Here is a 115,343-nt window from a genome sequence, read left to right as displayed (position 1 = left end):
AAGCGCGGGACGATCCTTTACCGAACCAGCGGGATTGTTGCCTTCAAGCTTCGCCAACAGCGTATTGTTGCGCCCAGCAGTGATCCGCTTCAAACGCACCAAGGGAGTGTTGCCAACCACATCCTCTAGCATGGGATAATTCATCACACGTTCCTTATCATTACCGTTATGCTGCATTATATCGGTGCTGTCGTACGCTGGACAGGCAACCACATTGAATCAACGAGTTTCTTCCATGTCTTTAAACACGCGTTTGCTGTTCGCGCTACTTGGCTTTCCGCTTCTGGTGTACGCCATGATGGCTATTTTGCTCATGGTGCAAAGTGATACGGCTGAACGTGCGGCGCTTCACGAGCGACTTAAAGATGCCGGTGAGCTATTAACCCCCAGTTTCCAGCTTGCCATGGCAGACGCAGACTTTCAGCGTATGGAAAGGCTTTCTCGACGGCTGTTGGACCGCTATGGGCTTAGTTCTGTCAGCCTCTTCGATGAGCAAGGTAACCGTTTGTTCGTGTTAGGCCGCTCCACCCCGCCTCAGCTACGTTTAACAGCGCCCAGCGCTCCCCTGATAGAAGAAGAAGAGCATATTTGGCGACTTCTAGTCCCTCTTGATAGCGTGCTCCCCAACATAAACCCGACCGGGGTGGGCTGGCTTGAAGCCGAGGCAAACGCCCGCCCTTTGACGCTTGAACGCTACAAACTGTTGGCCAGTTTAAGCCTGGGCGGCATGCTATTAGGGCTACTGCTGTTTCTGGGTGCCTTTGCTGTCAGTCGGTATATTTCCCGGCCTATTGAGGAAGCTAACCAGGCCTTATATCGCTTATCTCGTGGCGACTATCGGCTGCAATTAACGCCTGCACGGCCAAGCGAACTTCGCCAACTAGCCGTTCATGTGAATAGCCTGGCTGAGCACTTTCAGCAGTCGCAGCGCGATATGCAAACCCAGATTGAGCAGGCGACCAGCGAATTGCAGGAATCAATGGAAACCATTGAAGAGCAAAATATCAAGCTCGACCTGGCCCACCGCAGCGCGCTCCGTGCGAATGCCGTTAAATCCGAATTTTTAGCCAATATGAGCCATGAGATACGCACGCCACTCAATGGCATTATCGGTTTTTGCCGGTTACTGAGCCGCTCCAGGTTGGATAACCGCCAACAGGGGTGGCTAGAGCACGTTCACCGTGCCTGCGACAACCTGCTAATGCTCGTCAATGACGTGCTCGATTTTTCCAAGCTTGAAGCAAATCGCCTCACACTTGAAGAAGTCGACATTGATATTGTATCGCTTTTGGATGAAGTAATTGGCCTGCATGCGCCTGAGGCGCAACGTAAACATCTGCACCTGGTGGCAATGATTTACGATGATGTGCCTACGCCGCTTAGCGGCGACCCGCTGCGTATTCATCAGGTGCTTAGTAACTTGGTCGGCAATGCACTCAAGTTTACCCACGAAGGCGACGTTATTGTTCGTGTGATGCTCGACACCCAGGAAGGCCAGCACGTGGTACTGCGTATCAGTGTTAGTGACACCGGCATTGGTTTGAGCGAAGAGCATCAAAAACAGCTTTTTAGCGCTTTTTCCCAGGCAAAACCCAGCCATTCACGCCAATTTGGCGGTAGCGGGCTGGGCTTATCGATTTGCCGCCAGTTGATTGAGCGAATGGGCGGCACTATCAGCGTGGAAAGCGAGGTAGGCCACGGCTCAACGTTCTCCTTTACCCTTCCACTTTTGGCTAACCAAAGCGGCGAACGCCCCGCAGAGCTTACTCTGAAAAGCCCGGTCGTACGTCTTTATGAAACCCATACGCCTACTCGCAATACGCTTGAGTACTTGCTAGAGCGCTGGGGGGCTATTCCCGTCGCCTTTACCGCTAATGAGCCCGAAGACCTACTGATGTTATGCCTGGATCAAGACGAGTTCGAAATAGAGAGGAGAGACTACTGGCGAGATTTGATTGAGCAAGCCGCCTGCCCCGTATTGATTCTGGCAAACACCACCAGCTATGACTTACCGCCTTGGGAGCTTCCTCATGGCGGGGAAATGCTCTGCAAACCTTTCACTCGCGCTCAGCTGGTCACGACATTGCGCCATTTACTGCAGCCTGCAGATAAAGAAATAGCGTCCGCTCAATCAAAAGCGCCTCCGCCTACGGACCCTTCCGTCATTGATATTTTGATTGTTGACGACAATGCCTCCAACCGTGAACTGCTTAAGGCGCTGCTTGAAACGGATCAACTGCGTATTACGCTTGCCGATAGCGGGCATGAAGCGCTTGCCTTGGCAGTTAATTACACGGCTGACATGGTGCTAATGGATATTCGTATGCCGGGTATGGACGGCGTTGAAACCAGTCAGGCACTGCGCCGTATCAATAATCACTGGTCACGCTGCCCTATTATTGCGGTAACCGCTCATGCTTTAAGCAGTGAACGTCAGCAGTGGCTGGCGGCTGGGTTGGATGATGTACTGATAAAACCTGTTGATGAGGCGCAGCTACAACAGCTGTTGCTGCGTTTTTTGGCCGTCCCCCCTTCTCTGCCTACCGTGACATCAACGGCAGCCTTGCAACGAAAAGGCACTACTGAATTTGCCAGTGAAGCACTCGCGGCCGTCGATTTAACCATGGGCACACAGCTTGCGGGCGGCAAAGAGAGCGTTGCCTATGCACAGCTTATACGCCTGATTGACAGCCTGGATGAAACAGAAACGCAAATGCGTGCCGCCTATGCCCAGAAAAACCTGGCGATGCTACTTGACTGGGTGCATGGGCTCAATGGAGCAAGCCGTTACTGCGGCGCACCTGAGCTAGCCCTATTGGTAGAAACCCTTGAGACGCGGTTACGCACCAGCGGGCTCAGTCATGTGGAGAGCCTCCTGGAAGCGTTGTACACCGCAATGGCACGCTTGCGTACTCATCGAAGCAGGCTGGCCGATGGGTCTAACGCTCCAGAATGACAAAGGCAACCGCGTACTCCGCTTCATCACTTAGCGTGATATGGCTGGTCGTCGCGCCGGATGCCTGCATTAACCGCTTGGCCTCATGGCTCAACTGCAAAAAGGGCTTCCCCAAGGGGTCATTAACCACTTGGATGTCCCCCCACTGCATGCCGCCTCGAAGGCCAAGCCCTAGTGCTTTTACAAACGCTTCTTTAGCGGCAAACCTTTTCGCCAAGTAAGCCACCGGTTCGCCTTTTTGCTGCCATATCGCGTATTCGTCAGTTCCCAAAATACGCTGAGCAAAACGTGGCCCATGACGCTCAACTGCCCGGGTAAAACGCGCTACCCGGGCAATATCGGAACCAATCCCCACAATCATCTGTTAGTGACCACAGCAGTCATGATGACCATGCGTATGCTCATCTGCATGCTCATGGCTATGTTCATGATCGTGAGCATCTAAAGCCGCCATCAACCCCGCTTCCTGGCCTGCAATAATAAGCCGCTTCATTTCCTGAACAGCCTCTTTGAGGCCAACAAACAGCGCGCGGGCAATAATGGCGTGCCCGATATTCAGCTCATTCACCCCAGGCAGTGCGGCTATCGCTTCTGCATTATGGTAATGAAGGCCATGCCCAGCGTTAACCACCAGCCCCAGGGAAACGGCCTGAGTCGCTGCTGCGGTTAAGCGCTGATACTCAGCATTTGCGGCGTCACTCCCCAGCTTCTCTTCTGCATAAGCACCGGTATGCAGTTCAATCGTTGGGGCACCAGCGCGATGAGCCGCATCAATTTGCGCTTCATCAGGATCAATAAACAGCGATACGTCGCAGCCTGCGTTTTTCAGCCGCTCACACGCTTTGGCAACCGCATCAAAACTACCGACCACATCCAGACCGCCCTCTGTGGTAAGTTCTTCGCGCTTCTCAGGTACCAGGCATACGTGTGCAGGGCGCACCTCTTCAGCCAACGCGAGCATCTCTTCGGTCACTGCCATCTCTAAATTCATACGGGTATTCAACACGTCCGCCAACAGCCTGACATCGCGAAGCTGTATATGGCGGCGGTCTTCGCGTAAATGCACCGTAATGCCATCTGCGCCCGCTTCTTCAGCCAACAAAGCAGCCTGTACCGGGTCCGGGTAGCGGGTACCACGTGCCTGACGCAGCGTGGCGACATGGTCGATATTAACGCCCAGTAGAATACGCGGAGGATGCATAACTATCTCCATTCCAAAAAAGTCATAAGCATGAACTATGGCTGACGCCGGCGGGCCAGTGCCATCATTAGCTCCCGAGAGCGCAGCGCAGCAGACCCCAAATGCGGTGCTAGTGCCGCCCGCATGACTGACTTAAGAACGCTTGCTAGCCCCGCATGTTGCCAGTCACCCTGCTCAATATAACGCAATGCACGCCCTTCAAGCCCCTGCTCTGCGGGAAGAAAAGCACGGCTTTGTGCATCAAACCGATAGCGGGCTTGCGGGTCCAGCACATTATTATCTGGCGTACAAAAACGCGGGGTAGCTTCAAGCGCATCCAACAACGCCCACTCATACCGCCGCAAGGCAAGAGCGCGCCTGGAAGGCATTGGCAGCGCTTCAAGCAGCGCCGTATAGAAGGCAAAAACATCGGGCGCAGCGAGTTCCAGGGGCAGCAGCCGGGTGGCGATTTCATTCGCGTAAAGACCGCATAGGAGCCCCTCACCTGCCAGTAATGCCGTTTGTCCACGCGACTCCATCAAGGTGAGGCGTTTTAAATCGCGTTCGCCGCGCCAGCTAACAAACAGCGGCGTAAACGGCTGTAGTCGTTGACGCGACTTGGACCCCGGCCGCTGCCCTCCGTGGGCAACGGCGCGGATACGGCCATTATTAAGCGTCAGTAAATCGACTAACGCGCTGGTTTCACGGTAGGGTTTACGATGCAGTAAAAAAGCGGGTTCCGCTGACATTGCGACACTCAATCGAGGTCGTAACCCAGGCTTTTCAGGGCACGCTCGTCATCGGACCAACCGCGCTTCACCTTGACCCACATATTAAGCATGACCTTGGTACCCAGCACGCGCTCCATATCCAGGCGCGCCTCGCGGCCGATGCTCTTGATCCGGTCACCGTTTTCGCCGATCAGGATGACTTTCTGCCCTTGGCGTTCCACCAGAATCAGCGCGCTGATATGCGTGACGCGCCCGGCTTCGCGGAACTCTTCAATCTCAACGGTCATCTGGTAGGGCAACTCGTCACCCAGCTGACGCATGACTTTTTCACGCACCAGCTCAGCGGCCATAAAGCGCAGGCTCTTGTCGGTAATCTGGTCTTCCGGAAAGAAGTGCACGCTTTCTGGCAGATGTTTAGCCACTTCCTCTTCCAGCGTTTCTACCTGGGTGCCGTGCTTGGCTGAAATAGGTACAACGGCTGCAAACTCACGCCGCGCGCCCACTTCAGCAAGCCAGGGTAGTAAATCGCCCTTATCCTGTAGACGATCCACCTTATTGACGGCCAGAATAACCGGTGCCTTAACATGCTCAAGACGCTTGAGCACGGCCTGGTCTTCGTCAGTCCAGCGGGTGCGATCAATAATAAAGACCACACAGTCAACATCACGAAGTGCTTGGGTAGCCGCCTGATTCATAAAACGGTTGATGGCTTTATTACGGTCTTTGGACATGATGTGCATGCCCGGTGTATCCACGTAAATAAACTGCGTATCTTCAACCGTTTTAATACCCATTACCTGATGGCGCGTGGTTTGCGGACGCCGCGAGGTAATTGAGATTTTTTGCCCCAGAATACGATTCATGAGGGTTGATTTGCCTACGTTAGGCCGTCCAACAATGGCCACAAAGCCGCAGGATTGGCTCATGATTTGTCTCCTGGTTTTTTCTCAAGGTACGAAAGCGCTTCTTCTGCCGCTTGCTGTTCAGCATGGCGGCGACTAGGGCCTTTACCGGTGGTATGCTTGCTTAGTAGCTCAATGTAGCACTCCACGGTAAAGGTCTGGGCATGCGCCTCGCCCTTTACAGAGACCACTTCATAGCGCGGCAGCGCTGACTGACGCGACTGCAAAAACTCTTGTAAGCGTGTTTTAGGGTCTTTCTGGGTATCTTGTAACGAGATATTCTCTAGACGCTCGGCGTACCAGGAAAGCACGCGCTCCCGGACAACGTCCATACCGGCGTCCAGGTAAATGGCACCAATTATCGCTTCAACCGCATCGGCGAGAATCGACTCACGGCGATGCCCTCCGCTTTTCATTTCCCCCGACCCCAAGCGCAAGCATTCTCCAAAGGTCATTTCACGGGCGAGCTCAGCAAGTGTTTGGCCTTTCACCAAACGCGCGCGAAGGCGCGATAACTGCCCTTCCCGCGCTTGAGGGAAACGTTGAAACAAGGCTTCTGCGATAACGAAATTAACAATTGAATCACCCAGAAACTCCAGGCGCTCATTGTTACGACCACCGTAGCTTCGGTGCGTCATGGCCAGTTCCAAGAGCGTCTCATCGCCAAAGGTATGGCCGATTCGTCGGCAAAAAGCGTTTAAAGGATTACTCACAAGGCTCCTACGTCATTGACGTTAACTATTAGTGACATGACTAACCAAGGCTGACATAAACTTATTCATTCAATGCGTCGCACCGTATTAAAGCTGGGCAACCCGCCGTCCCAATGCATCCAAACAGCAAATGCACGACCCACGATATTCTCTTCCGGCACAAACCCCCAGTAACGGCTATCGTTGGAGTGATCGCGATTATCGCCCATCATGAAGTAGTGACCTTCAGGCACTTCAACTTCGCGCATTTGCGGTCCTGGGTCGCGGGGGTTGTTGTAGATAGTATGGCGCACGCTACCCAACTGCTCTTCTAATAATAGCTGTTGTGGCGAGGCATCGGGGCCTTCTTCCAATAACGTTTTAGTGACCAGTTCGCCGTTCACATAAAGCTGTTTATCTTCGTAGCGAATACGGTCGCCCGGAAGGCCTACCACCCGTTTGATAAAGTTGACCGATGGCTCATCCGGGAAGCGAAACACCATCACATCGCCACGCTCAGGCTCACCAACCTCCAAAATACGGTTGTGAACCACCGGCAAACGCAAGCCGTAGGCAAACTTGTTCACCAGGATAAAATCGCCTACTTCCAGCGTAGGCCGCATTGAACCCGATGGAATTTGAAACGGTTCGACAATAAAACTGCGTACTACCAATACCACCAGAAGTACCGGGAAAAAAGAGCGCGCATAATCGACCGGCCAAGGCTCTTTTAAAAGTTTTTCCTGTGTTGGTGCGTCGATGTTCCCAGCAGCGGCTTCCTCTGCTTTCGCCAACCGCTCACGACGCTTAGGCCGCAGCCAAATCACATCGATAAAATAAACGACCCCTGAAATTACAACGGCCAGTACCAGCAGTAATGAAAAATCCATAAAGGAAACCTTCCCTAGTCGTTAACCTTGAGCACAGCGAGGAAGGCATCCTGGGGAATTTCAACGCGCCCCACCTGCTTCATCCGTTTTTTACCGGCTTTCTGTTTTTCCAGCAGTTTTTTCTTACGGCTTACATCACCGCCATAACATTTTGCCGTTACGTTTTTACGCAGGGCTTTTACGGTAGAGCGCGCCACTACCTGACCACCGATAGCGGCCTGAATGGCCACGTCAAACATCTGGCGCGGAATCAGCTCTTTCATTTTTTCGACCAGCAGCCGGCCGCGGCTATGGGCATGATCACGGTGAATAATCACCGCGAGGGCATCTACCTTTTCGCTATTGATCAGCACGTCCAGGCGCACCAACTTGGCCGCTTCGAAACGCTCGAAATTGTACTCAAGCGACGCGTAACCGCGTGAGATGGATTTCAGGCGGTCGAAGAAATCCATGACCACTTCCGACATCGGCAACTCATAGGCTAACTGAATCTGGTTACCCAGGAACTGCATGTCTTTCTGGGTACCGCGGCGCTGCTCACACTCGGTAATGACGTTACCCACAAACTCCTGAGGCACCAGAATACTGGCCCTCACGATGGGCTCACGCATCTCATCCACGTCTGCCATATCCGGCAGTTTGGAGGGGTTGGAGATGTAAGTGACATCACCATTCTTCATCGCAAGCTCGTATACCACGGTAGGTGCCGTGGTAATCAGGTCAATATTGTATTCGCGCTCAAGCCGCTCCTGGATAATCTCCATGTGGAGCGTGCCCAGGAAACCGACGCGAAAACCAAAGCCCAGAGCATCCGAGTTTTCCGGTTCATACTCTAAAGAGGCATCGTTAAGCGCGAGCTTTTCAAGCGCATCCCGGAAGTCTTCGTAGTCATCAGCACTGACGGGGAACATCCCGGCATACACCTGAGGTTTCACCTTCTGAAAACCAGGCAGACGCGGCACGTCGGGCGTTTTGGTATGCGTGATAGTGTCACCCACCGGCGCACCGTGAATCTCTTTAATGCCTGCGACAATAAAGCCCACCTCACCCGCGCGCAGGATATTGGTCTCTTTGCGCAACGGAGTAAAAATGCCCACTTCAGTGGCGTTCCAGTCGCGGCCCGTTGACTTGATACGGATCTTGTCGCCCTTGCGCAGCGTGCCATCAAACAAGCGCACCAGCGAGACTACGCCCAGATAGTTATCAAACCAGGAGTCAATGATCAATGCTTGCAGGGGGGCATTCCGGTCACCTTTAGGCGGCGGAATATCACGCACCAAACGTTCAAGCAGTCCTTCAATGCCGATACCGCTTTTGGCGGACACCTGACAAGCGTCTGTGGCGTCGAGACCAATGATTTCCTCAACCTCTTGCGCCACCTTGCCCGGGTCGGCTTGGGGTAAATCGATTTTATTGAGGACCGGCAATACTTCCAGGCCCTGCTCGATGGCGGTATAGCAGTTAGCCACCGACTGCGCCTCAACTCCTTGGCCCGCATCTACGACCAGCAGCGCCCCTTCGCAGGCATACAGTGAGCGCGATACTTCATAGGAGAAATCCACGTGGCCTGGCGTATCGATGAAATTAAGCTGATACACCTCGCCATCGGCCGCAGTGTAATCGAGCGTCACCGATTGCGCTTTAATGGTGATACCACGCTCGCGCTCAATGTCCATGGAGTCGAGCACTTGCTCTTTAAGCTCACGCTGGGTCAATCCACCGCAGGTTTGGATCAAGCGATCAGAGAGCGTTGATTTCCCGTGATCGATATGAGCGATAATTGAGAAGTTTCTTATGTTCTTTAAATTACTGCTAGAAACGTCGTGGGACATCGAGAGTGGTCTGCCTTAGTGGTACGTAAGCGGCTTTATTACCAGCCGCCTCGAGAGTTTAAAGCCCGAAAACAGCTGGCATGTTGGCCACTTTGCCTATTTCCGTTAAAAAGATAAGCGCTATTGTAGCGATATGTGGGGGATAGGAACAGCAGTCCGGCGAGAACCGCCGGACTGGGTAGGCAGAGAAGGTCTTATTCCAGGCGTAAAGCTAAAAACAGTGAGCGACCCTCACGGTAAACACGTACTGGAATTGCCCGATCACTGGGTAGCTGTTCAACAATGTCTAGCAACTCATCCGGAGAAGATACGCTGCGGTGATCAACACTTACCAGTACATCGCCAACATGGAGGCCCGCTTGAGCGGCAACGCTATCCGGCTCAATCTGACGCACTGCAACGCCCCCCTCAATATTTAGGCGCTCACGCATCGCGTCATCCAACTCGGCAACCGAAATGCCCAAACGCACCTGATTGTTGCTTTCATCACCCTGCGTGGCTGCTTCGGAATCGGGCCAATGCCCCAGCGCTACCGTCTCCGTTACCTCTTCGCCATCGCGCATTAAGGTAAGCTCCACATCACTTCCAGGCGTAACACGGCCAATTAAGCGCGGCAGCGTGCTTGAGCGATCAACCTCTTCGCCATTGACGCCAGTAATCACGTCACCAGCACGCAAGCCGCCTTGCGCCGCAGGGCCTTCCGGGTCAAGGTCAGCAATGAGCGCCCCACTTGCGTTTTCCATACCAAAGGATTCGGCCAAATCCTGAGATACAGGTTGAATCATGACGCCGAGCCAACCACGATCAACGCGCCCCTCTTCACGCAGTTGATCAGCAACGTCCATGGCGACATTAATGGGTATCGCAAATGAAAGCCCCATAAAGCCGCCGCTACGGGTAAAGATTTGCGAGTTAATCCCGACGACTTCTCCGTCAAGATTAAACAGCGGCCCACCGGAATTACCTGGGTTGATCGCCACATCCGTTTGAATAAAAGGAACGTAGGCATCACGCGGCAATGTGCGATTAATCGCGCTGATAATGCCTGCAGTGACGGAATGATCAAACCCGAACGGAGAGCCAATCGCAGCTACCCACTCACCCACTTTAAGATCGTCAGAATTGCCAAGATTCAAGACCGGTAATTCAGAAGCATCAATTTTTAAAAGTGCAACGTCGGTCTGAGCATCGCTACCGATCAACTCAGCGGAAAGCTCTCGATGATCATTCAAGCGCACCAATATCTCGTCAGCATCCTGGACAACGTGGGCGTTAGTCATGATATAGCCATCATCGCTAATCACGAACCCAGACCCCAGCGACTGACGCTCTTCACCACGCCCTTGTCCGCCACTACCTGGCGGGGTTGGAAAACTATCGCCGAAAAAATGCCGAAAAATCTCAGGTATCTCTTGCCCACCGAACCCACCCATTGAAGGGCCACTACTGCGTTGCACGGTACGGCTGGTTGAAATATTGACAACGCCAGGCGCGGCCTCTTCAACCAACTCTGTGAAATCGGGTAAATTATAGGCATAGGCATTTTGGCCTATCATCAATAATGTGGCCATGCATAGCCATAATGCGGAAGGAAGAACCAAGCGCTTCATGTAAGAGCTCCTAATAAAGCAGACATCAAACGAAGGGAGTGCAACTCACCATGAGATGCAGGACGCCTAACTGACCAATTGAGGGCGAAAGCGTTCCGTTCGCCCGCTAAGCAATTTTTTTAAAATCACACACCCAATGAACAACGTCATAAAAAAACTGGTGGGGGCCCACCACTCAGCCCCACCTAACGCTGCAACCCCTCCTGACAACAGTAGCGCAACCAATAACGGCAGCGCATAGACAAGCAAGGCTAACAGGGTAATATCGGAACGGCCAAGAGTAAGCGTTACGCTTGTGCCAAGCGGGTAGTGTTCGCAAAGTTGAGTGGGGGCATAAGGGGTTTTGACTTCAATACGCTGATGCTGCTGACGCGCCAACACGCCCATGCCACACCCACGGCCCTGGGCACACTGCTGGCAACTCTCTTTAACCGACACATCGACTAACAGCCCCCGCGGGGTGTAGCCAACAACGCGACCGGCACGCAGCAAGGCATCACTTTCAGATTTCATCAACGCATTAATACCTTGGCTGGACTGATTGAGCTGTAGAACATGCGCACAATGTAAATAAGAAAAATTAGTCAAACTCAACCGATTGAACAATACGCTGAAGCATTGAAGGGGGAACTTCACCAATACCGACGAGCTGCCAGTACTGCTCGCCTTCAGCATATTCGTCAACCGCTATCGACGAAACACCAATTTGGTGGACGCCGCGATTCAACTCTTGCGGCCCCGCTTGAGGCTCGGCAAAAATGCTAATGGTGGCCAAACCGTCGCTATACAAACGCTGATGCGCCTCGTCATCCTGGGAGAATGTCGGCTGAGCGACAAACCCTTCGGGTAGCCATGAAGGCTGCCAAGCGGGCTCTGTACTGACGGGCAACGCATCAATGACAACCTGACCTGTATAACGCTCGGGCTCATTTAATTGTGTTATTTGAAAGGTTTCTAAAATACGACCCGTTGAATCGCTTAGCACGTGTTTTAACAATAAGCCAGTTGCATTATCCAACCACCACTCATGGGTATAACGCTGCTGGTCATGCGGCTCAAATCGAAGCGTTGCCGCCTCGCGCCCCGCGACTCGGACGTCTTCATCCAGCGAAATATCGTAAAACTGAGAAGCGTGGTCAACCCATCCTTCCAGAGAAGGGAACGCACCGTTTTCGCTTTTTTCTGACCAAGCCAGCTGTCCTACGCGGGAGCGACGCTCGACGCTTACAGAGGGGCCATCAAGCTGCTGAACAACTTGCTGGCGAACACCATCCTGAATGCGATGAGAAAGCGCTAGCGTGCGCACATCAATGGCATTAATCGCCACGGCCCGCGCTTGAAACGTATAACAATGGCTCGCCTGTAAACTTCTTTCCAGCCACACCTGAACATTGCCAGATGCATTTTCAGAGGGCACATCCGCACACATGCCCCGTTCATCAGTTTGTGCATAGAGCTGTAAAGGCAACAGGCTAATGCTCAATAACGCAGCAGAAGCCATCCACCTGTTTCGCCAGGTCACCATCATGCGGGTTTATTCCCTTATCTATCGGTAGCCACTCTTAGCCTGCTGTTACCTGCCATCTTTCAAATACCTATCTCGAAATCAAGGCATTTTCCCGAGTTATACCTTACGAATACGTGTTTAAAATGCGTATTCAGGTGCCTCACTCAGGGAACATTGTCATAACAGGTTAGCGTTGGCCTAGCGGTTCAGTGACAGAAGAACGCATCAATGGCATCCAGCTTTCGCCATTGCCATAAGCGGCACCCTGAGAATGCTGCTCCAGATACGACTGCAGAAGCCTGATCTGATCAACATCAATAGTGGTACCTTGCTGTGCGGGAGCACTTTGAGCCACGGCGGCTGAAGCAAAGCCCGTTTCGCTTACGTTCATTAGCCCGTTTTGCGCTTGACCATTAACCCGAAAAGGCGTTGGTTCAAACATCGGCATACTGGCAGAGGTCATTGACGCTGGCTGCGAGGCGGCAAGGTTGACAGGTTGAACCTGACCCGCTGCACCTCCGCCCGTCGAGGACGTTGCCGCAATAGTGTTGCCTGGCTCAATACTTTCACCGTCAGCACCAAAGAACTGAACACCAGTAATCACCATAAGTGATACCGCTGCTGCAACACCGGCGCCGCGAGCAAAAGAGATGTTACTTGACCGAGCAGGGGTTGACGCTGGGGCGTCAGCCATCATCGGAGCAGGCTCATCCTGTAAACGCGCCATAATACCGGCGGAAAGGTCGGCGCTCACATCAACACTCCGCTCACGCTGCATCATGCTACGAGCCAAGTGGTAACGTCGCCACGTATCTGCCGCATCAGCATCATTTGGCAGTGCCTTCAACACTCGGCGTAGTTCCAGCTCATCACTTTCGCTATCCATTAATGCTGAAAGCGATTCCCGTGTGTTTTGACTCATACTTCACACCCTCACACTGTGTTAAATGAAGCCTTACCGCAGCACGGCAAATAAGCAGCGACCGCTGTAACAACTCCACTGGCCAAGATCTGATAACAACTCGCTTAGTGCAACGCACCTCGCATGATGCTGCCTCATTCTTTGGTACATCAGCCGCTTGATGCGACATGGTAGCTCTAAAGCGTCACGGCTGCTTGTTCTCATCCGCTCAACGGAAGCAACTGATGAGTATGACGCTTTGCCTGCCAGACAGTTCACAAAAAAAGGAAAAACGTAATTTTCTGTGTCCTGACCGTTACCTGCAACTTCTATCGGCAACTTCCAGCAGCCAGCAGCACTGTGTTTATTCAGCTCTATCGACCACTATTCGTCGCGACTGTTCCGTGCAGTCGTCACTAACGGTCGAATGTGTTCATCCACCGCTTCACGCGCGCGAAAAATCCGCGAACGCACAGTCCCCACTGGGCACTGCATTACCTGAGCAATATCTTCGTAGGCAAGACCATCCAGTTCGCGCAGCGTAATGGCCGTACGTAGATCGTCCGGTAGCTTTTCAATCGCCTCAAAAACGGCGGCTTCAAGTTGATCACGTGCGATAGCAGCTTCTGGCGACTCGGCATCTGCCAATCGGCCACTCTGATCGACAAGCTCTGCATCCACGATGTCCAGGTCGCTACCAGGTGGTCGTCGGCCCCGAGACACCAGATGGTTTTTAGCCGTATTGATAGCAATGCGATACATCCAAGTATAGAAAGCACTTTCAGCACGAAACTTACCGAGCGCTCGATAGGCTTTGATAAATGCTTCCTGGGCCACGTCCTGGACCTCAGAGTGATCGTGTACGTAGCGACCGATCAAACCAATAATTTTATGCTGGTATTTTTTTACCAGCAGATCAAACGCGCGCGTATCACCTTTTTGGGCACGTTCGACAAGCTGTTGATCCGTTTCCCGAGTGCCCATTCACACGCCCCTCCAGCTCGTACGACATGCGTCGAGCCCTATTTCTGTCACCCCTTTTGAGCGGGCCTTCACAGCAAGCAGCATAGCGTCCCTTGGGCATTAATTAATGACAATGATGACAGCGGCGACCAATATGCCGCTGTGTTTATGATTCATAACGCTAAGTGTTACGCGTTCTGTACGAGGCATCAAGCGCTTACACACTACTTGCAAAATCTTGAAGCTGACACTGCTCAACGCTTTCAAGTTCCTCAAGAATTGATTTTTACCACCCTGACACGCCATAGTAGGCGTTATTTTTCGCTCACTGCGCACGCATAGGTAGCTAGATGTCAGAACAACAGGTCCATAACCTTAACGTCCTCGCTCAGGATGTCCTCACCACGCCCGACGCACTCAAGCGGGCGGTTCCTCTTACCGATACCGCTGAACGTACGGTCATTGAAGGGCGTCAAACCATTCAGAATATTCTGGATGGTAAAGATCCACGCCTGTTAGTTGTCGTCGGCCCCTGCTCTATCCACGATGTAGACGCAGCGCTGGATTACGCCCGCCGCTTGCGTAAACTGGCCGACCAGGTCAACGATAGTCTTTATATCGTGATGCGCGTGTATTTTGAAAAGCCTCGCACAACGGTCGGCTGGAAAGGCCTTATCAACGACCCGCACCTCAACGACTCCTTTGAGATTGATGAAGGCCTGCATATTGCGCGCAAGCTGCTGGTCGACCTGGCGGACATTGGCTTGCCGCTGGCGACCGAAGCACTCGACCCCATTTCGCCTCAATATCTGCAAGACTGTATCAGTTGGTCAGCGATTGGTGCACGTACCACTGAGTCACAAACCCACCGCGAAATGGCCTCAGGCCTCTCCTCACCGGTCGGTTTTAAGAACGGAACCGATGGCAGCCTGGACGTCGCTATCAATGCGCTGCAGTCCGTGGCGAGCCCGCATAATTTCCTGGGCATTAACCCAGCCGGTCAAGTAGCCATTATTCGCACCCGGGGTAACGCATACGGCCACGTCGTTCTACGGGGCGGTAACGGCAAACCCAATTACGACAGTGTTAGCGTGACGCTGGCTGAAAAAGAGCTTAAAAAAGCCAATCTTTCTGCCAATATCATGATCGACTGTTCTCACGCCAACTCTAATAAAGACGCGGCTTTACAGCCATTGGTATTGGAGAACGTGACCAACCAAATCCTTGAAGGCAACACCTCTATCATCGGCCTGATGGTGGAATCCAATATCGGCTGGGGCAATCAAAAAGTCCCCGCGGACCTAAGCCAACTGCAGTACGGCGTCTCCATTACGGATGCCTGCATCGACTGGGATACGACGGTAGAAACGTTTACCCGCATGAACGATAAGCTGGCACCGGCACTTGCCAAGCGCATTGCGCAGTAACCTGACTGCATGCACATGCCCCGCTATGGCGTATGCCATAGCGGGGGGGCAGATGATTACAGGTGGCTTATGGGTGAATCTCGCGCCTGAACGGTGGTAAAGCATCCAGTAGCGCCTGACCGTAGCGCCGGGTAATCACACGCTTGTCCAACAACGTAATGACCCCCTGGTCGCTCTCTTTACGAATCAGCCGCCCACAGGCCTGCACCAGTTTAATCGAGGCATCCGGCACGCTAATACGCATAAACGAGTTCCCGCCCTGGCTCTCGATCCACTCGGCAAGCGTCGCCCCTACCGGGTCATCCGGCACTGAAAACGGCAGCCGCGTGATCACCACGTGGGTCAAATAGTCACCAGGCAGATCAATCCCTTCAGCAAAACTGGCTAGCCCAAAAATAATACTGCCTTTGCCCTTGTCGACCGCCGCGCGGTGCCGCTCAATTAACTCTCGTTTGGGCAGCGCATCCTGGGCAAGCACCCGCTCTCTGATGGCCGCTGGCAGACTTTTCTCTACCGCGCGAAGCTGCGCACGAGAAGAAAACAGCACCAGGGCCGCCTCTTTATCGGTCAATTGCGTGACAAACTGAGCGATCGCATTTTCATGTGCATCGCGATCACCCGGGTCCGTCGCCTCCTTTGGCACACGCAGCACCGCATTGGCATAATCAAACGGGCTGGGCAACGCCTGGTAGCGGTACCGATTAGCCAACCCGGCGCGCTCCTGAATGCGTTCAAATCGACCCAGTGCAGTCAGCGTTGCCGAGGTGACCACTGCACCATGGCAGCGCCCCCACAAATGCCTGGCAAGTGTATGGGCCGCTGATACAGGGCTTGCAGAAAACTCAATCTCGGGCTCACCCGCCACCCGACTTAGCGTAAGCCACCGAGCACTTGGCGGCACGTTAGGGGCATCCTTTTCACTAAACGCTTGCCATAAGGCGTGGGCTTCCAGGGCGCGGCCATGCAGCAGGGCGACCAGTGGCAACCAGCTTTCCGCTTGTTCGCGATCAAGCCCGGTCTGCTTATCAGGATCAAGGCTTTCACGCAGAATCTCGCTGATGCTTTCCAGACAGCGCGAGAGCGTGGCAAACATCACCAGCAGTTGCTGCGCCTGTTCACGCAGTGCATCAGGCACCTGGCCTTTTTCAAACCGCGATTGCAGTATGTTTTCTTCATCGGACAGCCCATTGGGCCGCCCTGCCAGCTGGTGCCCTACGCTAAACACATCGCCTAGCACAGGTTCCAGGCCATGGATGGCCTCGGGCAGGCTTGCCAGTAAGCGCGCGATGGTGGGCTGCACCGCCAACGCCTGATTCAGGTCGGTCAAACTGCTTTTAAGCGTGTTTAACCAACGCACACAGCCGTGTACGGCAAACCGGTGGGCGAAATGCGAAAGCGCCTTATCAGGCAGGTGATGGCCTTCATCAAAGACAAAAATGCAGTCGGCAGGATCCGGCAAAATCGCCCCACCTCCCAGCGCCAAATCCGCCAGCACCAGGTCATGGTTGGCAACGATGACATCTGCATTTTCAAGATCACGACGCGAGCGAAAAAAGGCACAGGCGCCAAAGTGGCCACAGCGCCTACCGGTGCATTGGCGGTGGTCTACTGTTAGCCGCCGCCAGTGGGCATCATCAATGGTGGTGGGCCAGTTATCGCGGTCGCCCTCCCACTTACCCTGCCCATAGGCGTCCGTCATATCAGTGGCAAGCACGGTAAAATCGCTGCTTTCAGTTTGCAGCGACTGCTCGAATAGCGAAAGCGTCGGGTTAGGCTCAGCGCCTTCCATTACCTGGTCCAGCTTGGCCACACACACATATCGGCCGCGACCTTTCGCCAACGCGTAGCGAAAGACAATGCCACTATGGCTGGCAAGCGCGGGCAAGTCCTGATTTAGCACTTGCTCTTGCAAGGCAACCGTAGCGGTCGAAATGACCAGCCGCTTACCACGCGCTTTCGCAATGGGTAATGCAGCAATCAGATACGCCAGCGTTTTGCCGGTGCCGGTGCCTGCCTCCAGCACACAGATATGACTGTCGCTGGTGCGCTTGCCTTCGCTATCGCTTTCGATATCCCCTAACGTGCGGGCAATCTCAGCAATCATCAGGCGCTGCCCGTAGCGTGGAGTCAGCTCAAGCTTTTCCACCACGCGACGATAAGCGTCCTGAATATCGCTTTTTAGGGCATCATCAAGCATGTGCTTTACAGCATACCTTCCGGCGGATGTTCGCAGGGCAGTTTGCCGTTGATATAGCGTTCGATCTCAGGCAATGAGAAGGCATCTTCTTCGCCCACAAAGCTGATGGAAACGCCTTTGGCGCCTGCACGACCGGTACGACCAATACGGTGAACGTAGTCTTCCGGGTCTTCAGGCAGCGTGTAGTTGATGACGTGGCTTACGTCTTCAATGTGAATTCCGCGGCCTGCCACATCCGTGGCAACCAGCACTTGAATGTCACCTTCGCGGAAACGCTCAAGTGTAGTGATCCGCTGGTTTTGCGGTACGTCACCCGACAGCATGGCCGCACTGATACCGGCTTTTTTCAGCAGGTCATCCAGCTTACGAACCAAATCGCGGCGATTACCGAATACCATCACACGCTCAAAGCTCTCTTGCTCAAGCAGGTTTACCAGCAGGCGCTGCTTATCGTCGTCCGAGACGAGATAAACACGCTGGTCAATATCCGCCTGGTTTTCAACCGTGACTTCAATCTCAACGTGGGCTGGGTTAACCGTCCACTGATTGGCCAGATTGAGAATATCGTCGGTAAAGGTGGCAGAAAACAGGAACGTCTGGCGCTCTTCTGTCTTCGGCGTGTAGCGAATAATACGCTTCACGTCAGGAATAAAGCCCATCGACAGCATACGGTCGGCTTCATCCAATACCAGCACTTCCACTTCAGAAAGGTCGATATCGCGCTTTTGATGGAAATCCAGCAAGCGGCCTGGCGTTGCGACCAGGATATCAATCTTTTTGCCCAGACTTTCGCGCTGCTTTTGATAGTCCATCCCACCAACAACGCTGGCCACGTTCAACTGCGTAAAGCGAGCAAGCGCCTTGGCGTCTTTTTCGATTTGCAGGGCCAACTCACGCGTAGGCGCAATAATCAGTGCTCGCGGCGCACCGGGCTTTTGACCATCAGGTGCAGGCTCTTCAAGGAAGTACGCCATTACCGAGATCAAAAATGCAGCCGTCTTGCCGGTACCGGTTTGCGCTTTACCCACTATATCGCCACCCAGCAGCGTTGCACGTAGCGCTTCAGCCTGGATCGGTGTGCAGTATTCAAACCCTTGGGCATGAATGGCGCGCATCAACGGTAGCGGCAGATCAAAGTCATGAAAGCGCCATTTGCCAGCCACGGCAGGCACCTGAAACTGACGAAGATCCCAGCTAGACTGGCGGCGACGCGGTTTCCGACGGCGACGTTTCGGCTTGCGGTTCTGGGCCGATGCTATGGTCTGTTCCGACTCGCTCATAGGCTATGTATCTGTCCATTACTGTGAATGTTAGGCATCACGAAGCGCGTATTGTATCAGGGGTTGGCGCTAAGAGCGCGTCCTGCTGTCGAAGGTAGGCCAGAGCCTGTTAGAATATGGCTTAATTCGACATAAGGAGCGCGACATGACGCGTAAGAAAAAAACACGTTCTTTGGCTGACAAGGTGACGATTCGCACCGGGCGCCGCAAAGACTATAAACAGTGGCGCCATGATAACCCCGACCAGGTGACCTCTTCACGCCGTTTTGTCGCCAAAAAGCAGCAGCAGCGTAAACTTCAGGCAGAGCGCAAGCTGGCGCGCCAACAGGAGGGCCAAAGTATCGCCATCCATCCTGACAAAGAGGCGGATCATACGCCAGAGGATAAATCGTAATGCGATTGGTTTCTTTCAACATCAACGGCATCCGCGCTCGGCTTCATCAGTTGCAGGCCTTGATTGATACCCAGCAGCCTGACGTTATAGGCCTGCAGGAAACCAAAGTACAGGACAGCGAGTTCCCCCTAGCCGATGTAGAGGCTATGGGCTATCACGTCTATTACCATGGGCAAAAAGGCCACTATGGGGTGGCGTTAATGTGCCGCCAAAAGCCCCAGGACATCTTTTATGGCTTTCCCGATGATGGCGAAGAAGCGCAGCGGCGCATGATTGGCGTACGCTTGCTGGCTGATGACGGCGAATCAGTCACCGTTTGGAACGGCTACTTCCCACAGGGTGAAAACGTTAGCCATCCGACGAAATTTCCCCATAAAGCGCACTTTTACCGCCAACTCACAAGTCTGCTCAACAAACATTACCGTGCGGACGAGCGTCTAGCGATTATGGGTGATTTTAACATTTCACCTGAAGATCAGGATATCGGTATTGGCGAGGCAAGCCGCAAGCGCTGGCTGCGTGAAGGCAAAGCAAGTTTTCAGCCGATTGAGCGCGAATGGCTGGCGGGCATCAAAGCCTGGGGACTAACCGACAGCTATCGCCTTTGCTACCCAGAGAACAATGAGCGGTTCAGTTGGTTTGATTATCGTTCCAAAGGCTTTGACCGCGAGCCCAAACGTGGCCTACGGATCGACTATATTCTAGTAACACAGCCGCTTGCCGACTGCATTCAGGCAGCGGGGATCGATTATGAGCTGCGCGCTATGGAACGCCCCTCCGACCATGCACCGACCTGGAGCGATTTTGCGATTACGCTCAGTACTTCTGACGTTAATTGAAATTGGCCAGCCACTGGCTGGCTTCTTCATCGCCCAACTCAGCTGCCTGAAAAAGTGCCTGCTCGGCCTGCTCTTCATTTCCCCAGGCATAAGCCAACTGCCCATATTGGCGCCAGTCCTTGGCCGCTTGGGTATATTCAGCCAATGCCTGCCAGGCACTTAGCGCATTGTCGACGTGCCGGGCCTGTTGCCAGGACGTGGCGAGCAAGCGTAACGAGTGCTCATCTCGCTCAAGCTCCCCCTTCGCCAAGGCATTTTCCACATGCTCTGCGGCCCGCGCAGGCGTTCCTCCGCTTCGATGCAGCTGAACCAGTAGCCAAAAGTCATCCTTTGTTTCCAGCTTACCCAACTGCCACGCCATTTCCCACAAGCCAGCGGCAACGCCTGGCTGGCCTGCCTGCTGGGCAAGCCCCGCTGCCTGCTGCCACGCATCTCTATCGCTTTGTGGGCCCAGGCCTTCAACCAACCAGCCAAGCGCCTGCTCGCTTTGCCCTGAATGTCGTAGTACGGCAAGCGCCAGTGCTTGCTGGCTCTCATCAAGCGCTTGTGTCTGCTCAACGGCCTGATTCAGCCGCTCAGCAGCAGCATCCCACTGCGCCTCTTGCGCCATCAGACGCACCAACTGCCATAGCGCGGCGATATCCTGCTCGCTCTCTAGCCATTCGCTCAATAAATCAATGGCCTGCTCATTTTGCCCCGCCACACGCCGCAGCGATGCTTCTTCACGCAACCAACGCGCTGCCTGCTCTGCACCCACACCGCTGGTCTGACGCGCCAATGCGAGATGATCAGCGGCCTGAGCAGGCTTTTCCTGGCGAGCCAAAGCGCTTGCCGCCAGCTGATGGTAGAGCGCACTGGCCCAACGGTCAGAAACATTTCCTCCAGCCAATCGATTCGCCTGGGCGGTGGCGCGTTCAGCCACGGTCTCAAACGCACCACTTTGCAACTGCTCTTGCTGCGTTTTCAAATCACGAATGATGTCACCCGAAAGCGGTGCATCGGCCTGAGCGGCAGAAGCCCAAACACTGAACATTAGAATCCATGCTAAACGCTGCATTCCGCTACCTCAATTGAAACTCTATGCGCTGTGTGGCACGCCGGATCTGCTGGCTGCTGGCAAACTGCCACTGCCCAATAGCCTTTTGGGCGGCGTCATCAAATACACGCCGTGGCTGAGAATTCGTTACTCGAACGGAGGACCGGTCAACGCTACCATCGCGACGAATAATAAATTCCACCTCAACGAACCCTTCCATACCTCTGCGCTGCGCGCGCGGTGGATAATTAGGGTTAACACGATTGGTAGGCGCCACCTGCCCGACACTTACTGGCTCGTTGGAAGGCGGCGCTTCGGCTACCGGGGCCGCTTCACGCTGAGCGGGTGCCTCCGTGGGCGTCTCTACTGGCGCTGCTTCCGTCGGCGGCTCTGGGGATGGCTCAGGTGCAGGTTCCGGCTGCGGTGCGGGCTGAGGCTCGGGTTGAGGCTCGGGCGCTATTTCCGTTAACTCCGGCAGCTCATCCTCCATCTCCACCGGCTCGACGGGTACGTCAGGTAGCTCTACATCAGGCAGCTTAATAGCACTATCGGTTACCGGAGGCGGCTCGGGTGTCGGCATGGGCGGCGGCGCCTGCTGAGGCGTGGCTTGCGCAGGCTGTGGCGCTGGCGCCACTTCTGGCGCTTCCACCATATTCATGGTCATGGTCATTATCGGCGTTTCAGGCTCGCTTTCTGGCGGCGTTACCAGTAGTGCCAGCAGCCAAAATAGACCCACTGCCAGCGTAATTCCCACCAGAAAGGACACCGCATGACGTATCATGGCGCACTCCGGCTCGCAGCGACGGCCACCTGCTCTACCCCGGCCTCTTTAAGGCGATCCATAACTTCAATGAGCAGCCCGGTCGTCGATGCCCGGTCCGCCTGAATCACAGCAGACCCTTGCTCGGTCAACATACCGGCCACTTCCCGCCCTACGTGATGGACATCCACTGGCTTACCGTCCACCCAGACAGCACCTTCAGGTGTAATAGCCACCAGCACCTGCGCTTCCGGGCGTGGACTCGCCGCACTCGATTCCGGGCGTTCAATCTCGATACCGCTCTCTTTAATGAAGCTGGTCGTTACGATAAAGAAGATCAGCATAATGAACACCACATCGAGCATGGGCGTCAGGTTGACTTCATTGCTTTCTGCGTTTGCGTCCATTGAACGGCGTCTACGCATCACTCTCCTCCAAGGCACGTGCCAGCCGGTCATGCAACCGCTGATCTTCTCGACGAATCACGTGCTCTAAACGACTAATAAACAGAAGCCCCACGACCGCAATCGCCATGCCGGTTAACGTAGGCAGCGTTGCACGCGCCACGCCATCGGCCATCGCACGCGCCTGATGCGTGTCACTCATCGAAAGGCTATCAAATACGGTAATCATGCCGGTAACAGTACCCAGCAGGCCTAGCAAGGGGCAGAGCGCGACCAGCAGTTTTAACCAGGGCAGCGGACGACGAAGCCTGGCCACCAATGCTTCTGTCCACACGTGACGTAGCGTGCGCGCGCTCCAGCTGCGGTGGTCGCGGCGCTCCGCCCAGCGACGAATCAACTGCCGACGGGCGGAACGCCAGGTAATGCGGTAGTACCACCAGCGCTCTATCGCCATGCCGAACACCAGCACCGCGACCAACGCCAGCACGACCAGAACCGCACCACCGGCATCGACTAACCGCTCTACCGGTTCAAGCCAGAGAGGTAGCGTGGGCATATCAATTCACCGACGTAGCATGAGCAGTAGATTGAGCTTCTAAATGATCCGCCAAGGTCGCACTCGCCTCGCCTTCAATCACTTGGCTTAAGTGACGGCTGCGGCTTGAAAGCGCCGTTTGCGCAAACAGCAAAGGCACCGCCGTAATAAGGCCCAGCACCGTGGTGACCAATGCCTGGCTAATCCCCCCTGCCATGAGCTGCGGATCGCCGGTGCCAAACACGGTAATCGCCTGAAACGTTATAATCATGCCGGTCACCGTTCCTAACAACCCCAGCAGCGGTGCAATAGCAGCCAATAGCTTAACAATGGGCTGACCCCGCTCAATGCGCGGCAACTCTGCCAGTACCGCTTCATCCAAACGTGCTTCTAACGCTTCAGGGGTTTGGTGCTTATCCATCTCTTTAAAGCGAAGCAACACGCGGCCTAGTGGGTTATTCGACTGCAACTGGTTAAGCGACTGACGTTGACGGCGCACGCGAAGACTCTGTAGCACCAAGTAGGCATATTGCCCCAGCGCCACCAGCAGACCCAACACCCCCAGCACGACGATGACATAACCGACATACCCGCCCTGCTGGAAACGCTCCCACAGGCTAGGACGTTGAGAAAGCGCCTGTAAAACGGGGCCTTGAGTGGGGTCAATCAGGAATTCCCGGCTTTCTCCCTGATGGTAAGCCGCGAGCACACTTTGAATTTCGTCTGGCGTACGCGGCGCTTCGGCCAAATGACTGACGTCACCTTCTTGCTGAAGTAGTGCATTTTCCGTAAACGCGGCGAAGTCACCCAATCGAACCACGTTACGGGGCGCGATCGCGCCGCTGGAATCCGCGACCGGAAGCTCCAAACGTTCAACCTGCCCGGTTTTTGCAGCCAGCGTTGCCAAACTGTCGACCACGTTTTCTAGCTGACGACGTTCAAGCACTTCCGCGTTATCCAAGCGAGGCGGCAGTATCTCTTCTTGCAAGGTTAACCAGCTATCTTCACCCAATGCGTTGCGCACTTCGGTACTGTGTCGTGCAAGGTTTGCCAACAAGCCGGAAAGCGCTTCACCCTGTTCGTTCTGACGCTCGGTTAACTCACTGGCCTGCTCAGCCTGCTCGGTTTGCTGGGCTTGCAGCGCCTCACGCTGCTCCTCGGCTGACTGGTGGGCGGCGCGAGCCTCTTCAAGCGCTGCATTTAACGCTTGCTGATCTTCCAAAAAGCGCGCCAAGCGCTCCTGGTCACGCGCCTCAGCGGCCTGGCGTGCTTCGCGTAGCGATGAAACAGGCTCACTTTGCGCCGAGACGCCGAAACTGACGGCGACAAGCCCCACCAACAAACCAGCACTTACCAGGCGTTGCAGACGTTGACGATTGACGCTCATGGCTGACCTCCCTGCTGTTCTGCAACGGTAATGGATAGCGGCAACCTCAATAGATCCGGCGTGCGCTGGTCAGCGGCGATGCGCAGACCATTGCGGACTTCGCGCCGTGTTCGCTCATCCAACGGTAGCCATTCATGGTTGGCGGCATCCCAAACACCGCCTTCCCGAGCGTCTGGCGTCAGGTAGTAAAATCCAATTCTACCGACGCGTAGATAATCCACTTCCCGAGCATTGCCTTCAGGGCTTTGCAAACGTCCGCGCCAGTTATCAATGTCACGGCCGTATTCAAGCTCTACTCGCCATGCTTCTAATAAGCCGTTGATCCGCTCAACGGTGTTGCTGCTCTGCGCCTCATCAGAGTGCACGACTCGAGCCAAGCGCTCATCGCGCAAGAACGGCATATCCTGCTCAATCCAGCGCGTTAGCTGTGCTTGCATATCCTGCTCGATAAGCGGTAGCGCCGCGCGTGTCTCTTCCAGGGTATTCAGTGCAGTACTTAAACGCTGCTGACGTTCGGCTTCTTCTACCAAACGCGCACTTAGCGACGCGTTTGTGGCCTCCATTTGGCGAGTCTCACGCTCTAGCCGACGTAACTCTTCTAGCGCGCCCCGGGTCTCTTCATCGGCTGCATCAATTTGCTGCTGCAGGGCCGCCTGGGTTTGTTGGGCTTCTACGCTCTGGGCCGCCTGGCCCGCTGTTTCATCGCTTGCCATTAGCCCACCGCTGACTAGCACGAAGGCTAAGCAACACGTACGCACGGCAAAGAAAGACCTGTTCAGCACGTCGACTCTCCGTTACTGCCTAGCGAGCTTTACCATTAGCCACACTAGAAACCAATTAAGTATAAGAACGATTTGCGTTTAAATTCTACGCGTTAGCCTACCACCATCTCAATAAATGACAATATTTATCATTAACATTAAGACGTTTTTTTGCTTTATTTTGGGTATAAAAAAGGGCGCCAAATGGCGCCCCGCTTATAATGGTGATGCTTGATGTCTTAAACATTCAACATGACACATGCCTTTATGGCTCAGTCTTTATGGCACGGCCTTTATGACACGGTCCTTATGACATAGCCTTTGGTTAGCGGCGCAAGAGGAAGCTCCCACGCCTGCTCACGGCTTACCCATTTGGCTTCAGCGATTTCAGCGGCCGCCTCTACCAGCTCATCAATCACCAGCCCATAGAGCTGCGCTTCAATCGTCATGCCAGGCTCATTCGCCGCCGGGGCCTTCTGTACGCCCAAAGGAAGCAGCCGGTCTTCAGTGACATGCAAACCGAGCTCTTCTTTAAGCTCACGACATAGTGCTGCCAGTGCCGTTTCACCCGGGTCGATCTTACCGCCCGGCTGCATAAAGAAAGCGGTGCCCTGTTTACGCACCAGCAGCAGTCGACCATCCAGGTCACTTACAACCGCCGCTGCGATTTTCAGTACACTGGCCGTGTTTGGCGTTACATCTGGCATGGCCCTTCCCTCTTTTTACCGCTTACCGGATGAGACTATTAAAACTCCCAGTCATCGTCTTCAGTGGCAATGGCTTTGCCAATAACATACGAGGAGCCAGAGCCTGAGAAGAAGTCGTGGTTTTCATTCGCACTGGGCGACAGAGCCGCCATAATCGTCGGGTCAACGTCGGTCACGCTACTGGGGAACAGCGGCTCATAGCCCAGGTTCATCAGCGCTTTGTTGGCGTTATAATGAAGAAATTTCTTCACATCTTCCGACAGCCCCACTTCGTCATACAGTGACTCGGTGTAGCGCACTTCATTATCATACAGCTCAAGAAGCAGCTCATACGCGTAATCCTTGACTTCCTGCTGACGCTCGGGCGTGGCTTCTGCCAAGGCTTGCTGGAATTTGTAGCCAATGTAGTAACCGTGTACCGCTTCATCGCGAATAATCAAACGAATAAGATCAGCGGTGTTGGTTAGCTTGGCGTGGCTGGACCAGTACATGGGCAGATAGAAGCCCGAATAGAACAAAAAGGACTCCAAAAATACGCTGGCCACCTGGCGCATCAACGGGTCATCAGAGCGATAGCGCTCCAGAATCAGTTCTGACTTAGCCTGGAGCGTGGGATTCTCTTCACTCCACCGGAAGGCATCATCCACATCGCGCGTGGCGCATAGCGTCGAGAAAATCGAGCTGTACGAGCGCGCATGCACCGACTCCATAAACGCAATATTGGTGTATACCGCCTCTTCATGGGGTGTGCGAGCATTTTCCATTAGCACCGGAGCACCAATGCTGCTTTGGATCGTATCCAGCAGCGTCAGGCCTGTAAACACGCGAATGGTTAGCTGCTTTTCCTGCTGGGTCAGTGTGTTCCACGATTGAATATCGTTGGAAAGCGGCACTTTTTCCGGCAGCCAAAAGTTACTGGTCAGGCGATTCCATACTTCAAGATCCTTGTCATCCTGAAGACGGTTCCAGTTGATCGCATTCACCCGCGATAAGCGTTGCGTGGTAGTCATGAAATAACTCTCATTAAAAGCGCCGTATTACATACGGCGCACAAGTACAGAATATCAAATGCTGGCAATTTGCCAGGCACGGGCATTAAAGCGTGCAGGAAACACAGCCTTCCACTTCAGTACCTTCCAGCGCGCTTTGGCGCAGACGAATGTAATAGAGCGTTTTAATACCTTTTCGCCACGCGTAAATCTGCGCCTTATTGATATCACGCGTTGTCGCAGTGTCCGGGAAGAACAGCGTCAATGAGAGTCCCTGATCAACGTGCTTGGAAGCCTCAGCGTAGGTATCAATAATCTTCTCAGGGCCAATTTCATAAGCGTCCTGGAAGTAATCAAACGTGGACTCGCTCAAGAACGGCGCAGGGTAATAAGCACGCCCCAGCTTGCCTTCTTTACGAATCTCGATCCTGGCCGCTACCGGGTGGATACTTGAGGTCGAGTGGTTAATATAGGAAATAGAGCCCGTGGGCGGCACCGCCTGCAAGTTGCGATTATAAAGGCCGTGGGCCATTACCGAGGCCTTGAGCTCCTGCCAGTCCTGCTGAGTAGGCAGCGTGATGTCGCTACGCTCGAACAGGCCGCGTACTTTATCGGTGCGTGGCAGCCACTCCTGGTCGGTATATTTATCGAAGAACTCGCCCGTTGCATATTTGGAGTCTTCAAAGCCTGCAAACGTATCATTATGCTCAATCGCCAAGCGGTTCGACGCGCGGATGGCATGAAAGGCGATGCAGTAGAAATACAGGTTGGTAAAGTCCAACCCCTCTTCAGAGCCATAATAAATGTGTTCGCGAGCCAGGTAACCGTGCAGGTTCATCTGACCAAGACCAATAGCGCGTGACTTGGCATTACCTTCGGCAATAGAGGGTACGCTACGTAGATTGCTCATTTCTGAAACTGCGGTTAACCCGCGAATGGCGATCTCAACGCTTTCGCCAATATTGCCGGCGTCCATTACCTTGGCGATGTTCATCGATCCCAGGTTACAGGAGATATCCTGACCCATTTGGCGATAGCCAAGATCATCGTCGTATTCGGTAGGTGTATTGACCTGCAGAATTTCCGAACACAGGTTACTCATATTGATACGACCAGCAATCGGGTTCGCCCGGTTGACCGTATCTTCAAACATGATGTACGGATAGCCCGACTCAAACTGCAGCTCTGCCAGTGTCTGGAAGAACGCCCGCGCATTGATTTTGTGCTTACGGATACGCGCGTCCGCGACCATCTCATGGTATTTCTCGGTAACGCTGACGTCGCCAAACGGGACGCTATAAACGCGCTCAACGTCGTAAGGCGAGAACAGGTACATATCGTCATTGCGCTTGGCAAGCTCAAACGTAATATCCGGAATCGTCACGCCCAGCGACAACGTTTTAATGCGGATTTTCTCGTCAGCATTTTCACGCTTGGTATCCAAAAAACTCAGGATATCGGGGTGGTGCGCATTCAGATAAACCGCGCCAGCGCCTTGGCGAGCACCCAGCTGGTTCGCATAGGAGAAGGCGTCTTCCAAGAGTTTCATGATCGGGATAATGCCCGACGACTGATTCTCAATACGCTTGATGGGTGCGCCAGACTCACGGATATTGCTCAATAAAAAGGCAACACCGCCACCCCGCTTGGAAAGCTGTAGCGCTGAGTTAATCGAGCGACCGATCGACTCCATGTTGTCTTCAATACGCAGCAAGAAGCACGATACCAACTCACCACGCTGCTGCTTGCCGCAGTTCAGGAAGGTAGGCGTCGCTGGCTGGAAACGACCACTGATTATTTCATCAACCAAGGATTTTGCCAGCGCTTCATCGCCGCGCGCCAGGGTCAGTGCCACCATGCATACGCGGTCTTCATAGCGCTCAAGGTAACGCTTACCGTCGAACGTTTTTAGCGTATAGCTGGTGTAGTACTTGAAGGCACCTAAAAAGCTTGGAAAACGGAATTTGTAGGCATACGCCTGCTCAAACAACGCTTTAACAAAAGCGAAGCTGTATTGGCCGAGCATCTCCGCTTCGTAATAGCCCTCTTCCATCAGGTAATCGAGCTTTTCTTCCAGCGAGTGGAAAAAGACGGTGTTCTGGTTAACGTGTTGCAGGAAGTACTGACGTGCTGCTTCACGGTCTTTATCCAGCTGTAGTTCACCGTTGGCACCGTACAAATTAAGCATCGCGTTTAGCGCGTGGTAATCCAAAGTACGCGCTTCGGAAGCTCCCGTAGCCGGCCGTTTGGGTTCAGCCTGGTTTTTCGTGACTAGGTTTGTCGTTTCCAAAACTCTTCTACTCCTTTGCGAACCTTGGCCACGTCATCGTCGGTGCCAAATAATTCAAATCGATACAGCAATGGCACACGGCACTTTTCTGCAATAACGCGACCAGCCAGGCCATACGCATCACCAAAATTAGTGTTACCGGCAGCAATGACGCCGCGAATAAAGCGTCTATTCTGCTCATCGTTAAGAAAGCGAATAACTTGCCCTGGCACCGCACCTTTTGCCTCGCCGCCCCCGTAGGTGGGCGTGATTAATATATAAGGTGCTGTGGCATGTAGCGTCGGTTCATCACGCCCTAGCGGAAGACGCTGTGCGGCCAGACCAAGTTTTTGTACAAAACGATGAGTGTTACCTGATTTGGTGGAGAAATAAATTAGGCTGCCGACCTGGGGTGTTGCAGCGGCGGCGTCCACCAACATAGCAATTTTACGCCAACGCTTGGATACGGTCCGGGCGGAAACCCGACCAGTGATCATCACCAGCAACGACCACTGGAAGCTGGCGGTAGCCAAGGGCTTCTACTTCTTGCTGGGCACCCGACTCAGCGGTGATATCGATAACGGTATACGCTAGACCCTGTTTATCCAGAGCACGGTAGGTAGCAGTACACTGAACACAAGCAGGCTTGCTATAAATCTGGATTGCCATGGTCATTTTCCCCTTTTCATAGCGGTATTTTTCGGGCAGAGCATATCTAGTACCTCCCCCCCTCTGAAGACATCACGCATACTATATATAGACCATGGGAAAATCAATTCAAGCATATATAGTATTTTTTCATCCACAGGTTATTGACAGCTCATGCCCAGCCTACGGTCTGGAAACATCGGCATAGGGGCGGTCAGCATGGCTGACCGGTCCCCTGCCACACCACCCGGCATGCGGGTCCGCACCGGGCGGTTCGAGAAGTTGAGGTTATGAGAGACGGGGCACGCCCAGCCGATCAAAGTAGGCCACCGTTAGTACATGATGGACTCCCGACAGGCTGTTGTGCCACCAGCGACGACTCAACGCCGCCACCGATTGTGCCACCCTCGGCGTAGCGCCAAGACGCATCAGCTCACGATAAATCGTCTTACCCCGACGCCATTGTTTAAGGTGCAAAGCTCTTAACCGTCGTCGTATCCACCCGTCCAGCGATCGCCAGATACGAGGTGTTTGCGACAGCTTAAAGTAGCCTTGCCAGCCTAAAAGGTAGCGTCGCAGAGAGGCGACGACCTGTGCGATGCTGCGCCCGCCATTTCGGCGTGTCAGCTGCCTAATCCGCTGTTTAAATGCCCCCAATGCTTTTGCTGATATACCACGTCGGACATCTCCACCCTTGGCTTCCCATAGGGCGTAGCCCAGGAACTTGCGGCCAAACACGCTGGTGACCGCGCTTTTGGACTCATTGATCGTCAAGCGCAGCTTGCTGTAACAGCGACGTAGCAAAGCCATGACTCGCTCCCCTGCTTTCTGACTACGCACGTAAACGTTGCAGTCGTCGGCATAGCGAGCAAAGTGGTGTCCGCGACGTTCCAGTGTGCGATCCACCTCATCCAGCAGGATATTGGCCAGTAGCGGCGATAATGGGCCACCCTGCGGCGTCCCTTCATGCCGATGAATGACCACCCCTCCCTCCATTATCCCCGCATTCAAATACGCACGAACCAGATGGATAACACGAGTATCCTGGATGCGTTTCCTCAGGCGGTCTATCAGGATGTCATGATTGACTCGGTCAAAGAATCGAGACAAGTCAACATCGACAACGGTGTGGTAACCCTGCTGGGCGTAGCTCTGAGCAGCTAGTACGGCATCATGGGCCCGGCGGCCCGGACGGAAACCGTAACTGTGCTCGCTAAAAGTGGGATCGATCAGCGGTTGTAGAACTTGCAGCAGCGCCTGTTGAATAAGACGGTCAGTCACGGTGGGTATCCCCAGTTCTCGTTCGCTTCCATCTGGCTTCGGAATAGCCACTCGGCGGACAGGCTGAGGATAATATCGACTGGCAAGAAGCTGCTGTCGAATATCGGGCCAGGCCCACCTTAGGTGCTCGGCGGTCTGAGCAATATCCAGACCATCGATGCCTGCTGCTCCCTTGTTGGCACGCACGCGCTTCCATGCACGTAGCATGTTCTCTCTTGCGAAGGCCCGCTCAAGCAGACCTTGCCCTGCGTCCTCCGGCACTTGTCGCGGGAGGCCAGTTTCATCGCTGGAGCAGGACGACAAGGCTTCACCTTGGCATGCCTTCTCCCGCCCCGCAGTCGCGGGCATCTGATGCGTTACTGATCTCATCGACAAGACGTTTGACGCTCCTTCTCGTTCGGCCCTTTGCTCCAAAAAAAAACGAGGAGCAACTACGGCCTCTGCTGACTTCTCGCTCCGTGGGGTCACGTTGCCCTTTCAGGCATAAGGCGAGATCTCCCCGGGTAAGAACACACTCCTTCACCGCACAACCGCCGGATATACGCTACGTCGCCTTGGCCACAAGAGCTTCGCGGCTTCTTGCCCGCTCGCCCTGCTCGGCAGCGCCTCCTATCCGGTTCTTGTTCATCGGCTCGCGGTTTACGCTCCACGCTTCCTTCCCACGGTTGGTCACCCTTCCGCAGTTGCGCTTCGCTTCGTTCGCTGTGGCCAGCTTACGGGAGGACTTGCACCTCCAGGAGTGCGCCCGTGCCGGGCGCACAAAAAAACCGCCCCACAGAGGGGGCGGCATTGTGCAGGTGCCAACGGCTGGCATCCTGCCCGACATAGCGCTAAATTAAGCGATAGCAGCCTGGTAGCGACGCTCTACGTCTTCCCAGTTAACGACGTCGAAGAACGCAGCAACGTAGTCAGGACGCTTGTTCTGATACTTCAGGTAGTAGGCGTGCTCCCACACATCCAGGCCGAGCAGCGGCGTGTTGCCGTGCATCAACGGGTTATCCTGGTTCAGCGTGTTTTCAACAACCAGTTTTTTCGCGGGAGTCACGGAGAGCCATGCCCAGCCGCTACCAAAACGACCTACGGCTGCCTTTTTGAACTCTTCCTTGAAGGAGTCCAGGCCGCCTAGTTCGCTATCAATAGCGTTGGCAACATCGCCCTGAGGCTGACCACCACCGTTCGGCGACATCATTTGCCAGAACATGGAGTGGTTGGCATGGCCGCCGCCGTTGTTAATAACCGCTTGGCGCTTGGCTTCCGGCACACGGTCCAGGTTTGAGACGAGCTCTTCAATCGCAACGTCCTCAAGACCTGTGCCCTCAAGTGCAGCGTTGAGGTTATTGACGTACGTTTGGTGGTGACGCGAGTGGTGAATTTCCATGGTCATCGCATCAATATGCGGCTCGAGTGCGTCATAAGCGTACGGCAGTTCGGGAAGTGTATGTGCCATATTATCATCTCCTTGAGTGGCTTGCGTTGCGTTCATCATGATAGGTGTGGTCAGCCCACACCTTTTTCAACCGCTTTGGCGGCACTTTCTCACATTGCCCGTACTTTAGCCAACTACGGGCAGTTTATCTAATTTACTCTCCTAAAAAAGCCGGCTTTTAATAAGCCGGCTTGGGTAAACCAAGTCAATCCAGAAACGCCTTACAGCTTGCTCTCAAGTTCAGGCAGAATCTCGAACAAATCGCCTACCAGACCATAGTCCGCTACTTGAAAGATCGGTGCTTCGTCGTCTTTATTAATCGCGACAATGACCTTGGAGTCTTTCATGCCCGCCAAATGCTGAATGGCGCCCGAAATACCTACGGCAATATAGAGATCAGGTGCCACGATCTTGCCGGTTTGCCCGACCTGCATGTCGTTAGGAACAAAGCCTGCATCTACCGCTGCCCGTGAGGCGCCTACGGCCGCCCCCAGCTTGTCGGCGATACCGTCCAGCAGCTTGAAGTTCTCGCCATTGCCCATTCCGCGGCCGCCTGAAATAACCACTTTGGCGCCACCCAGCTCGGGTCGGTCGGACTGTGCAAGTTCTTCTTTAACAAAGCTTGACTGGGTATTTTCAACCACCACATCGACCGCTTCTAGCGTAGCGCTGCCGCTGCTGGCAACGGCATCAAACGCGCTGGAGCGTACGGTAATTACTTTCAGCGCATCATCACTTTTCACAGTGGCGATGGCGTTCCCCGCATAAATGGGACGCAGGAAGGTGTCAGCGCTCTCAATGCCAATGACGTCGGAAAGCTGGCTAACATCTTTCAGGGCAGCCAAACGCGGCAACACATTTTTACCGGTTGTGGAGGCGCTCGCCAGCACATGGGTGTAACCATTGGCTAGCTCCACCAGCAGCGCGCCCATGGGCTCAGCCAGTTGGTAAGCGTAAACAGCGTTATCTGCAACCCGCACCTTGCTGACGCCATCAAGCTTGGCGGCTGCTTCAGCGGCAGCCTGGACGCCCTCTCCAGCCACCAGAACGTCAATATCGCCACCGATGGCTTTGGCGGCAGCTACCACGTGAGCGGTGGCGCTGGCGAGTTGGCCGTCATTGATATCGGCAAGTACCAAAATGCTCATTAGATCAGCTCCTTTCAAAGCACTTATCTTGAAGAACTTATCTCAAAGAACTTTTCTTAAAGAACTTTGGCTTCGTTTTTTAGTTTATCGATCAATTCATCCACCGACGCAACCTTAATACCGCCTTTACGTTCTGCCGGGGACTCGACTTTCAAAAGGCTTACCTTGGATGCCACCTCAATGCCGTAATCGGCGGGGGTTTTGACGTCCATCGGTTTCTTTTTGGCCTTCATGATATCCGGCAGCTTGGCGTAGCGTGGCTCGTTCAAGCGCAAATCGGTTGTCACAATGGCAGGCAGCGTCAGCGCAATGGTCTGCAAGCCGCCATCGATTTCACGGGTAACGTTAACCGTATCACCATCAACGGCCACTTCTGAGGCGAACGTGCCTTGCGGCAAGTTGGTTAAGGCAGCCAGCATCTGGCCCGTCTGGTTATTGTCGGTGTCGATCGCCTGTTTACCCAGGATGACCAGGCCGGGCTGCTCTTCGTCAACCACCTTGGCCAGCAACTTGGCAACTGCTAGCGACTCCACTCGCGTGTCGGTTTCTATGTGAATAGCGCGGTCAGCACCCAGCGCCAGCGCGGTACGCAGCTGTTCCTGGGCGGCTTTGGGGCCAACGGTGACGGCCACTACTTCAGTCGCAACGCCCTTCTCTTTTAGGCGTACTGCCTCTTCCACCGCAATTTCGCAGAAGGGATTCATGGCCATTTTGACATTGGTAAGATCAACGTCAGAGTGATCTGCTTTGACGCGGATTTTGACGTTATAGTCGATGACGCGTTTAACCGCGACGAGTACTTTCATAGGTTCCTCGCTTGGCTGGTGGCAAAAGCCGTTAACCAAAGTCGGCACCCGCCCAGCGGACACCGCTTATAAAAGAGTCAGCCTCGCCATACGCGATGACGATGCCGAAGAGATTCATGCAAGCGTTTGATAGGCACGCAGTTACAAAACCTTGTTAATTTGCCACAGCCTGCCCAATGGCAACAATACCCATTCGCTACCGCTATAGTCGAACAATCACCAAACAGGGCTACGTTTGGGCCACTGAGCATGAAACGCGCTTTTAGCATCGTAGGCGTGACCTGACCACGGTATTATGCCTATCATGGAGCATAACCAGAAGCAAACGACCGTTTTATATTAAGGCCGTGTTTTTATAAGGCACTGCACTTATGAGAATAAGGAGAGACCAGGTGGAAAATGTTGAACGCGACGTCATGGACTTTGATGTAGTGATTGTAGGCGCGGGTCCTTCTGGGCTTGCCGCTGCCTGCCGCCTGATGCAGCAAGCAAATGAAGCCGAACAAGAGCTGACCGTTTGTGTCGTGGAAAAAGGCTCTGAAGTCGGTGCGCACATTTTATCTGGCGCGGTGTTTGAGCCACGGGCGCTCAATGAACTCTTTCCCGACTGGCAAGAGCGTGGCGCCCCTTTGAACACTCCTGCCATTCGCGATGATGTTTACCTGCTCAAAGATGCCCAAAAGGCACAGAAGCTGCCCAATTCGCTGGTCCCCAAAAGCATGCACAATACCGGCGGTGATCAAACGCGCTACGTGATCAGTGCTGGTAATCTGTGCCGCTGGCTTGCCGAGCAAGCTGAAGCGCTGGGCGTTGAAATTTTCCCTGGCTTCGCCGCCCAGGACGTCATTATTGAAGAAGATGCCGTACGCGGCATTTTGATAGGCGATATGGGCGTTGCCTCTGACGGCACGCCGAAAGATGGCTATATGCCGGGTATGGAGCTGCGCGCCAAATACACGCTGTTTGCCGAAGGTGCGCGTGGTCATTTAGGCAAACGCTTAATCAAGCATTTTTCCCTTGATGCTGGACGCGACCCGCAACACTACGGCATTGGCCTAAAAGAGCTCTGGGACGCTCCTGCTGACAAGCATGAACCAGGGCTTGTGGTTCACGGTTCTGGCTGGCCGCTGGATAAAGATACCTCTGGGGGCTGGTTCCTGTATCACGCTGAAAACCAGCAGGTGGTTGTCGGGCTGATTATGGATCTTTCCTATCAGAACCCTTGGCTTTCGCCGTTTGATGAATTTCAGCGCATGAAGCATCACCCGGCGCTTAGCCAATATCTGGAAGGCGGTAAGCGTGTAGCTTACGGCGCCCGAGCGCTCACCAAAGGGGGCTTTAACTGCCTGCCTAAAATGACGTTTGCAGGCGGCCTACTGATTGGCTGCGATGCAGGGACCCTTAACTTTTCCAAAATCAAAGGCCTGCATACCGCCATGAAGTCAGGCCTGGTGGCCGCTGAAAGCGTTTTTGAAGCCCTAAAAGCGGGTGATGAAGGCGCGCAAGAACTGACTAGCTTTACCCAAAAGTGGGAAACCAGCTGGGCTTACGAAGAGCTTAAAGAGAGCGCAAGCTTTGGACCCGCCATGCATAAGTACGGCACCGTGGGTGGCGGCGCTTACAACTTTGTTAATCAGTTGCTGGGCAACAAGCTGCCCAATGTTCACGATACGACCACTGATTACGGCGCTCTAAAACCGGCGGCTGAGTTTGAAAAAATCAATTACCCCAAGCCGGACGGAAAGCTCTCGTTTGATAAGTCGTCTTCAGTGTTTCTCTCCAACACCAATCACGAAGAGGACCAGCCGTGCCACCTGCACCTGGACGATCCTGACATTCCGATTAAGCACAACTTACCCAAGTATGCCGAGCCGGCCCAGCGTTACTGCCCTGCAGGCGTGTATGAAGTGGTAGAGGATGATGCTGGGCAGCCACGTTTTCAGATCAACTTCCAGAACTGCGTGCACTGCAAAACCTGTGACATTAAGGACCCGGCCCAGAATATTACCTGGGTAGCGCCTGAAGGCGGCGGCGGGCCCAACTATCCCAATATGTAAGCTGTAAACGACAGCGGCAAAAGAGCCACTTGCACCGCCTAACCGTTAGGCGGATTGCACAGGTGGCTCTAATCGCTCAATGGGTGCACGGCGAGCAATTAAACGTCGCCTGCCTGCTTGAACAAAACGCACATCAATGACCGGGTCAGAGGGATTACCTTCTACCGAGGCAATCTCTCCCTCACCAAAAACGGCGTGATGCAGCCGCTGTCCGGGGTAAAAGTGCTCCCCTGGCGCATAAGCGGCCTGGGGCTCCTTCACCTCGGGCGCCGTTAACGTAATATCGTCACGCCCTAACCGCTCAAGATAGCGCCGTACAATCGCTGGCGAAGCCGCCCGTAACACAGCGCTTGTGGGCTCGCTCTTCGCCAGACACTCGGCAACCTGCATGCTGTCCTGCCATGCGCTTTCAGCAATAAAGCGACTTGGACGATGCGAGCCACCATCGTGCATAACCAGAAGCTGCTCTTCGGCGCGAGTAATCGCGACATAAAAGAGTCGGCGTTCTTCTTCAAGGCGCTCATCGCTTAGCGGCGTATCCCGGCTATAATGCGGGAAGTCTTCCTCATTGACGCCGGCGACGACCACAAGCGGCCACTCCAACCCTTTGGCACCATGCACAGTTGAAATCAGGACACCCTCGGCCTGGTTTTCAACCGGACGCTCTAACAACGCTATAAAGGCGTCCGGATCAGGCACGCCTTGAGCCTGTTCGATCAGCACATCCAAAAGGCGGACGTCCTCCTCGCCTTTATCCCGCCGGGCTGCGGCACGCTTTAGCGTTTTTTCAGCGTCGATGCTTTCCACCACATGGCTAAGTAATTTAGCGGATGGCCATGCACGTAGCCGGGGAAGCTCACACAATAACGCCCAGCGTTTTTTTAACGTACGCCGTTGAAGCGGCTTTAGCTCAGTAAGCACGGGGTCATGCCGTTCTGGCCACTCTTGCGTAGTGGCCAACTGGTAGGCCAAGCGCTGTAGCCGTTCCCGCGCGACAAAAGGCGTTGGCTGAGAGAGCAGTAACAGCAAGTGTTCTGGGTCGTGGAGAAGCTCAGGACGGCGAGATAGCTTTAAGTAGCCCACTAACGCCTGCACCAACGGTAAGCGAAAAACAAAACGATCTTCACGCAGTAAGCGAAAGGGGATACCGGCCTGCAATAACGCCAGTTGGAACGGCACGGAAAGTGCCCAACTGCGCACTAACAGGCTGACCTGGTGAAAAGCGCGCCCCTGCGCACTCCAATCCATCAAGGTATCCAGCAGGACAGCACTTCCCTGCCCGACCGATACCCGCGTATGCGGATTATTTGCCGCCGCTAAACAGAGCTGATCGGGGCGTCGTTGATTGGCAACAATCGCATGATTCGCGGTTAATGCCAGCGCATGCCCATGGCGAAACGTCGTTGATAGTGGGTAATCGGTGGGCTGCCCGAAGGTCGCGGTAAAATCCTCCAGCATGGTGTCCGGCCGCGCACCACGCCACTCGTAAATGCACTGATTGGCATCCCCTACCGCCATAACCGCCGCCGTGCTACCCGCCAATACCGCAAGTAGGCGTTGCTGCGCCGCGTTGATATCCTGATACTCATCAATAATGACGTGGTCCAAAAAGCCTTCCACACGCTGGCGTAACGTAGCGTCAGCTTCCAGCGCCTGGAGCGGCCGATACAGCAAATCGGCGTAGGTCATAAGACCTTCATCCGCGAGCATTCGCTCTGCTTCGTTAAACGCGCTGGGGAAGTAATCAGTGTCCGGCTCGTAGTTAAGCCGCTCATAAAGTGCTTGAGGTTCGGCCATTTCTGCTTTGACCAGATTACAAAAATGCGCCAGCGCCTCCAGGCGCTCGCCCTCAATGGCCGCATCGCGCCGCTCAACGCTTTCACGCAGCACATGTAAACTGGCCTGGCGAAGCAAGCGCTCCAACTGCCAGTCAGCCGACAGCAATCGGCGTGGTGCGAGCACTCCCCAACGGCACAGACTTTGGGTTAATCGATGCCCCAGCGAGTGAAAAGTACGCACCGCAGGCAGCGCCTGCCCGTAGGGGGCCATGCTTACCAAGCGTTGATGAAAATCATCCCGTGCTGAGCGGTTAAACATCAATATCAGCATCCGCTTGGGCGCAACCCCACCGGCCAGCAGATGCAGCACTCGGGCTGCCATGGTGGTGGTTTTACCCGCACCGGCGACTGCCGCTACTCTGGCATGGCCGTTTTCATGATGGACAACAGCGTGTTGTTCTGCGGTTAACTTCACAAAGCCTCACTCGGTGCGCCATTATCGCCGCCAGCGGCGTCCTCAGCATCCACACAGCCGAGTGGAAACCACTCACCGGCACTCCACACACCGACTTCACACTGGCCATTAGCCAGTGTTTTCATACTTGCTGCATCAACCAGTTGATAAAACACATGGCGATGTAATCGGGCGGATAACCCATACCGGACAGCAATTTCCGGCAGCATCTCGCCACCTTGAGTCTCGCTGAACGCTAGAGGGTGTGTCGCGTCAAGGCGCACGACATCTTCAAACTGGGTCGTAAACCACCAGGCATCCTCATGAAAGTCGGCCTCAACAGCCACAAAAGGCAAATCGTCCACCTGGAGACACCAGCGCTCAACAGGCGTCACCAGGCAGTAGCCTTCCGGGTCGTGGCGCAACAGCGAGGATAGCAAACGCGCAACATCAAGGCGGGCAAACGGCTGCCCTTCGTGTAACCAGGTGCCGTCTGCTTGAATCACAATATTGATATCGCCAGACAGCGCTGGCCGCCACTGATCCACAGGCGGAATAGTGGCCCCACTTTGACGCTGCTGCAGGAGTCGATCAATATTCATTGCATCCGCCTTGCGCTAATACCGCTTAACGTGAAGACACGAGCCCAGACTGCGCCAGGGCTTGTTTAACATGCGCAGGCGCATCGGGCACGGCTGCTTTAAACAGCTGAAAGAAGTTGGCCGTCGTTTGCATGGCCACTTCATCGACGCTGATGCCCCGCGCCTTGGCGATGCACTCTGCCACCTCAACAACCCACGCAGGTTCGTTGGGTTTGCCACGGTAAGGCACAGGGGCCAAGTAAGGACTATCGGTTTCAATAAGCAGACGATCCAGCGGCAGTTGGCGGGCCAATTCACGCAGCGACGCCGCGTTATTAAAGGTAATAATACCGGACAACGAAATATAGAAGCCAAGCCGCACCGCTTCACGCGCCATGTCCAAGTCTTCCGTAAAGCAGTGGAGCACACCACCGACGCGTGGATCGCTATATTCTCGCAACAAGGCAAGCGTGTCTTCCTTGGCTTCCCGGGTATGCACGATAACGGGCAACTCAAGCTCGCGGGCAGCGATCAAGTGCTGCTTAAAGCGCTCATACTGCACCGCAACCGGCACGCTTTCCCGATAGTGATAATCTAGCCCGGTTTCACCAATGGCAATGGCGCCGTACTGCTCTGCGGCTTCTTGAATATCACTCGCCACTGGCTCTTGCACAGGCGTATGCAGCGGATGAAGGCCCGCAGAAATAGCGACGTCGCTATGCTCACGAGCAATCGCAGCGAGCCCTGGCATATCCTCAAGGCTCACTGAAATAGCCAAAAACTGGCTAACGTTTGCAGCTCTAGCCGCGTTTAGCGTGGCGGCGATATCACCACCATGCGTGTGCTCCGACAAACGATCCAAATGACAGTGCGAATCAACAAACATGAACGTCTCATCAACCAAAAAGAGAAATAAAAAGGCGGGATAACGCTAAAGCGTCAATGAAGGAGCCGTATGATCATCAGCTTCCAGCAGCATTTCGATGTGCTCGCGCAGAGCGCTATCCTTAAAGCTAAAGTGAACGCCAATTCCCGCAACGCGCTGACTACTTATCTCGTCAGGCGATACCCATACGACATCACCCAAAACCGTCAGGCGCTCACACTCACCTGGCAACGTGAGCAATAAAGTGACCTGATCACCCAGCGCATAGGGCGTTTTAGTCGGTACAAATAGACCTCCACGCTCCAAAAACGGCATATAAGCTGAAAATAGCGTAGACGCATCAGGCACGGTGAGGGCAAGGGCTTTTTGAATACTCATATCAACCTCGCTCGCCGGTAAATCCATGACCACCATCGTAACGACATGACTAGAAGGTGATGGTTGAAATCCATAGCCAACGCAATAACGCTATGAGCGCAGCAGCGCTGCCCAACGCACTAGCCATGCTTCAAGCACCAGTTGCGGGTTTGGATTGGCTCCAACCGCTAACAGGCGCCGCTGTTCTCGGGCGTAATCCAGCAAACGAAACCAATCCTGCGCACGGCCATTTTTGACCGCTTGGCGGTAAAGGGGTTCTAAATCGGGATTGTGCAGTACGCTTGCTTCACCTGAAATACCCAAGCGAATTAAGTCTTCAAGCCATGCGATACCGTACCACAAGATAGCGTCAATCGCTTGGCGGTCCAGCCGTGCGGCCTCCGATACCGGCTCAGCGCCTCGCACCAATTGCTCAAAGCAGTCATGAATCTGGTGGCGTAATGCCCGCTCTTCAGGCGAAGCTAATTCAGCCGCCAAAAGCGGCAAACCACCCGACACCCGCCACCAAAAATACGCCTCTTCCTCACCGCCCAACTGTTCGATTAACCAACTGCGACACGCAGTAAAAGGCACACTGGGAAACGACCACTGCTGGCACCGGGAACGAATAGTCGCCAACATGCGAGATGGCACATCAGAAAGCAGAATAAACAGCGTTTTAGCGCCAGGCTCTTCCAGGCTTTTAAGCAACGCATTGGCCGCGGCGATGTTCATGCTCTCGGCCGGTGAAAGAACAATCACACGATAACCGCCCTGTTGGGCGGTCTGTGAGACAAACCGATTAACCTCGCGAATAGGGTCAATACGTATCTGGCGCTTGCCTTCTTCCGGCGAAACCCGCAACAGGTCCGGATGATAACCCGACGCCAGCATGGAACAGCTATGACACTGGCCGCATGCCAGCACATTCGGGCTTGCGCACAACGTACGGGCAATTAGCGCCTCTGCCAGCTGCTGCTTACCCACACCGTGAGCGCCACTTAACAAAATGGCATGGGGCATACGCCCCTCATCTGACAGCCGCACCAACTGCTGCCATGTGGCCTCATGCCAAGGCAGTAGACCACTTAACGCCATAGCGCTATCCGTTCGGCGAGCACATCCTGAATATCGGCTTGTACGCTAACCAGCGACTGATGGGCATTAATGAGCGCAAAGCGCTTAGGCTCAGCACTGGCACGCTCCAGGTAGGCGTCACGGACAGCTTGAAAGAACTCGCCCCGCTCTTGCTCAAAGCGGTCACGCTGCTCATTTTGACTGTTAAGCCGTGACTCCAGGCGCGACTGCGCCGCCGTTAACGGCATATCAAGCAGTAACGTCAGGTCTGGCGTTAGCCCTTTCTGCACAAAGGCTTCAAGCTTGGCAATGCGCTCAACCGACATACCGCGCCCGCCGCCCTGGTAGGCAAAGGTCGCGTCAGTAAAACGGTCGCATACCACCCATGCACCGCGCTCCAATGCAGGCACTATTTTTTCGGCCAGATGCTGCGCTCGCGCGGCAAACATGAGTAACAGCTCAGCATCGGCGTGCAATGGCTCCTGGGGAGCAGGGTCCAGCAGTAGCGCGCGGATCGCCTCGGCGCGCGGCGTCCCCCCTGGTTCGCGGGTACTCACCACGTCAAGACCTTGCGCTTCCAGCGCTGCGACCACAAAAGCCATATTGGTGGATTTACCTACGCCCTCACCGCCTTCAAGCGTAATAAAGCGTCCCCGCTTGGTCATTGCCATCCCTTAATCAACGCGTGCATCGTTGAGATTAACTTCATGAAAAACCGACACTTTGGGTCAGCGGTTGCGAATATAGCGATTAACTGCATTATTGTGCTCACGCAGCGTACGCGAAAAGTGGTGTGTGCCGTCCCCCTTGGATACGAAGTAGAGCGTCTCGCCAGGCAGAGGATCAACCGCTGCTTCAAGCGACGCTCGCCCCGGCATGGCAATTGGCGTGGGCGGCATGCCATCAATCACATAGGTATTGTAAGGCGTGGCTTCACGCAGGTCGGCATAGGTAATGCGCCCTTGATACCGGTCGCCCATACCGTAAATCACGGTCGGATCAGTTTGTAGGCGCATGCCCTGCTCCGTCCGGCGCTTAAAGACACCGGCGATCTCACGCCGCTCTTCAGGCGCGCCTGTTTCACGCTCAATCAGCGATGCCATAATAAGCGCCTCATAAGGCGTCTCAATAGTCAGGTCATCGGAGCGTGCGGCCCATACTTCTTCTAAAATGTTTTCCATCCGCACCAACGCTTGGCGCAAAATATCGACGTCACTCATACCCAGGTGGTAGCGGTACGTATCGGGGAAAAACCAGCCTTCTGGAAAGGTGCCTTCTCTATCCAGCAAGGTCATTATTTCTTCATCGCTCAACTCCGCCGTGCGATGCTCCAGCTTGGGCGCGTTATTGAGTAGGTCGCGTAGTTGACTGAATGAGCGTCCTTCTGGAAGCGTCAACGGATACGTCACCACGCGGTTACTGCCTAACAGCGCCAGCATTTCAAGCCCATTCATACCGGGCGTTAACTCATATTCGCCCACCCGAAGACGGGGAATACGTTCCGGATGAACCCGAGCCAATACTTGAAAAGCCCAGGCATCCTCAAGAATCCCTTGCGCCTCCAACTGCGCAACCACCTGATTAAAGCCTGCTCCAGCAGGCACCTGATATAAAACAGGGGCTTCTAAAGCAAGAGGAGCGTCTAATCGGCTTTGCCAATAAAAATAGCTGCCTGCGACGCCAACGACGCCCAATACCAGAATAATTCCAACAGCGGCCAGTAACCGTTTCAACGTATCACCTCAACAAAATAGGTCAGGGCTTGCGGTATAAGTTGACGCATAGCCAAGCAGACGATGCGCCTGTGTTTGGAACTTATCGGGCTGATTAATCGGCCAACGCTGCAGACAATCCGCATCTTCAGACAATAACGTCGCCACTGGCCATACCCCCTGTACGGAGTTCGCCACCCAAGCGCGCTCAACGGCGGGTAAGGCTTCAAGGGTTAGATTGGCTTCGCGCACAGCGCCTTCAGCAATTAACGCGGCACGCAATGTACCGGCCACGCCACATGTATCGAGTGGCGGCGTAAACAGCTCACCGTGTTGCTGCCAAAACAGGTTCATGCTGGTCGCCTCGATCAACTGCCCCTGAGCGTCCGCCAGCAAACCTTCGGCAATCGACACATCCTGCCACTCTTGTCGTGCCATTACATTTTCGAGGCGGTTTAAATGCTTGATACCAGCTAAAGCCGGTTGGTGAGCCAAGCGTATGCGGCAGATACGCACCGTCACGCCGCTTTTCCAGCGCTCAACCATAGGGGCGAAAGAAGTCCGCCGACTTAGCAAACGGGGTGTTGGTGTATCAGGTAATGCATACCCCCTTCCACCACTACCCCGTGTAACAATCAGTTTTAATACTTCAAGCGGTGCCGTGGCGTTTCCCTGCCAAGTGGCATCAATCTCCTCTTGGCAGGGAACTGGAATGCCGAGCCGCTGACACCCCTTCACCAACCGCGCTACGTGGTATGCCCACAGCACCGGTTTACCGTTACGCAGCAGCACCGTTTCGAACACGCCGTCCCCATACGCCAGCCCGCGATCATCAAACGGCACCTGAGGCAGGGTCATCTTGCGTTATACCTTTTTAAACAGCAGCGAGCCGTTGGTGCCGCCGAACCCAAACGAGTTGGACAAGGCAACATCAATGCGCATGTTACGCGCCGTGTGCGGCACATAATCCAGATTGCAGCCTTCCTGAGGGTTATCCAGGTTAATGGTTGGAGGTGCCACCTGATCACGAATGGCCAGGATGCTAAACACCGCTTCAACAGCGCCAGCAGCTCCTAACAAATGGCCAATCATGGACTTGGTAGAACTTACCGCCACATCCTGAGCGGCACTGCCCATCACCCGTTCAACAGCACGGCTTTCTGCAAGGTCGCCAGCGGCCGTGGAGGTTCCATGCGCGTTAATATAGTGCACCTCGGAAGGGTCCATTTGAGCATCTTTAATCGCATTGCTCATGGAAAGCGCAGCCCCGCGACCATCTTCAGGCGGTGCCGTCATGTGATAGGCATCATCACTCATACCAAACCCGACAAGCTCGGCATAGATATTCGCGCCACGTGCCTTGGCATGCTCGTACTCTTCGAGTACCAGTACACCGGCACCATCCGAGAGAACAAAGCCATCGCGATCTTTATCCCAAGGACGGCTTGCTGCTTCGGGATTATCATTACGCGTTGAAAGCGCTCGGGCGGCAGAGAAGCCTCCTAGGCCAAGTGGCGTCGTTGCCATTTCAGCACCACCGCAGATCATGACATCCGCATCACCATAGGCAATCGTACGTGCACTATAGCCAATATTGTGCGTACCGCTGGTACATGCGGTGGTAATAGCGATGTTAGGGCCTTGAAAGCCATGTTGAATCGCCAAATTGCCCGAGATCATATTGATGATGGAGCCCGGCACGAAAAAAGGTGATACGCGACGAGCGCCGCCCTTATTAAGCGCATTGTGGTTATGCTCGATCATGGGCAGGCCACCAATGCCTGACCCCATGGCCACCCCGATACGCGGTGCATTCTCTTCTGTACAGGTAATACCAGCATCCTGAATTGCCTGCGCGCCAGCCGCCATGCCGTACTGAATGAACAGGTCCATTTTGCGGGCTTCTTTGGGATTCAGATAAGGGCTAATATCAAAATTCTTAACCGAACCACCAAAGCGTGTATTGAAGCTACTTGTATCAAAGTGCTCAATGGGCGCTATGCCGCTCTTACCGGCCGTAATATTCGCCCACGTTTCATCCACGCTATTGCCCACTGGGGTCACCAGGCCTAACCCAGTTACCACTACCCTTCTTCGCGCCATTAGCTTTCCTCCAGGCATCCATGGTGACTCGACCCATCCGGGTCATTTTCAGCAGAAATTAGGTGCCTAGTATAACGGAGATTGAACGTTATGTTTACGGTGAAGCACAAAGCAAAAAAGCCGCCCGTTAAAAGGGCGGCTTTTAAGGGGGGTGCTAGCACCACACCCTCGTTTGATGCACCAACTTGCCCTTACTGGTGGGCGTTTACGTAGTCGATGGCTTCCTGAACTGTCGTAATTTTTTCCGCCTCTTCATCAGGAATTTCAGTATCGAATTCCTCTTCCAAAGCCATTACCAGCTCAACAGTGTCAAGCGAGTCAGCACCCAAGTCTTCAGTGAAAGAAGAGCTGTTCTGGATGTCTTCTTCTTTAACGTTCAGGCGCTCTGCCACAACTTTCTTAACGCGCTCTTCAATAGTACTCATTAACGTACTCCAGTCGTTCACATTAGCCGTTTTGGATAACCAGCTATTTGGAAACCGCAAGCCAAAAGCTGCGGGGTAGTTTATAGACGCCCTTAGGCAGACGCAACCGCTAAGCCTAAGGCCATCAACGCATATTCATGCCGCCATTCACATGCAGCGTCTCACCGGTAATGTAACCTGCAGCATCACTGGTAAGAAAACCGACAGCGGCGGCTATCTCTTCCGGGCCGCCCAGACGAGCCAACGGAATTTGCTTCAGCAGCATTTCATGCTGTGCTTCCGGCAACGCTTCGGTCATATCGGTGGCAATGAAGCCTGGTGCTACCGCATTAACGGTAATTGCACGTGAAGCCACTTCACGTGCCAACGCACGGCTAAAACCCTCCATACCCGCTTTTGCAGCCGCATAGTTAGTCTGGCCAAGGTTACCCATGGTCGCCACTACAGAGCTGATGGACACGATACGTCCAAAACGCGCTTTGGTCATGCCTCGTAGGCACGCCTTGCTTACACGATAGACGGACTTGAGATTGGTATCCATCACCGAATCCCACTCATCCTCTTTCATGCGCATCAATAAATTATCACGCGTAATACCGGCGTTATTAACTAAAATTGTCGGCGCACCAAAGCGCTCCGTGATGACCTTAAGCACGTCATCAATGCTTGCCTGGTCCGTCACATTAAGGCAAAGGCCAGCACCCTCAATGCCGTTTTGCTGCAAATCGGCATCAATTTTTTGTGCCCCGGACTCACTGGTCGCGGTTCCGATCACGATACGGCCCTGACGGCCCAGCTCGTGAGCAATCGCTCGACCAATACCACGACTGGCACCAGTAACAAGCGCAACTCGGCGTTCTTGCGTCATAATTTTTTGCCTTTAACTATTGGCTTTTTAACCACGTAAATAAGCAAGGATAGCGAAAATCTCAGCGAACTAGGCGTCACTAGCCTGCGCTTCACGTGCCAGTTCAAGCGCCGCATCCAGACTGTCAGGGTCATTGACTGCCAACCCTTTAGCGCCACGGACAATGCGCTTGTTAAGCCCTGTCAGCACTTTACCTGGGCCACACTCAATAAACACATTAACAGACTGAGCAGCCATGGCTTCAACGCATGCCGCCCAACGCACCGGCTGATAAAGCTGTTCGATCAACCGCGTACGCAGCGTATCAATGTCGGCATGCGCCTGCGCATCTACGTTCTGAATAACCGTGTAACGTGGCGCTCGAAATTCGACACTTTCCATAGCGGCGGCCAAACGCTCGGCTGCTGGACGCATCAGTTCACAATGCGAAGGCACCGAAACCGGCAGCGCCATTGCACGCTTGGCACCCGCCTCCTGACACGCCACAATCGCCCGCTCAACCGCAGCGGCACTTCCGGCAATCACGACCTGGCCCGGCGAATTATAATTAACGGCCGAAACAATATCCCCCTGCGCAGCACTGGCGCAAGCGGCTTCAACCGCACTATCTTCCAAGCCGAGAATAGCCGCCATACCGCCCTCACCGACCGGTACAGCGTCCTGCATGGCTTCGCCGCGAAGGCGAACCAACTGAACGCCTTCAGCAAAGCTCATCACACCCGCACACACCATGGCGCTATATTCACCTAGGCTGTGCCCGGCCATGACAGTAGGCCGAGGCCCTTCAAGCTCCTGCCACACCCGCCAAATTGCAACACTAGCAGAAAGCAGCGCAGGCTGCGTGCAAGCGGTCGCGTTTAGCGCGGCCTCGGGGCCTTCCTGGACGACTTTCCACAAGTCGTAACCAAGTGCATCCGAAGCTTCCTCAAATGTTGTTCCCACTACACTATAGCGTTCGGCTAGCTCACGCAGCATTCCAAGCTGCTGAGAGCCTTGCCCGGGAAAAATGAGGGCAAGGGGTTGAGACATGTCGTTCACCTTTGCTCTTTAGGCATTTGCTCATTTGAGCGATAAGCGTGGCTATGGCTACATCCTGCTGTCACCCATAGCCCGCAAAATAAGTTCTAACCTTTTATTATCGAGCACTTTACCTAGTAGCACTCTGCGCCCATACCCTACACCATGGTGTACACATAAGCGCCTTCCTTAATGACTGAAAATGGTATTAACGGCGCTCCCAACGCCCTGCCATACGCGCGGGTAGATTATGCTCCACCTCATGTACAGCACGCTGGATCGCATAATAAAAACCCTCCGCTTGGGTACCACCATGGCTTTTCACCACGATGCCCTTCAAACCAAGCAGGCTTGCTCCATTGTAGCGCACAGGGTTTAATTCTTGCTTTAGATAGCGCAACACAGGCTTGGCCAGTAGGCTTGCCAAACGACCGCTTAGGCGCGATTCAAACGCCATTTGGACACGCTCAACCAGCATACGAGTCAAACCTTCGCTTGCTTTGAGTACGGCATTCCCGACAAAGCCATCACACACCACCACATCAAGCTTGCCTTCAAAAAGATCACCACCTTCGGCATACCCCTGATAGGCAAAGGCGGACGCATCAGGATATTCGCGCAGAAGCCGGTCTGCTTCGCGCACATTCGCACTCCCCTTGGTAGCTTCCGCCCCCACATTAAGCAGCGCGACACGGGGCAGGCTTACATTATCAACGCACTGCGCCATGGCAGCACCCATGACGGCAAAATCAACCAACCGGTGCGCGGGCGAATCCACGTTCGCGCCCAAATCCAGTAAATAGCAGCGGCGGCCATAGCGGGCCGGAATCGCAGTACTAATAGCAGGCCGTGAAATACCTTTAAGCGTTCCCAGCTCACGACGAGCAAGCGCGACCAACGCAGCCGTATTGCCCGCGCTTACGCCAGCGACTGACTCGCCCAACCGAAGACTCCGCAACATACACGCCATACTGCTTGCCTGGCCATGACGAAGCGCCCAGGCAGCACTGGAGGCCTGAGAGATGCTTAAAGGGGCATCACTAACCGCTAAACGTGACGCTGCCGCAGCCAGAGGCTGCGGCAAGCGTGAAAGCTCAGCAATAATATGCTGACGCGGACCAAACAGAGTCAATTCAAGACCAGGATGTTCAATCACTGCTCTTGCAGAGCCTTCGATAACCGCATGGGAGCCTTGATCGCCTCCCATCACATCAATCGCTAGGCGCATGCAGCACCCACTCTATTTGGCCGCTTAACAAGATAGTTAAGGCTTATACCTCAACCACCTTGCGACCACGATAGAAACCATCTGCAGCGACATGGTGACGCAGGTGCGTCGTACCGGTTTCTTTGTCCTGAGACAGCGTCGGCGCACTCAGCGCGTCGTGGCTACGACGCATACCGCGCTTGGAACGAGTCTTACGGTTCTTTTGAACTGCCATGGGTGTTTACTCCAGGGTGTGTAGGGTAAATAACGCTTACTTTTTGCCCTTTAAGGCATTAAGCACTGCGAAAGGGTTCGTGGCCGGCGTCGCTTCTTCTGACGTGCCGTCTGTCTTGCTGACCAGCTGCTCCGCCGAGACATGGCATTCGGTCTCATCGTGATAGACCACCTGCGGCAGACTGAGAATAAGCTCATCCTCAACTACCGTTAGTAGATCCAGCTGTTCTTTTTCCACCAGCACCGGTTCATGACTGGCAGGCAGCTCGGCGGCCAAGGCCTCGTCACTGATCATTCCAAGCAGGAAGTCACTGGACACGTCTTGGCTCAGCGGCACCAGGCAACGACGACATGGCAATGCCAGTATCGCTTGCAAATGGCCACGAATTTCACGACGACCTTGGGCATCCACACCAAACTCAAGGACAACATGACAGTCGCCCGTTTGGTCACCTGCCTCTTCGGCAAGCCGTGGCAACGAATTCAGTGCCACTACGCCTTCTAGTCGTTCGCGGCGGGCTGCAAGCTTATAAGGCTCAACCCGGCTGGGGAGTTGTGAGGTCAACATAGGCGCGCAATGATAGGCACTCCCCCCGCTGGTGTCAAAGCTTCAACTCAATTCTTCATGGTTTATCGCACATTTCCCCATGACTTATCGCCCACACCCGCAAGTTAGGCACGCCCGCTGGCTTTCGCTACACTCCCCTTTTATTCCAAATCGCTTAGGAGAAATGGCGTGCCGCTTACTCAAAACGCATCGCTGGTGCTGGGCTCAAGCTCGCGCTGGCGACGAGAGCTGTTGGAACGCTTACAGCTTCCCTATCAGTGCTATTCGCCTGATATTGACGAAACACCTCGTGCCAATGAGTCCCCCAGGGCACTTGTACATCGTTTAGCGCTCAGCAAAGCCAACGCCGTGGCGCCCCACTTCCCCAATCACTACATCATCGGCTCAGACCAGGTAGCACTCTTTGAAGGCGACATACTGGGCAAGCCTCACACCCAGGAACGCGCCTGCGCCAACCTGGCGCGTTTTTCAGGTCAGCGCGTGACTTTTTTAACCGGGTTAGCGCTGCTTGATACCCAAAGGCAACGCCACTACACCCACATAGAGCCTTTCGACGTTATCTTTCGGCAGCTGACCACACGCGAAATTGAGCGCTACGTCACCCTTGAGCAGCCACTGGACAGCGCTGGCAGCTTTCGAATGGAAGGACTGGGCATCACGCTATTTGAGGCGCTAGAAGGGCGTGATCCGAACGCCCTGATTGGGCTTCCGCTTATTGCGCTGTGTAATATGCTACGCCAAGTGGGCATGGACCCACTTGACGGTTAAGCTCGAGCTTATTGTGCCTGATAGCGTAGCGGCGAGTGAGCCGCTTTAAGGCCAAGCACCTCCGCCGCCACTTGGGAAAAGCGTCGCGTCAACCGATCGAACGGGTCAAGGCGCGGCGTATAATCTTCCCAACTCGCCTCCCCCACCTGATCGCGCGCCACTTCTTCAAGGCTTGCCAGTTGGTCCACCAGGCCAAGCTCAAGCGCCTGCTCGCCACTCCAGATAAGCCCAGAGAATATATCAGGCTGGTCGCTTAGCCGATCGCCTCGCCCAGCACGAACGTCATTCATAAATTGCTGATGTGTTTGCGTCAACACACTCTGCCAGAATGCCTGCGCCTCTTCATCAAGCGGCTGAAACGGGTCCAAAAATGCCTTGTTCTCGCCCGCCGTTAACACACGGCGCTCCACGCCTATCTGGCTGATCGCATCCTGAAAGCCAAATCCTGCATAAATAACCCCAATCGAGCCCACCAGGCTTGCCGGTGAAGCAATGATTTCATCGGCTGCCGAGGCGATATAATACGCCCCACTCGCACCGATATCCTCGATAACCGCCAGAATCGGCTTATCACCCTGTTCGCGCAGGCGCATGATTTCCGCATAAATACGCTGCGATTGAACCGGGCTACCGCCAGGGCTATCAATATGCAGTACAACGGCTTCGGTATTATCTGATTCCCAGGCGCGATTTAATCCCTGAATAATACGCTCGGCATTCGCTGGAGCATCACTGGCAATAACGCCATTAACGTCTACGATGCCCAAGTGACGCTGTAGGGTAGACGCATCACCCGCTGTGGCCCAAAAAGCGTTATATACAACGGTCGCGACTAACGCCAGTATCAAAAAGAGCGTCATAAAACGGAAAAACAACTTCCAACGCCGTGTACGACGCTGCTCCGTTAACACGCCGCCAATCCAACGATCCATCATTTCAACCTGGGCCAAGCGCTGCCGCTCACGCAGCGTTTCAGCATCATCGCCTGCCGCCCCCACCGTAGCAGCCTCATCTTTATAAGCCGCCACGTCAGGACCCTGCGTCCAGCGATCCTGATTTGAACGATCAGATGCAGGGTTGCCCTCAGGCTGTTGGTACCCGCTGGCATCACTGCGGCGCCAATCATCACTCATATATCATCCTTTTTTGAGTTTAGGGACGCCAGATGATGGACCATCCACCCAACGTCGCATCCTCATCCATGCAGCCAGCCAAAAAGATCTTCAACGTTATGAGCGACCCACTTGGGCTGGCTTGCCGCTAGCCGCGCTGGCGTATGAACACCGTACGTTACTGCCACACGATCCATGCCGATGGCCCGCGCCATTTCCAGGTCATATTCCGTATCGCCTACCATCACTGCACGCTCCACGGGAACGTCAAGCTCTAGAAGCAACTCATTCAGCATTTGTGGGTGTGGCTTTGAACGTGTTTCATCTGCGGTGCGACTAGCATGAAACCAGCCCCCACTTCCCGTTTCAGTGAAAACCCGATCAAGGCCACGGCGGCTTTTACCCGTGGCAACGGCCAAACGCTGCTGTTCGCGCTCGCGAAGGCGCGCTACGTGCGCCTCGACCCCATTAAAAAACGGCATGGGCGTTGTGTTTCCATGCACAAACTGATGTGCATAGCGCTGACGCAAGCGTTCGGCCTGAGCAGGACCGATGCCCGGACACAGCGTGGCGATGGCTTCAGGGAGCCCCAGGCCGATAATATCTCTAATTGCCGCGACGTCCAGCTCGCCCCACTCAGCCTCCTGGGCCGCTACCTGCATACAGGCAACAATTTTCGACACCGAATCCATCAGGGTGCCGTCCCAATCAAAAATAATCAGCTCGTAACGCATTACCGCCCCTTATTACTTCACTGCCCGTACATTTATTGCCGAGCACGCTTGAGCACGTCTTCCAGAACTTCTGGCAACGGTGCCTTAACGGTCACTGGGCGGCCGTTGGTAGGTTCTGGAAACGTTAGCGAGCGGGCATGCAAAAACAGACGACTAACGCCTAGCTGTTTCGTCAAGTGCGCACTTTCACGTGTCGAGTACTTATCATCCCCAAGCAGCGCATGCCCCGCATGAGTCGCATGAACGCGAATTTGATGTGTTCGTCCGGTCACCGGTTCGGCTTCAATCAGCGTGGCTTTCTCAAAGGTTTCAACAACCGCAAAATGGGTGCGCGATACCTTGCCGTTTGGATCCACCCGCACTCTACGCTCACCGTTACCCGCGTCGAATCGGTCAAGACGCGCACTTTCATAGGTTTTACGTGCAGGCCAGCGACCGCTCACAAGCGCCAGATAACGCTTGTCCATGCCATGTTTTTTTAACGACTCGTTAAGTGTCACCAAGGCATCACGAGACTTTGCCAGCAACAAGCAGCCAGAGGTATCGCGATCAAGCCGATGAACAAGCTCCAAAAAGCTCAAATCATCCCGCACCTGACGCAGTGCTTCAATCAACCCGATTTTAACCCCGCTCCCCCCATGCACCGCCAAGCCAGAAGGCTTATTAAGCACCATCCAGTCAGGGCCTTCCATAATGACGCTACCTACTAACACGTCACGCAAATTATCGCTGACTTCCTTCACCGCCTCACGCGGCGCCAAACGTAATGGCGGCACCCGGACCAGGTCACCCGCCTGGAGACGGTAGTCCACCTTGACGCGCTTTTTATTAACCCGCACTTCACCTTTACGCACGATGCGGTATATCAATGCTCTAGGAGCACCTTTCAGGCGAGTCATCAAAAAATTGTCAATTCTTTGACCTGCCTGTTCCGGGGCGATATCCACCCACTGTACTTCACGCCCTTCGGCCATTGCCGCGCACTCCTGCTGTGTCTCTATGATGCCAGGCTAAAAACGGCATTCTAACGTAGACCCAAGGGCATTGCGTCAATTGCTGGTAGTTGTCTTTACTGTTATATTCCAAATCGTTCACTACTAAGCGTGGGCAGCTTGTCGAGTATTACAGTTTTCACAAGTGCTACTACCACGTTTAGCTAAAAGCGCCTGCCCGACTAACACGCAGGCCTGAGCACAAGAAGCGGCGCCAGTGTACGCATTGCCCGAATCTTAACGTATTAAAATGCAGTCACTCTGTCGCCCGTATGATGTCGACAGATTTGCTAACGCTTAGCCCAAAACGGCAAGCGAATGCTGAATAAAACGCCACGCCCAGAACTGCCCCGTCTTTTCGTCACAAGGCGCTGGTCACTTCTGGGCGACAAGTTCAACGCTGTGCCGACGGCCGGCGTTGACGAATCGATGAATGCTAGGTGTAGGCGGTGTCAGCAGGGCCGGATGGACGTGACAGCCACCGAAACACGTCCTGCCTCCGCCACGTACTCAACCTGTCAGCCGGGTCGGTTAAAACCTTCCTGGCTTGCCGCGTCAGCATAACCATGCGCCGAGCACAAGCACGCAGCACCCACCGATTCGTCTACGTCACTCCTTAGACGGTCCGTCGGCGCGCAACGCTATGCGAGACAACATGAAACGGATGCTTATCAATGCGACCCAACCCGAAGAGCTTCGGGTCGCGCTGGTTGATGGACAACGCCTGTACGATTTGGATATTGAATCAGGTGCACGAGAGCAGAAAAAAGCCAATATTTACCGCGGCAAAATTACCCGCGTGGAACCCTCCCTTGAAGCGGCCTTCGTTGACTTTGGTGCAGAGCGCCATGGTTTTCTACCGCTCAAGGAGATCTCCCGCGAATACTTTCTTAAAGACGTATCTGGCCGCCCCAGTATTAAAGAGGTACTGAAAGAGGGCCAGGAAGTTATCGTGCAGGTGGACAAGGAAGAGCGCGGCAACAAAGGCGCAGCCTTAACGACCTTTATTAGCCTGGCAGGCCGCTTTTTGGTGCTTATGCCCAACAACCCTCGTGCAGGCGGTATTTCTCGCCGCATTGAGGGCGAAGAGCGCAGCCAGCTAAAAGACGCCATGGGTCAGCTCACCGTACCTGACAAGATGGGTCTCATCGTGCGCACGGCGGGCATTGGCCGTAATCCCGAAGAGCTTCAGTGGGACCTGGATTATCTGGCCCAGGTATGGGAATCAATCACCACAGAGGCCGCCAAGCGCCCTGCTCCGTTCCTGATTTACCGCGAATCCAACGTTATTATCCGGGCCATGCGGGATTACCTGCGCCAGGATATCGGCGAAGTGCTCATTGACAGCCCTGAGATTCATGCTGAAGCACTAGGCTTTATCCGTCAGGTAATGCCGTCATATCAGCAAAAAATCAAACTCTATGCGGATGAAGTGCCGCTCTTCTCGCGCTTTCAAATTGAGTCACAGATCGAAACAGCCTATCAGCGCGAGGTAAAACTCCCGTCTGGCGGCTCGATCGTTATCGACCATACCGAAGCACTGGTTTCAATCGACATCAACTCCGCCCGAGCGACCCGCGGCAGCGATATTGAAGAAACCGCCCTTCAGACCAATTCTGAAGCGGCCGATGAAATCGCCCGCCAGCTGCGCCTTCGGGACATTGGCGGCCTGGTGGTGATTGACTTTATCGACATGGGCCCGGCACGCAATCAGCGCGAAGTCGAAAACCGCATGCGCGACGCTTTGAAGCTTGACCGCGCACGGGTACAGATTGGGCGCATTTCACGCTTTGGCTTGATGGAGATGTCTCGCCAGCGCCTGCGCCCTTCACTGGGCGAAACCAGCGGTGTGGTCTGCCCGCGCTGTAATGGTCAGGGCACCATCCGCGATGTCCGTTCGCTCTCGCTCTCGATCATGCGCCTTATCGAAGAAGAGGCCATGAAAGAGCGTAGCGCACAAATTCGTGCGATTCTGCCCGTACCTGTTGCTACCTATCTGCTCAATGAAAAACGTAGCGTACTGGCCGATATTGAGTCACGCCAAGAGGTACGCGTTGTACTGCTACCCAATCCGGAAATGCATACGCCTCATTATGACGTGCAGCGTTTACGCGATGACCATTTAGATGAAGATGACACTCAAACACTGTCAAGCTTCGAGCTATCTACCGATACCGAAGTAGGCAAAGAGCCCAACCCCAACTTCTCGCCGCCCACACAGCGCGCTGAAGCGGCAGTTAAGAGCATTGCTCATAATGCCCCCGCCCCCGCCTCACTACAGACGGACGAGCCAGCAGCAGCCAAGGCCACCGTACCTGCTACCAACGATGAGCAACCCAGCGTTATTGGGCGCTTTATCCGCGGGTTTGCAAAGCTACTGGGCAGCGATGACAACAGCCCAGCCGAAGCCCCTACTAGCAAGCCAGAAGCGCCTGCGCCACGTAAACAAGCCGAGCGCAGCCAACAGAAACCGGCCCCATTAGGCAGTGAGACGAAACAGCGTCCTGCCCGTAGCGAGCGCACCGAAAACAGCAAGGCAGATCAGCGGCAGACCCCGTCGCGAAATGCCAATGTCGATGCCAGCGAAGAAGCCAACGATAAGCGCAGCGGCCCTTCTCGCACTCGCAATCGGCGCCGGAACCAGCAACAGGACGAGGCTAAAACGCAGGAGAGTGGCAGCAAAAACAGCCGCCAGAATCAGAAAGAGACCTCTCCCGCAAAAGACGAAAGTCTGAATACATCGAAGAAAGCGCCTCAAAAAGAGTCACGTCGAGAGACTCAACGCGACAATAAACCGGCAAAAGAAGCTGCGCAAAACAACGCAGAGCAGCCGACTCCCCAGGATGATGGCAAACCGAAGCGTACGCGCAACAACCCGCGCAACCGTTCACGCAAGCAGGCAGTCAGCCCCCAGGCGGAAGCCGAGCAGTTAAAGCTGCAGGCCCAGGCAGCCGAAGAGGCCACGCACGCAGACGCTACAGCCCCAGCGGCGGAAACGCCCGAAGCTGCAGCACCGAAACAGGAAGTCGCTCACGAAAGCCTTTCTGAAGCCTCTGCACAGTTGCCTGAAACGCAAGCCGAAGCTTCGCCTGCCAGCAGCATTGCAGATAGCAATCACGCTGACAGCCACTCGCATCAAGCGACCGCTGAGGAAAACACTCAGGAAACCGTTCAGGAACTTTCTCAAGCACCAGCTCAAGCACCAGCTCAGGAAGCAGCTCAGGAAAGTGCCAAGCCTCAAGACGCGGAAAATACCGGCGTTAGCGCTGCTGACGAAACTACTCCGGTAGCGGCAGTTGAACCCGCCGAAACACTTAAAGCGGAACAGCCCTCTCCGAAAGTCGCCGAGCATGACGTTGCGCCAACTGAAGCAACAGCACCGGCCCAGCAAGAGACGCCCGCAGCTGCCGAGCCTGAAAGCGCACCGGTCCCGGAAGATGAACCGAAAACGGCAGATGAAGCGAAGAGTGACGATGTCATATCTCTTCCGCAGCAGACCGATGAAAAGCTCGAAAGCGACGCAAGTAGCAACGTCGATACTACGCTCGCGCCATCGCCCACTGAATTGGCCGAAAGCGGCGTAGCCGATGAACCCCAGCAGTTGGCACCGGTCAATGCGTTGGCAGACGAGAAACCTGTAGAAAGCAGCACACCTGCGGATAACGTACCTGCCGACAAATCGCTTGCCCAGGAAGATGTGCAGCCTGACGCCACTAACGTTGACGTTGCGCCACACGCCGCTAAATCGGTAGACGCACCTGTCGCCGAAGAAGTGGCTGAAGAAGCACCCAAGCCGCGTCGTCGCCGTACCCGTGCGCATAACGACCCTCGTGAGCTGCGCAAGCAGGCACAAGAAGCCAGCAAAGAGTAATTTGCTGACTGCGTAAAAAAACCCCGCCTGGCGGGGTTTTTTTATGCGTTAGTGCTCATGTATTTATCAACCTTGAACCAAACGTGGCTCCGGCTCCAGCTGTACATTAAAACGAGCATGCACACGGTCGATAATCTTGCCTGCAAAGCGCAGCAAACCCTTACGGTCACCGCCGCCAAAATGAACCAACACTAACGCCTGGCGGTCATGCACGCCAAATTCGCCCTCACATACACCTTTAAGACCGCACTGATCAATCAACCAACCGGCCGCCAATTTGGTCTTTCCTTCGCCTAAAGGGAAATGTGGCATGTCAGGATAGCGGGCCAATAGCGTCTGCCCTTGCTGATCTGAAACAATGGGATTCTTGAAAAAACTGCCTGCATTGGCAAGCTGCCCCGGGTCTGGCAATTTTTCCTGACGAATAGCTGCCACTGCCTCTGCAACATCCAACGGGGTGGGCGCATTCGGCAAGCGCGAGGCAAGATCGCCATAGTGAACCTTCGGTGCGGGCTGCCTGGAAAGCCGCAATACCAGCCGAGTAATCACGACACGATCACACAGCGCACCCTTGAAAAGGCTATCGCGGTAGCCAAACGCACACTCAGCATTCTCAAGCCAACGCGTGCTTCCTGTCGCAATCTCCATGACCTGCACGGCCTGAAGGCTATCGGCAAGCTCAACGCCATAGGCGCCGATGTTTTGCACGGGGGCTGCACCACAATCACCCGGAATCAGCGCCAGGTTTTCAATTCCCCAGAACCCTCGGGCCGCCATATTGAGCACCAGCGTATGCCAGTTAACGCCAGCCCCCACATGCGCCAACACATTATTACCCGCCGAGGTCAGCCACCACTGCCGTAGTGCCGGGCGTATCGCAATCCCTGTTAAGCGCGGCGGCAAAAGCACGTTGCTCCCCCCGCCCAAAAGCGTTACCGGCCAGCACTGATGATGGGCGATAGCAAGCGTCGCACGTAAGGCGTCTAGCGTGGTGGGTTCAGCGTAATAATCAGTCACGCAGGGCAAACGTAACGTATTGGACGATGAAAGATCCACGCGTTCGTTAATGAGACAAGCCGAGTTTTTAAGGGCTGAAGCTGTCACACGCGGTCACTTTTCAGGTGCTGGATTAACCCTTGTGACGCCGTTTCGATCATATCAAGTACGTCTTCAAACCCCTGCTCACCGCCATAGTAAGGGTCTGAAACCTCTGCTCCCGGCGTTCCAGAGAACTCCAGGAAAAGCCCGACATAAGCGTTGCTTTCGTCTGGTTTCAAGGCACGCATTGCCCGCAGATTGTCGTCATCCATGCCCAGTACATAATCGAATGTCAGAAAATCTTCTGCGGTCAGCTGCCGGGCACATAGCTGGCTCAGGTCAATACCTCGCCGCTTGGCTGCTGATTGAGCGCGCGAATCGGGTGCTTTCCCTATGTGCCAAGCGCCTACTCCGCAAGAGTCAATACTGACACGTTCACTCATACCTGCGTTTTCCAGTGCACGTCGAAAAATGCCCTCGGCAGTGGGCGAGCGACAAATATTTCCTAAACAGACAAAAAGTACCCGCGTCACGACGCGCTCCCTGTACGTTGAAAAGTATTAACCAGATGGCGCTAACAGCGCGCGAACACGAGCTAAATCTTCCGCCGTGTCGACACCTGCCGGGTTAACCTCGCACGCCAATGCCACCTGAATTAAATGGCCATGCTGCAAAGCGCGCAGCTGTTCAAGCTGCTCTAACTGCTCCAGCATTGAGGCCGGCCAATCCTGATAGGCGGCTAGAAAGCTCGCGCGATAGGCATAAATCCCGATATGGCGCAGCCATGCATCCGTTTCAAGCAGTGCAGGCTGCTGCTTGAACTGCTCACGATCCCAGGGGATGGGCGCACGTGAGAAATACAGCGCCCGCCCCTGCAGTGAGCGCACTACTTTGACCACATTGGGATTAAAGAGTGATGCTACATCGTTAATCGGCTCAGCCAACGTCGCAATGGAGGCTTCTGCGTCATCGGCCAAGCGCAGTGCCACTTGGTCGATTAACGCGGGCGGAATGAGCGGCTCGTCACCCTGCACATTCACCACTAGCTCGTTTTCACCCAAAGAAAGGACCTGGGCAACTTCGGCAAGCCGATCCGTTCCCGAGGCGTGATCATCGCGCGTCATGACGACCTCAGCCCCATACGGCAGCATCGCATCACGGATACGTTCATCATCGGTCGCAACAACGACACGAGCCGCCTGGCTTTGACAGGCACGCCGCCATACATGGGCGACCATAGGCTCACCAGCAATATCCAGCAGTGGCTTGCCTGGCAACCGGGTTGAACCATAGCGGGCAGGCACAACGGCTATAAATGCAGGAAACGCCATTACAGGTCTCCCGTGCGACCTGGTGAGGTTGGGAGCTTTTCGTCAGCGTCCATTACCCGGGCTTCCTCAGGCAGCATAACCGGGATACCTTCTTGTATCGGATACGCTAGACCGTCATAAAGACAAACCAGTTCCTGCGCTTCGCGGTCGTACTTAAGCTTGCCGTTACATAACGGGCAAACCAGCATTGCCAGCAGTTCCTTATCCATTTATGCATCCCCTTCAGGACAGAGCTGACAGCCTGGCTGCCAGCCAATGTTCAAATTCTAATGGAAGCGTTGCCTCCACTTCTAATATCCAGCTATTGGGTGGCGCAATTCCCATGCATTTCACCGCATCTTTGGCGGTCATGACCACGGGCCGCTGTTTCGCCGGAGTAAATATATCCGCACTAAAACGCTGGTGGTCTGCCAGCGCCAGCATCTCACCGTTTACGCCTAAATCACGCAATGTAGTAAAAAAGCGCGCGGGGTGTCCGATACCGGCCACGCCAAACACCGGCACGCTAAAAGGTAGCGGTGTCAGCGGAAAGCGCTTGCCATCATTTAGGCGCCGCCAACTTATCGGCATTAGCTGCATGGAAGTGGCGCTCACCGAAAGTGATTGGCGCATGTCTCCCTTCGCTATTTCACCATTCACTATTTCACCATTAACAACCACCGCATCTACACGCGCTAAACGTTCGGGCGACTCACGCAGTGGCCCCGCAGGCAGGCAGCGACGATTACCCAATCCTCGTGCACCATCAATCACCACAATCTCAATGTCTCGCTCAAGCGCCAGATGCTGCAGCCCGTCGTCACTCAAAATAATATCGCAACCGAGATCGACCAACGCTTGAGCGCCACGCGCACGCTTGGGGTCTGCTACCACGGGCAACAAGGTTTGCTGAGCCAACATAACCGGCTCGTCACCGCTTTGCGCGGGATCCGTCGATGGCGTTACCTGGAGCGGGTAGTGCTCGGCTTTACCGCCATAACCACGCGTGACAATACCCGGCGTCCAACCTTGTGCGACCAACCAGCGGCTTAACCAGGCCACTAATGGCGACTTTCCGGTTCCACCCAGGGTGATATTACCCACCACGATGACCGGCACTGGCGCACGCCATGTGGCCTTTTGGCCACTCACGTACGCGGCTTCACGACGCGCCATGGCATAGTTATAAAGCGCGCCCAATGGCCTTAGCGGCAATAGCCATGGGCTATTGTGATAGCCCGCTTCAAGCCAGCGCTGCGCCAGCGTCATTATGCTTCCTGAAACTGAAGTTGATACAGCGCAGAGTAGGCACCACCTTTGTCCAGAAGCTCCTGGTGCGCTCCTTGCTCAATAATACGCCCCTGGTCCATCACCAGGATTCGATCTGCACGCTCAATCGTGGACAGACGATGGGCAATGACGAGTGTCGTTCGTCCCTGGCAGACGTGCTCCAGCGCTTTTTGGATGTAACGCTCAGACTCGGTATCCAGAGCGGAGGTTGCCTCGTCCAAAATCAATATCGGGCTATCTTTAAAAATCGCCCGGGCGATCGCCAGACGCTGGCGTTGCCCACCCGATAGCATGACCCCGTTTTCACCCACCACCGTTTCATAACCTTGTGGCAGCTTATCGATAAATTCGCTGGCATACGCCGCCTTGGCAGCAGCTTCAACTGCCTGACGATCAGGGTTCGCCGTGCCATAAGCAATATTATCGGCCACCGTGGCGTTAAAGAGCGTCACTTGCTGTGTGACCAAGCCAATCTGCTGACGCAATGGACCTAACGCATACTCATTGATATCCACACCATCGATTAAGATGCGCCCTTCATTAAGACGATAAAAGCGTGGCAATAGGCTAACGAGGGTTGATTTTCCGCTGCCTGAACGACCCACAATCGCCACCATCTCACCAGGCGAGACGTGCAAATTGATGTCATGCAGCACGCTTGGCTGGTCGTCGGCATAGCGAAAACCAATATTTTCGAGCATCAGCTCGCCCGTTAGACGCTTGGGCACACGCTGACCGGTGTCTTGTTCCGGTGCTGTATCCATCAACCCAAAGAGCTCTGAAGCGGCGGCAAGCCCTTTTTGAATTTCACTGTTAATTTCAGTGAGCTGACGTACCGGCTTGATCATCAAGGCCGCTGCGGTAATAAACGCAACAAACTCACCTGGCGTCATATCGGCCATTATCGCCGGCGCCATGGCCAGCCACACCAGCAGCGCCATGGATATCGCTACCAGCATAAGAATAACCGGGGAGCTTATCGCCCGCGTCATTGCTTCTTTCATACTCTGTTTACGGTTCTCTTCGCTTACCCGTGCAAACCGTTGCTTTTCATAATCCTCAGCGCCGTAGGTGCGCACAACGCGGTAGCCTGACAAGCCTTCGGAAGCGACATGAGTGACATCACCCATCGAGCTTTGTATGCGTTTGGAAATACGCCGAAAGCGCTTGCTGACATAGCTCACCACCACGCCAATAATAGGGGTAACCCCTAAAAACAGTAGGGTTAGCATCCAGTTCGTCCAAAACAAATAACCCACCAACCCCACAACAAACAGGCCTTCACGCAAAATAACGGTGACAGCGTTCGTTGCAGCACCCGCCACTTGCTCTACATGGTAGGTCACGCGCGAAACAAGGTGGCCGCTTGAGTGCTGGTCAAAAAACCGCCCAGGCAGATGCAGCATGTGGGCAAAAACGTCGCAGCGCAGCGTGTGGATCACATAGCGTCCTACATACGCCATATAGTAGGTGCTTAGAAAAGTGCCTACACCACGCGAAGCAAACATCAAAATAACAAACAGCGGAAGAAACAGCCGAAAAGCAGCATCGGGATTTTGGATACCGTCGATTAACCGCTTCATCATCTCAGCAAGTGCCGTACTTGATGCGGCATATACCACAAACCCAATAGCGGCCAAGCCAAATGCTTGCCAGTGTGGTTTTACGTAGCTAAGTAGCCGTTTATAAATAACCCAACTTGAATCGGTCACACGCGCTCCTGGCAATAGTGTGCAATGCGCTGGATTCTACCTTATGGCGAGGCGCATCAACACCGCTTAACGCCACCATGTTGAACATTACCGGATGGCCAACGCATTGGTGTAATAGACACAGGATGATCTTTTTGAAGCCAAAACCGCAGTGCCCCATCGTGCCCGGTACTCCACAGGCAGCTCTTATACGCTCGGAAGCGGCGTACCACATCATCGACCGGATGCTGGAAAGCATTATTGCGACCTGCACTAAAGATCACATGCAAAGGCGTCGTATGCTGGACAAACTGAACACCTGAGCTCGTGCGGCTACCGTGATGTCCGGCGACCAATACGCTGAGCGGCACATCAATATCTTTTAGAAAACGCCGCTCTATATCACGGCTGACATCTCCGGTAATTAGTAACTGATGCTCTCCCGCGCTGACTTCCAGCACACAGGAGCGGTCATTGGCCGAGTAATCATTGGACCCGGCAGGCGGCCATAAAAACCGATACGTGATTCCATCGCGTTGCCACTGCTGGCCACGCTCGCACGGGGTGGCCGTTACCGGTAGAGCTTCACCTAGAGGCGCACGCCAGTGCGTGACTGCATGGCTCTCCAGTAGCGCGCCTATACCGCCTGCATGGTCACTGTCGGCATGGCTGACTATCACCTCATCAAAACGCTGGCCTGGCGACCACAGTGTTTGCAGAGGCATAAAGCCTGCCTGAAAACGTGGCCCAGTATCGTATAAAAGCCGGTACTGCTGGCTGCGTAGCTCGATAAGCTGACCCTGGCCCACATCATGCACCGTTACACGCAACGTGCCTTTAGGTATTTGCTCCAGCGGAAGCCACCAGGCAAGCGATACCACCAGGCACGTAGCCCCCACTTTCAACCAGGACACCACGCCAGGCAGCCCCCAGCATAAGGCCAACAAAAGAAGAGCGCCGCTTAATGGGTACACTAGCGCATGATCAGGTTCCCACAGCGGCCATCGTTCTGACGTAACGGTCAGAAAAACGTAAAAAACCGACAGCGCTTGCTCAAACAACCACCATATGCCCGTGCCCAGCCACGGCAGAGGCGAAAATATCCAGCCCAGCAGCGCCAACGGCACCATGATTGAACTTACCCAGGGCACGGCGATTATATTAATAATGGGCGCGCCCGGCGCTATACGTCCAAATGCGATCAGTACGGCGGCGGCCATTAGCGGGGCCAGTAACAACTGGGAACGCAGCAACGCCCAGCACCAGCCTTTAACACCTTTTGGACGCGTGCGCCCTTGCCAAATAATGATCAACCAGGCAACAGCCACAAACGATAGCCAGAGCCCAGGGCGCCATAAAGAGAGCGGATCAAGCAGCAGAATAATGGCAAGTGCCAGCCACCAGGCCTGCCAAGTGGCTGGGGAGTGTCGACCACTGAGCACCCACAGCCCTACCAGCGTCATAACCATGGCGCGCATGGCGGGCGGTTCCATACCGGCCAGATAGGCATATCCGATGGTGACCAGCGCGGCCACCCACCAGGGCCACACGCGCATTCGCCAGTTCAAAGGCGCTGTTAGCCGTGCGATGAGCTTTGCCAGCAACAGCGCAAACCCGGCCACCAGCCCCACATGCAAGCCTGAAATAACCACCAGATGCGTCGTTCCCGTGGCATTGAGTAGCGACCAGTCCTCCTGGGTTAGCTGGCTGCCCTCCCCCAGCGTTAAGGCTGCGAGCCAGCGGCGTGTTCGTTCACCAAGTGGCTGCCTCTCCAACACATCAAGCGCCAGCTTTCGTACAGAAAACCCAGCCGTGGCCAATTGCGTCGGCGCTGGCTCCTGGCGTACATACCCCGTTGCATGAATGCCTTCTCGCCAGAGCCACTGTTTAAAATCAAACGTACCAGGGTTGGCAAATCCGCGAGGCGGGCGCAGACGTAGCGTCATTCGCCACTGCTCTCCCGCATAGTAAGTCGGCGCGTTATACGCCGTTACACGGACCTTGTTAAGCGTATCGCAAGCGGGGTGATGGGTAGGTCCTTCACAGGTTTTTACCGCTAACAGTAACCGCTGTGCATCACCCAATGGGGTTACGCTCAGCACCCTTGCTTCCACAACGACATCTTCGCCGTTGAGACCTTCGGGCAAGCGACTGCCCCACTCCTGATGAATGCCGACCATCACCCAGCCGCCCAGTAATAGCCAGAAAGCCGCCTTGGCGCGCCAAGTCATCAGTAGCAGCATGCCCAACAAGCTAATGCCAATAAAGGGGTCCATTGCCCCCGTTATACCGCTTAATCCCGCGATTACTGCCCCTAACAGGGCCGCTAGCGCTGCCGGTATCGCCATGCCAAACGGCATACGACTCTCCTTGGCTTAAGAACTTCATCTACTTGGCATAGCCGAAGCGCTACGCGATATGGATAATAGGGTGCACTAATAGGCAAGAGTACCTGACATGCCGCGCCGGTTCCTGCAGCGCTACATGCCCAAACCCGACACGCTACGGCGACAGCGGTCGCTACGCTTTATAGCACCGCTAATTGCCGACCCCGGGCTGTGGCTTTTAACTCGGCGAAGCGTTGCCAACGCCTTTAGCGTTGGCTTGTTTTGCGCCATGCTACCGATTCCATTTCAAATGGTAGTCGCTGCCGTGGGCGCTCGCCTAAGCCGTTGTAATTTAGCACTTTCGGTAGGCCTTGTCTGGATTACCAACCCACTCACCATGCCGCTGATTTTTTATTTTAACTATCGAATTGGCACATATATGCTTGGAGCCCCGGTACGCGAAGCACCTACGCGTATTTCAACGCGCTGGATTGCCGAACAAATGCACGATATTTTACCGCCACTGATTGTTGGCTCATTTATTACGGCTATTGTGCTAGCAGTGGCCGCCAATATCGGCATTCGCCTTATTTGGCGCTGGCATGTCTCTCATAATTGGAAACGCCGCCGCCTAAACAGGCAGCGGCGTCGGGCATGTATCGAATCCGAGTTCGATGATTAAGACATACGGGGCTGCTCAACCAACTTGCCCGCGTCCAGTTTAAGCACCCTGTCCTGATGTGCAGCCAGCCCCACATCATGCGTCACGATAACAAACGCACACGCGCTCTCTTTGGCCAACTCATCCATCAAGGCTAGGATCGTAGCTGCCGTCGTTTGATCCAGGTTACCGGTAGGCTCATCCATTAGCACCAGGCTTGGGTCTGTTACCAAGGCACGCGCAATGGCGACCCGCTGGCGCTCACCACCGGAAAGCTCGCCAGGCTTATGATCAGCCCGCGCCTTCATCCCTACGCGCTCAAGAATCTGCATAGCGCGTTTTTCAGCGGTTTTTTTCGATTGACCGCGGATAATTAACGGTAACGCTGCATTCTCAACGGCGGTAAATTCTGCCAGCAAATGGTGAAACTGGTAAACAAACCCAATGTAGCGATTACGAAACGTCCCCAAGGCCGCTTCGTTTAAGTTGGAAAGTGGCTCACCAGCGATCACCACCCGGCCATCGCTTGGGCGATCCAGACCGCCCAGCAAGTTTAAAAGTGTGGTTTTACCCGACCCAGAACTACCCACTATCGCCACCCGCTCGCCTGCACGAACGGAAAGTTCAAGCTTATCAAGCACGGTCAGGTCTTGTGGTCCTTCGCTATATACCCGCGTTAAATCTTGGCAATCCAACATAACAGGCGGCTCGTTCGCTCCCCCTGCTGCGGCTGGCGTAGCATTGGACGGCGTGGAAGTTGACTGCATAGACGTTAACGGCCCAGTAGTAGACATGGAAGCATCCTTATTCATAGCGCAGAACATCCGCCGGTTGAACGCGAGCAGCGCGCCAGGCTGGGTACAGCGTGGACAAAAACGTTAGACCGAAGGCCGCCAACACAATATTGCGCACGTCATCCCACCTAAGCTGGGACGGCAAATCGCTGATAAAGTAAACGCCTGCATCCAGAAATTTAATCCCAAAGGCCGCTTCAAACCAACCGATCAGATCAGATACTGTCAGCGCCAGCAGTATGCCCACAGCAACGCCAATCGCAATACCAATCAAACCAATGGCCATGCCTTGTACGATAAAGATGCCCATGATCGAGCGTGGCGTAGCACCAATGGTACGCAAAATAGCGATATCGGCACGCTTGTCGGTGACCACCATGACCAGAGTAGAAACAATATTGAACGCCGCAACGGCAATGATCACCGTTAGCAGCAGTGCAATCATGCGCTTTTCCATCTGAATGGCCTGGAAAAGGTTGCCATGCGAGTACGTCCAATCGGTGCCGCGGTAGCCTGGTCCCAGATCGTTCACAATGGCCTGGGTCTCGCTGCCCGCAATAAACAGATCATCAAGCTCAAGGCGCAAACCACCTACCGCGTCGCCAAGGCGCGCAAGGGTTTTCATATCTTCGATATTGGCGTAAGCGAGATTGGCGTCCAAATCGGCGCCCACGCTGAAAATACCGCTAACGGTAAAGCGCTTTAACCGTGGGAAGACACCCGCCGGAGTGATAGAAGCTTCCGGCACCAGCAGCGTCACTCGATCACCTACACCCACCCCCAGCTGGCGAGCAAGCATAGAGCCAAGCACCACATTCCACTCATCTGGCACTAATTCAGCCAACGTGCCTTGGCGCATATGCTGACCAATAATCGAGACCTGGTCTTCCCAATCGGGATCAATACCGTTGACCATGGCTCCCTGGTTGCGGCCACCCGCGGAAAACATGCCTTGCTGCTCAACATACGGTGCAGCCCCCATCACGTGCTCACGCTGCGTCAATCGGTCTGCCAGCGCCTCCCACTCCACCAGGCCATCGGTTGCTTCAATTTTAGTGTGCGGCACCATTCCTAAAATACGAGTACGCAGCTCATGGTCAAAACCATTCATAACCGATAACACCAGGATGAGTACCGCCACACCCAGCATTAGGCCCAGCATCGATGTTAGTGAAATAAAAGAAATAAAGTGGTTCCGGCGTTTGGCGCGCACGTAGCGCAGCCCCACCAGAAAAGGCAAACGATCAAGCATGGCGTCATTCCTTATTAATAAGCGCTCATGGTACGGTTTTTTTAGCCATACTGCATGTGCAAACGGGCATTAGAGTAACAGATCCCAGGCCCGTTCCCTGAAACCACGTAACGCTTGCAAGTTCTTCGACGACGCCCTACATTGCGCCCATTTGCGCTGGCTAAATCGGTGAGCGCTTTACTTCAAATAACGTTACCAAGAGACTTCCTAACCTTGGCCAATATGACATATCGCTTGCTGCCGGAATGGCACCCCCAGGATGGTCTACAGCTGACCTGGCCACGCCCTGATGGCGATTGGGCATCGCTTCTATCGCGTATAGAAGCAACGCTTGAACGCATTGTGCTGGCAACCGTTCGTTACCAGCAGGTAGTGATCAGCATGCCAGATCAAGCCACCTGTGACCGCGTACGCAAAACGTTCGATGCCTATGGTGTGCCTGCTCATAAGTTATTGCTGATCGTAGCGCCTACCGATGATACTTGGGCGCGTGACCACGGCCCAATTAGCGTTGTTGATGATGAAGGCCAGCCGCTACTGCTGGATTACACCTTCACCGGCTGGGGCGGAAAATTCCCCGCCAGCAACGATAATCGGCTGACGCAGGCGTTAGCCGATGCAGGCGTCTGGGCGTGCCCAGTGGCTTCACGCGATATGGTATTGGAAGGCGGGGCTATCGAAACCGATGGCGCGGGTACGCTGCTGACGACCGAAGCCTGCTTGCTCAACCCTAATCGCAACCCGCATTTAACACGCCAGTACGTTGAAGCCTTGCTAGGCGATGATTTCGGCGTCGACCGGGTGCTTTGGTTAACCCACGGGCATCTGGAAGGTGATGATACCGACAGCCACGTTGATACATTGGCGCGATTCTGTAATCCATCGACCATTGCTTATGTGCGCTGTGATGACCCACAAGACCCGCACTACGCAGCCCTACACACCATGGAGCAAGAGTTAAAGGCATTTCGACAACGCAACGGCGAGCCTTACCAGCTTATCCCTCTGCCTTGGCCACAGGCATGCTTTGACCCTGAAGACGGCCATCGTCTGCCAGCCACTTATGCCAACTTTTTGATTATTAATGAAGCAGTACTGGTGCCAACCTACGGCGACCCGGCTGATGCGTTAGCACTCAGTGCGCTGGCCGAAGCGTTCCCCAACCATGCGCTCATTCCCATTGAGTGTTCGAGCGTTATTCGTCAACATGGCAGCTTACACTGCCTGACCATGCAGTTGCCCAAGGGCACGCTCACCACCTCTTTTCATCAGTAAGGAGCCAGGATGTCTATCAAGGAGACCTCTGACCTAACGGTTGGCGTAGTGCAACAGTTTGCCTGGCCCGATAAAGCACAGAGCTTGGCAGCCAGTGAAGCGGGCATTCGTGATGCCGTAAAACGTGGCGCTCAGCTTGTCATGCTGCAAGAGCTGCATGCTACCCACTACTTCTGCCAGTATGAAGATCCGGCCCTGTTCGACCTGGCCGAACCGCTGGATGGTCCGACCGGACAGCACCTGGCCGCACTTGCTCGCGAATTGGATATCGTGCTGGTCGGCTCGCTGTTTGAGCGGCGCGCACCAGGGCTTTATCACAACACGGCGGTGGTATACGACCGAGATAAAGGCCGGGTGGGTCAGTATCGAAAAATGCACATCCCTGATGACCCAGGCTTTTATGAGAAGTTTTACTTCACCCCTGGTGACCACGATGCGAGCCGCGCAGAAGGTTTTACACCGATTGATACTTCACTTGGCCGTTTGGGCGTACTGGTGTGCTGGGATCAGTGGTACCCGGAAGCGGCTCGCCTGATGGCCTTGGCCGGAGCAGACTTGCTGCTCTACCCCACGGCGATTGGGTGGGATCCTAACGATGATATTGCGGAACAAACCCGCCAAAAAGATGCCTGGACGTTAATCCAACGCTCGCATGGCGTCGCCAATGGCTTACCGGTGATTGTTGCCAATCGCGTGGGGTTTGAAACCGATCATTCAGGCGTGGGCGATGGCATTCAGTTTTGGGGAGGCAGTTTTATTTGTGGGCCTCAGGGCGAGCTACTTGCCCATGCCGGTGAAGAAGATGAACAACTGGTTGTGACCATTGATATGGCGCGCTGCGAAAATACTCGCCGTATCTGGCCTTACCTGCGTGATCGCCGTATCGATGCCTATAGCGATCTAACCCGCCGCTTTCGCGACTAGGTGTTATCGCTCTATAGGCCAGTTTAACGTCGCGGTCTTTTACGGAAAAACGCCTGCCAAAATCATCTGGCAAGCGTTTTTTTCTAGTACCCTATTTCTGCACGTGCTTCAGCGCTGACTTACGCCATTACGTCAGCAGTAACAAACCTCTTACTTCCAGAAATCGCGAATCGAAGCAATGCCTTGGGCGCCTACGGCGCGGGCGTGATTGGCATCAAAGCGTGTCATTCCACCCAGCGCAAAGACCGGCATTCCGGCACGCTCAACCAGTTGTTGAAAATCATGCCAGCCCATCGGCGCTACTTCCGGATGTGAAGGCGTAGTGCGAAGCGGTGACAGCGTCACAAAATCACACCCCAGCAGCGCCGCTTTGGAGAGCTGAGTTTGGTCATGTGTCGAGGCAGAAAGCCACTTTTGCTCGGCAATCGGACGTCTATCCAGCTGCATCAAGCGCTCGCTGGTTAAATGAATACCATCGGCATCCACGCGTTCAAGCAGTGCAGGCTCGCCGTTGAGTAGAAGCTTGGCGCCATACTCATGACACATGCGCAAGGCGCGTTCAGCGCGCTTAAGATAAGCGGCTTCATCAAGCTGCTTGGCACGCAGCTGCACCAAGCGAACGTTGTCTTCTTTCAAGGCCCGCTCCAGGAGCGTATCAAAACGCGCCTCGTCAGCCTCTTCTTTTGTAATCAGATATTCAGTGGGCAGCATCACAGCACGCAGGATTGGCAGGTTGGCCGCCGGGAACGGATAATTAGCCAACTCCTCCATCGGCACCCAACGCACGGCTTGGCCTTCGCGACCAAAGGGCTCGCCAGCAAACTCGTGAACCTGCCAAACATCTAACAAAATATGCTTGTCAGGATATTCGTGATGCACACGGATCAAGGGCTGCGCACGTACAATCTCAACACCAAGCTCTTCGTGCAGCTCACGCTTAAGGCCCTCAAGTCCTGTTTCATAAGGCGCGAGCTTCCCACCCGGAAACTCCCACAAGCCACCCTGATCGACATTCGAGGGCCGACGTGCAATCAGTACTTGCTTCTGATCGGCACTAATGATGGCTGCTGCCGCAACATGAACTCGTCGTTTTACCATTACATTCATTACGTCTTTATCCACTGTGTGCGCACCGGCGGATCAGTGCCGGCGCTTACTCGCTGCGTGAGCCCTTTATGACTGCCAAACCCAGTCGGTGACTGGCTAACTAGCTACGATAGTCTGCGTTGATCGACACATAGTCATGGGAAAGATCAGAGGTCCATACGGTGGCACTCTCCTGACCGCGCCCTAAACTGATGCGAATCGTAATTTCGTCTTGCGCCATGACGGCACTGCCTGCGGCTTCCGTATACCCAGCCGCACGACCACCTTCTTCAACCAAGCGAACATCTGCCAGGTCAATGACAATGCGGTCCACGTCAAAATCAGCCACAGGCGCTCGACCTACTGCGGCCAGGATACGCCCCCAGTTAGCATCAGAGGCGTAAAGCGCTGTTTTCACTAAAGGTGAGTGGGCGACGGTAAATGCGACATCCAGCGCTTCCTGACGACTTTCTGCGCCATCAACCTGGAGCGTCACAAACTTTGTCGCGCCCTCACCATCACGGATGATCGCCTGAGCCAAGCTCGTCATTACCTGCTGCAATGCATCACGGAAGACAGCGATATCCTCGTCGTCTTCAATCGCCGCTCCCGTGCCTGTCGCTGCCAACATGCACGCATCATTGGTTGAAGTGTCGCTATCCACGGTAATGCAGTTAAACGAGGCATCCACCGTCTCGCGTAACAAGCGATCCAGCAATGACTGTTCAATAGCAGCATCCGTGACGACAAAGCCCAACATGGTCGCCATGTTGGGTTTAATCATACCTGAGCCTTTAGTGATGCCATTGATAGTAACTGACCCGTCACTAACCTTCGCGGTAACGCTGGCGCCTTTGGCTCGGGTGTCGGTGGTTAAAATCCCTTCACCGGCATTTTGCCACGCCTGACTATTGTCAGCACCTGACGCAAGCGCTGGCGTGATACCGGCTAAAAGGCGCTCCATGGGAAGTGGTTCACCTATAACCCCCGTTGAGAAAGGCAGTACCTGATGCTCGGCAACGCCAGCTTGCTCTGCTACCGCTTTACAGCTGGCGTAGGCATCATGAAGCCCCTGCTTGCCAGTGCCCGCATTCGCATTACCGGTATTAATTAGCCAGTAACACGGTGCTTGGCCCTGCTCGCGGCAACGCTCAATATGCGCCTTGGCAACCGACACCGGGGCAGCGCAGAAGGCATTTCGCGTGAACACACCAGACACGGTTGCCGAGGCGGGTAGCTCAATAACTACCATGTCACGACGACCCGGCTTTTTAATACCCGCCATTGCACTTCCCAAGCGCACCCCAGCCAAGGGGGGCATCACCGGAAAGGGACTATTTCCCACCGCCATGATCGTCTCCTCTACCTAAATCCAGACCGCTTCTGATTAGCTTAATTTGCCGCAGCACTGCTTGTACTTCTTACCTGAACCACACACACACGGGTCGTTTCGGCCAACTTTCGGCCCTTCGCGACGGACAGGGCGTGCGTCCTGTTCAGTGCTTTCTACATCACTGTTTTCACCGCTTAATCCGCTTTCACTGGAAGAAGCATCATCGTGACGATTCGCGGCCGCGGCTTTTTCGCGGGCCAGCTCTTCACGCCGCTTTTGCTCCAGCGCATCAACTTCTTCAGGCTGACGTACCTGAACATGGCTCAGAATACGGGTGACATCCGCTTTAATATTGGTCAGCAGGTGCTGGAACAATTCAAACGATTCACGCTTGTACTCTTGCTTGGGGTTCTTTTGTGCGTAGCCGCGTAAATGGATGCCCCGACGCAGGTGATCCATGGACTGCAAGTGCTCTTTCCAACGCGTATCCAGAACCTGAAGCATGACCTGCTTCTCAAAACGACGAATCAGGGTCGCGCCTGCGGCATCCACCTTGGCCGCATAAGCGTCACGGTGCATGTCTTGCAGACGCTCACGCAGCTTCTCTTCGCTAAAGCGCTCATCATCAGCGGCCCACTGGACCACCGGGGCATCCAGGTTGAATTCTGTCTTAAGGTGCATTTCAAGCCCAGCCAGATCCCACTGCTCGGCTAAACTCTGCGGCGGAACGAAGTCGTTAATAGTGTCTTCCATAACTTCTTCACGAATACCCACGACAGCTTCTGAAATGTCATCAGAGGCCAGAACCTCATTGCGCTGCTCGTAAATAACCCGGCGTTGGTCGTTTGCCACGTCATCATATTCAAGCAACTGCTTACGAATATCGAAGTTACGCCCTTCCACTTTTTTCTGGGCACGCTCAACGGCGTTAGATACCATTTTGTGCTCAATGGCTTCGCCGCGCTCCAGGCCCAATGCCTGCATGAGACGCTTAACGCGGTCAGAACCAAATAGCCGCATCAGACTATCTTCCAACGACAGGAAGAACCGCGTTGAACCTGGATCGCCCTGACGGCCAGAACGCCCACGCAACTGGTTATCAATGCGCCGAGACTCATGGCGTTCCGAACCAATAACGTGCAGGCCACCGGCTTCCAGCACACCATCGTGACGCTGCTTCCACTCGGCTTTTAATGCATCAATCTGCGCCTGACTTGGGTTTTGCAGCTTGGCAACGTCAGCCTCCCAGTTGCCCCCCAACATAATATCGGTACCTCGACCGGCCATGTTGGTGGCAATAGTGATCGCGCCAGGACGCCCTGCCTGAGCAATAATCTCGGCTTCACTCTGGTGCTGCTTGGCATTCAGGACATTGAACTTCAGCCCTGCTTCGCGCATCAAGTGCGCCAGGTACTCAGACGTCTCGATGGACGCCGTACCTACCAACACCGGGCGGCCTGCCTCTGTCTCGACCTGAACGTCTTTAATAATCGCCTCGTACTTCTCTTCGGCGCTAAGGTAGACCAGGTCGTTAAGGTCTTTACGGGCTAACGGGCGATTGGTGGGGATGACGATAACATCAAGCCCATAAATCTGACGGAACTCAAAGGCTTCCGTATCAGCAGTACCGGTCATGCCTGCCAGTTTTTCATACAGACGGAAATAGTTCTGGAAGGTGGTGGATGCCAGCGTCTGGCTCTCGCGCTGAACGGTCACCCCTTCCTTCGCTTCAACAGCCTGGTGAAGCCCTTCAGACCAACGGCGGCCAGGCATCGTCCGTCCAGTATGCTCATCAACGATGACCACCTGGTCTTCCACTACAATGTAATCAACATCCTTGTTGTAGAGATGGCGTGCCCGGAGCGCAGAATGCATGTGCTGAAGTAAATTCAGGTTTTGAGCGGCGTAAAGCGATTCACCCTCTTTAAGAAGGCCTTCCGCCTGCATCAGCTCTTCAACCCTGTTATGCCCCTGCTCGGTCAGCTCAACCTGCTTTTGCTTCTCCTCCAGCACAAAATCGCCGGTTGCAGGCTGGTCGTCATCTTCCGAGACCTCACCCTCTTCCAGCTGCTGGGCAAGCTGATTAACGATGTTATAAAGATTGGTATTTTCATCCACCGCACCAGATATGATCAGCGGCGTACGCGCCTCATCAATCAGGATAGAGTCCACCTCATCGACAATGGCATAGTGCAGGCCACGCTGCACCTTATCCTCCAAAGAGAACGCCATGTTGTCGCGCAAGTAGTCAAAGCCAAACTCGTTATTGGTACCGTAGGTAATATCACACCGATAAGCATGGCGTTTCTCCTCCCCAGTTTGACCGGAAAAGATAACCCCAACAGAAAGCCCTAAAAACTCATACAGCGGGCGCATCCACTCGGCATCACGGCGGGCAAGGTAGTCATTGACGGTGACAACGTGTACGCCCTTTGCAGGCAGCGCATTGAGATAAACGGCCAGTGTCGCTACCAGCGTTTTACCTTCGCCGGTTTTCATTTCAGCAATACGACCACGGTGCAGGGTCATGCCCCCCACCATCTGTACATCAAAATGCCGCATACCCATGACGCGCTTGCTGGCCTCTCGCACAATCGCAAACGCAGAAGGCAACAAACTATCCAGCGCCTCGCCATTTTCCAGGCGCAAACGCAGCTCCGCTGTCTTACCTTGTAATTCAGCGTCGCTTAATTCTTCAAGCTCAGCTTCGAGCACGTTCACACTGCGAACGTTTTTGTGCATGCGCTTTACTTCACGGTCGTTCTTGGAGCCAACAACCTTGCGTAACAAATTATTAATCATGAAATTTCCAAATCATCTTGAGCGAACCAATGGGTTTCGCCCTGTTCCGTATAAGGCAAGTAAAGTACGTTGTAGAAAACCGTGAGTTAAGCGGGCGGACCGCGCTGGGTAAGCACATCGTGTGCGGCTACCCGGCGCTTTATAAAGACATAAACAGGCAAAAAGTGGCGCTGCACCGCGATACGTTTAAATCGCTGCTGCCAACCGCGCAATGCGCGTCGCCTTTTGGCGATCCAATGCGATTGAGCACGTAAAATAGCCGGCACCCACAAACACACGCAGACGTTACGCTCAGCCCCCCGCATGGCATCAAAAGGCACTAAACTATTGGGCAACAAGCAGCTTACCAGGAGCCCCGCCAGCCACCAACGCGCCAAGCCATAGCGACGGTTACGTCGCGGCAAAGCAGAAAAGGTGTTAAGCGTGGAGGACATGCTGTGGATTGGCTCCTGAGCGTGTTAGGCTCTGCAAATAAGTAATGCATCCGTGTAGATGCCGCTACTTGGCTATATATTGAGGGGTTACCCCAGGATTCAAGCGTATGAGTATAAAGGTTAAGCGTTCTCGCGCACAGCCCATCGCCCGTCTGCTAAACAAGTCAGGGGATATTGGCCAATTAATGCGCCAGTCTCGCTTGATAGATCAGGCCCAGTGTCATTTAAGAGCCCACCTGCCAGAAGAGATGCGCCCACATATCTTTGTCGGCGGCTTTCGCGATGGGCGCTTAACCCTGATCAGTGGGCAGGCAAGCTGGCTGACATGGTTGCGCTTTGAACAGCAGCGGCTGTTGACGCTGCTACATCAACTGCCAGGCTTTGAGGCTGTGAACGGCTTTACCTTTAAAGTGCGCCCCGTCCGCCCAGTTGAGGCGCCTTTGCGTAATACCCGACACTTATCCGCCAGCGCGGGAAAAACGCTCAGCGAGTGCGCAAGCGACACGCACAATCCTGCGCTGCGTAAAGCGTTAGAGCGCCTTGCGTCTCACGCACCAAAATAAGCGTGCCGCGCGCATTGCGCATTTCTCGAATGCCAGAAACGCAAAAGCACCGCCTGAGCGGTGCTTTTTTTCATCAAGGCCAGTTATCGAACTTGAGCACTATCAAAGGAGAAACCTGGATAGCGCGTCATAGCTAATATCTGACACTCCTGCTTGGCAATTAGGCCATTGCAGGCGCTGCGTACGAAATAGGCGCAACAGCTTTTTCATCTTCAAACGTTACGATTTCATAAGCATCAGGCTGCGCCATCAATTCGCGGCAAAGCTGGTTATTCAGCGCATGGCCAGATTTTGTACCGTGAAACTCACCAATCAGGCTGTAACCTAACTGATACAAATCGCCGATCGCATCCAGCACCTTGTGCTTGACGAACTCATCTTCGTAACGCAAACCGCCTTCATTGACGATGCGATAATCATCAACCACGATCGCATTATCCAGGCTTCCCCCCAGGGCCAGGTTATTAGAGCGCAAAAACTCCAAATCCTTCATAAACCCAAAGGTGCGCGCCCGAGAAACTTCTTTCACAAAAGAGGTCGTCGAAAAATCGATAAGTGCGGTTTGTTTCTGCTGTTCGAAAACCGGGTGGTCGAAGTCGATGGCAAACGAGACCTTGAACCCTTGGTGCGGAAGGAAAACGGCTTCTTTATCGCCATCCTTAACCGCGACGCGACGCTTGATGCGTATAAATTTCTTTGCTGCATCCTGCTCAAGAATACCCGCCGATTGGATTAAAAACACAAACGGACTGGCACTACCGTCCATAATCGGCACTTCGGGAGCACTTAGGTCAACGTAAGCATTATCGATGCCTAGTCCTGCAAACGCTGACATCAAATGCTCAACCGTTGCCACTTTCACACCTTCGAGTGAAAGCGCGGTGCAAAGTGTTGTGTCTTCCACTAACTCTGCGCGTGCGGGTATATGTACCACAGGCTCCAGATCGGTTCTAACAAACACAATCCCGGTGTTTGTCGGCGCCGGACGCAAAGCCATGTGGACTTTTTTGCCGGAGTGCAGACCCACTCCAGTGGCGCGGATGACGTTTTGTAGGGTGCGTTGTCTGATCATGGGCAGTGGTCGAACTCTAATGACGGTAGTACCGTAGGGGAAGGAAAGTTATCAAACAGTGTTCACTTTAACAGCAAACGAGCGTTTTAACCAATAAAACACTCGTTTTCTGGCCCGGTAAACCTATAGAAACAATCAATCGGCCTGACGGCGCAAGAAAGCAGGTATGTCCAGGTAGTCGTCAGCATCGGCTGAGCGACTCTTTTCCGGACGCGGTTTGGGCGCGTGTTCAGGCGCCTCTGCACGGGCAGTTGCTTGCTGACGCATTACAGTAGGCTGCTGTAGCTTACGGTAATCAGAAGAGTCAGCAGAAGAGCGACGTGCAGGTTCGCGTGTCGTCGCTTTGGCAGCTTTCGCGCCATCTAATCCAGCAGCAACAACAGTAACACGCAACTCATCCGACATTTCCATATCGATGGAAGTTCCCACGACAATGGTCGCTTCTTGTGAAGCAAACTCTTGAACGGTGGCACCTACATCGTTGAACTCGCCAATCGACAGATCCGGGCCTGCCGTAATATTGACCAGAATGCCTCGCGCGCCATGCAGATCGATATCTTCCAGAAGCGGGCTACGGATAGCTTTTTCAGCTGCTTCGCGGGCGCGGTTCTCGCCGGTAGCTCCGCCCGTACCCATCATCGCCATGCCCATTTCAGACATAACAGTACGCACATCAGCAAAGTCGACGTTGATAATACCAGGGCTTGTGATCAGCTCGGCAATACCTTGAACAGCACCAAGCAATACATCATTGGCAGCGCTAAACGCAGTTAACAGCGTCGCGCTTTTACCCAGTACGGATAAAAGCTTTTCGTTGGGTATGGTGATCAGCGAATCAACATGCTGAGAGAGCTCTTTCATTCCCTCTTCGGCAGCGCGCATACGCTTGGGGCCTTCAAACGGGAAAGGCCGCGTAACGACAGCTACCGTTAAAATACCCAATTCCTTGGCAACTTGCGCAACCACTGGCGCGCCGCCGGTGCCTGTACCACCGCCCATACCAGCGGTAATAAAGACCATATCGGCGCCTTCAAGCAGCTCAGCGATTCGGTCACGATCTTCCATCGCGGCCTGACGACCGACCTCAGGGTTGGCGCCAGCACCGAGCCCCTTGGTGATTTCACCACCTAGCTGTAATACTGTTTTTGCGGATACGCGTTTAAGCGCCTGGGCATCGGTATTGGCGCAAATAAATTCAACGCCTTCAATGTTACTTTCAACCATGTGATTGACGGCATTGCCGCCACCACCACCAACACCGACTACTTTTATGACCGCACTACTTGAGGGTGCGTTATCTACCAATTCAAACATAAGCCCCGTCTCCTGAACCGCGCTTGCGGCCCTGTCAGAAATTTCCTTTGAACCAGCCCTTGATTCTGGCCAGCGCCGAATGGTCATCCTTGATATCACGTCGAGAGAGCTCGTTGCGACCTTTATGAGGTGCAATGACTCCCCCGTGGCTTTCTAGACCCTGCCCATGCCGCGCTTCTTGCAGTGCATAGTGCAATAAGCCGACACCTGTTGCATAAATGGGGTTTCGCACGACATCCGCTAAACCTTTAACGTTTTGCGGACAAGCAATACGAACCGGCATGTGGAATATCTCTTCCGCCAATTCGCCGACCCCTTCCATACGTGAGGTGCCACCAGTGAGCACAACACCAGCGGCAACCATGTCTTCATAGCCACTGCGACGTAATTCGTCTCTAACCAGTGTAAATAGCTCTTCATAGCGTGGTTCGACCACTTCTGCGAGCGCCTGACGCGACAAGTCGCGTGACGGACGATCACCCACGCTAGGAACCTTAATCATTTCATCGCTTGCGGCCAATTGCGTTAAGGCACAAGCGTATTTAACCTTGATCTCTTCTGCGTGCTGCGTCGGTGTACGTAGCGCCATGGCAATATCGTTGGTGACCTGATCACCAGCAATTGGTATAACGGCCGTATGTCGAATGGCACCTTCAGTAAAGATGGCCATATCAGTGGTTCCACCACCGATATCCACCATGCAAACGCCTAATTCACGCTCGTCTTCGGTCAACACTGCCATGCTGGATGCCAGCTGCTCCAGGATAATTGAGTCGACGTCCAAACCACAGCGTCGAACACATTTCTCAATATTCTGTACCGCGTTGAGTGCTGCCGTTACCAGATGAACTTGCGCTTCTAAACGTACACCGGACATGCCCAAGGGCTCGCGAATACCGCCTTGTGCATCAATTGCAAATTCCTGGGGCAGTACATGTAAAACGCGCTGACCTTCTGAAACCGCCCTTGCCCTCGCTGAATCAATAACGCGATCAATATCAGAAGGAGTAACTTCACGCTCTTTAATAGCGACCACGCCATCTGAATTCATCGAGCTAATATGACTACCCGCAATGCCCACATATACCGAGTGAATATCGCAGCCAGCCATAAGCTCGGCTTCTTCCACAGCGCGCTGAATAGATTGAACGGTTGATTCAATATTAATGACAACGCCTCGCTTCATACCCCGTGACGGGTGCGAGCCGATACCAGCAATTTCAATGCCGCCATCATCGGTAGGTTGACCGACAATTGCGACGACCTTGGACGTTCCAATGTCCAGCCCGACCACCATATTCGATGCATTGGGTGAGCCTGCCATGAGTCGGGAATTCTCCTTGTAAACTTTTTAAAATTAAAATAAATAGGGATACTTAAACCAACTTATTCTTTGCCTATTATAACTTGCAACCGGTAAGCGCTGATAGCTCAATAGCGCAGTACGCTGATGTGAAGTTTAAATCTACAAAATCACCGATATCCCATAGTATAGAAACAATTGGCATAATACGACCAGCCCAAGCCCACAATAATGGGCTTGAAGTGTAATTTAAACCCCATTAATGCGTTTTTACGCGCTGACGGCGACTTATCATGGCTAAAGCGCGTTAATTAAAACTTGAGTTAGTCTTCTGATGCCTCAAAATCGCTCTGACCATGCCAGGCAACAGCGACACCGTTAGGATAGCGCAAATCAATATAACGAATATGCTCACTATACCTTGATAACTCGCGCTGCCAGGAGGCCGCTAAGCGTGCCAAACGCACTTCATGCTCGCGCCGGCCCAGCATAATCCAGGTACCGTTACTTAGCTGAACACGCCATGCACCGCGCGGCTCTAATCGAAACTGAGTAAGTGCCAACGACAAGTTTGCGAAATAAGGTGTTAGACGATGATAGTAATTTAGCACCTCTTCACTGCTTCCGCTGGGGCCCGCAAGATCAGGAAGACCTGAAGGCACCGCCAGAGGTGCAAAAGCAAAGGGCTCGCCTTTCGGGTTAAGCAAAAAGTCATCATTCCAGCGCGCAACGGGCACTTGTTCCGCCAGTTCAAACACCAGCGCATTAGGCCACTCACGAGAAATACGCACTTCTTTAAGCCAGCCAATCTCCAGGGCCCGGTTACGCAGCACGCCTAAATCAGCCGATAACCAAGTGGTACCTTGAACCAAAGGGGCAAGCTGAGTGCGTAGATAATCTGCGCTTACGTAATCCCACTCCCCACGGATGGAAACACGCTCGATGGGCCGATCCAGCCATAGCCATAGCGCGCGCCCTCCTGCCACTAACAGTAACGCCAGAAGCAGGATACCAAACCAGGCATTACGCCTTTTCATAAGGCCTCATCATGATGCGTTCTGCTTTCCGGCAGAGTGGAGTATCTGCACCACCAGGTCATCAAATTCGATACCCGCATAGGCAGCGGCTTGAGGCACCAAACTGTGATCGGTCATGCCAGGCACGGTATTAACTTCCAATAGCCAGAACTGGCCATTGGCATCCCGCATCACGTCCACACGCCCCCAGCCTTCACACCCAATGGCCGCAAACGCGTGCTGGCACAGCGTTGCCAGCTGTGCTTCCTCTTCTGTGGTAAGCCCACAAGGAAGATGGTACTGGGTCGTATTGGAAACGTATTTGGCTTCATAGTCGTAGAATCCGCCAGGCACTTCGACCCGAATAGCGGGCAATACACGCTCATCCAGCAGCGCCACCGTGTACTCCTCACCGACCACAAAGCGCTCGGCCATCACTCGGGCATCAAATTGTGCCGCTTCGCGATAGGCGGCCTCAAGCGCCTCCTGGCTTTTAACTATACTGATCCCAAGCGTGGAGCCTTCATGTACTGGCTTAACCATCATCGGCAACCCAAGCGTGGCGACTACTCCGGCCCAGTCTGCATCAGCCGTCAACATAATGCTTTCCGGCGTGGGCAGCCCAATGGCTTGCCAAACCTGCTTGGTGCGCTGCTTATCCATTCCCAGCGCTGACGCCATGACGCCACTACCGGTATAGGGAATACCCAGGAGCTCAAGCGCACCCTGGAGCGTACCGTCTTCACCACCACGACCATGCAGGGCGACAAATATCGCCGATGGCGCCATCGCCTCAAGTCCGGCTAACCCCTTATCGCGTAAATCATAGCCTTCTGCGTTAATCTTTTGGCGTTTTAGCGCCTCAAGTACAGCGGCACCACTTTTAAGGGAAACCTCACGCTCAGCAGAAGAACCGCCGTAAACCACCACCACACGAGAGCAATCAATATTGACGTCTTTCAGGCTCACAGTTCCACCTCACTCATTTGCAGCTTCGCCTTGGCCAAGCTGAGCGAGATACCACCTACGTCGCCCGCCCCCTGAGTAATTAGAATGTCATCGGGTCTCAGTACATTGGCCAATAGCGCTGGCAGCTCCTGCTTATGTTCAACAAAAAGCGGGTCTACCTCACCGCGCTGACGAATCGAACCTGCAAGCGTGCGCCCTTCAGCGCCAGGGATAACCGCCTCGCCCGCGCTGTATACGTCTAAAAGCACCAGCGTATCTACCTGGGACAATACACGAACGAAATCTTCATAGAGATCCCGGGTCCGGCTGTAGCGGTGGGGCTGATAAAGCATCACTAAACGACGCTCAGGCCAGCCAGCGCGGACTGCTCTGATGACCATATCCACTTCGCGCGGATGATGGCCATAATCATCCACTAACATAATCTTGCCGGGCGCTTTAGGCGCAGGGAAATGGCCATGCACTTGAAAGCGCCGCCCTACCCCAGCAAACCCCGCCAGACCACGCAGAATCGCCTCGTCACTCACGCCTGCATCCGTAGCAACAACAATCGCTGCCATCGCATTAAGCGCATTGTGCTGACCAGGCATGGCAAGCCGCACGTTTAAGGGCGCAGCCTGACCAGGCCGCAAAGCCGTAAAGGAAACTTCACCACTTTGCTGCACAAAATCGGTAATCCGATAATCGGCATCTTCTTCAAAACCGTAGGTAACGAATTGGCGCTTAATCTGAGTTCGCAGTGCCCGTACATGCGGGTCATCGATACACAATATAGCCAACCCGTAGAACGGCAGGTTGTGTAGAAATTCGATAAAGGTATCTTTTAACCGTTCGAAATCGCCACCATAGGTGCTCATATGGTCAGCATCAATATTGGTAACTATCGACACCATTGGCTGCAAATGCAGGAATGAAGCGTCAGACTCATCAGCCTCTGCAACCAGATAATCCCCTTCACCCAAGCGCGCATTGGTACCGGCACTGGTCAACTTCCCGCCGATGACAAAGGTCGGGTCCAGGCCGCCTTCGGCTAACAGCGTCGCCGTTAAGCTGGTCGTGGTTGTTTTTCCATGGGTACCGGCAACCGCAATGCCGTGACGAAATCGCATTAACTCTGCCAGCATCTCGGCACGACGCACCACGGGGACACGGTGCTCATGTGCCCAGCGAATTTCAGGGTTGGTCGTATCAACGGCGCTTGAAACAACCACAACGTCGGCCCCTTCGACATTCTCCTCGGCATGGCCAATCTCAACCCGAACACCACACATGCGAAGCCGCTCAATAACCGAAGAGGCTTTCATATCGCTGCCACTGACGCTGTAACCTTGATTGGCCAATACTTCGGCAATACCACACATGCCCGCGCCACCGATACCGACGAAATGAATATGCTGAATACGGCGCATACCCGGGCCGCTTGAGCTTATGCGTTGCAGCGACGATGGGGTTACTGAGTCGGTCACACGTTTTCTCCTTTGTGTAGTATCGCCAGGCATCCTTCGGCTAATCGCTCTGTGGCATCCAGGTGCGCGGCCTGGCGTGCACGGGAAGCCATCAGCGCCAGCGTAGCGGGCTCTAACAGGTCATTTAAATAGTGCGTTAAGCGCTCAGGCGTCAGCGCGGACTGCACAACGCATAGCGCAGCACCCGCATTAACCAGCACATTGGCATTGACTCGCTGGTGATCATCGACCGCAAAAGGAAACGGAACAAGAAGCGAGGGCTTTGCCGCAGCCGCCAGCTCTGCAACCGTTAACGCCCCCGCTCGACAAACCACCAAATCAGCCCAATCATACGCTGCGGCCATATCATCAATAAACGGGGAAACATCGGCCTGTATGCCATGTTCGGCGTACCCTTGTGCCGTTTGAGCGTCCCGCGACTTCCCGGCCTGGTGGCGTATTTCCGGGCGCTTACCGGGTGGTAGCGCAGCAATCGCTTGGGGCAAGCGTTCATTTAATGCCACAGCACCTAATGATCCCCCCACTACTAACAAGCGCAGCGGACGCCCCTGTAATGCCTCGACCGTACGCGGCACTTGGCCAAGTGTCGCTATATCTTCACGCACGGGGTTGCCAATGACGTCTGCCCGCGTACCGAACGCTTCAGAAAAGGCAGCATAGCTGCGCGTCGCTAGGCGGGAAAGCACGCGGTTGGTTAAGCCGGCAACTGCATTTTGCTCATGAACGACCAGCGGAATACCCGATAGCCACGCAGCAAGCCCGCCCGGACCACTGGCAAAACCACCGAGGCCAACCACCAGCTGCGGCTTAAAGCTTTTTATGACGTCACGTGCTTGCCAAATAGCTCGGCTAAGGTTCACAGGTGCTTTAAACCAGCCGGCCACACCATTACCGCGCAACCCGCTAACGGCAATGGTATGCAGCTTAATACCGGCCTCGGGCACCAGTCGATTTTCAATACCTCTGGGGCTACCCAACCACTCAACGTCAATGTTTTGCGCCATAAGCGCACGCGCAAGGGAAAGCGCGGGGATCACATGCCCGCCCGTTCCTCCTGCCATGATTAAAACACGCCGATGTGCGTTCACCGTCACAAACGACTCCTTGAAGATTATTTCGATAACCGCGGTTCATGGCGCGGTTTATAGGGGGTTGGCGCACGGCTCGGCCGCTGTCGTGTTTCTGCGTCAACCCGCAAAAGCAGACCAATCATCATGCCAATAACCAATAAGCTCGAACCACCATAACTTATCAAGGGCAAGGTCAGCCCCTTGGTGGGCAGTAGCCCCGAGCTTACCGCCATATTGATAAACGCCTGAGAGGCAATAACAAAACAGATACCGTAACTTACGTAAGCACCAAAAAGATGGCCCGCAAGTTCAGCCTTCCGGCCAATCCACATGGCGCGACTAATCAATAGGGTAAACAGCAGGATAATCGCAATAGCGCCAATCATGCCTAGCTCTTCGGCAATAACGGCAAAGATAAAATCGGTATGCGCCTCGGGTAAATAGTGCAGTTTCTGGACACTATTTCCTAACCCGGTGCCTGTAACATGCCCACGACCAAAGGCAATCAGCGCTTGGGTCAACTGATAGCCGGTTGCGAACTGGTCTGCCCACGGGTCCAAAAAACTGGTCCAACGCGCCAGACGATAAGGCTCCAGCGCCACCATCATGACCGCACCAAATCCCAAAACAGCACCGCTGCCAATAAGTAACACGAGCGATGCACCACTCATCATTAACATGCCAATGACACACGTGGTGTAGACCACCATCCCGCCAAAGTCGGGCGCTAAAAACAGCAGTCCTGCTGGTAGCGCCAACACCGCAATGGGGCGCCACATGGTAAAAACACGGCGGCGTAAATCATAGGTAAAACGCGACATAAACATCGCCATGTAAAAGATAAGGCCTATTTTACCAAGCTCAGATACTTGAAGACTAGGCAGCGGGCCCGGCAGCGATATCCAGCGCTTACTGCCGTTAATTTCCTGACCAAACAGCAACACGCCTACCAACAATGCTACGCTTATTAAAAAAATCAGTGCCGCATTCTGGCGCCATACTTCAAGGGGTACGCTAAGCATAAACAAGCAGCCTAGCGTTGAAATGAGCAAGAAAACCCCATGCTGCCGAAAGTAGTAGAAGCTATTCTCCAGAAGCCCTATTGAGGCCGAGCTGACCATCACCCAGCCAATGCCTGCAAGCGCCACAGCGGCTGCAATGAGCCAGATATCACAGGGGGAGTTTCGCGTCGTTAATACAGTGTGCAAGCGCTTTAATCGGCTCATAAGGGTACTCCCGTCGCACTGCTTTCCACCCAGCGACGAAAAGCATCACCTCGAACCTGGTAGTTGGGAAACTGGTCCAGGCTTGCACAGGCAGGTGACAGCAACACACAGTCGCCAGGCTCTGCCTGGCTAAATGCGGCCTCCATTGCCTGCGTTAAGTCGTTTACCTGCTGGACCGGCACATGCACTGCTACAGCGTCTGAAATTCGATCACTATCAGCACCAAATAGCAGTGCCAACCGCGCGCAGCGCGCCAACGGCACCGCTAACGGCGAAAAGTCAGCGCCTTTACCTACACCACCCGCCAACCAAATCAAGCGGCCCGTTAACGTGGCGCCCAACCCTTCAATGGCGGCTAATGTTGCCCCAACATTGGTGCCCTTCGAGTCGTTTATCCACGTCACCCCATTAATACAGGCTACTGTTTCGCTCCGGTGAGGCAACCCCGTAAAGGCTTTTAAGGCTTCTACCATGGAAAATGCATCAAGCGCCAACGCCTGCCCCATTGCCAGTGCTGCTAATGCATTCGTATAGTTGTGCTGGCCAGCCATCTTCAATTCACTCGCCGAAACCCATGACGTCTGCCCCTGCATGAGCATAAGCTCGGCCCCTTGCCATACCAGCCCCCAGTTGCTGTCTGTGGGCGGGTTCGCTGAAAAGCTGGCAATGCCTGGTCCTTCTTGAAAAGGCCAGGTCAGGGGGTCGTCCTGATTGACAACCGCATACTCCGCACCGTTAAAAATACGTTGTTTTGCCAAACGATAGACCGACATATCACCATGCCTATCCAAATGATCTTCGCTCAGATTCAAGAAAGCCGCGACTTTTGCACCCAAGACAGGCGTGGTTTCAAGCTGAAAACTGGAAAGCTCAAGAACATACAGCTCTGCATCCGGCTGCTCGGCCAATAAATCCAGCGCGGGCGTTCCCAGGTTGCCGCCAACCGCCACTCGCAAACCAGCCGCCCTGGCCATCTCACCCAGTAGAGTGGTCACCGTGGATTTCGCGTTTGAGCCCGTGATAGCCGCAATGGGGACCTGGGTCCCGCGAACAAACAGCGCCGTTTCACCAATCAGCACAGGCTCGCCAGTATACGGGTTAACGCGCCCAGCCAGGCTTTCAAGACCCGGCGAATCGGGGCCAACGCCTGGGCTAAGCACTACTTCATAAGCGTCCGTAAAATCGAGCGACGTCAGAGGGCCGCAGATGACGTCAACGTTTGGATGGGCTGCATAAAAAGCGTCAAGCCCCGGCGGCTCGCTGCGCGTATCGACGACCATAAACGGCGTATGCGTGCGTGCCAGGTGGCGGCATATTGCTCGGCCTGAAAGGCCTAAGCCAACGACCACTGTGACACCCTTGGGTACTCGCACCATCTCTGGCTCCTTTGCGGTTTACGCTTAAGGCGATAACGCTACCGATTAACGAACCTTGAGCGTCGCGAGGCCCAGCAGCACCAGCACAACGGTAATGATCCAGAAGCGCACAATAACGCGTGGCTCAGGCCAACCTTTTAACTCGAAGTGGTGATGCAGCGGCGCCATACGGAAAATACGCCGCCCCGTCAGTTTGTAAGACCCGACTTGCAGGATCACCGACAACGTCTCCACTACAAAGATACCGCCCATAATAAACAGGACGATCTCCTGGCGAACGATGACCGCCACAACCCCAAGCGCCGCCCCCAGGGCAAGCGCACCTACATCTCCCATAAACACCTGGGCGGGGTACGTGTTAAACCATAAAAAGCCGAGACCCGCACCTGCAATCGTGGCGCAGAAAATAGCCAGCTCACCGGTGCCGTTTATAAACGGGATATGCAAGTAGTTAGCGAACACTGCATTACCGCTAGCGTAGGCAAACACCGACAATCCCATCGCTACCAGCACGGTTGGCATAATGGCCAAGCCATCCAGCCCGTCGGTTAAATTCACGGCGTTAGAGCTACCCACAATCACCAGGTAGGTTAATACGATATAGAACACGCCAAGCGGCAGTGCGACGTCTTTAAACAGCGGCACCAACAAGCTGGTTTCAACGGGCGTGGTTGCGGTGAAAAACAGCACTAACGCAGCGCCAAGGCCTACCACCGACTGCCAAAAGTATTTCCAGCGTGCCGGCAGGCCTCGCGGGTTCTTTTCTACCACTTTCCGGTAATCATCGACCCAGCCTATCGCACCAAAGCCCAGCGTAACGGCCAATACCACCCACACGTAGCGGTTGGTTAAATCACCCCATATGATGGTGCTGATGCCGATGGCCAGCAGGATCATCACCCCTCCCATAGTAGGGGTGCCCGCTTTTGATAGATGTGACTGCGGGCCATCATCACGCACGGCCTGGCCTATCTGGCCTTCCACAAGCCGGCGAATAACCCACGGCCCTAGCCAAAGGCAAAGCATTAATGACGTTAACGCGGCAAGAATGACGCGCAGGGTGAGATAGTTAAAAACCTGAAAGCCCGTATAGTACTGAGCTAAAAAATTCGCCAAGTAAAGTAACATGAACGGCGTTTACCTTATTTCATCCGAGCACAGCGCAGTAATGATCTTTTCCATACCGGCGCTACGCGACCCTTTAACCAACAACGTGGCATTGGGCGGCAAAGTATTAATGACATGACGCACTAGCGTCTCGTGGTCGTCAAAATGCTGCCCGCGACCGAAGGCGTCACAAGCTGGACGCGCGTTATCACCCAACGTCAACAGCCCGTCGATGCCAAGCTCAGCCGCGTAGCGGCCCATCTCAGCATGCAGTTTTTCCGTTTCGTCTCCCAGCTCACCCATGGCGCCCAGTGCACACCAACGCGGCGCGGGGAAACGCATTAACGTCTCCATAGCGGCTTTGACCGCCCCAGGGTTGGCATTATACGTATCGTCTAACAGCGTGGCACCATTAAGCCCCGAAACGATACTTAGCCTTCCCTTCAACGCACGCAGGGTCTGCAGACCTTCAATCACATCCGTGGGCGTGACGCCTATCACTAATGCGGCCGCAGCCGCGGCCAGCGCATTGCTCACGTTGTGCTTACCTGGCATGGCAAGCTGCACATCACCCAGCGGCTTGCCATGTTGAACAAGCGTGAAAGCATACCGCCCCTGAGAGTCACAGGAAAGCGCCGAGGCATGAACATCCGCGGTACTATCAAACCCAAAACTGATCACACGGCGCGGCGACGCACAGGCAGCCCAAAAGGGGTAGTAACGATCATCGCGATTGAGCACCGCGATGCCCTGCTCACTTAGACCGTTCAGCAGCTCGCTTTTGGCTTGGGCAATATGACCCATGCCTCCAAACTCGCCAACATGCGCGCCCGTTACGTTGGTAATCACCGCCACATCCGGTACGGTTAATCGACTGGACCAGGCGATTTCACCCAAGTGATTTGCGCCTAACTCAATCACGCCTGCTTGATGCTCGGGCGCTAAGCGTAAAAGCGTGAGGGGTACGCCAATATCGTTATTAAGATTGGCTTCCGTGGCCAACACGTTACCCAACGGCGATAACAGCGCAGCCGTCATCTCCTTCACCGTCGTTTTGCCACTATTTCCCGTGATACCGACTAACGGAATCCCGCACTGACGGCGCCACGCGCCCGCTAAAAGCCCAAGCCCCAGGCGTGTATCAGGGCATACCAACTGAGTCAGCGGACTTTCAACAGCGGACTCAACCAGTGCCGCCGCCGCGCCTTTGTCGCGGGCCTGTTCGATAAAATCATGACCATCGAACCGCGGCCCTTTGAGCGCGATGAATAAGCAGCCGGGCACAATCTGCCGAGTGTCCGTCACAATGGAGGTAAATGCGCGCGATGCATCGCCGGCGGGCACCATAACTCCCAGCACTCTGGCGGCATCGGCCAGTGTCCAGTTCATTGTGCACTACCCCGCAATGCAAACGCCTTCATGACTTCATCTTCATCGTTATAAGCGTGGCGGACGCCGTTGATCTCCTGATAGGCCTCGTGGCCTTTCCCTGCGACCAGAATCACATCGTTTTGAGCTGCCTGCTGAATTACTTGACTGATCGCGTGACGACGGTCCGCTATTTCGAGCAGTGTTGCCGTTGAGGCGAGCCCGGCAATAATGTGCTGACGAATCTGCGCTGCTGACTCGCCCCGTGGATTATCGTCAGTCACCACTACCACATCCGCCAGCGCCTCCGCCGCTTTTGCCATTTCTGCGCGCTTGCCTGTGTCGCGCTCACCGCCACAGCCAAACACACACCACAGCTTGCCCGCCTTGCTTAAATGGGCGCGCAGCGCTGTGAGCGCATTGTGTAACGCATCAGGAGTATGGGCATAGTCAATCACCACACCCGGAACGCCTTTTGCGTGATAAAGCGCCATACGGCCAGGTACCGGGGTAAGCGCAGCGGCAGCCTCGAAAAGTGAGTTAATCGAATGGCCCCATCCATAAAGCGTCGCCATGGCCAACAACACATTATCCAGGTTGAAGCGCCCGACCAGACCCAGCACTAACATGCGCTCGCCTTCGGGCGTGGCAATAAGTGCTTGCTGGCCTGTTTCGCTTGTCTGAACGTCCATCACCCGTAGCGTTACGGCCTCATCCTGACCGACCGCCAATACGCGAACGCTTTGATCACAACCAGCCAGCATCAATCGCGCCAGAGGATCATCGGCATTAACCACTGCAAGCTCAAGCTCGCTACGTCTGAACAGCTTCGCCTTGGCCGCGGCATAAGCCGCCATACTGCCATGATAATCAAGATGATCTCGCGTTAGATTGGTAAACACGCCCACCTTTATATTCGCAGCATCTAAACGGTGCTGGTCAAGGGCATGGGAGGAAGCCTCAAGCGCTACTCGCTTAATGCCTTGAAGCGCCAGCCCTCCAAACGCAGCCTGCAGGGCTAAAGGCCCCGGCGTGGTGAGCCCAGTATCCACTAGCTGGCCTGGGCGGCCTACACCCAGCGTTCCTACCACACCCGCCGGAACACCTAGCGCTTCGCTAAGTTCTGCAATGTAATGAGTAACGGAGCTTTTACCATTGGTACCGGTGACGCCAATAACCTCAAGGTCATCCGGAACATTAAAAAGTTGTTTACCCAACTCTCCCAAGCGGGCAGCCAGATGTGGCAAGTAGAGTACACGCCCATCCCAGGTCGCATGGTGCTCCGTGGTATGCGCCAGCACCAGCGAAGCGCCTTGCTCAAGCACTGCGCGAATAAAATCGCGCCCGTCACGCTGACTACCTAGAACAGCTACAAATATATCGCCGACTTCCAGCGCGCGTGAATCGGTGGTCAGACGTAAAGACGCGGGTAGTTCGGGAAGCGACTGCTCAAACGAAGCACCCGGCCATACTTTGCTCAGCGCACTCCATACATCGGTGGGAGCCAACGTCATGCCATCTCCTTAGCCATTCTTACTCGTCAACTTCATGGTCTGGCGGTACGTCCAACAAGCGCAATGCGTTGCCTGTCACGCTTGAAAAGACCGGAGCGGCCACTGCACCGCCATAAAATTCACCCGCTTTAGGGTGATCAATCATCACCACGGTCACAATACGCGGGTCGGAAATAGGCGCAATGCCTGCAAATACGCTGCGATAAGCATCCGTGGTATAGCCGCCCTGCCCCGACTTACGCACAGTCCCGGTTTTGCCTCCCACACGATAACCTTCAACGCGTGCGCGCCGACCACCGGTATAGGCGGCAACGGATGTCTCCAGAATACTCAGCAAATCATTGGCGACGGCGGGCTCAATGGCAGGCAGTCCTTGGGGCGGTTCAGAAAGGCGTAGCAATGAAGGCGGTAAGCGCATGCCACCATTAGCTAGTGCGGTATAAGCACTGGCTAATTGAACAGCCGAGGTAGACAAACCATAGCCGTAAGAGAGCGCTGCCCGCTCACTACGCGACCAGCGCACTGGGGCCGGAAGACTGCCCGTTGACTCCCCTGGAAAACCCGTTCCAGGGGATTGCCCCAGCCCTAGTTGGTTATATTTTTCCCACATAGCCGTATCGCTTAACTGCAACGTTAAACGGGACATACCCACGTTGGATGAGTGCTCCAAAATACCGGCAAGCGTCAACTCGCCATAATCGCGAAAGTCACGGATGGTAAATTGATCGAGACGCATCCAGCCAGGCGACGTATTCACAACGGCATCGCGATCAACAATGCCGCTTTCAAGAATGGCAGCCATGGCCAGCGGTTTCATAACAGAGCCGGGCTCAAACACATCAACCAGCGCTTGGTTACGCAACCCACGTGGATCAAGCCCGGTACGATTATTAGGGTTATAAGAAGGCAGGTTAGCCATCGCCAACACCTCGCCGGTGCGGGCATCCATCATGACAAGCACGCCACCATCGGCTTCATGCTCAGCCACCGCCGCTCGAAGCTCCCGGTACGCCATATATTGAATGCGCTGATCAATTGAAAGCACCAAGTCGCCGCCTGGCTGCGCTTCACGTATGACGCCTAGCTCGCGCACCAAACGCCCACGTCGGTCTTTAATGACGCGCCGCTGGCCAGGATGACCGGCCAGGAAAGGCTGATAAGAGAGCTCCAACCCCTCCTGCCCCCTATCATCTACATTGGTCACGCCAAGTATCTGTGCGGCGACCTCGCCAGCAGGGTAGTAACGCTTGTGCTCGCGCTGGGGATACACGCCGGGTGTGCGTAAATCCAGAATCCGCTGGGCCGCTTGTGGCGTCATCTGGCGGCGAAGGTACATAAACTCACGGCTGCTATAAAGCTCAACCCGCGCCTCAAAGTCATCCGGCGACATGCCTAGCGCCTGCGCCAGCATAACGCGCTGAATACCATCTTCGGGTAGCTCTTGAGGATTGGCCCACAGCGTAACAACCGGTGTTGAGATCGCGAGCGGCTCGCCGTTTCGATCCGTGATCATGCCGCGGTGCGCAGGGATCGCTTCATGGCGAAGTGTTCGCGCATCTCCCTGGCTCTGTAGAAAGGGTCGGTCAATCACCTGTAGCAGTGTGATGCGCCCAATAAGGATGCATGCCACTATGCAAAATACGATCAATATAAAGTAAAAACGACCGTTACCTAACGGGGGGGCAACAGGTAGATGACGAGGCATCCCTCCCCGACGTTCGCCTCTCATGGTCGTATCACCTCAACATCGTGCACATCAGGAATACGCATATCCAAGCGCTCCGTCGAAATTTGCTCAATACGAGCGGGTGTCGACCAAGCGCCCTCTTCCAAAAGCAACTGCCCCCATTCGGTCTGCAGCTGATTTTTCTCCTGCCCAAGCTGTTGCAGCTGAGCATACTGAACGCGCGTTAAATGAGTAACAACAACGGTGGCTAAGCCACTAATAATGCAGGCAAAAAAAAGCAGGCAAATAACCAGCGGCCACGTGCGAAAACGTAGTTTAAAGGGCCATTCAGTGCGTAGCGTTGAGCTCCAACGCTCAATCCGATCCATGCTCATGGTTATACTCGTTTTCGGGCAGCCCGCATAACGGCGCTGCGCGCACGTGGATTACCGACCACCTCGTCATCACTAGGGCGTACGCCTTTGCCCAACGCCTCAAGACGGCGATTTAACTGATCATCACGGATAGGCATACCACGCGGTAGATGCGAATCGCCACGCACATAATGACGTATAAAGCGTTTTACACGGCGATCTTCCAGCGAGTGGAAACTGATAACCACAAGATGACCACCGGGCGCTAGCGCTTCAAGGGCTGCGTCTAAGGCAGCATCAAGTTGATCTAGTTCACCATTTAGATAAATTCGTAACCCTTGAAATGCTTTGGTCGCAGGGTGCCGCCCCTTTTCCCAAGCAGGATGGGCTTTTTTTAGCACCTCAGCCAGGTCAACCGTATGCGTAAACGGCGTTTCAACACGCCGCTCGACCACTGCACGGGCCAAGCGCTTTGCATAGCGCTCCTCACCGTAGGCTTTAAACACGTGAGCGATATCCGCCTCTTTAGCACGAGCTAAAAATGTGGCTGCACTTTCGCCTTGCGTCGGGTCCATACGCATATCCAGCGGACCATTGCGCATAAAGCTAAACCCACGCTCGGGGTCATCCAACTGCGGAGAAGAAACGCCTATATCCAACAACACGCCAGACAGCTTGCCAAACACACCCTGCTCACGCGCATAGTCAGCCAGGTGGGCGAATTCACGCTGGGTAATTTGAAAACGCGCATCATCGATTTCAGCGGCGGCAGCAATAGCCTGGGGATCGCGGTCCATGGCCATCAAGCGTCCCTGGTCGCCAAGGCGAGACAGGATTAACCGTGAATGACCGCCACGACCAAAGGTGCCATCTAAATAAATACCGTCAGGAGTATGTACAAGGGTATCAACCGCCCCTTCCAGTAATACGCTGGTATGGCGAAACGGTGAAACGACCTGGTCAGCGTCAGGAGAAGGCATGTTACTCTCACACAAATCTCATAGAAAAATAAAAGGGGCTCGCTACTGCGGGCCCCTTATGGAAATGGGGAGTCGGCCGATAAGCCGGGTTCTGTCGTGGACAGTCATTCCTCTAGGCGCTGCGTCACCACAGCGCTCAAGCAACCTACCCGGACCCAGCGCGGGCCACGCCTTTGGGTCCCTATTTGGTCTTGCTCCGAGTGGGGTTTACCATGCCACGCACTGTTGCCAGGCGCGCGGTGCGCTCTTACCGCACCCTTTCACCCTTACCGGCCCTTTGAGGTTTATTTCAAGAGGCTTAGGCGGTCTACTCTCTGCTGCACTTTCCGTCGGCTTACGCCGCCCAGGCGTTACCTGGCACTCTGCCCTATGGAGCCCGGACTTTCCTCCCCCAGCCCATCAAAAAGATGGGTTAGCGGCGACTGTCTGGCCAACTCCGGCGGCAAGCATACCAGCGCCCTCGCTTCGCCTCAATGCTCGGTTTTAATTGCCTGCAATCTTGCATACCACTCTTGTTTGCGACCGCCCAGCATTCGAGCCACTATCGCTGCTCCTTGCTTGACACCTACGCCCTCATCCAGCAGTACTTTCATCAACGCATCTGCACCAATATTTTGATGTTCGCTTTGAGTGACGGGCGGGGCACCTGCCACCATTACCACAAACTCGCCTCTTGCCTGGTTAGGATCTTCTGTTAGCTGCGCCAGCAGGGCTTCCGGAGTGCCCTGAAGAAAGGTCTCAAACGTTTTAGTCAACTCCCTGGCCAATACCACGCTACGTTCGGGCATTTGGTCACGCAGCGCCTCCAAGGTATGCACAATGCGGTGTGGGGATTCGTAAAACACCAGCGTTTCTTCCCGAGCTTGCCACTGCTCCAGCGCCTGGCGGCGCGGGCCTGGCTTGGCGGGTAAAAAACCGCAAAACGTGAAGCGATCAGTCGGCAGACCCGCCCCAGAAAGCGCCGTCACAAAGGCACAAGGCCCGGGAAGCGCCACCACATGACGGCCACGCACGCGCAGCTCTCTCACCAGCACAAACCCAGGGTCACAAATAAGCGGCGTTCCAGCATCGCTAATCAATGCAATACTTTCGCCTGCCTCCAGATAAGCATCCAGGGTATCCACTCGGCGCGCCTCATTATGTTCATGAAGCGACAGCATGGGTGTATTAATCCCCAAATGCGCCAATAAGCGGGCGCTATGACGCGTATCCTCTGCCGCGATGCGCGATACTTCCGCTAATACCCGAGCTGCACGCGGCGATAAATCGTCCAAATTCCCAATTGGGGTGGCAACCACGTACAATGTGCCCGGATTGTGGTGTGTCATCGTGACTCCCGATTTGTTAATGGCTTGCTCTGACGGTGCGCTATGCTTGTGCTATGCCAACTTACCCACTGACATGCGGCGACAGCGCAAATGAAAACTAAGGAAGGATACATGAAACAGTCTCTGCGTGGCGTACTCGCCACAGGCCTCTTGGCACTTCTTATGACTGGCTGTGCGATGCAATCGCCCAGCGTGGTCGACCGCGCGGACGATCAGGAAGCGGGCCGTTTGCTCAATCAGGCAGAACAGCAGGCCCCGGATCAAGCGGCTAAAACTCGTCTCGAAGCAGCCACCATTTTTGCCCAACAAGGGCAGCGGCAACGTGCTTTTGAGACAGCCGATGCGCTTGATGAAGTCAGGCTTTCAGACACGGATCGCGTTCGCTGGGCACTGCTTTTCTCTGAATTAGCGCGTGGCATGGATAATCCACGCGCCGTGCTGCGTGCCACGCAAGTGCTCAACGACGACCTGCCCATTCAGGATGATCAACGCGAAACGCTGACAGAGCGCCAGCGCTGGGCGCGTACCGCGCTTGATGAACCCGATATGGAACAACTGACACTACCAAGTCTTGAGGGTCAGGACATAAGCCGCATCATTGTGGCCCTGCCCGAATCAGGCCCGCTTAGCGGCGTCGCCAATACGCTATCGACCGCCATGCGTCGCCATCACGAGATTCGCGGTGACAATGTACAGCTCAGCTTCATCGACGCGTCACAATATTCGATGGATGAGATTTATAGCCGTGCAGGACAGATGAACGCGCAGCTGATTATCGGCCCCCTCGCCAAAGACGAGGTTAGCCAGCTCGAACAACGCAATAGCGTACCGCTTCCCACCCTTGCGCTGAACTATGGAAGCGGCGAACAGAACCGTGCTGCGGGTCTTTTCCAGTACGGCCTTTCCGCTGAAGATGAGGCCCGCCAGGCAGCACGCCGCGCATACCAGGACGGACATCGCCAGATGTCGGTAATGGTGCCAGATAATGACTGGGGACGCCGAGTCGGCGAAGCATTCTGGAATGAGTTTCACGGCCAGGGTGGCGAAGTGACGACGGCGGTACGCTACAACCCGGACAGCGCGGTCACCAATGCCGTTCAGACAGCCTTAAACGTGAGTGGCGAACGTGCTCAACTGGGCAGTATTGATGCCTTGTTCCTACTGGCCTTGCCTGATTACGCTCGCCAAGTCCCGCCCACCATGGATTACTACTACGCGCCCAACCTGCCTATTTACGCCACTTCCCACCTGCATGAAGGGCACTTACAAGCGCGTCGTGACCAGGATCTTGACGACGTCATGTTTATGGATATTCCATGGCAAATTCCTGACGCCGCTGTCGGTGGTGAAGAAGTACTCCCGTTCTACCCTACTTACCAGCGTTTGAGCGAAGAGTCTGACGCTTCCATGTTCCGCCTAATGGCCATGGGCGTAGATGCCTATGAAATTGCGACTGAGCTTTCAGATATTTCAGCGCTAAATGGCCTACGCGGCAGCACGGGAACGCTCTACCTGACGGGTGACGGCCGCATATATCGCGAACTACCCTGGGCGAAGTTTCAAAACGGTGTCCCGGCACCCATTTTAATCCCTGGGCAATAATGGCAAATAACGCCCAAACCGCCCGTAAACGCGGCGCAGCCATTGAGCAGTTAGCTGCTCAATGGCTGCAGCAAAGAGGCCTTACCCTCGTTACCCAAAATCATCACGTAAAGGGTGGCGAGCTTGACCTGGTGATGCGCGACGGTGACACACTGGTGTTTGTTGAAGTAAAGCATCGGGTAACTACGCGATACGGACACCCTCTGGAAACCATCACGCCGACAAAAAGAAAGCGCCTAATTCGGGCCGCTCAGCTATATCTTGGCAATTTCGGCCTTACATCGCCTTGCCGCTTTGATATTCTTGCCATTACGGGCGCTCCGCCCACTCTCGAGTTCCACTGGGAGAAAGCGGCTTTTGATGCCTACTAATTCCATTTTAACCAGGAAGCCCTAATGGACTTTCAATCGCGCATTCTTGACCACTTTAACGCCAGCATAGACACCAAAACCTATGCGAGCGAAGTACTCCCCCCTTTTATCGAAGTCGCCAGTCAAATGATGGTTCAGTGCCTGGTTAATGAGGGAAAAATTCTGGCATGCGGCAATGGAGGCAGTGCGGGCGACAGCCAACACTTCTCTTCTGAACTGCTCAATCGGTTTGAGCGGGAACGGCCAAGCTTGCCTGCCCTTGCGTTAACCACCGATACATCAACGTTGACATCCATTGCCAACGACTACAGCTATAACGAAGTATTTTCCAAACAGATACGCGCCCTGGGGCAGCCAGGCGACGTATTGCTGGCGATCTCTACCAGCGGTAATTCGGCTAATGTCGTGCAGGCGATCCAGGCAGCTCACGACCGTGAAATGACGGTTGTAGCATTAACCGGGCGAGACGGTGGCAACATGGCTTCCTTGCTGGGTCAGGATGATTGCGAGATTCGCGTCCCTGCCACATCAACAGCAAGAATCCAGGAGATTCACCTACTGGTCATTCACTGTTTATGTGACCTTATTGATGAACAGTTATTCGGCAGCGCTGACTAACGGGGCAGCACCCTACCACTCATCATTTTCATTAAGATAAGGAGTCATCCAACATGGCCCTGCGCTTTTTCTCTCGTCCGTTACTAGTTGCGACACTAGTAGCTGCTGCTCTGATCAGCGGCTGCGCCACGCACAGTGCTTCCAACCCCTCCAACTATGGGCAGCTCAGCAAGGACGTTAAAGCGGTCGATGCGACCATTGAGCGCGAATCCAAGCGTGCGCTGGACCAGGCCGATGCTCGACTGGCCGATGCCCGCATTCGTACGCACAGCTATAACGGTACATTATTATTGGTAGGCCAGGTCCCCAGCGAAGAACTACGCACGAAAGCGGGCAATGTTGTGCAAAACCTGCGTGGTGTTAATCAGGTGCACAACGAGCTCACCATTGCGGGCAATCTGCCCGCCACCCAACGCCTAACCGACACATGGATAACGACCAACGTTGTAAGCACACTCGCCACCAACGACCGCATCGACTCCTCCAAGATCAAAGTGACCACTGAAAATGCCAATGTTTACTTGATGGGCTCGGTCTCCCACGAAGAGTCTGATCGAATCGTTGCTGCTACCTCCTCAGTTGGCGGTATTCAGCGCATTGTCAAAGTATTCGAATACATTGATTAACCGGCTCTTGGGCCTATAAAAAAACCTCGCATAGTCACTATGCGAGGTTTTTTATGGCCTGACCTTTTATAGTCTGACCAGATAGCACTGGCGCTATTTTACGACGCGCAGTGTTGGCTTCTTCTTGGACGTCGAAGACGTTGAGGACGCTTCAGAAGCATCTTCAAGGTTGCCGCCAGAAACAGGCTCCGTCACCGTCAATTCAGGCCTGGAAGGTGAGTCAGGCGCCTCATCAAACTGCTCCTCTTCATCCCCTTCTTCAGCAAGCTCAGGCTCGTGGCCAAACACCATGCCCACACCATTTTCACGGGCATAAATAGCAATCAGCGCAGGAATGGGCACCATCACTTGCATCGGCTGGCCGCCAAAACGTGCGTTAAAACCAATTGCCTGATTCTCCATAAACAAATCACGCACGGCTGTTGGCGCCACGTTCAACACAATCTGACCATTCTGTACAAACTGGCGCGGCACTTCGACCCCAGCCTGCGTCGCATCAACGACCAGGTAAGGGGTTAGTTCATTATCCAGCAACCACTCATAGAGCGCTCGGGCGAGATAGGGGCGACTCGATTTCATAAGACTCCCTCCTCCTGACAAGTAAGACCCCAACCCTTACCGGACGATGGGGCCATGTAAATTCAAGTACGCATCTCTTTTTCGCGCTCACTCAAAGATGCTTTGAACGCTTCCCGCTCAAACACTCGCGACATGTAGCTTAAAAGTGGCTTAACCTGCTTTTCAGGCAGCTCAATATTAAGATCTGGCAAACGCCACAAGATCGGCGCGAGACAGCAGTCCACCAGAGTGAACTCTTCGCTCATAAAGAAAGGCATATCTTCAAAGATCGGTGAAATACCAATCAGGCTTTCACGCAGCTCTTTACGCGCCTTGTCCGCCTCTTTCTTCCCACCGCTACGGATCTGGTCGACCTTGGGGCACCACTCTCGCTCAATGCGGTGCATCCAAAGACGGCTCTGCGCACGGGCCACAGGGTAAACTGGGAGTAACGGTGGATGCGGGAAACGCTCATCCAAATACTCCATCATGACTTTTGACTCATAGAGCACTAAATCACGATCCAACAACGTGGGCACACTGTTGTACGGGTTGAGGTCTGCTAAATCTTCGGGCGGCTGCTCTTCGTTAACATCAACAACATCAACGGCCACCCCCTTCTCAGCCAGAACAATGCGCACACGATGACTAAAATGATCATCATTACCTGAGTAAAAAATCATCGACGACCGCTTGGCCACAACACCCATGAAAGCATCCTCGCATTAAAACAATTATGGATAATAACACGCCAGAGGCACCTTATGGTAAGGCAGCCTGTTTTGGGTTACCGCTTAACATCAACGCAACCGCCATGTGATTTACACGATGGCTCAACTCTGTTTTTAGCATTCGACGCTAACGGATATCTTTCCAATATTCACGCTTCAGCAAGTAAGCAAACACGCCAAAAATAAATATGAAAAACAAAATCTTAGGACCAACACTCTGCGCCTTCAGCCTAGAAGGCTCGCCAACATAGGCTAAAAAATTGGTAATATCGTATACGGCTTCTTCAAATGCTTCGGGCGATAGCTCTCCAGGCGCTGTCACGCTTAATTGCTGACACCGCCCGCCACCTAGTGCTAAAGGCCGAGCCTGACGACAGTCGAGCTCTTGCACACCTTGAAGAGGCTCAAGCACATTCGGCATTGCCACCGACTCATAGACCGTATTATTGATGCCTGTAGGGCGCGCGGGATCTCTGTAGAACCCCAACAGAAAGCTGTACACCCAATCGACCCCACGCAAACGTGTCGTTAGGGACAAATCTGGCGGTGCAGCGCCCCACCACTGCGCGGCATCGTCGTCGCTTAGCGCATTATGCATAGCGTCGTTAAATGAAAGACCTGATGAGAACATAACACTATCTTTCATCAACGCCTCAGGAATACCCAGGTCGTCCGCAGTGCGCGAAAATCGCTGATAACTCAGCGTATGACACCCAAGACAGTAGTTAACATAAAGCTTGAGACCATTTTGCAGAGACGCTCTATCCTGCAAGTCGGGCGACACGTTACGTGCTTCTTCTTGCGCCGTAGCCGTCATCGGCAATAGCCATAAAAACAGAGCCATTACGTATTTTTTCATTAGCCAGTCACCCTTTTCGGCACGGGCCTGGTTTTTTCCAACCGGGTGTAGAACGGCATCAATAAAAAATACGCAAAGTACAACACGGTAAATAGTTGCGCCAATCGTGTCCGAACAGGGGTAGACGGCAATACACCCAACACGCCTAACGCGACAAAGCTTGCAACAAACACGACCAGCATCAGCTTCGACATCCAGCCTTTATAGCGCATGGATCGCACCGGGCTGCGGTCCAACCACGGCAAAACAAACAGCACTGCAATAGCGCCACCCATAAAAACAACGCCCAAAAAGCGAGCATCCAGACCTAACAGCGAGAAATTCACTCCCCGTAAAATGGCATAGAAAGGCGTGAAGTACCAAACAGGCGCGATATGGTCGGGCGTATTAAGCGGATCAGCCGGCGCAAAGTTCGGCTGCTCAATAAAAAAACCGCCGCCTTCCGGGAAGTAAAACACAACGCCACAAAAAACGAAGAGAAAGATGGCCACGCCAACCAAATCTTTAACGGTATAGTAGGGATGAAAGGGAATACCATCTACCGGCTTGCCCGCAGCGTCTTTCAACGCGTTAATTTCAATACCATCAGGGTTATTCGACCCCACCTCATGCAGCGCTACAATATGCAGCACCACTAGCCCAAGAAGCACCAGTGGCAATGCAATGACATGCAGCGCGAAAAAACGATTCAAGGTAGCGCCTGACACCACATAATCGCCGCGCACCCACTCGGCAAGCCCAGGACCGATACCAGGAATAGCTGAAAAAAACGAGGTAATAACCTGCGCTCCCCAGTAGGACATTTGCCCCCAAGGCAGCAAATATCCCATAAACGCTTCAGCCATTAACACCAAGTACAGCGCCATACCAAACACCCACACAAGCTCACGCGGCGCTTTATAAGAGCCGTACAAAAGCCCCCTAAACATATGCAGATAGACAACAATAAACAGAGCGGATGCGCCCGTCGTATGGAGGTGACGGATCAACCAACCCCACTCAACGTCGCGCATTATATATTCGATGGACGCAAACGCCTCTTCAGGAGAAGGACGATAGCTCATGGTTAACCAAATACCGGTCAAGAGCTGATTGACCAGCACCAGTAGCGCAAGCGATCCAAAGATGTACCAGATATTAAGATTTTTAGGTACGTAGTAGTTGGCCAAGTGGTCGCGCCATAGCCTGCTTACTGGAAATCGAGCATCCAGCCAGCCCAGCAAACCGCCCGACTTCTCGCGCGCCGCCATCAAACAGCCTCCTTATCTTCGCCCACCACGATAATAGTATCGTTCAGATAATGATAAGGAGGCACTTCTAGATTCGTCGGTGCAGGCATACCGGTATATACGCGTCCCGCCAAATCAAAACGCGAACCGTGGCACGGGCAAAAAAAACCACCTGACCAGTCATCATCACTATCGGCCTGTGCGTCTGGCTCAGGCCGATACAGCGGCGAACAGCCAAAATGCGTGCAGAGGCCAATCAACACCCCCACTTCCGGCTTAATCGAGCGAAGCGCTCCTTGCACATAGACAGGTTGCTGAGGGTGATTTGAATCAGGGTCTGCCAAGCGCTCTGTCGCCACGGTTTCAGTGCGCGCTATCATTTCAGGCGTTCGGCGAATGATCCATACGGGCCTGCCCCGCCACTCAACGGTCATACGCTGACCAGGCTGCAGCTTGGATATATCCGCTTGAACCGGCGCACCCGCCGCTCGCGCTTTTGCACTGGGTTGCCACGATGCCACAAAGGGAACGGCCACGCCGACCATGCCCACTGCTCCTATAACGGAGGTAGCGCCAACAAGGAAACGTCGTCGACCTTTATTGATGCCGTGCTCTGCCATGCAAGGCTTCTCCCATTAACGTGATGCGTGGCCACCCGATGCATAAAAGAACGAATCTGCGAAATACTATACGATAAATAGAGGGATATCCTTGATAGCCGTCATACTGCTCCAGGACCGCCAAAATAACTTGATGCGAATATAACTTGGCGCTAATGCATTATACTTTTTGATTTTACAATAAAAAACGCCCAGGCCGTTGGCCTGGGCGTTTTGCCGCATAAGCGTTGAAAAATTAACGCTTGGAGAACTGCGGACGACGACGTGCTTTACGCAGGCCGACTTTCTTACGCTCAACTTGACGCGCATCACGCGTTACGTAGCCAGCGGCACGCAGCGTAGGACGCAGATCTTCGTTGTAGCTCATCAGGGCACGAGTAATGCCGTGACGGATAGCGCCAGCCTGAGAAGAACCACCGCCACCAGCGACAGTTACAAAAATGTCGAACTGGCTCAGGGTTTCAGTCAATTCCAGCGGCTGACGAACCACCATACGACCAGTAACGCGACCGAAATACAGGTCGAGATCCTGGTTGTTAACGGTAATTTTGCCAGAGCCCGGCTTCATAAACACGCGAGCGGTGGAAGTCTTGCGGCGCCCGGTACCGTAATACTGCTGTGTCATGGCGAAGATTTCCTCAGATGTTCAGTTCAAGCGGCTGCTGGGCAGCATGCGGATGCTCGGCACCGGCGTACACTTTTAACTTGGTATACATGGCACGACCCAACGGACCTTTCGGCAACATGCCTTTAACGGCAAACTCAATGATGCGCTCGGGCGCATGATCAAGCATTTTGTCGAATGTCATGGTGCGCAGGCCGCCCGGGTAACCGGTGTGGCGATAATAGGTCTTAGCCTTCGCCTTGTTGCCAGTCACTTGGACTTTCTCAGCGTTGATGACAACGATGTAGTCGCCAGTATCAACGTGAGGAGTAAATTCGGGCTTATGCTTGCCACGCAGGCGGCGAGCAATCTCGGTTGCCAGACGACCGAGCGTTTTGTCCGTAGCGTCGACAACATACCAGTCGCGCTGGACGGACTGCGGCTTAGCACTGAACGTCTTCATGGATGAAATCACCAGATTAAGTGTATTGGGTGGCTAACACCGTCAAGCGGTGAAGCACCTTCCCTATTTTTTTTGGTTGCCAAGCTTAGCCTGACAACATGTAGCGAGGCGGCATTCTACAGTATGGCGCGGGACAAGTTAAGCCCTAATCGTGGCTTTTCTTAACGACTGGGCCATAAACCTCATCACGGCTTATGGGGCAGCGCCAAATATTCACGCGACTGCATTTCCTGAAGGCGCGACAGCGTACGCTGAAACTCAAAGGTTAGCTTACCGTCACTATAAAGCTCTTCTACAGGCACCTCTGCTGACATTAATAGCTTTACCCCACGATCATAAAACTCATCGACCATATTGATAAAGCGGCGCGCCTGATCGTCATGCCTGGCTTCCATCCGCTTCACATTCGACACAAGCACCGTATTGAAGCTACGCGCTATTTCAATATAGTCATTCTGGCTACGCGGCCCATCACAGAGCTCCAGGAATTCAAACCACGCCACATTTTCATGCAGCCTGTGCGCTTTCAGCACCCGATGATTGATTTCCAACGGCGCATCCGTCTCACCCTCGTGACCAGCAATCTCGCGAAAGCTACGCGTAAGCTCCTGCTCGGCCGCCTCATCCAGCGGCGAGTGAAATGTCTCCGCGCGCTCCAAGGCGCGCAGCCGATAGTCGACCCCGGAATCAACATTGACTATCTCACAGTGACGCTTGACCAGATCGATGGCAGGGAGAAAGCGCGCCCGCTGCAGGCCATCCTTGTACAGGTCATCCGGCACGATGTTGGAAGTGGCGACTAGCACAACGCCCCGCTCGAACAGCGCCTCAAGCAGGTTGGCCAGAATCATGGCATCCGTAATATCCTTGACGAAGAACTCATCAAAGCAGATAACCCGAGCCTCTGAGGCAAATTTACCAGCAATCAGCGTGAGAGGATTCTTCTCACCCTTATAGTGGGTTAACTCGTTATGCACCCGCTGCATGAAACGATGAAAATGGGTGCGCATCTTTTCAGGAAAGGGCAGCGACTCAAAAAAATTATCAACCAGATAGGTTTTACCACGCCCCACACCGCCCCAAAAATAGAGGCCTTGCACTTGGGGCAATGTCGGCTCGTTTGACGATGAGGCTTTACCGAACAGGCCCTTCATTTTGGCCTTCAAGCCGCCATGTGCCAGCACGGCCTTGGAAACCGCGGTGGGCGTCGCCATTAGATCGTCATAAAGGCGCTGCAAATGCTCAACCGCTAACTCCTGCGCCGCATCATGCTGAAAGTCCTCGCGCCGTAGATCTGCACGATAGCGCTCCATGGGCGTTGGCCGAGATGACGGACCTGCCTTTTGGTTTGCAGAAGTAGCTGACATTTACTCGCTCCAATGCGTATTACGACGGCCCTCTAAATCCGACCAGCCGCCTTCAAAAAGCTGGGATTATACGCTGCACATCGTCTAAGCGCATGGTTGGATTGACCTAACCTGCCAATCGACGCCTATAATGAGGCTTGATCCGTTCGCAAACCGTCCACTCAAGCGTGACGGGGCGCTCCAAGTATCAGGGAGAAAACTGTGGAAGCAAGCTCGCCTTATACCTTTGCCATCATTGGCATTATTATTGGCTTCATCCTCGGCTTGGGATGCTATCGGCTGTTTAGTAAAGGAGAGCGTCATAACGCGTCTTTACGCCAAACAGTGCTGGAACGAGAACATCAAATCGCCGAGCTTAAAAAAGGCATGGGAGGCCATTTAGAGGGTGTCTTTGAGCATTTGAAGTGCATTCGCGCCGAGGCCGACCAGCTTGAGCAGAAAATCACCGAGGATGCACAGCAGTGGCATTTGGGCAGCAACACGCCTGCGGCCATCAAAGAGCGACAGCAACCAGCGCAGCATCAAGCCGCCACCCCCACAGGGCCTGATTCGGAGGGTAGCCTGGCCACCCCCCGTGACTATGCGGATGGTAAAAATGGCACGCTGGCAGAAAACTTTGGCTTAAAAGGCGATAACGCCGATACGCCCCAACCGCCCCGCTATTAAGCCAGCACCTCACGCCATCGCCCATTACCGGTGATTTTCAACCCCGTCGCCAAAAGGTCAGGCGGGGTTATCGATATCGACAAAGCGGTGCTCAATATCGTACTCATCGGCCAGCCACTCCCCCAGCGCCTGCACCCCATAACGCTCGGTTGCATGATGGCCCGCAGCAATGTAGTGAATACCCAGCTCGCGCGCCAAATGGGTAGTACGCTCCGAAATCTCACCTGACACAAACACCTGTGCACCTGCTTCAAAAGCAGCTGTAATCATGTCTTGCGCGCCGCCTGTACACCAGGCGATCCGCTCAATATCCCCCATGTTCGGCGCCTCGATCACCAAAGGCGCACGTTGCAAGACATTCGCCATTTGTTCTGCCAATGCGGTCACGCTTTGCGCTTGAGCCAAGCGCCCCGACCACAAAAAACCCTCACCCAACTCACCATCCAGACAACCCTCTACCCGCCAGCCCAATCGCCTGGCAAGCTCTGCGTTATTCCCCATCTCGCTATGGGCATCAAGCGGAAGATGATAGGCAAGCAAATTGATATCGTGGTTAATCAGCGTTTTTATACGCTGATGCTTCATGCCCGTAATGGCCACTGGCTCATTTTTCCAGAAGTAGCCGTGGTGAACTAACAGCATGTCGGCCTGCCAAGCGACAGCTTCCTCCAGCAACGCCTGGCACGCAGTGACCCCACTCATTACGCGCTTAATGTCCGGCCGCCCAGCGATTTGCAGGCCATTGATCGTAAAGTCCTTAAACGTTGAAGCACGCAGCTGATGGTCGCAAGCAGCTACGATTTGATCGCGATGAGTCACAAGGGCTCCTTTAATGATTCGTCGACTATCCTGAGGATGAGCATCAGAAAGTGTTACCATAATGCCATAGTAAAACCCGCTTCGTGTGATCGCGAACCTCACGTTTGACAAGACCACTACCCGCTGAGGAATTTTTGCATGCACCGCTTTGTGCTGCCTTATTTATGGCCTATTTTGACCGGGGTATTATTAGCTGCCCTGCTACTGTTTGCGTTTCCGGACACGCTGCCCAATCCCTTTACCAACGCGCCCTCCACGACATCACAAGCACCCACCTCCCCTCTGGTGAATGTCAGCGACGAGGTTAGCAGCCGCCCGGCCCCCGAAACTCGCCAGGCCGCTCCGCTTTCGCGTGACCAAGGGCCTGCCAGCTATTCAAGCGCGGTCAGCCAGGCAGCGCCTGCCGTCGTTAATATCTACTCATCGCGTATTGTCGAGCGCGATCAACACCCGCTGATGTCTGACCCTTTTTTCCAGCAGTTTTTCAGCGGTGACGATGCGACAACCCACCAGCGCATGCTATCCAGTCTCGGCTCAGGGGTTATTATCAGTCACGATGGCTACGTACTAACCAACCATCACGTGATAAATGGCGCTGATGAGATTCAGGTGGCACTGCGTGATGGGCGCGAGACACTCGCCGAGGTCATTGGCACCGATCCCGAAAGCGACCTCGCCGTATTGCATATCGACCTCGAGGATCTTCCGGTCATTGAAATAGCCGACTCAGCGGATGTGGCCGTTGGGGATGTTGCGCTGGCCATCGGCAATCCATTTGGTGTAGGGCAAACCGTTACCATGGGCATCATCAGCGCGACCGGCCGTAATCATTTAGGCTTAAATGCCTATGAAGATTTTATTCAAACGGACGCGGCAATTAATCCGGGTAACTCAGGCGGCGCACTGATCAACCCCGACGGCGCCCTGGTGGGCATCAACACAGCGATTTTCTCACGCTCCGGCGGCTCGCAAGGCATCGGCTTTGCGATCCCGGCCAACCTGGCGCACAGCGTTCTGGATGAGCTAGTGACTCAGGGGCGGGTCATACGTGGCTGGCTGGGAATTGAAGCGCAAGCGCTGTCACGCGAACTCGCTGCCTCGTTTGGGCTACGCACACCTCAGGGGGTTATTGTTGCGGGTGTAGCGAGTGGAGGCCCAGCAGACGAAGCGGGGCTAGAGCCTGGCGACATCCTGCTCTCGGTTAACGGCCAAACCGTGCTGGACGCTCGCGCTACGATGAGCAATATTGCCTCCATCCCCCCCGGCACAACGCTGCCTATCACCATTGTTCGTGGCGGCGAGCGCATCGATATCTCGCTTGAAGTGGGCGAGCGCCCGCTGGTTCCCAACGCACCATTGGGCGAGCGACCTAAAGAATCCTAGTGCTCGCCCGCAGGCTAATTACGACTTAATCCGATACTCCGCTGACCGCGCATGCGCGGTCAGCGACTCTCCGCGAGCCAATACTGATGCGACCTCGCCCAGTGCTGACGCACCCTCACGCGAGCAGTGAATAATGGAGGAGCGCTTCTGGAAGTCGTAAACCCCCAGGGGAGATGAGAAACGCGCCGTACCGGACGTGGGTAGAACATGGTTCGGGCCTGCGCAGTAATCCCCTAGCGCTTCTGCCGTGTAACGCCCCATAAAGATCGCACCGGCATGACGCACATCAGCAAGCCAAGTGTCCGGTGCATCGACAGAAAGCTCAAGATGCTCGGGCGCGATACGGTTAATGATATCAACCGCCTCAGCCTTGCTCTGACAAAGCACCAACGCCCCCCGCCGACTCAGCGATTCACGCACGATTGATTCGCGGTCAAGCGTGGGCAACAAACGCTCAATAGAGGCGGACACCGCATCCAGGTGTTCACTATCCCAACTGACCAGAATCGCCTGAGCATCTTCGTCATGCTCCGCCTGTGAAAACAGGTCCATGGCCAGCCAATCCGGGTCGGTCTGCCCGTCGGAGACCACTAAAATCTCGGAAGGCCCCGCAATCATGTCGATACCGACCTGACCGAATACTGCCCGCTTAGCCGTCGCGACATAAATATTGCCGGGCCCAACAATCTTGTCCACCCTTGGCACGGTTTCTGTGCCGTATGCCATCGCAGCGATAGCCTGAGCGCCACCAATAGTGAAGACGTCATCGACCCCCGCCAAATGCGCCGCCGCCAATACCAACTCATTGACCACGCCGTCAGGAGTAGGAACGACCATCACAATTTCGCGCACGCCCGCCACATGGGCAGGAATCGCGTTCATCAACACTGAAGAAGGATAAGCCGCCTTACCCCCCGGGACATAAATACCCGCGCGATCAAGCGCCGTAACCTGCTGCCCCAGCACCGTGCCATCAGCCTCTTCATACTGCCAAGAGGTTGGCTTTTGCCGCTCATGATAGAGCCGGATACGCTCGGCGGCGCTGGCTAACGCATCGCGCTGCGCTGCGGGCAAGTTTTCGAATGCATGTTTTAGCTGCTCGGGCTTTAAACGCAGTTCGTCCATGCGCTCAACCGAAAGCCGATCAAAACGATTGGTCGCTTCAATAACCGCTGCATCGCCGCGCTTTTTAACATCCGCCAGAATCTCATCAACCCGTGCTTTTACCGCCGTATCCGAGACCCCTTCCCAATCCAACAGCGTATCAAGGCGGTCATCGAACGAGGCATCAAGCGTTGAAAGCCGGGCGATCATGGGCGTGGAGCCAACCGCTGAAGACATAGTGCTCATAAAGACCCCGCGTTATGTGGAAGGCTGTGCTTGGCGTTTTTTCACGGCGCACTCCAAGCGCGCCAAAAGCGGCTTGATACGTTCATGCTTCATGGTCATGGCGGCCTTATTCACGACTAGGCGTGTGCTGATATGAGCAATTAACTCACGTGGCTCCATGCCATTGGCACGCAGCGTATTGCCCGTATCGACAATATCAACAATTTCATCGGCCAGATTCATTAAAGGCGCTAATTCCATTGCCCCATAAAGCTTAATGACTTCGGCTTGAATACCCTGTTCGGCATAGTAGCGCCTTGCAATATTCACAAACTTGGTAGCTACACGCCGACGCGCATGAGCAGGCTGCTCCCCTGTCACCCCGGCGGTCATCAGCTTACAGCGAGCAATATCCAGGTCCAGCGGCTCATAAAGACCTTCAGCACCATGCTCCAATAAAACATCTTTCCCCGCGATACCTAGGTCAGCTGCGCCCAGCTGTACATAGGTCGGCACATCGGTGGCACGAATAACCACCAGTTTTACATCAGGCAGGTTGGTATCAAACAACAGCTTACGGCTCTTGCCCAGGTCTTCTGCCGGTGTAACACCGGCATCAGCGAGTAACGGCAGCGTCTCATCCAAAATACGCCCTTTGGAAAGGGCTAAAATTAGTTGCTTACTCATTATAATGGCCAATGGTTAATAGCATGGCTTAGCCAGGAATACGGCGAATACGTGCACCCAGCAGCTGCAATTTCTCTTCGATACACTCGTAGCCACGATCAATGTGGTAGATACGATCAACCAGCGTTTCGCCTTCCGCCATCATGGCGGCAATCACCAGCGACGCGGAAGCACGCAGATCGGTGGCCATCACAGGCGCGCCTGAAAGCTTTTCAACACCGTTAATTAATGCGGTGTTACCTTCAAGGGCTATGTCCGCCCCCATGCGGTTAAGCTCTTGCACGTGCATGAAGCGGTTTTCGAAGATGGTTTCCACTACGCGTGAATGGCCAATGGCGACGGCGTTCATGGCCACAAACTGGGCCTGCATATCGGTAGGGAACGCCGGGTACGGCGCGGTGCGGATATTAACGGCCTTGGGCCTTTTACCGTGCATATCCAGCGCGATCCAGTCATCACCACTGGTAATCTCGGCGCCCGCTTCTTCAAGCTTGGCAAGCACGGCTTCCAAAATGTCCGCACGGGTGCGCTTTACTTTCACCCGCCCACCGGTCATGGCGGCTGCCACCAGGAAGGTGCCGGTTTCAATACGGTCGGGCATAACATCGTGGTGACAGCCATGCAGCTTCTCGACACCTTCAATCACAATGGTGTCAGTGCCGTGGCCACGAATATTGGCGCCCATTTTGATCAAGCATTCGGCCAGATCAACAATCTCTGGTTCACGCGCCGCATTCTCAAGGACAGTCTTACCCTCGGCAAGGGTGGCGGCCATCAACAGATTCTCAGTGCCAGTTACCGTGACCGTATCGAAGAAAATAGTCGCGCCTTTCAAGCGACCATCAACGCGAGCACGGATATACCCGGCTTCAACCCGAATGTCCGCCCCCATGGCCTCTAGGCCACGGATGTGCAGATCAACAGGCCGAGAACCGATGGCACACCCGCCAGGCAGCGACACATCTGCTTCACCGAAGTGGGCAAGCAAGGGGCCTAGCACCAGAATGGAGGCACGCATTTTCTTCACTAACTCATAAGGAGCGTGACAGTGCGTGACTTGAGAGCCATCCAACTGAATAGTGAGCCGTTCACCCATGACAGGCTCAACGCCCATACGGCCCAACAACTCAAGCGTGGTGGTAATATCCTGAAGATGTGGCAGGTTGCCGACAACCACCGGGCCATCGGCCAAAAGGGTGGCACATAAGATAGGCAGAGCCGCGTTTTTGGCGCCGCTTACCCAGACCTCACCATCCACCGACCCATTGCCGGTAATAATTAACTTATCCATGCAGGCGCCGTTATTGAGCGTTTTCCGACGCAGTGGACCACTGCGCCGGAGTGAACGTTTTAATACTGATGGCGTGTAAAGCGCCTGAGGCAATTTCATCACTTAACGCGGCGTAAACCAGCTGTTGGCGCTTAACCGGAGAGAGGCCTTCAAAGGCGTCACCCACCGCAATCACCTGAAAATTACAGCCTTCGCCCTGGATATGAAAGTCACATCCGTCGATACGGGATTCAAGCAGTGCTTTTACCTCATTGGGTTGCATGAGACAGGAAACTCCTTCAGGTCGATGTGAATAGTACTAATAAGGCAACATAATAAAGAAAAGCGACACGCTTGGCGATGCCAAGGGTGCCTCCCCCTAACGGGCGAGGGTTGGCGGATGAATAAGGGATTCAATTTCTGAAAGAAGCGCTAAGCGTTCAAGGGGCGCTGAAAGGGTCACCGCATTGACGGTAATGCTGCGCGACTGGCAGGTACGCATCCATTCAAATAGCACGCTTATAACCGCACTACTGGCTTTATGGACGCCATTAAAATCAAACGCAACGTCACGTTGCTCTGTCGCCTGGAGCCATTTTTTACCCGCGGCGGCAAGCTCTGCCGCCGCGTCCATGCCAACATCGCCCGTAACGCACAATGTATTTTGCGAAGCCTTGAGGCTTAGCTGGGACAGTGACAGTAAACGTGTCACGCATCGCCCCCCTGCTCCAGCTCGTCGACACCAATTTCAGGTGCCCAGCCACGAATAACCGCATCATAGTCACGGTTGTTTTCGCGCATTGCTTGGTCAAACTGGTTGCGGAACGTCAGGCCCAGGTTAATACCGTTAACAATCACGTTCACTACGCGCCATTCACCGTCAGACAGGCGCAGGCTATAGCTCACCGGATAGACCTGTCCGTTATTGGCCACCACTTCCATATCGACACTTGCCTGGTCTTCGTAACGCTGACCGCGCTGATTATTCAACACCCGCAGCTCACGATAATCGAACGTTACCAAGCCACGTGCATACGTATCAATCAAGGTCTGGCGAAACACGTTTGCAAAGCGACTGCGCTGCTCCGGGGTCGCGTTACGAAAGTAGCTTCCCATGACGCTGGCACCGATATAGCGAAAGTCCGCCACGCCTTCAAGGCTAGTGTCGACCAACGCTTCAAGCCCACCCATATGATTGGCGTAATACTCCCTCTTGCCCTCGATCTCTCCCATCAGAGCATTGACGTTTTCCCGAACCATCGCTTCAGGCGACTGGGTTTGCGCATGCGCCTGAAGCGGTAAGACCAGTACCAACATCATGAACGCAAAAAGCCAGCGCATCGGCGTCAGTGTCGTGTTTCGCATTGCATTCACCTCTACTAATAGAATGTTTAATTACTCGCCATATTGGATACAAATTGCTGGATTAGTTCTTCAAGCACCAGCGCAGACTGGGTATCGCGAATGGTATCGCCATCTTCAAGCACTTCAGGGGCGCCACCCACGCTTAAGCCAATATACTGCTCGCCCAACAGGCCGGAGGTTAAAATGGCGGCTGTTGTGTCTTCGGAGAGCTGCCCTTCCAAGTCATTATCCAGGCGTAGCGTGACCCGAGCGTCAAACCAGTCGGTATCTAAATCAATCGACTCCACGCGCCCAACGGTCACGCCCGCCATGGTGACTCTAGAGCGCGGCTTTAATCCGCCAATATTGGAGAAATTAGCGTCAAGGTGAAACGTTTCAGAAGAGCTAGCAAGGCTTAAACCACTGACGCGCAGGCCCAGAAAAATCAGCCCAACAATCCCCGCCAGCATAAATAGACCCACGCCAAATTCCATTGTTTTACTGCGTTTCATGAAACCACTCCACCTATTAAAGGCCGCCGAACATTACGGCGGTTAATACAAAATCAAGCCCCAATACTGCAAGCGATGAATAAACGACGGTGCGCGTTGTGGCCCGCGAAATCCCTTCAGACGTCGGCATTAAGTCATAGCCTTGAAACACCGCGATCCAGGTAACAACGACGGCAAAGACAAGACTCTTGATGATGCCGTTACCTACATCGCCGATAAACGATACGCTGGCCTGCATGTTGCTCCAGTAAGAGCCTTCAAAAACGCCAAGCCACTCCACACCGACCAGATAGCCACCCCAAATACCCACGACGCTAAAGCCAACCGTCAGAATGGGCAGCGAAACGAACCCAGCCCAGAGCCTGGGCGCAATAATTCTACGCAGTGGGTCTACGCCAATCATTTCCATACTGGTTAGCTGCTCGGTGGCTTTCATTAAGCCAATCTCAGCGGTAAGTGCCGACCCTGCCCGCCCGGCGAATAGCAGCGCAGCGACAACCGGCGCCAATTCCCGCAGCAAGGAAAGCGCAACCATTTGCCCTAACGCCTGCTCCGCACCAAAGTCGACCAAAATAGTGTAGCCCTGCAGCGCCAGCACCATGCCAATAAAAAGTCCCGATACGATCACAATCGCCAGCGAGAGCACGCCCACAAAATGCATTTGACGCAGCCAGAGGCTCCACCCTTCACGAGACGGCACGCCGACCGCTGACTGGCCAAGAAATAGCCCGGCACGGCCCAGCGCTTCCATTACATCGCACCCTTTACGCCCCAAACGGGCGATATAGCCGATGCCTTGTTCAAATTTCGACTGCATTACCCTGCCCTTGTCGCGGTAACGGGGCCAAGAATATCGCTATACAGCGTCTCGGCGGGATAGTGAAATGGCACAGGGCCATCTGGCTCGCCATGAACGAACTGGCTAACGCGTGGGTCCTGGTTGGCATTTAGCGTTTGCGGCGTTCCCTCAGCGACGACCTGACCATCAGCGAGAAGATAGAGATAATCGGCGATGCTTAGTGTCTCTTTAATATCGTGAGAAACCACCACCGAGGTAAGCGCTAGTGCCTGGTTAAGCCGTTTAATCAACTGCACCAACACGCCCATGGAAATAGGATCCTGCCCGACAAAAGGCTCATCATACAAAATGAGCTCCGGGTCTAACGCTATTGCCCGGGCCAGCGCCACGCGCCTGGCCATACCGCCCGAAAGTTCTGCAGGCGTTAGATGACGAGCCCCGCGCAGCCCCACCGCTTGAAGCTTTAGCAATACCAGGTCTCGAATCATGGCATCGGGCAGGTCGGTATGGACGCGCAAGGGAAACGCGACGTTCTCGAACACATCCAGGTCAGAAAACAGAGCACCGCTTTGAAACAGCATGCCCATACGTTTACGCAATGCAAACAGCGCTTTTCGCGACAGCCTATGAACGTCCTGGCCATCGACGATAATACGTCCACGATCCGGCGTTAGCTGACCACCAATGAGTTTTAGCAAGGTTGTCTTGCCGGTACCGCTAGGCCCCATAATGGCGGTGACGTTACCCTGAGGAATAATCATGCTGATTCCACGAAAGATCTCATGGCTCCCACGTGAAAAATGCACGTCTTCAATTTCGATGAAGGGAACGTCTGTCATGGGTTGGTTGACTCCCATTGTTACTTAATAGTAGCGGGTGCGTTTATCGGTTGGATATTCTACCGTTTAAAAACAGCGTTTTCTAAATATTCTCGAACATCAAGCTTGGCTTCAATGGCACTTATGGCAAGGCGTGCGTTCCAACCCACCCTAAAAACCCGTTAAAGCGCTATGCTTATAGATGCCCACAAAATGGTATTCTTGTCAGTTAATCGCACTACGTTTGCACTGTATTTCTATTAAAACGAGATGTTCATGCCCCAGCCCTCACCCACTGTTAGCCCGTTGCGTGAAAGCGCCCTACGCACGCTGCAAATAGAACAAGCCGCCATTGGCGGTCTTCAAGGCAAGCTTGATGAAAGCTTCGACCGTGCATGTGAATTGATGCTGGCGTGTCAGGGCCGGGTCGTCGTGACGGGAATGGGCAAGTCTGGCCATATAGCAGGAAAGCTAGCCGCCACGCTTGCCAGCACCGGCACACCTGCTTTTTTTGTTCACCCTGGTGAAGCTAGCCACGGCGACCTGGGGATGATTACGCGCAACGACGTGGTCCTGGCACTCTCAAACTCCGGAGAAACCGCCGAAGTGACGGCGCTACTGCCTCTGTTAAAACGGCTAGGCACACCGTTAATTAGCATGACAGGCCGCCCTGGTTCAACACTTGCCAAACATGCGGATGCTCACCTGAACAGCGGTGTTGAACGCGAAGCGTGCCCTCTGGACTTGGCCCCCACAAGCTCCACGACGGCCGCCCTTGCCCTGGGCGACGCGCTTGCCGTTGCGCTACTTGAAGCACGCGGGTTTACCGCTGATGATTTTGCCTTATCGCATCCCGGTGGCAGCCTGGGAAAACGACTGC

The 115,343-nt window shown here is 54.4% G+C and carries 113 protein-coding genes and 1 other RNA gene (2 of these 114 only partly in view); 18 read left to right on the top strand and 96 right to left on the bottom strand.

Annotated elements, in window-relative coordinates; all coding sequences use genetic code 11:
* On the bottom strand, positions 1-144 hold the start of the coding sequence (gene cysM, locus ACT3T7_RS03880) for a cysteine synthase CysM (RefSeq protein ID WP_172116412.1). Its footprint begins 753 nt before the window's first position; only the first 144 of its 897 coding nucleotides appear in the window; the start codon lies at positions 142-144; the stop codon falls past the left edge of the window.
* Positions 145-235: 91 nt separating this feature from the next.
* On the opposite strand from cysM, the gene ACT3T7_RS03875 reads away from it, so the two are divergent.
* Positions 236-2,956, top strand: coding sequence for an ATP-binding protein (locus ACT3T7_RS03875; protein WP_444630133.1), 2,721 nt, complete (start codon positions 236-238; stop codon positions 2,954-2,956).
* Here the strand turns inward: ACT3T7_RS03875 and acpS are convergent.
* The 12 genes from acpS to rpoE all read right to left on the bottom strand — a co-directional run bounded on the left by acpS (position 2,940) and on the right by rpoE (position 14,185).
* Positions 2,940-3,317, bottom strand: coding sequence for a holo-ACP synthase (acpS, locus tag ACT3T7_RS03870; RefSeq protein WP_193053713.1), 378 nt, complete (start codon positions 3,315-3,317; stop codon positions 2,940-2,942). The genes ACT3T7_RS03875 and acpS overlap by 17 nt on opposite strands.
* 3 nt (positions 3,318-3,320) lie before the next feature.
* Complete coding sequence (pdxJ, locus tag ACT3T7_RS03865; protein WP_444630132.1) at positions 3,321-4,157, bottom strand: pyridoxine 5'-phosphate synthase; 837 nt, start codon at positions 4,155-4,157, stop codon at positions 3,321-3,323.
* Positions 4,158-4,192: 35 nt separating this feature from the next.
* Positions 4,193-4,885: a DNA repair protein RecO gene (gene recO, locus ACT3T7_RS03860; RefSeq protein WP_444627300.1), complete on the bottom strand. Its 693-nt coding sequence runs from the start codon at positions 4,883-4,885 to the stop codon at positions 4,193-4,195.
* Between the two features lie 8 nt (positions 4,886-4,893).
* Positions 4,894-5,793, bottom strand: coding sequence for a GTPase Era (gene era / locus ACT3T7_RS03855; protein WP_172116407.1), 900 nt, complete (start codon positions 5,791-5,793; stop codon positions 4,894-4,896).
* Positions 5,790-6,482 carry a ribonuclease III gene (rnc, locus tag ACT3T7_RS03850; RefSeq protein WP_087109215.1) on the bottom strand — a complete coding sequence of 231 codons (693 nt, stop codon included), beginning with the start codon at positions 6,480-6,482 and terminating at the stop codon, positions 5,790-5,792. The genes era and rnc overlap by 4 nt, the downstream gene beginning before the upstream one ends.
* Positions 6,483-6,547: 65 nt before the next feature.
* Positions 6,548-7,351, bottom strand: coding sequence for a signal peptidase I (gene lepB / locus ACT3T7_RS03845; RefSeq protein WP_444630131.1), 804 nt, complete (start codon positions 7,349-7,351; stop codon positions 6,548-6,550).
* A gap of 14 nt (positions 7,352-7,365) precedes the next feature.
* Positions 7,366-9,183: a translation elongation factor 4 gene (lepA, locus tag ACT3T7_RS03840; protein WP_444630130.1), complete on the bottom strand. Its 1,818-nt coding sequence runs from the start codon at positions 9,181-9,183 to the stop codon at positions 7,366-7,368.
* A gap of 194 nt (positions 9,184-9,377) precedes the next feature.
* The gene (locus ACT3T7_RS03835) at positions 9,378-10,793 is read right to left on the bottom strand and encodes a DegQ family serine endoprotease (RefSeq protein ID WP_172116404.1); all 1,416 of its coding nucleotides are present in this window, start codon (positions 10,791-10,793) and stop codon (positions 9,378-9,380) included.
* A gap of 66 nt (positions 10,794-10,859) precedes the next feature.
* Positions 10,860-11,306 (bottom strand): SoxR reducing system RseC family protein, encoded by a 447-nt coding sequence (locus ACT3T7_RS03830; protein ID WP_444630129.1) that lies wholly within the window; start codon positions 11,304-11,306, stop codon positions 10,860-10,862.
* A gap of 67 nt (positions 11,307-11,373) precedes the next feature.
* Positions 11,374-12,321, bottom strand: coding sequence for a MucB/RseB C-terminal domain-containing protein (locus tag ACT3T7_RS03825; RefSeq protein ID WP_172116402.1), 948 nt, complete (start codon positions 12,319-12,321; stop codon positions 11,374-11,376).
* A gap of 166 nt (positions 12,322-12,487) precedes the next feature.
* On the bottom strand, positions 12,488-13,222 hold the full coding sequence (locus tag ACT3T7_RS03820) for a sigma-E factor negative regulatory protein (RefSeq protein WP_172116401.1): 735 nt from the start codon (positions 13,220-13,222) through the stop codon (positions 12,488-12,490).
* A gap of 363 nt (positions 13,223-13,585) precedes the next feature.
* Positions 13,586-14,185 carry an RNA polymerase sigma factor RpoE gene (rpoE, locus tag ACT3T7_RS03815; RefSeq protein WP_172116400.1) on the bottom strand — a complete coding sequence of 200 codons (600 nt, stop codon included), beginning with the start codon at positions 14,183-14,185 and terminating at the stop codon, positions 13,586-13,588.
* 329 nt (positions 14,186-14,514) lie between these two features.
* Between rpoE and ACT3T7_RS03810 the strand changes: the two genes are divergently transcribed.
* Entirely contained in the window at positions 14,515-15,591 is a 1,077-nt protein-coding gene (locus ACT3T7_RS03810; RefSeq protein WP_444630128.1) for a 3-deoxy-7-phosphoheptulonate synthase, read from the top strand.
* A 67-nt stretch (positions 15,592-15,658) separates the two neighbouring features.
* Here ACT3T7_RS03810 and dinG read toward each other — a convergent pair whose 3' ends face one another.
* Both dinG and rhlB read right to left on the bottom strand, forming a co-directional pair.
* The gene (gene dinG, locus ACT3T7_RS03805; protein WP_444630127.1) at positions 15,659-17,788 is read right to left on the bottom strand and encodes an ATP-dependent DNA helicase DinG; all 2,130 of its coding nucleotides are present in this window, start codon (positions 17,786-17,788) and stop codon (positions 15,659-15,661) included.
* A 5-nt stretch (positions 17,789-17,793) separates the two neighbouring features.
* A complete protein-coding gene (gene rhlB / locus ACT3T7_RS03800; RefSeq protein WP_441677079.1) occupies positions 17,794-19,068 on the bottom strand; it encodes an ATP-dependent RNA helicase RhlB in 1,275 nt (424 codons plus the stop codon).
* Positions 19,069-19,213: 145 nt separating this feature from the next.
* On the opposite strand from rhlB, the gene ACT3T7_RS03795 reads away from it, so the two are divergent.
* Together ACT3T7_RS03795 and xthA are read left to right on the top strand one after the other, a co-directional pair.
* On the top strand, positions 19,214-19,462 hold the full coding sequence (locus ACT3T7_RS03795) for a hypothetical protein (protein WP_172116396.1): 249 nt from the start codon (positions 19,214-19,216) through the stop codon (positions 19,460-19,462).
* On the top strand, positions 19,462-20,301 hold the full coding sequence (gene xthA / locus ACT3T7_RS03790; RefSeq protein ID WP_444630126.1) for an exodeoxyribonuclease III: 840 nt from the start codon (positions 19,462-19,464) through the stop codon (positions 20,299-20,301). The genes ACT3T7_RS03795 and xthA overlap by 1 nt, the downstream gene beginning before the upstream one ends.
* Here xthA and ACT3T7_RS03785 read toward each other — a convergent pair.
* The 15 genes from ACT3T7_RS03785 to ACT3T7_RS03715 form a co-directional block, all read right to left on the bottom strand.
* Entirely contained in the window at positions 20,294-21,358 is a 1,065-nt protein-coding gene (locus ACT3T7_RS03785; RefSeq protein ID WP_444630125.1) for a hypothetical protein, read from the bottom strand. The genes xthA and ACT3T7_RS03785 overlap by 8 nt on opposite strands.
* A gap of 4 nt (positions 21,359-21,362) precedes the next feature.
* On the bottom strand, positions 21,363-22,118 hold the full coding sequence (locus ACT3T7_RS03780) for a TonB family protein (RefSeq protein ID WP_444630124.1): 756 nt from the start codon (positions 22,116-22,118) through the stop codon (positions 21,363-21,365).
* The gene (locus tag ACT3T7_RS03775) at positions 22,115-22,522 is read right to left on the bottom strand and encodes an ExbD/TolR family protein (RefSeq protein ID WP_172116392.1); all 408 of its coding nucleotides are present in this window, start codon (positions 22,520-22,522) and stop codon (positions 22,115-22,117) included. The genes ACT3T7_RS03780 and ACT3T7_RS03775 overlap by 4 nt, the downstream gene beginning before the upstream one ends.
* A complete protein-coding gene (locus ACT3T7_RS03770) occupies positions 22,515-23,057 on the bottom strand; it encodes a MotA/TolQ/ExbB proton channel family protein (RefSeq protein WP_172116391.1) in 543 nt (180 codons plus the stop codon). The genes ACT3T7_RS03775 and ACT3T7_RS03770 overlap by 8 nt, the downstream gene beginning before the upstream one ends.
* A 1-nt stretch (position 23,058) precedes the next feature.
* Entirely contained in the window at positions 23,059-24,423 is a 1,365-nt protein-coding gene (locus ACT3T7_RS03765) for a MotA/TolQ/ExbB proton channel family protein (protein ID WP_444630123.1), read from the bottom strand.
* Complete coding sequence (locus ACT3T7_RS03760) at positions 24,420-25,205, bottom strand: DUF3450 family protein (RefSeq protein WP_444630122.1); 786 nt, start codon at positions 25,203-25,205, stop codon at positions 24,420-24,422. Before ACT3T7_RS03760 ends, ACT3T7_RS03765 begins: the two co-directional genes overlap by 4 nt.
* A 272-nt stretch (positions 25,206-25,477) precedes the next feature.
* Positions 25,478-25,891 (bottom strand): NUDIX hydrolase, encoded by a 414-nt coding sequence (locus tag ACT3T7_RS03755; RefSeq protein WP_444630121.1) that lies wholly within the window; start codon positions 25,889-25,891, stop codon positions 25,478-25,480.
* Between the two features lie 38 nt (positions 25,892-25,929).
* A complete protein-coding gene (gene nrdF, locus ACT3T7_RS03750) occupies positions 25,930-26,901 on the bottom strand; it encodes a class 1b ribonucleoside-diphosphate reductase subunit beta (protein ID WP_087109253.1) in 972 nt (323 codons plus the stop codon).
* A gap of 85 nt (positions 26,902-26,986) precedes the next feature.
* Positions 26,987-29,170, bottom strand: coding sequence for a class 1b ribonucleoside-diphosphate reductase subunit alpha (gene nrdE / locus ACT3T7_RS03745; protein WP_444630120.1), 2,184 nt, complete (start codon positions 29,168-29,170; stop codon positions 26,987-26,989).
* Entirely contained in the window at positions 29,152-29,589 is a 438-nt protein-coding gene (nrdI, locus tag ACT3T7_RS03740) for a class Ib ribonucleoside-diphosphate reductase assembly flavoprotein NrdI (RefSeq protein ID WP_172116387.1), read from the bottom strand. The genes nrdE and nrdI overlap by 19 nt, the downstream gene beginning before the upstream one ends.
* Positions 29,590-29,596: 7 nt before the next feature.
* On the bottom strand, positions 29,597-29,818 hold the full coding sequence (gene nrdH / locus ACT3T7_RS03735) for a glutaredoxin-like protein NrdH (protein ID WP_087109257.1): 222 nt from the start codon (positions 29,816-29,818) through the stop codon (positions 29,597-29,599).
* Between the two features lie 267 nt (positions 29,819-30,085).
* Positions 30,086-31,285, bottom strand: a complete 1,200-nt coding sequence (gene ltrA, locus ACT3T7_RS03730) for a group II intron reverse transcriptase/maturase (RefSeq protein ID WP_441678023.1) — start codon at positions 31,283-31,285, stop codon at positions 30,086-30,088.
* Between the two features lie 628 nt (positions 31,286-31,913).
* Positions 31,914-32,525 carry a superoxide dismutase gene (locus tag ACT3T7_RS03725; RefSeq protein ID WP_172116386.1) on the bottom strand — a complete coding sequence of 204 codons (612 nt, stop codon included), beginning with the start codon at positions 32,523-32,525 and terminating at the stop codon, positions 31,914-31,916.
* A 200-nt stretch (positions 32,526-32,725) separates the two neighbouring features.
* On the bottom strand, positions 32,726-33,652 hold the full coding sequence (locus ACT3T7_RS03720) for an electron transfer flavoprotein subunit alpha/FixB family protein (protein ID WP_444630119.1): 927 nt from the start codon (positions 33,650-33,652) through the stop codon (positions 32,726-32,728).
* A 56-nt stretch (positions 33,653-33,708) separates the two neighbouring features.
* On the bottom strand, positions 33,709-34,458 hold the full coding sequence (locus ACT3T7_RS03715) for an electron transfer flavoprotein subunit beta/FixA family protein (RefSeq protein ID WP_444630118.1): 750 nt from the start codon (positions 34,456-34,458) through the stop codon (positions 33,709-33,711).
* A gap of 392 nt (positions 34,459-34,850) precedes the next feature.
* On the opposite strand from ACT3T7_RS03715, the gene ACT3T7_RS03710 reads away from it, so the two are divergent.
* Entirely contained in the window at positions 34,851-36,515 is a 1,665-nt protein-coding gene (locus tag ACT3T7_RS03710; protein WP_444630117.1) for an electron transfer flavoprotein-ubiquinone oxidoreductase, read from the top strand.
* Between the two features lie 45 nt (positions 36,516-36,560).
* On the opposite strand, the gene ACT3T7_RS03705 is transcribed toward ACT3T7_RS03710, so the two are convergent.
* The 15 genes from ACT3T7_RS03705 to ACT3T7_RS03635 form a co-directional block, all read right to left on the bottom strand.
* Positions 36,561-38,768, bottom strand: coding sequence for an ATP-dependent helicase (locus tag ACT3T7_RS03705; protein WP_444630116.1), 2,208 nt, complete (start codon positions 38,766-38,768; stop codon positions 36,561-36,563).
* The gene (locus ACT3T7_RS03700) at positions 38,765-39,349 is read right to left on the bottom strand and encodes a DUF1285 domain-containing protein (protein WP_441677070.1); all 585 of its coding nucleotides are present in this window, start codon (positions 39,347-39,349) and stop codon (positions 38,765-38,767) included. Before ACT3T7_RS03700 ends, ACT3T7_RS03705 begins: the two co-directional genes overlap by 4 nt.
* Positions 39,350-39,374: 25 nt before the next feature.
* Positions 39,375-40,214: a TatD family hydrolase gene (locus ACT3T7_RS03695; RefSeq protein ID WP_441677069.1), complete on the bottom strand. Its 840-nt coding sequence runs from the start codon at positions 40,212-40,214 to the stop codon at positions 39,375-39,377.
* A gap of 45 nt (positions 40,215-40,259) precedes the next feature.
* Positions 40,260-40,592 carry a PilZ domain-containing protein gene (locus tag ACT3T7_RS03690; RefSeq protein WP_193053761.1) on the bottom strand — a complete coding sequence of 111 codons (333 nt, stop codon included), beginning with the start codon at positions 40,590-40,592 and terminating at the stop codon, positions 40,260-40,262.
* Between the two features lie 90 nt (positions 40,593-40,682).
* Complete coding sequence (locus tag ACT3T7_RS03685; RefSeq protein WP_193053762.1) at positions 40,683-41,669, bottom strand: DNA polymerase III subunit delta'; 987 nt, start codon at positions 41,667-41,669, stop codon at positions 40,683-40,685.
* Positions 41,660-42,313 carry a dTMP kinase gene (gene tmk / locus ACT3T7_RS03680; RefSeq protein ID WP_193053763.1) on the bottom strand — a complete coding sequence of 218 codons (654 nt, stop codon included), beginning with the start codon at positions 42,311-42,313 and terminating at the stop codon, positions 41,660-41,662. The genes ACT3T7_RS03685 and tmk overlap by 10 nt, the downstream gene beginning before the upstream one ends.
* Before the next feature lie 63 nt (positions 42,314-42,376).
* Positions 42,377-43,381 (bottom strand): endolytic transglycosylase MltG, encoded by a 1,005-nt coding sequence (gene mltG / locus ACT3T7_RS03675; RefSeq protein WP_172116376.1) that lies wholly within the window; start codon positions 43,379-43,381, stop codon positions 42,377-42,379.
* Between the two features lie 9 nt (positions 43,382-43,390).
* Positions 43,391-44,218, bottom strand: coding sequence for an aminodeoxychorismate lyase (gene pabC / locus ACT3T7_RS03670; RefSeq protein ID WP_172116375.1), 828 nt, complete (start codon positions 44,216-44,218; stop codon positions 43,391-43,393).
* Between the two features lie 6 nt (positions 44,219-44,224).
* On the bottom strand, positions 44,225-45,463 hold the full coding sequence (fabF, locus tag ACT3T7_RS03665) for a beta-ketoacyl-ACP synthase II (RefSeq protein ID WP_172116374.1): 1,239 nt from the start codon (positions 45,461-45,463) through the stop codon (positions 44,225-44,227).
* Positions 45,464-45,654: 191 nt separating this feature from the next.
* The gene (gene acpP, locus ACT3T7_RS03660) at positions 45,655-45,888 is read right to left on the bottom strand and encodes an acyl carrier protein (RefSeq protein WP_008956801.1); all 234 of its coding nucleotides are present in this window, start codon (positions 45,886-45,888) and stop codon (positions 45,655-45,657) included.
* Between the two features lie 124 nt (positions 45,889-46,012).
* Positions 46,013-46,756: a 3-oxoacyl-ACP reductase FabG gene (fabG, locus tag ACT3T7_RS03655; RefSeq protein WP_172116373.1), complete on the bottom strand. Its 744-nt coding sequence runs from the start codon at positions 46,754-46,756 to the stop codon at positions 46,013-46,015.
* A gap of 69 nt (positions 46,757-46,825) precedes the next feature.
* Complete coding sequence (gene fabD / locus ACT3T7_RS03650) at positions 46,826-47,785, bottom strand: ACP S-malonyltransferase (protein ID WP_193053764.1); 960 nt, start codon at positions 47,783-47,785, stop codon at positions 46,826-46,828.
* Between the two features lie 196 nt (positions 47,786-47,981).
* Positions 47,982-49,001: a phosphate acyltransferase PlsX gene (gene plsX / locus ACT3T7_RS03645; RefSeq protein ID WP_193053765.1), complete on the bottom strand. Its 1,020-nt coding sequence runs from the start codon at positions 48,999-49,001 to the stop codon at positions 47,982-47,984.
* A 43-nt stretch (positions 49,002-49,044) separates the two neighbouring features.
* Complete coding sequence (rpmF, locus tag ACT3T7_RS03640; protein WP_087109291.1) at positions 49,045-49,215, bottom strand: 50S ribosomal protein L32; 171 nt, start codon at positions 49,213-49,215, stop codon at positions 49,045-49,047.
* 36 nt (positions 49,216-49,251) lie between these two features.
* Entirely contained in the window at positions 49,252-49,782 is a 531-nt protein-coding gene (locus ACT3T7_RS03635; protein ID WP_172116370.1) for a YceD family protein, read from the bottom strand.
* 168 nt (positions 49,783-49,950) lie between these two features.
* Between ACT3T7_RS03635 and ACT3T7_RS03630 the strand changes: the two genes are divergently transcribed.
* A complete protein-coding gene (locus ACT3T7_RS03630; RefSeq protein ID WP_172116369.1) occupies positions 49,951-50,550 on the top strand; it encodes a Maf family protein in 600 nt (199 codons plus the stop codon).
* A gap of 8 nt (positions 50,551-50,558) precedes the next feature.
* On the opposite strand, the gene sppA is transcribed toward ACT3T7_RS03630, so the two are convergent.
* From sppA to ACT3T7_RS03615, 3 genes are all read right to left on the bottom strand, one after another.
* Positions 50,559-51,683 (bottom strand): signal peptide peptidase SppA, encoded by a 1,125-nt coding sequence (gene sppA / locus ACT3T7_RS03625; protein WP_444630115.1) that lies wholly within the window; start codon positions 51,681-51,683, stop codon positions 50,559-50,561.
* A 62-nt stretch (positions 51,684-51,745) separates the two neighbouring features.
* On the bottom strand, positions 51,746-52,396 hold the full coding sequence (locus ACT3T7_RS03620) for an HAD-IA family hydrolase (RefSeq protein ID WP_193053768.1): 651 nt from the start codon (positions 52,394-52,396) through the stop codon (positions 51,746-51,748).
* 32 nt (positions 52,397-52,428) lie between these two features.
* The gene (locus ACT3T7_RS03615) at positions 52,429-53,370 is read right to left on the bottom strand and encodes an RluA family pseudouridine synthase (RefSeq protein ID WP_087109302.1); all 942 of its coding nucleotides are present in this window, start codon (positions 53,368-53,370) and stop codon (positions 52,429-52,431) included.
* 673 nt (positions 53,371-54,043) lie between these two features.
* Here ACT3T7_RS03615 and rne point away from each other — a divergent pair.
* The gene (rne, locus tag ACT3T7_RS03610; RefSeq protein WP_172116366.1) at positions 54,044-57,259 is read left to right on the top strand and encodes a ribonuclease E; all 3,216 of its coding nucleotides are present in this window, start codon (positions 54,044-54,046) and stop codon (positions 57,257-57,259) included.
* 66 nt (positions 57,260-57,325) lie between these two features.
* Here rne and murB read toward each other — a convergent pair whose 3' ends face one another.
* The 7 genes from murB to ACT3T7_RS03575 are packed head-to-tail and all read right to left on the bottom strand — an operon-like array spanning position 57,326 to position 64,948.
* Positions 57,326-58,363, bottom strand: coding sequence for a UDP-N-acetylmuramate dehydrogenase (gene murB / locus ACT3T7_RS03605; RefSeq protein WP_319941218.1), 1,038 nt, complete (start codon positions 58,361-58,363; stop codon positions 57,326-57,328).
* On the bottom strand, positions 58,360-58,830 hold the full coding sequence (locus ACT3T7_RS03600; protein WP_444621424.1) for a low molecular weight protein-tyrosine-phosphatase: 471 nt from the start codon (positions 58,828-58,830) through the stop codon (positions 58,360-58,362). Before ACT3T7_RS03600 ends, murB begins: the two co-directional genes overlap by 4 nt.
* 27 nt (positions 58,831-58,857) lie before the next feature.
* The gene (kdsB, locus tag ACT3T7_RS03595) at positions 58,858-59,628 is read right to left on the bottom strand and encodes a 3-deoxy-manno-octulosonate cytidylyltransferase (RefSeq protein WP_172116364.1); all 771 of its coding nucleotides are present in this window, start codon (positions 59,626-59,628) and stop codon (positions 58,858-58,860) included.
* A complete protein-coding gene (locus tag ACT3T7_RS03590) occupies positions 59,628-59,837 on the bottom strand; it encodes a Trm112 family protein (RefSeq protein ID WP_172116363.1) in 210 nt (69 codons plus the stop codon). Before ACT3T7_RS03590 ends, kdsB begins: the two co-directional genes overlap by 1 nt.
* Before the next feature lie 13 nt (positions 59,838-59,850).
* On the bottom strand, positions 59,851-60,876 hold the full coding sequence (gene lpxK, locus ACT3T7_RS03585) for a tetraacyldisaccharide 4'-kinase (protein ID WP_444630114.1): 1,026 nt from the start codon (positions 60,874-60,876) through the stop codon (positions 59,851-59,853).
* On the bottom strand, positions 60,876-62,609 hold the full coding sequence (gene msbA / locus ACT3T7_RS03580) for a lipid A export permease/ATP-binding protein MsbA (RefSeq protein ID WP_444621422.1): 1,734 nt from the start codon (positions 62,607-62,609) through the stop codon (positions 60,876-60,878). The genes lpxK and msbA overlap by 1 nt, the downstream gene beginning before the upstream one ends.
* Positions 62,610-62,665: 56 nt before the next feature.
* Positions 62,666-64,948, bottom strand: a complete 2,283-nt coding sequence (locus tag ACT3T7_RS03575) for a DNA internalization-related competence protein ComEC/Rec2 (RefSeq protein WP_444630113.1) — start codon at positions 64,946-64,948, stop codon at positions 62,666-62,668.
* Between the two features lie 97 nt (positions 64,949-65,045).
* Between ACT3T7_RS03575 and ACT3T7_RS03570 the strand changes: the two genes are divergently transcribed.
* Positions 65,046-65,597 carry a DUF2062 domain-containing protein gene (locus tag ACT3T7_RS03570; RefSeq protein WP_444630112.1) on the top strand — a complete coding sequence of 184 codons (552 nt, stop codon included), beginning with the start codon at positions 65,046-65,048 and terminating at the stop codon, positions 65,595-65,597.
* Here ACT3T7_RS03570 and ACT3T7_RS03565 read toward each other — a convergent pair.
* Together ACT3T7_RS03565 and ACT3T7_RS03560 are read right to left on the bottom strand one after the other, a co-directional pair.
* The gene (locus tag ACT3T7_RS03565; protein ID WP_444630111.1) at positions 65,594-66,274 is read right to left on the bottom strand and encodes an ABC transporter ATP-binding protein; all 681 of its coding nucleotides are present in this window, start codon (positions 66,272-66,274) and stop codon (positions 65,594-65,596) included. The two genes, ACT3T7_RS03570 and ACT3T7_RS03565, sit on opposite strands and share 4 nt — an antisense overlap.
* Before the next feature lie 106 nt (positions 66,275-66,380).
* Positions 66,381-67,622, bottom strand: coding sequence for a lipoprotein-releasing ABC transporter permease subunit (locus ACT3T7_RS03560; protein WP_193053776.1), 1,242 nt, complete (start codon positions 67,620-67,622; stop codon positions 66,381-66,383).
* 222 nt (positions 67,623-67,844) lie between these two features.
* On the opposite strand from ACT3T7_RS03560, the gene ACT3T7_RS03555 reads away from it, so the two are divergent.
* Positions 67,845-68,897, top strand: a complete 1,053-nt coding sequence (locus tag ACT3T7_RS03555; protein WP_444630151.1) for an agmatine deiminase family protein — start codon at positions 67,845-67,847, stop codon at positions 68,895-68,897.
* 9 nt (positions 68,898-68,906) lie between these two features.
* Positions 68,907-69,821 (top strand): carbon-nitrogen hydrolase, encoded by a 915-nt coding sequence (locus ACT3T7_RS03550; protein WP_444630110.1) that lies wholly within the window; start codon positions 68,907-68,909, stop codon positions 69,819-69,821.
* 150 nt (positions 69,822-69,971) lie between these two features.
* Here the strand turns inward: ACT3T7_RS03550 and ACT3T7_RS03545 are convergent, their stop codons facing one another.
* From ACT3T7_RS03545 to ACT3T7_RS03530, 4 genes are all read right to left on the bottom strand, one after another.
* The gene (locus tag ACT3T7_RS03545; protein WP_444630109.1) at positions 69,972-70,928 is read right to left on the bottom strand and encodes a Nudix family hydrolase; all 957 of its coding nucleotides are present in this window, start codon (positions 70,926-70,928) and stop codon (positions 69,972-69,974) included.
* A gap of 100 nt (positions 70,929-71,028) precedes the next feature.
* Positions 71,029-72,258, bottom strand: coding sequence for a bifunctional glutamate N-acetyltransferase/amino-acid acetyltransferase ArgJ (argJ, locus tag ACT3T7_RS03540; RefSeq protein WP_441677052.1), 1,230 nt, complete (start codon positions 72,256-72,258; stop codon positions 71,029-71,031).
* Between the two features lie 36 nt (positions 72,259-72,294).
* Positions 72,295-75,042, bottom strand: coding sequence for a preprotein translocase subunit SecA (gene secA, locus ACT3T7_RS03535; RefSeq protein WP_444630108.1), 2,748 nt, complete (start codon positions 75,040-75,042; stop codon positions 72,295-72,297).
* Positions 75,043-75,128: 86 nt separating this feature from the next.
* Positions 75,129-75,476: a hypothetical protein gene (locus ACT3T7_RS03530; protein WP_172116353.1), complete on the bottom strand. Its 348-nt coding sequence runs from the start codon at positions 75,474-75,476 to the stop codon at positions 75,129-75,131.
* A gap of 107 nt (positions 75,477-75,583) precedes the next feature.
* Here ACT3T7_RS03530 and ACT3T7_RS03525 point away from each other — a divergent pair, with 107 nt between their 5' ends.
* Positions 75,584-76,039, top strand: coding sequence for a DUF721 domain-containing protein (locus ACT3T7_RS03525; RefSeq protein WP_193056286.1), 456 nt, complete (start codon positions 75,584-75,586; stop codon positions 76,037-76,039).
* Between the two features lie 160 nt (positions 76,040-76,199).
* Here the strand turns inward: ACT3T7_RS03525 and lpxC are convergent, their stop codons facing one another.
* The 17 genes from lpxC to rsmI all read right to left on the bottom strand — a co-directional run bounded on the left by lpxC (position 76,200) and on the right by rsmI (position 95,188).
* Positions 76,200-77,111: a UDP-3-O-acyl-N-acetylglucosamine deacetylase gene (gene lpxC / locus ACT3T7_RS03520; protein WP_172116351.1), complete on the bottom strand. Its 912-nt coding sequence runs from the start codon at positions 77,109-77,111 to the stop codon at positions 76,200-76,202.
* Between the two features lie 135 nt (positions 77,112-77,246).
* Positions 77,247-78,425 carry a cell division protein FtsZ gene (gene ftsZ / locus ACT3T7_RS03515; RefSeq protein WP_172116350.1) on the bottom strand — a complete coding sequence of 393 codons (1,179 nt, stop codon included), beginning with the start codon at positions 78,423-78,425 and terminating at the stop codon, positions 77,247-77,249.
* 34 nt (positions 78,426-78,459) lie between these two features.
* The gene (ftsA, locus tag ACT3T7_RS03510) at positions 78,460-79,749 is read right to left on the bottom strand and encodes a cell division protein FtsA (RefSeq protein WP_444630107.1); all 1,290 of its coding nucleotides are present in this window, start codon (positions 79,747-79,749) and stop codon (positions 78,460-78,462) included.
* A gap of 302 nt (positions 79,750-80,051) precedes the next feature.
* Positions 80,052-80,765, bottom strand: a complete 714-nt coding sequence (locus ACT3T7_RS03505; RefSeq protein ID WP_444630106.1) for a cell division protein FtsQ/DivIB — start codon at positions 80,763-80,765, stop codon at positions 80,052-80,054.
* 9 nt (positions 80,766-80,774) lie between these two features.
* Complete coding sequence (locus ACT3T7_RS03500; RefSeq protein ID WP_444630105.1) at positions 80,775-81,713, bottom strand: D-alanine--D-alanine ligase; 939 nt, start codon at positions 81,711-81,713, stop codon at positions 80,775-80,777.
* A complete protein-coding gene (gene murC / locus ACT3T7_RS03495; RefSeq protein ID WP_444621459.1) occupies positions 81,710-83,122 on the bottom strand; it encodes a UDP-N-acetylmuramate--L-alanine ligase in 1,413 nt (470 codons plus the stop codon). Before murC ends, ACT3T7_RS03500 begins: the two co-directional genes overlap by 4 nt.
* 53 nt (positions 83,123-83,175) lie before the next feature.
* A complete protein-coding gene (murG, locus tag ACT3T7_RS03490) occupies positions 83,176-84,273 on the bottom strand; it encodes an undecaprenyldiphospho-muramoylpentapeptide beta-N-acetylglucosaminyltransferase (protein ID WP_444630104.1) in 1,098 nt (365 codons plus the stop codon).
* A 17-nt stretch (positions 84,274-84,290) separates the two neighbouring features.
* Positions 84,291-85,475 (bottom strand): putative lipid II flippase FtsW, encoded by a 1,185-nt coding sequence (ftsW, locus tag ACT3T7_RS03485; protein WP_444630103.1) that lies wholly within the window; start codon positions 85,473-85,475, stop codon positions 84,291-84,293.
* Positions 85,472-86,851, bottom strand: a complete 1,380-nt coding sequence (gene murD / locus ACT3T7_RS03480) for a UDP-N-acetylmuramoyl-L-alanine--D-glutamate ligase (RefSeq protein ID WP_444621415.1) — start codon at positions 86,849-86,851, stop codon at positions 85,472-85,474. Before murD ends, ftsW begins: the two co-directional genes overlap by 4 nt.
* 45 nt (positions 86,852-86,896) lie before the next feature.
* Positions 86,897-87,979, bottom strand: a complete 1,083-nt coding sequence (mraY, locus tag ACT3T7_RS03475; protein ID WP_087109356.1) for a phospho-N-acetylmuramoyl-pentapeptide-transferase — start codon at positions 87,977-87,979, stop codon at positions 86,897-86,899.
* 9 nt (positions 87,980-87,988) lie between these two features.
* Complete coding sequence (locus ACT3T7_RS03470; RefSeq protein WP_444630102.1) at positions 87,989-89,347, bottom strand: UDP-N-acetylmuramoyl-tripeptide--D-alanyl-D-alanine ligase; 1,359 nt, start codon at positions 89,345-89,347, stop codon at positions 87,989-87,991.
* Entirely contained in the window at positions 89,344-90,840 is a 1,497-nt protein-coding gene (locus ACT3T7_RS03465; RefSeq protein WP_444630101.1) for a UDP-N-acetylmuramoyl-L-alanyl-D-glutamate--2,6-diaminopimelate ligase, read from the bottom strand. The genes ACT3T7_RS03470 and ACT3T7_RS03465 overlap by 4 nt, the downstream gene beginning before the upstream one ends.
* Positions 90,841-90,859: 19 nt before the next feature.
* The gene (locus ACT3T7_RS03460) at positions 90,860-92,569 is read right to left on the bottom strand and encodes a peptidoglycan D,D-transpeptidase FtsI family protein (protein WP_444630100.1); all 1,710 of its coding nucleotides are present in this window, start codon (positions 92,567-92,569) and stop codon (positions 90,860-90,862) included.
* On the bottom strand, positions 92,566-92,901 hold the full coding sequence (gene ftsL, locus ACT3T7_RS03455; protein WP_444630099.1) for a cell division protein FtsL: 336 nt from the start codon (positions 92,899-92,901) through the stop codon (positions 92,566-92,568). The genes ACT3T7_RS03460 and ftsL overlap by 4 nt, the downstream gene beginning before the upstream one ends.
* Before the next feature lie 2 nt (positions 92,902-92,903).
* On the bottom strand, positions 92,904-93,860 hold the full coding sequence (rsmH, locus tag ACT3T7_RS03450; protein WP_444630098.1) for a 16S rRNA (cytosine(1402)-N(4))-methyltransferase RsmH: 957 nt from the start codon (positions 93,858-93,860) through the stop codon (positions 92,904-92,906).
* A gap of 64 nt (positions 93,861-93,924) precedes the next feature.
* Positions 93,925-94,298: RNase P RNA component class A (rnpB, locus tag ACT3T7_RS03445), an RNA gene on the bottom strand.
* 32 nt (positions 94,299-94,330) lie between these two features.
* Complete coding sequence (gene rsmI / locus ACT3T7_RS03440; protein WP_172116337.1) at positions 94,331-95,188, bottom strand: 16S rRNA (cytidine(1402)-2'-O)-methyltransferase; 858 nt, start codon at positions 95,186-95,188, stop codon at positions 94,331-94,333.
* A 111-nt stretch (positions 95,189-95,299) separates the two neighbouring features.
* Between rsmI and ACT3T7_RS03435 the strand changes: the two genes are divergently transcribed.
* From ACT3T7_RS03435 to ACT3T7_RS03420, 4 genes are read left to right on the top strand one after another with little or no spacing between them, the layout of a single operon-like run.
* The gene (locus ACT3T7_RS03435) at positions 95,300-96,790 is read left to right on the top strand and encodes a penicillin-binding protein activator (protein ID WP_444630097.1); all 1,491 of its coding nucleotides are present in this window, start codon (positions 95,300-95,302) and stop codon (positions 96,788-96,790) included.
* Positions 96,790-97,161, top strand: a complete 372-nt coding sequence (locus tag ACT3T7_RS03430) for a YraN family protein (protein WP_087109372.1) — start codon at positions 96,790-96,792, stop codon at positions 97,159-97,161. The genes ACT3T7_RS03435 and ACT3T7_RS03430 overlap by 1 nt, the downstream gene beginning before the upstream one ends.
* Before the next feature lie 24 nt (positions 97,162-97,185).
* The gene (locus tag ACT3T7_RS03425; protein WP_444627270.1) at positions 97,186-97,779 is read left to right on the top strand and encodes a phosphoheptose isomerase; all 594 of its coding nucleotides are present in this window, start codon (positions 97,186-97,188) and stop codon (positions 97,777-97,779) included.
* A gap of 53 nt (positions 97,780-97,832) precedes the next feature.
* Positions 97,833-98,405, top strand: a complete 573-nt coding sequence (locus ACT3T7_RS03420) for a BON domain-containing protein (RefSeq protein ID WP_172116334.1) — start codon at positions 97,833-97,835, stop codon at positions 98,403-98,405.
* A 93-nt stretch (positions 98,406-98,498) separates the two neighbouring features.
* Here the strand turns inward: ACT3T7_RS03420 and ACT3T7_RS03415 are convergent, their stop codons facing one another.
* From ACT3T7_RS03415 to zapE, 8 genes are all read right to left on the bottom strand, one after another.
* Positions 98,499-98,984, bottom strand: a complete 486-nt coding sequence (locus tag ACT3T7_RS03415; RefSeq protein WP_444630096.1) for a ClpXP protease specificity-enhancing factor — start codon at positions 98,982-98,984, stop codon at positions 98,499-98,501.
* Between the two features lie 62 nt (positions 98,985-99,046).
* Complete coding sequence (sspA, locus tag ACT3T7_RS03410; RefSeq protein WP_444630095.1) at positions 99,047-99,673, bottom strand: stringent starvation protein SspA; 627 nt, start codon at positions 99,671-99,673, stop codon at positions 99,047-99,049.
* A 148-nt stretch (positions 99,674-99,821) separates the two neighbouring features.
* A complete protein-coding gene (locus ACT3T7_RS03405) occupies positions 99,822-100,553 on the bottom strand; it encodes a cytochrome c1 (RefSeq protein ID WP_444630094.1) in 732 nt (243 codons plus the stop codon).
* A complete protein-coding gene (locus ACT3T7_RS03400; protein ID WP_444630093.1) occupies positions 100,553-101,803 on the bottom strand; it encodes a cytochrome b in 1,251 nt (416 codons plus the stop codon). Before ACT3T7_RS03400 ends, ACT3T7_RS03405 begins: the two co-directional genes overlap by 1 nt.
* On the bottom strand, positions 101,803-102,402 hold the full coding sequence (gene petA / locus ACT3T7_RS03395; protein ID WP_172116329.1) for a ubiquinol-cytochrome c reductase iron-sulfur subunit: 600 nt from the start codon (positions 102,400-102,402) through the stop codon (positions 101,803-101,805). The genes ACT3T7_RS03400 and petA overlap by 1 nt, the downstream gene beginning before the upstream one ends.
* Positions 102,403-102,637: 235 nt before the next feature.
* Positions 102,638-103,027, bottom strand: a complete 390-nt coding sequence (gene rpsI, locus ACT3T7_RS03390; protein ID WP_172116328.1) for a 30S ribosomal protein S9 — start codon at positions 103,025-103,027, stop codon at positions 102,638-102,640.
* Between the two features lie 13 nt (positions 103,028-103,040).
* A complete protein-coding gene (gene rplM, locus ACT3T7_RS03385) occupies positions 103,041-103,469 on the bottom strand; it encodes a 50S ribosomal protein L13 (RefSeq protein WP_172116327.1) in 429 nt (142 codons plus the stop codon).
* A gap of 185 nt (positions 103,470-103,654) precedes the next feature.
* Complete coding sequence (gene zapE / locus ACT3T7_RS03380; protein WP_444630092.1) at positions 103,655-104,836, bottom strand: cell division protein ZapE; 1,182 nt, start codon at positions 104,834-104,836, stop codon at positions 103,655-103,657.
* 201 nt (positions 104,837-105,037) lie between these two features.
* On the opposite strand from zapE, the gene ACT3T7_RS03375 reads away from it, so the two are divergent.
* Positions 105,038-105,502: a ZapG family protein gene (locus ACT3T7_RS03375; protein ID WP_172116325.1), complete on the top strand. Its 465-nt coding sequence runs from the start codon at positions 105,038-105,040 to the stop codon at positions 105,500-105,502.
* A 57-nt stretch (positions 105,503-105,559) separates the two neighbouring features.
* Here ACT3T7_RS03375 and ACT3T7_RS03370 read toward each other — a convergent pair whose 3' ends face one another.
* Complete coding sequence (locus tag ACT3T7_RS03370) at positions 105,560-106,321, bottom strand: Nif3-like dinuclear metal center hexameric protein (protein ID WP_172116324.1); 762 nt, start codon at positions 106,319-106,321, stop codon at positions 105,560-105,562.
* A 138-nt stretch (positions 106,322-106,459) separates the two neighbouring features.
* On the opposite strand from ACT3T7_RS03370, the gene ACT3T7_RS03365 reads away from it, so the two are divergent.
* A complete protein-coding gene (locus ACT3T7_RS03365) occupies positions 106,460-107,704 on the top strand; it encodes a Do family serine endopeptidase (RefSeq protein ID WP_444630091.1) in 1,245 nt (414 codons plus the stop codon).
* Positions 107,705-107,722: 18 nt separating this feature from the next.
* On the opposite strand, the gene hisD is transcribed toward ACT3T7_RS03365, so the two are convergent.
* The 9 genes from hisD to ACT3T7_RS03320 all read right to left on the bottom strand — a co-directional run bounded on the left by hisD (position 107,723) and on the right by ACT3T7_RS03320 (position 114,484).
* Complete coding sequence (hisD, locus tag ACT3T7_RS03360; protein WP_444630090.1) at positions 107,723-109,054, bottom strand: histidinol dehydrogenase; 1,332 nt, start codon at positions 109,052-109,054, stop codon at positions 107,723-107,725.
* Between the two features lie 12 nt (positions 109,055-109,066).
* Positions 109,067-109,720, bottom strand: a complete 654-nt coding sequence (gene hisG / locus ACT3T7_RS03355; protein WP_193053801.1) for an ATP phosphoribosyltransferase — start codon at positions 109,718-109,720, stop codon at positions 109,067-109,069.
* Positions 109,721-109,748: 28 nt separating this feature from the next.
* On the bottom strand, positions 109,749-111,011 hold the full coding sequence (murA, locus tag ACT3T7_RS03350; RefSeq protein WP_172116321.1) for a UDP-N-acetylglucosamine 1-carboxyvinyltransferase: 1,263 nt from the start codon (positions 111,009-111,011) through the stop codon (positions 109,749-109,751).
* A gap of 10 nt (positions 111,012-111,021) precedes the next feature.
* Complete coding sequence (locus tag ACT3T7_RS03345) at positions 111,022-111,273, bottom strand: BolA family protein (RefSeq protein ID WP_444630089.1); 252 nt, start codon at positions 111,271-111,273, stop codon at positions 111,022-111,024.
* Between the two features lie 96 nt (positions 111,274-111,369).
* The gene (locus tag ACT3T7_RS03340) at positions 111,370-111,702 is read right to left on the bottom strand and encodes an STAS domain-containing protein (protein WP_193053803.1); all 333 of its coding nucleotides are present in this window, start codon (positions 111,700-111,702) and stop codon (positions 111,370-111,372) included.
* On the bottom strand, positions 111,699-112,355 hold the full coding sequence (locus tag ACT3T7_RS03335; protein WP_444630088.1) for an MlaC/ttg2D family ABC transporter substrate-binding protein: 657 nt from the start codon (positions 112,353-112,355) through the stop codon (positions 111,699-111,701). The genes ACT3T7_RS03340 and ACT3T7_RS03335 overlap by 4 nt, the downstream gene beginning before the upstream one ends.
* A gap of 26 nt (positions 112,356-112,381) precedes the next feature.
* Entirely contained in the window at positions 112,382-112,846 is a 465-nt protein-coding gene (gene mlaD / locus ACT3T7_RS03330) for an outer membrane lipid asymmetry maintenance protein MlaD (RefSeq protein WP_193053805.1), read from the bottom strand.
* 16 nt (positions 112,847-112,862) lie between these two features.
* Positions 112,863-113,663 carry a lipid asymmetry maintenance ABC transporter permease subunit MlaE gene (gene mlaE, locus ACT3T7_RS03325; protein WP_172116316.1) on the bottom strand — a complete coding sequence of 267 codons (801 nt, stop codon included), beginning with the start codon at positions 113,661-113,663 and terminating at the stop codon, positions 112,863-112,865.
* Positions 113,663-114,484 (bottom strand): ABC transporter ATP-binding protein, encoded by an 822-nt coding sequence (locus tag ACT3T7_RS03320; RefSeq protein ID WP_172116315.1) that lies wholly within the window; start codon positions 114,482-114,484, stop codon positions 113,663-113,665. The genes mlaE and ACT3T7_RS03320 overlap by 1 nt, the downstream gene beginning before the upstream one ends.
* A gap of 255 nt (positions 114,485-114,739) precedes the next feature.
* Between ACT3T7_RS03320 and ACT3T7_RS03315 the strand changes: the two genes are divergently transcribed.
* Positions 114,740-115,343, top strand: the 5' portion of a protein-coding gene (locus ACT3T7_RS03315; RefSeq protein WP_172116314.1) for a KpsF/GutQ family sugar-phosphate isomerase. Its footprint extends 383 nt past the window's final position; only the first 604 of its 987 coding nucleotides appear in the window; the start codon lies at positions 114,740-114,742; its stop codon lies beyond the right edge, outside the window.

Origin of the sequence: Halomonas sp. 111, from assembly GCF_052379685.1 — a bacterium.
Taxonomy (GTDB): domain Bacteria; phylum Pseudomonadota; class Gammaproteobacteria; order Pseudomonadales; family Halomonadaceae; genus Vreelandella; species Vreelandella citrativorans.
Note: the sequence above shows the minus strand (reverse complement) of the source record. Positions and strands in the feature narration are given on the sequence as shown.

Bases quoted from the DNA above. Each gene is read 5' to 3' on its own strand.
- ACT3T7_RS03345 (WP_444630089.1), bottom strand. From the start codon at position 111,273: ATGCAACCCAATGAGGTAAAAGCACTGCTTGAATCCCGTATCGACGGA.
- ftsA (WP_444630107.1), bottom strand. From the start codon at position 79,749: ATGGCAGGCTCACCCAATGCATCGAATATGGTGGTCGGGCTGGACATT.
- ACT3T7_RS03620 (WP_193053768.1), bottom strand. From the start codon at position 52,396: ATGCGTTACGAGCTGATTATTTTTGATTGGGACGGCACCCTGATGGAT.
- ACT3T7_RS03775 (WP_172116392.1), bottom strand. From the start codon at position 22,522: ATGCGTAGACGCCGTTCAATGGACGCAAACGCAGAAAGCAATGAAGTC.
- ACT3T7_RS03320 (WP_172116315.1), bottom strand. From the start codon at position 114,484: ATGACAGACGTTCCCTTCATCGAAATTGAAGACGTGCATTTTTCACGT.
- xthA (WP_444630126.1), top strand. From the start codon at position 19,462: ATGCGATTGGTTTCTTTCAACATCAACGGCATCCGCGCTCGGCTTCAT.
- rhlB (WP_441677079.1), bottom strand. From the start codon at position 19,068: ATGAGCGAGTCGGAACAGACCATAGCATCGGCCCAGAACCGCAAGCCG.
- tmk (WP_193053763.1), bottom strand. From the start codon at position 42,313: ATGACCAAGCGGGGACGCTTTATTACGCTTGAAGGCGGTGAGGGCGTA.
- ACT3T7_RS03765 (WP_444630123.1), bottom strand. From the start codon at position 24,423: ATGAGCGTCAATCGTCAACGTCTGCAACGCCTGGTAAGTGCTGGTTTG.
- ACT3T7_RS03365 (WP_444630091.1), top strand. From the start codon at position 106,460: ATGCACCGCTTTGTGCTGCCTTATTTATGGCCTATTTTGACCGGGGTA.
- ACT3T7_RS03420 (WP_172116334.1), top strand. From the start codon at position 97,833: ATGGCCCTGCGCTTTTTCTCTCGTCCGTTACTAGTTGCGACACTAGTA.
- ACT3T7_RS03755 (WP_444630121.1), bottom strand. From the start codon at position 25,891: ATGCCAGATGTAACGCCAAACACGGCCAGTGTACTGAAAATCGCAGCG.
- nrdH (WP_087109257.1), bottom strand. From the start codon at position 29,818: ATGGCAATCCAGATTTATAGCAAGCCTGCTTGTGTTCAGTGTACTGCT.
- ACT3T7_RS03770 (WP_172116391.1), bottom strand. From the start codon at position 23,057: ATGCCCACGCTACCTCTCTGGCTTGAACCGGTAGAGCGGTTAGTCGAT.
- ACT3T7_RS03835 (WP_172116404.1), bottom strand. From the start codon at position 10,793: ATGAAGCGCTTGGTTCTTCCTTCCGCATTATGGCTATGCATGGCCACA.
- nrdI (WP_172116387.1), bottom strand. From the start codon at position 29,589: ATGTTGGTGGACGCCGCCGCTGCAACACCCCAGGTCGGCAGCCTAATT.
- hisG (WP_193053801.1), bottom strand. From the start codon at position 109,720: ATGAGTAAGCAACTAATTTTAGCCCTTTCCAAAGGGCGTATTTTGGAT.
- ACT3T7_RS03720 (WP_444630119.1), bottom strand. From the start codon at position 33,652: ATGAGCATTTTGGTACTTGCCGATATCAATGACGGCCAACTCGCCAGC.
- ACT3T7_RS03810 (WP_444630128.1), top strand. From the start codon at position 14,515: ATGTCAGAACAACAGGTCCATAACCTTAACGTCCTCGCTCAGGATGTC.
- ftsL (WP_444630099.1), bottom strand. From the start codon at position 92,901: ATGAGCATGGATCGGATTGAGCGTTGGAGCTCAACGCTACGCACTGAA.
- ACT3T7_RS03435 (WP_444630097.1), top strand. From the start codon at position 95,300: ATGAAACAGTCTCTGCGTGGCGTACTCGCCACAGGCCTCTTGGCACTT.
- rne (WP_172116366.1), top strand. From the start codon at position 54,044: ATGAAACGGATGCTTATCAATGCGACCCAACCCGAAGAGCTTCGGGTC.
- rsmI (WP_172116337.1), bottom strand. From the start codon at position 95,188: ATGACACACCACAATCCGGGCACATTGTACGTGGTTGCCACCCCAATT.
- recO (WP_444627300.1), bottom strand. From the start codon at position 4,885: ATGTCAGCGGAACCCGCTTTTTTACTGCATCGTAAACCCTACCGTGAA.
- hisD (WP_444630090.1), bottom strand. From the start codon at position 109,054: ATGAGCACTATGTCTTCAGCGGTTGGCTCCACGCCCATGATCGCCCGG.
- ftsW (WP_444630103.1), bottom strand. From the start codon at position 85,475: ATGAGCCGATTAAAGCGCTTGCACACTGTATTAACGACGCGAAACTCC.
- ACT3T7_RS03715 (WP_444630118.1), bottom strand. From the start codon at position 34,458: ATGAAAGTACTCGTCGCGGTTAAACGCGTCATCGACTATAACGTCAAA.
- sppA (WP_444630115.1), bottom strand. From the start codon at position 51,683: ATGAGTGATGATTGGCGCCGCAGTGATGCCAGCGGGTACCAACAGCCT.
- ACT3T7_RS03575 (WP_444630113.1), bottom strand. From the start codon at position 64,948: ATGCCGTTTGGCATGGCGATACCGGCAGCGCTAGCGGCCCTGTTAGGG.
- ACT3T7_RS03505 (WP_444630106.1), bottom strand. From the start codon at position 80,765: ATGAAAAGGCGTAATGCCTGGTTTGGTATCCTGCTTCTGGCGTTACTG.
- era (WP_172116407.1), bottom strand. From the start codon at position 5,793: ATGAGCCAATCCTGCGGCTTTGTGGCCATTGTTGGACGGCCTAACGTA.
- rplM (WP_172116327.1), bottom strand. From the start codon at position 103,469: ATGAAGACGTTCAGTGCTAAGCCGCAGTCCGTCCAGCGCGACTGGTAT.
- murD (WP_444621415.1), bottom strand. From the start codon at position 86,851: ATGGTGCGAGTACCCAAGGGTGTCACAGTGGTCGTTGGCTTAGGCCTT.
- sspA (WP_444630095.1), bottom strand. From the start codon at position 99,673: ATGGGTGTTGTGGCCAAGCGGTCGTCGATGATTTTTTACTCAGGTAAT.
- mraY (WP_087109356.1), bottom strand. From the start codon at position 87,979: ATGTTACTTTACTTGGCGAATTTTTTAGCTCAGTACTATACGGGCTTT.
- ACT3T7_RS03555 (WP_444630151.1), top strand. From the start codon at position 67,845: ATGACATATCGCTTGCTGCCGGAATGGCACCCCCAGGATGGTCTACAG.
- ACT3T7_RS03780 (WP_444630124.1), bottom strand. From the start codon at position 22,118: ATGATACGTCATGCGGTGTCCTTTCTGGTGGGAATTACGCTGGCAGTG.
- petA (WP_172116329.1), bottom strand. From the start codon at position 102,402: ATGGCAGAGCACGGCATCAATAAAGGTCGACGACGTTTCCTTGTTGGC.
- rpmF (WP_087109291.1), bottom strand. From the start codon at position 49,215: ATGGCAGTTCAAAAGAACCGTAAGACTCGTTCCAAGCGCGGTATGCGT.
- ACT3T7_RS03795 (WP_172116396.1), top strand. From the start codon at position 19,214: ATGACGCGTAAGAAAAAAACACGTTCTTTGGCTGACAAGGTGACGATT.
- ACT3T7_RS03690 (WP_193053761.1), bottom strand. From the start codon at position 40,592: ATGAGTATTCAAAAAGCCCTTGCCCTCACCGTGCCTGATGCGTCTACG.
- ftsZ (WP_172116350.1), bottom strand. From the start codon at position 78,425: ATGTTTGAATTGGTAGATAACGCACCCTCAAGTAGTGCGGTCATAAAA.
- ACT3T7_RS03635 (WP_172116370.1), bottom strand. From the start codon at position 49,782: ATGTTGACCTCACAACTCCCCAGCCGGGTTGAGCCTTATAAGCTTGCA.
- ACT3T7_RS03430 (WP_087109372.1), top strand. From the start codon at position 96,790: ATGGCAAATAACGCCCAAACCGCCCGTAAACGCGGCGCAGCCATTGAG.
- zapE (WP_444630092.1), bottom strand. From the start codon at position 104,836: ATGTCAGCTACTTCTGCAAACCAAAAGGCAGGTCCGTCATCTCGGCCA.
- argJ (WP_441677052.1), bottom strand. From the start codon at position 72,258: ATGGCGGTGGGAAATAGTCCCTTTCCGGTGATGCCCCCCTTGGCTGGG.
- ACT3T7_RS03820 (WP_172116401.1), bottom strand. From the start codon at position 13,222: ATGAGTCAAAACACACGGGAATCGCTTTCAGCATTAATGGATAGCGAA.
- ACT3T7_RS03415 (WP_444630096.1), bottom strand. From the start codon at position 98,984: ATGAAATCGAGTCGCCCCTATCTCGCCCGAGCGCTCTATGAGTGGTTG.
- ACT3T7_RS03550 (WP_444630110.1), top strand. From the start codon at position 68,907: ATGTCTATCAAGGAGACCTCTGACCTAACGGTTGGCGTAGTGCAACAG.
- lepA (WP_444630130.1), bottom strand. From the start codon at position 9,183: ATGTCCCACGACGTTTCTAGCAGTAATTTAAAGAACATAAGAAACTTC.
- lpxC (WP_172116351.1), bottom strand. From the start codon at position 77,111: ATGATCAGACAACGCACCCTACAAAACGTCATCCGCGCCACTGGAGTG.
- murC (WP_444621459.1), bottom strand. From the start codon at position 83,122: ATGCGCCGTATTCAGCATATTCATTTCGTCGGTATCGGTGGCGCGGGC.
- rsmH (WP_444630098.1), bottom strand. From the start codon at position 93,860: ATGCCTTCTCCTGACGCTGACCAGGTCGTTTCACCGTTTCGCCATACC.
- ACT3T7_RS03470 (WP_444630102.1), bottom strand. From the start codon at position 89,347: ATGAACTGGACACTGGCCGATGCCGCCAGAGTGCTGGGAGTTATGGTG.
- lpxK (WP_444630114.1), bottom strand. From the start codon at position 60,876: ATGACGCTGGCGCAGCGCTGGCTTGAAGCGGGCTATCACAATAGCCCA.
- ACT3T7_RS03830 (WP_444630129.1), bottom strand. From the start codon at position 11,306: ATGAAATCTGAAAGTGATGCCTTGCTGCGTGCCGGTCGCGTTGTTGGC.
- ACT3T7_RS03615 (WP_087109302.1), bottom strand. From the start codon at position 53,370: ATGGCCGAAGGGCGTGAAGTACAGTGGGTGGATATCGCCCCGGAACAG.
- secA (WP_444630108.1), bottom strand. From the start codon at position 75,042: ATGATTAATAATTTGTTACGCAAGGTTGTTGGCTCCAAGAACGACCGT.
- ACT3T7_RS03695 (WP_441677069.1), bottom strand. From the start codon at position 40,214: ATGTTTGTTGATTCGCACTGTCATTTGGATCGTTTGTCGGAGCACACG.
- fabF (WP_172116374.1), bottom strand. From the start codon at position 45,463: ATGGCGCGAAGAAGGGTAGTGGTAACTGGGTTAGGCCTGGTGACCCCA.
- ACT3T7_RS03530 (WP_172116353.1), bottom strand. From the start codon at position 75,476: ATGTCCTCCACGCTTAACACCTTTTCTGCTTTGCCGCGACGTAACCGT.
- fabG (WP_172116373.1), bottom strand. From the start codon at position 46,756: ATGACGCAAGAACGCCGAGTTGCGCTTGTTACTGGTGCCAGTCGTGGT.
- fabD (WP_193053764.1), bottom strand. From the start codon at position 47,785: ATGTCTCAACCCCTTGCCCTCATTTTTCCCGGGCAAGGCTCTCAGCAG.
- ACT3T7_RS03335 (WP_444630088.1), bottom strand. From the start codon at position 112,355: ATGCGAAACACGACACTGACGCCGATGCGCTGGCTTTTTGCGTTCATG.
- lepB (WP_444630131.1), bottom strand. From the start codon at position 7,351: ATGGATTTTTCATTACTGCTGGTACTGGCCGTTGTAATTTCAGGGGTC.
- ACT3T7_RS03405 (WP_444630094.1), bottom strand. From the start codon at position 100,553: ATGAAAAAATACGTAATGGCTCTGTTTTTATGGCTATTGCCGATGACG.
- murA (WP_172116321.1), bottom strand. From the start codon at position 111,011: ATGGATAAGTTAATTATTACCGGCAATGGGTCGGTGGATGGTGAGGTC.
- ACT3T7_RS03465 (WP_444630101.1), bottom strand. From the start codon at position 90,840: ATGACGTTGGCTCCCACCGATGTATGGAGTGCGCTGAGCAAAGTATGG.
- ACT3T7_RS03565 (WP_444630111.1), bottom strand. From the start codon at position 66,274: ATGTTGGATTGCCAAGATTTAACGCGGGTATATAGCGAAGGACCACAA.
- pabC (WP_172116375.1), bottom strand. From the start codon at position 44,218: ATGACCCTGCCTCAGGTGCCGTTTGATGATCGCGGGCTGGCGTATGGG.
- rpsI (WP_172116328.1), bottom strand. From the start codon at position 103,027: ATGACACAGCAGTATTACGGTACCGGGCGCCGCAAGACTTCCACCGCT.
- acpP (WP_008956801.1), bottom strand. From the start codon at position 45,888: ATGAGTACTATTGAAGAGCGCGTTAAGAAAGTTGTGGCAGAGCGCCTG.
- ACT3T7_RS03545 (WP_444630109.1), bottom strand. From the start codon at position 70,928: ATGAATGTAATGGTAAAACGACGAGTTCATGTTGCGGCAGCAGCCATC.
- ACT3T7_RS03685 (WP_193053762.1), bottom strand. From the start codon at position 41,669: ATGGCGTTAAGTGGTCTACTGCCTTGGCATGAGGCCACATGGCAGCAG.
- acpS (WP_193053713.1), bottom strand. From the start codon at position 3,317: ATGATTGTGGGGATTGGTTCCGATATTGCCCGGGTAGCGCGTTTTACC.
- plsX (WP_193053765.1), bottom strand. From the start codon at position 49,001: ATGCGCCTAGCGATTGATGTGATGGGAGGCGATCAAGGCTCCCATGCG.
- ACT3T7_RS03700 (WP_441677070.1), bottom strand. From the start codon at position 39,349: ATGAATATTGATCGACTCCTGCAGCAGCGTCAAAGTGGGGCCACTATT.
- dinG (WP_444630127.1), bottom strand. From the start codon at position 17,788: ATGCTTGATGATGCCCTAAAAAGCGATATTCAGGACGCTTATCGTCGC.
- ACT3T7_RS03525 (WP_193056286.1), top strand. From the start codon at position 75,584: ATGAGTATAAAGGTTAAGCGTTCTCGCGCACAGCCCATCGCCCGTCTG.
- pdxJ (WP_444630132.1), bottom strand. From the start codon at position 4,157: ATGCATCCTCCGCGTATTCTACTGGGCGTTAATATCGACCATGTCGCC.
- kdsB (WP_172116364.1), bottom strand. From the start codon at position 59,628: ATGGCGTTTCCTGCATTTATAGCCGTTGTGCCTGCCCGCTATGGTTCA.
- ACT3T7_RS03400 (WP_444630093.1), bottom strand. From the start codon at position 101,803: ATGGCGGCGCGCGAGAAGTCGGGCGGTTTGCTGGGCTGGCTGGATGCT.
- ACT3T7_RS03875 (WP_444630133.1), top strand. From the start codon at position 236: ATGTCTTTAAACACGCGTTTGCTGTTCGCGCTACTTGGCTTTCCGCTT.
- ACT3T7_RS03590 (WP_172116363.1), bottom strand. From the start codon at position 59,837: ATGGATAAGGAACTGCTGGCAATGCTGGTTTGCCCGTTATGTAACGGC.
- ACT3T7_RS03825 (WP_172116402.1), bottom strand. From the start codon at position 12,321: ATGATGGTGACCTGGCGAAACAGGTGGATGGCTTCTGCTGCGTTATTG.
- ACT3T7_RS03570 (WP_444630112.1), top strand. From the start codon at position 65,046: ATGCCGCGCCGGTTCCTGCAGCGCTACATGCCCAAACCCGACACGCTA.
- ACT3T7_RS03560 (WP_193053776.1), bottom strand. From the start codon at position 67,622: ATGCTTGATCGTTTGCCTTTTCTGGTGGGGCTGCGCTACGTGCGCGCC.
- ACT3T7_RS03725 (WP_172116386.1), bottom strand. From the start codon at position 32,525: ATGGCACATACACTTCCCGAACTGCCGTACGCTTATGACGCACTCGAG.
- mlaE (WP_172116316.1), bottom strand. From the start codon at position 113,663: ATGCAGTCGAAATTTGAACAAGGCATCGGCTATATCGCCCGTTTGGGG.
- mlaD (WP_193053805.1), bottom strand. From the start codon at position 112,846: ATGAAACGCAGTAAAACAATGGAATTTGGCGTGGGTCTATTTATGCTG.
- ACT3T7_RS03425 (WP_444627270.1), top strand. From the start codon at position 97,186: ATGGACTTTCAATCGCGCATTCTTGACCACTTTAACGCCAGCATAGAC.
- rpoE (WP_172116400.1), bottom strand. From the start codon at position 14,185: ATGGGCACTCGGGAAACGGATCAACAGCTTGTCGAACGTGCCCAAAAA.
- nrdF (WP_087109253.1), bottom strand. From the start codon at position 26,901: ATGACTACCACGCAACGCTTATCGCGGGTGAATGCGATCAACTGGAAC.
- ltrA (WP_441678023.1), bottom strand. From the start codon at position 31,285: ATGCTACGTGCATGGAAGCGCGTGCGTGCCAACAAGGGAGCAGCAGGC.
- ACT3T7_RS03785 (WP_444630125.1), bottom strand. From the start codon at position 21,358: ATGCAGCGTTTAGCATGGATTCTAATGTTCAGTGTTTGGGCTTCTGCC.
- ACT3T7_RS03460 (WP_444630100.1), bottom strand. From the start codon at position 92,569: ATGAGAGGCGAACGTCGGGGAGGGATGCCTCGTCATCTACCTGTTGCC.